General features: G+C 59.3%; 110 protein-coding genes and 1 riboswitch (2 of these 111 only partly in view). Of the genes, 46 read left to right on the top strand and 64 right to left on the bottom strand.

The genetic code is table 11. From position 1 onward, the window contains the following. The 3 genes in view from leuS to holA are tightly spaced (at most 11 nt apart) and all read left to right on the top strand, a layout consistent with a single transcriptional unit that may run on beyond the window. Positions 1–712, top strand: the final stretch of a protein-coding gene (leuS, locus tag ACQZ60_RS21990) for a leucine--tRNA ligase (protein ID WP_448736122.1). Its footprint begins 1,919 nt before the window's first position; the window shows 712 of its 2,631 coding nt (coding positions 1,920–2,631); its start codon lies beyond the left edge, outside the window; it ends in the stop codon at positions 710–712. Next, positions 705–1,250: an LPS assembly lipoprotein LptE gene (gene lptE, locus ACQZ60_RS21995; RefSeq protein WP_161987770.1), complete on the top strand. Its 546-nt coding sequence runs from the start codon at positions 705–707 to the stop codon at positions 1,248–1,250. Before leuS ends, lptE begins: the two co-directional genes overlap by 8 nt. A gap of 11 nt (positions 1,251–1,261) precedes the next feature. Next, positions 1,262–2,299 (top strand): DNA polymerase III subunit delta, encoded by a 1,038-nt coding sequence (holA, locus tag ACQZ60_RS22000; RefSeq protein ID WP_003520295.1) that lies wholly within the window; start codon positions 1,262–1,264, stop codon positions 2,297–2,299. A 75-nt stretch (positions 2,300–2,374) separates the two neighbouring features. Here the strand turns inward: holA and fdxA are convergent, their stop codons facing one another. The 4 genes from fdxA to ACQZ60_RS22020 form a co-directional block, all read right to left on the bottom strand. Continuing rightward, positions 2,375–2,713 (bottom strand): ferredoxin FdxA, encoded by a 339-nt coding sequence (fdxA, locus tag ACQZ60_RS22005; protein WP_003520294.1) that lies wholly within the window; start codon positions 2,711–2,713, stop codon positions 2,375–2,377. Positions 2,714–2,871: 158 nt separating this feature from the next. Next, positions 2,872–3,288 (bottom strand): RNA-binding S4 domain-containing protein, encoded by a 417-nt coding sequence (locus ACQZ60_RS22010; RefSeq protein ID WP_448736123.1) that lies wholly within the window; start codon positions 3,286–3,288, stop codon positions 2,872–2,874. A gap of 3 nt (positions 3,289–3,291) precedes the next feature. Beyond that, on the bottom strand, positions 3,292–6,357 hold the full coding sequence (locus tag ACQZ60_RS22015) for a helicase-related protein (protein WP_448736165.1): 3,066 nt from the start codon (positions 6,355–6,357) through the stop codon (positions 3,292–3,294). Between the two features lie 457 nt (positions 6,358–6,814). Continuing rightward, positions 6,815–8,140 (bottom strand): ubiquinone biosynthesis hydroxylase, encoded by a 1,326-nt coding sequence (locus tag ACQZ60_RS22020; RefSeq protein WP_448736166.1) that lies wholly within the window; start codon positions 8,138–8,140, stop codon positions 6,815–6,817. Between ACQZ60_RS22020 and tesB the strand changes: the two genes are divergently transcribed. The 6 genes from tesB (at position 8,116) to ACQZ60_RS22050 (ending at position 15,562) form a co-directional block, all read left to right on the top strand. Then, complete coding sequence (gene tesB, locus ACQZ60_RS22025) at positions 8,116–9,000, top strand: acyl-CoA thioesterase II (protein ID WP_031234171.1); 885 nt, start codon at positions 8,116–8,118, stop codon at positions 8,998–9,000. The two genes, ACQZ60_RS22020 and tesB, sit on opposite strands and share 25 nt — an antisense overlap. A 212-nt stretch (positions 9,001–9,212) precedes the next feature. After that, positions 9,213–9,563: a P-II family nitrogen regulator gene (locus tag ACQZ60_RS22030; RefSeq protein WP_004444057.1), complete on the top strand. Its 351-nt coding sequence runs from the start codon at positions 9,213–9,215 to the stop codon at positions 9,561–9,563. A gap of 29 nt (positions 9,564–9,592) precedes the next feature. Continuing rightward, positions 9,593–10,939, top strand: a complete 1,347-nt coding sequence (locus ACQZ60_RS22035; protein WP_020810628.1) for an ammonium transporter — start codon at positions 9,593–9,595, stop codon at positions 10,937–10,939. A gap of 214 nt (positions 10,940–11,153) precedes the next feature. After that, positions 11,154–13,820, top strand: coding sequence for a DNA translocase FtsK (locus ACQZ60_RS22040; RefSeq protein ID WP_448736124.1), 2,667 nt, complete (start codon positions 11,154–11,156; stop codon positions 13,818–13,820). A gap of 50 nt (positions 13,821–13,870) precedes the next feature. Beyond that, positions 13,871–14,596, top strand: a complete 726-nt coding sequence (locus tag ACQZ60_RS22045; protein WP_052025744.1) for an outer membrane lipoprotein carrier protein LolA — start codon at positions 13,871–13,873, stop codon at positions 14,594–14,596. Positions 14,597–14,758: 162 nt separating this feature from the next. Next, the gene (locus ACQZ60_RS22050; protein ID WP_003520284.1) at positions 14,759–15,562 is read left to right on the top strand and encodes an exodeoxyribonuclease III; all 804 of its coding nucleotides are present in this window, start codon (positions 14,759–14,761) and stop codon (positions 15,560–15,562) included. Positions 15,563–15,582: 20 nt separating this feature from the next. Here ACQZ60_RS22050 and ACQZ60_RS22055 read toward each other — a convergent pair whose 3' ends face one another. Both ACQZ60_RS22055 and ACQZ60_RS22060 read right to left on the bottom strand, forming a co-directional pair. Then, positions 15,583–16,038 (bottom strand): cyclic nucleotide-binding domain-containing protein, encoded by a 456-nt coding sequence (locus ACQZ60_RS22055; RefSeq protein WP_020810625.1) that lies wholly within the window; start codon positions 16,036–16,038, stop codon positions 15,583–15,585. 146 nt (positions 16,039–16,184) lie between these two features. Beyond that, positions 16,185–16,868, bottom strand: coding sequence for a response regulator transcription factor (locus ACQZ60_RS22060; protein WP_003505216.1), 684 nt, complete (start codon positions 16,866–16,868; stop codon positions 16,185–16,187). Between the two features lie 286 nt (positions 16,869–17,154). Between ACQZ60_RS22060 and ACQZ60_RS22065 the strand changes: the two genes are divergently transcribed. Further along, positions 17,155–17,658 (top strand): L,D-transpeptidase family protein, encoded by a 504-nt coding sequence (locus ACQZ60_RS22065; protein WP_155246276.1) that lies wholly within the window; start codon positions 17,155–17,157, stop codon positions 17,656–17,658. 72 nt (positions 17,659–17,730) lie between these two features. Here the strand turns inward: ACQZ60_RS22065 and ACQZ60_RS22070 are convergent, their stop codons facing one another. Next, positions 17,731–18,300: a CarD family transcriptional regulator gene (locus tag ACQZ60_RS22070; RefSeq protein ID WP_003505223.1), complete on the bottom strand. Its 570-nt coding sequence runs from the start codon at positions 18,298–18,300 to the stop codon at positions 17,731–17,733. 542 nt (positions 18,301–18,842) lie between these two features. On the opposite strand from ACQZ60_RS22070, the gene ACQZ60_RS22075 reads away from it, so the two are divergent. Beyond that, positions 18,843–23,603: an NAD-glutamate dehydrogenase gene (locus ACQZ60_RS22075; RefSeq protein WP_035265242.1), complete on the top strand. Its 4,761-nt coding sequence runs from the start codon at positions 18,843–18,845 to the stop codon at positions 23,601–23,603. A gap of 105 nt (positions 23,604–23,708) precedes the next feature. Further along, positions 23,709–25,085: an MFS transporter gene (locus ACQZ60_RS22080; RefSeq protein ID WP_448736125.1), complete on the top strand. Its 1,377-nt coding sequence runs from the start codon at positions 23,709–23,711 to the stop codon at positions 25,083–25,085. Positions 25,086–25,141: 56 nt separating this feature from the next. Here ACQZ60_RS22080 and phaR read toward each other — a convergent pair whose 3' ends face one another. Next, the gene (gene phaR / locus ACQZ60_RS22085; protein ID WP_003520279.1) at positions 25,142–25,717 is read right to left on the bottom strand and encodes a polyhydroxyalkanoate synthesis repressor PhaR; all 576 of its coding nucleotides are present in this window, start codon (positions 25,715–25,717) and stop codon (positions 25,142–25,144) included. Between the two features lie 243 nt (positions 25,718–25,960). Here phaR and ACQZ60_RS22090 point away from each other — a divergent pair, with 243 nt between their 5' ends. The 4 genes from ACQZ60_RS22090 to bfr all read left to right on the top strand — a co-directional run bounded on the left by ACQZ60_RS22090 (position 25,961) and on the right by bfr (position 29,068). Then, complete coding sequence (locus ACQZ60_RS22090; RefSeq protein WP_035265247.1) at positions 25,961–27,142, top strand: acetyl-CoA C-acetyltransferase; 1,182 nt, start codon at positions 25,961–25,963, stop codon at positions 27,140–27,142. Positions 27,143–27,313: 171 nt separating this feature from the next. After that, positions 27,314–28,039, top strand: a complete 726-nt coding sequence (gene phbB, locus ACQZ60_RS22095; protein WP_003520276.1) for an acetoacetyl-CoA reductase — start codon at positions 27,314–27,316, stop codon at positions 28,037–28,039. A gap of 266 nt (positions 28,040–28,305) precedes the next feature. Further along, on the top strand, positions 28,306–28,617 hold the full coding sequence (locus ACQZ60_RS22100) for a (2Fe-2S)-binding protein (RefSeq protein ID WP_003505234.1): 312 nt from the start codon (positions 28,306–28,308) through the stop codon (positions 28,615–28,617). Continuing rightward, positions 28,583–29,068, top strand: coding sequence for a bacterioferritin (bfr, locus tag ACQZ60_RS22105; RefSeq protein ID WP_003520274.1), 486 nt, complete (start codon positions 28,583–28,585; stop codon positions 29,066–29,068). Before ACQZ60_RS22100 ends, bfr begins: the two co-directional genes overlap by 35 nt. A 42-nt stretch (positions 29,069–29,110) precedes the next feature. Here bfr and ACQZ60_RS22110 read toward each other — a convergent pair whose 3' ends face one another. From ACQZ60_RS22110 to rplU, 14 genes are all read right to left on the bottom strand, one after another. Beyond that, positions 29,111–29,623, bottom strand: a complete 513-nt coding sequence (locus ACQZ60_RS22110; RefSeq protein ID WP_020811992.1) for an RNA pyrophosphohydrolase — start codon at positions 29,621–29,623, stop codon at positions 29,111–29,113. A gap of 46 nt (positions 29,624–29,669) precedes the next feature. Further along, positions 29,670–30,869 (bottom strand): divergent polysaccharide deacetylase family protein, encoded by a 1,200-nt coding sequence (locus ACQZ60_RS22115; protein WP_020811991.1) that lies wholly within the window; start codon positions 30,867–30,869, stop codon positions 29,670–29,672. Positions 30,870–30,931: 62 nt separating this feature from the next. Next, complete coding sequence (locus ACQZ60_RS22120) at positions 30,932–32,260, bottom strand: S41 family peptidase (protein WP_035265249.1); 1,329 nt, start codon at positions 32,258–32,260, stop codon at positions 30,932–30,934. After that, positions 32,250–33,647, bottom strand: a complete 1,398-nt coding sequence (locus tag ACQZ60_RS22125; RefSeq protein WP_035265283.1) for a murein hydrolase activator EnvC family protein — start codon at positions 33,645–33,647, stop codon at positions 32,250–32,252. Before ACQZ60_RS22125 ends, ACQZ60_RS22120 begins: the two co-directional genes overlap by 11 nt. A gap of 159 nt (positions 33,648–33,806) precedes the next feature. Beyond that, positions 33,807–34,289 carry a 23S rRNA (pseudouridine(1915)-N(3))-methyltransferase RlmH gene (gene rlmH / locus ACQZ60_RS22130; RefSeq protein ID WP_035265250.1) on the bottom strand — a complete coding sequence of 161 codons (483 nt, stop codon included), beginning with the start codon at positions 34,287–34,289 and terminating at the stop codon, positions 33,807–33,809. A gap of 159 nt (positions 34,290–34,448) precedes the next feature. Continuing rightward, complete coding sequence (gene rsfS / locus ACQZ60_RS22135; protein WP_035236703.1) at positions 34,449–34,892, bottom strand: ribosome silencing factor; 444 nt, start codon at positions 34,890–34,892, stop codon at positions 34,449–34,451. A 113-nt stretch (positions 34,893–35,005) separates the two neighbouring features. After that, positions 35,006–35,590 carry a nicotinate-nucleotide adenylyltransferase gene (locus ACQZ60_RS22140; RefSeq protein WP_051671949.1) on the bottom strand — a complete coding sequence of 195 codons (585 nt, stop codon included), beginning with the start codon at positions 35,588–35,590 and terminating at the stop codon, positions 35,006–35,008. A gap of 42 nt (positions 35,591–35,632) precedes the next feature. Next, positions 35,633–36,919, bottom strand: a complete 1,287-nt coding sequence (locus tag ACQZ60_RS22145) for a glutamate-5-semialdehyde dehydrogenase (RefSeq protein WP_035265253.1) — start codon at positions 36,917–36,919, stop codon at positions 35,633–35,635. After that, positions 36,912–38,081, bottom strand: a complete 1,170-nt coding sequence (proB, locus tag ACQZ60_RS22150) for a glutamate 5-kinase (RefSeq protein WP_035265256.1) — start codon at positions 38,079–38,081, stop codon at positions 36,912–36,914. The genes ACQZ60_RS22145 and proB overlap by 8 nt, the downstream gene beginning before the upstream one ends. Continuing rightward, positions 38,078–39,148 carry a GTPase ObgE gene (gene obgE, locus ACQZ60_RS22155; RefSeq protein ID WP_035265258.1) on the bottom strand — a complete coding sequence of 357 codons (1,071 nt, stop codon included), beginning with the start codon at positions 39,146–39,148 and terminating at the stop codon, positions 38,078–38,080. Before obgE ends, proB begins: the two co-directional genes overlap by 4 nt. Positions 39,149–39,316: 168 nt before the next feature. After that, complete coding sequence (locus ACQZ60_RS22160) at positions 39,317–39,910, bottom strand: GNAT family N-acetyltransferase (RefSeq protein ID WP_035265260.1); 594 nt, start codon at positions 39,908–39,910, stop codon at positions 39,317–39,319. Then, complete coding sequence (locus ACQZ60_RS22165) at positions 39,907–40,539, bottom strand: GNAT family N-acetyltransferase (protein ID WP_003505256.1); 633 nt, start codon at positions 40,537–40,539, stop codon at positions 39,907–39,909. Before ACQZ60_RS22165 ends, ACQZ60_RS22160 begins: the two co-directional genes overlap by 4 nt. Positions 40,540–40,670: 131 nt before the next feature. Beyond that, positions 40,671–40,940, bottom strand: coding sequence for a 50S ribosomal protein L27 (rpmA, locus tag ACQZ60_RS22170; RefSeq protein WP_003492686.1), 270 nt, complete (start codon positions 40,938–40,940; stop codon positions 40,671–40,673). Positions 40,941–40,980: 40 nt separating this feature from the next. Further along, positions 40,981–41,295 carry a 50S ribosomal protein L21 gene (gene rplU / locus ACQZ60_RS22175; RefSeq protein ID WP_003492690.1) on the bottom strand — a complete coding sequence of 105 codons (315 nt, stop codon included), beginning with the start codon at positions 41,293–41,295 and terminating at the stop codon, positions 40,981–40,983. Between the two features lie 330 nt (positions 41,296–41,625). Between rplU and ACQZ60_RS22180 the strand changes: the two genes are divergently transcribed. Further along, a complete protein-coding gene (locus ACQZ60_RS22180; RefSeq protein ID WP_003520258.1) occupies positions 41,626–42,066 on the top strand; it encodes a metallopeptidase family protein in 441 nt (146 codons plus the stop codon). 19 nt (positions 42,067–42,085) lie between these two features. Here ACQZ60_RS22180 and ACQZ60_RS22185 read toward each other — a convergent pair whose 3' ends face one another. Together ACQZ60_RS22185 and ACQZ60_RS22190 are read right to left on the bottom strand one after the other, a co-directional pair. Further along, the gene (locus ACQZ60_RS22185) at positions 42,086–42,292 is read right to left on the bottom strand and encodes a DUF1737 domain-containing protein (protein ID WP_019565981.1); all 207 of its coding nucleotides are present in this window, start codon (positions 42,290–42,292) and stop codon (positions 42,086–42,088) included. After that, positions 42,289–43,200: an HpcH/HpaI aldolase/citrate lyase family protein gene (locus ACQZ60_RS22190; protein WP_020809818.1), complete on the bottom strand. Its 912-nt coding sequence runs from the start codon at positions 43,198–43,200 to the stop codon at positions 42,289–42,291. Before ACQZ60_RS22190 ends, ACQZ60_RS22185 begins: the two co-directional genes overlap by 4 nt. A gap of 110 nt (positions 43,201–43,310) precedes the next feature. On the opposite strand from ACQZ60_RS22190, the gene ACQZ60_RS22195 reads away from it, so the two are divergent. From ACQZ60_RS22195 to leuB, 3 genes are all read left to right on the top strand, one after another. After that, positions 43,311–43,541: a hypothetical protein gene (locus tag ACQZ60_RS22195; protein ID WP_020809819.1), complete on the top strand. Its 231-nt coding sequence runs from the start codon at positions 43,311–43,313 to the stop codon at positions 43,539–43,541. Between the two features lie 166 nt (positions 43,542–43,707). Further along, positions 43,708–44,313 (top strand): 3-isopropylmalate dehydratase small subunit, encoded by a 606-nt coding sequence (gene leuD / locus ACQZ60_RS22200; protein ID WP_020809820.1) that lies wholly within the window; start codon positions 43,708–43,710, stop codon positions 44,311–44,313. A gap of 221 nt (positions 44,314–44,534) precedes the next feature. Beyond that, positions 44,535–45,647 carry a 3-isopropylmalate dehydrogenase gene (gene leuB, locus ACQZ60_RS22205; protein WP_448736126.1) on the top strand — a complete coding sequence of 371 codons (1,113 nt, stop codon included), beginning with the start codon at positions 44,535–44,537 and terminating at the stop codon, positions 45,645–45,647. Here leuB and ACQZ60_RS22210 read toward each other — a convergent pair. From ACQZ60_RS22210 to cobA, 3 genes are all read right to left on the bottom strand, one after another. After that, positions 45,628–46,878, bottom strand: coding sequence for a cytochrome-c peroxidase (locus ACQZ60_RS22210; protein ID WP_448736127.1), 1,251 nt, complete (start codon positions 46,876–46,878; stop codon positions 45,628–45,630). The genes leuB and ACQZ60_RS22210 overlap by 20 nt on opposite strands. Positions 46,879–47,100: 222 nt before the next feature. Beyond that, positions 47,101–48,417 (bottom strand): cobyrinate a,c-diamide synthase, encoded by a 1,317-nt coding sequence (locus ACQZ60_RS22215; protein WP_448736128.1) that lies wholly within the window; start codon positions 48,415–48,417, stop codon positions 47,101–47,103. After that, positions 48,414–49,202, bottom strand: a complete 789-nt coding sequence (gene cobA / locus ACQZ60_RS22220; RefSeq protein ID WP_448736129.1) for a uroporphyrinogen-III C-methyltransferase — start codon at positions 49,200–49,202, stop codon at positions 48,414–48,416. Before cobA ends, ACQZ60_RS22215 begins: the two co-directional genes overlap by 4 nt. Positions 49,203–49,260: 58 nt before the next feature. Between cobA and ACQZ60_RS22225 the strand changes: the two genes are divergently transcribed. After that, the gene (locus tag ACQZ60_RS22225; protein ID WP_448736130.1) at positions 49,261–50,391 is read left to right on the top strand and encodes a cobalt-precorrin-5B (C(1))-methyltransferase; all 1,131 of its coding nucleotides are present in this window, start codon (positions 49,261–49,263) and stop codon (positions 50,389–50,391) included. On the opposite strand, the gene cobM is transcribed toward ACQZ60_RS22225, so the two are convergent. The 3 genes from cobM to cbiE are packed head-to-tail and all read right to left on the bottom strand — an operon-like array spanning position 50,346 to position 52,788. Then, positions 50,346–51,119 (bottom strand): precorrin-4 C(11)-methyltransferase, encoded by a 774-nt coding sequence (cobM, locus tag ACQZ60_RS22230; RefSeq protein ID WP_448736131.1) that lies wholly within the window; start codon positions 51,117–51,119, stop codon positions 50,346–50,348. The genes ACQZ60_RS22225 and cobM overlap by 46 nt on opposite strands. Continuing rightward, complete coding sequence (locus ACQZ60_RS22235) at positions 51,116–51,535, bottom strand: cobalamin biosynthesis protein (RefSeq protein WP_448736167.1); 420 nt, start codon at positions 51,533–51,535, stop codon at positions 51,116–51,118. Before ACQZ60_RS22235 ends, cobM begins: the two co-directional genes overlap by 4 nt. After that, positions 51,529–52,788 (bottom strand): precorrin-6y C5,15-methyltransferase (decarboxylating) subunit CbiE, encoded by a 1,260-nt coding sequence (gene cbiE, locus ACQZ60_RS22240; protein ID WP_448736132.1) that lies wholly within the window; start codon positions 52,786–52,788, stop codon positions 51,529–51,531. The genes ACQZ60_RS22235 and cbiE overlap by 7 nt, the downstream gene beginning before the upstream one ends. Here cbiE and ACQZ60_RS22245 point away from each other — a divergent pair. Then, positions 52,787–53,569 (top strand): cobalt-precorrin-6A reductase, encoded by a 783-nt coding sequence (locus ACQZ60_RS22245; RefSeq protein WP_448736133.1) that lies wholly within the window; start codon positions 52,787–52,789, stop codon positions 53,567–53,569. The two genes, cbiE and ACQZ60_RS22245, sit on opposite strands and share 2 nt — an antisense overlap. Here the strand turns inward: ACQZ60_RS22245 and ACQZ60_RS22250 are convergent. The 7 genes from ACQZ60_RS22250 to ACQZ60_RS22280 are packed head-to-tail and all read right to left on the bottom strand — an operon-like array spanning position 53,536 to position 61,854. Further along, on the bottom strand, positions 53,536–54,297 hold the full coding sequence (locus ACQZ60_RS22250; RefSeq protein WP_448736134.1) for a precorrin-3B C(17)-methyltransferase: 762 nt from the start codon (positions 54,295–54,297) through the stop codon (positions 53,536–53,538). The two genes, ACQZ60_RS22245 and ACQZ60_RS22250, sit on opposite strands and share 34 nt — an antisense overlap. After that, a complete protein-coding gene (locus tag ACQZ60_RS22255; RefSeq protein ID WP_020809831.1) occupies positions 54,294–55,061 on the bottom strand; it encodes a precorrin-2 C(20)-methyltransferase in 768 nt (255 codons plus the stop codon). Before ACQZ60_RS22255 ends, ACQZ60_RS22250 begins: the two co-directional genes overlap by 4 nt. Further along, positions 55,058–55,690 (bottom strand): precorrin-8X methylmutase, encoded by a 633-nt coding sequence (locus ACQZ60_RS22260; RefSeq protein ID WP_020809832.1) that lies wholly within the window; start codon positions 55,688–55,690, stop codon positions 55,058–55,060. The genes ACQZ60_RS22255 and ACQZ60_RS22260 overlap by 4 nt, the downstream gene beginning before the upstream one ends. After that, on the bottom strand, positions 55,687–57,042 hold the full coding sequence (gene cobG, locus ACQZ60_RS22265; RefSeq protein WP_020809833.1) for a precorrin-3B synthase: 1,356 nt from the start codon (positions 57,040–57,042) through the stop codon (positions 55,687–55,689). Before cobG ends, ACQZ60_RS22260 begins: the two co-directional genes overlap by 4 nt. Then, positions 57,042–60,392 carry a cobaltochelatase subunit CobN gene (cobN, locus tag ACQZ60_RS22270; protein ID WP_448736135.1) on the bottom strand — a complete coding sequence of 1,117 codons (3,351 nt, stop codon included), beginning with the start codon at positions 60,390–60,392 and terminating at the stop codon, positions 57,042–57,044. Before cobN ends, cobG begins: the two co-directional genes overlap by 1 nt. Positions 60,393–60,394: 2 nt before the next feature. Then, positions 60,395–61,432: a cobalamin biosynthesis protein CobW gene (gene cobW / locus ACQZ60_RS22275; RefSeq protein ID WP_020809835.1), complete on the bottom strand. Its 1,038-nt coding sequence runs from the start codon at positions 61,430–61,432 to the stop codon at positions 60,395–60,397. Beyond that, positions 61,429–61,854 (bottom strand): DUF1636 family protein, encoded by a 426-nt coding sequence (locus ACQZ60_RS22280; protein ID WP_020809836.1) that lies wholly within the window; start codon positions 61,852–61,854, stop codon positions 61,429–61,431. Before ACQZ60_RS22280 ends, cobW begins: the two co-directional genes overlap by 4 nt. 121 nt (positions 61,855–61,975) lie before the next feature. Then, positions 61,976–62,190, bottom strand: a riboswitch (cobalamin riboswitch). Between the two features lie 134 nt (positions 62,191–62,324). On the opposite strand from ACQZ60_RS22280, the gene cobO reads away from it, so the two are divergent. Both cobO and ACQZ60_RS22290 read left to right on the top strand, forming a co-directional pair. After that, positions 62,325–62,942 (top strand): cob(I)yrinic acid a,c-diamide adenosyltransferase, encoded by a 618-nt coding sequence (gene cobO, locus ACQZ60_RS22285; RefSeq protein ID WP_031233752.1) that lies wholly within the window; start codon positions 62,325–62,327, stop codon positions 62,940–62,942. Between the two features lies 1 nt (position 62,943). Beyond that, positions 62,944–64,401 (top strand): cobyric acid synthase, encoded by a 1,458-nt coding sequence (locus ACQZ60_RS22290; protein ID WP_448736136.1) that lies wholly within the window; start codon positions 62,944–62,946, stop codon positions 64,399–64,401. Here the strand turns inward: ACQZ60_RS22290 and cbiB are convergent. Further along, a complete protein-coding gene (gene cbiB / locus ACQZ60_RS22295; RefSeq protein WP_020809839.1) occupies positions 64,388–65,353 on the bottom strand; it encodes an adenosylcobinamide-phosphate synthase CbiB in 966 nt (321 codons plus the stop codon). The genes ACQZ60_RS22290 and cbiB overlap by 14 nt on opposite strands. Between cbiB and cobD the strand changes: the two genes are divergently transcribed. After that, entirely contained in the window at positions 65,352–66,398 is a 1,047-nt protein-coding gene (gene cobD, locus ACQZ60_RS22300; protein ID WP_020809840.1) for a threonine-phosphate decarboxylase CobD, read from the top strand. The genes cbiB and cobD overlap by 2 nt on opposite strands. Here cobD and ACQZ60_RS22305 read toward each other — a convergent pair. From ACQZ60_RS22305 to ACQZ60_RS22345, 9 genes are all read right to left on the bottom strand, one after another. Then, positions 66,380–67,657: an L-fuconate dehydratase gene (locus ACQZ60_RS22305; RefSeq protein WP_448732684.1), complete on the bottom strand. Its 1,278-nt coding sequence runs from the start codon at positions 67,655–67,657 to the stop codon at positions 66,380–66,382. The two genes, cobD and ACQZ60_RS22305, sit on opposite strands and share 19 nt — an antisense overlap. A gap of 36 nt (positions 67,658–67,693) precedes the next feature. Further along, the gene (locus ACQZ60_RS22310; RefSeq protein ID WP_448736137.1) at positions 67,694–68,023 is read right to left on the bottom strand and encodes an L-rhamnose mutarotase; all 330 of its coding nucleotides are present in this window, start codon (positions 68,021–68,023) and stop codon (positions 67,694–67,696) included. Between the two features lie 11 nt (positions 68,024–68,034). After that, positions 68,035–69,168 carry a mannitol dehydrogenase family protein gene (locus tag ACQZ60_RS22315; protein ID WP_448736138.1) on the bottom strand — a complete coding sequence of 378 codons (1,134 nt, stop codon included), beginning with the start codon at positions 69,166–69,168 and terminating at the stop codon, positions 68,035–68,037. Next, positions 69,165–70,175 (bottom strand): zinc-binding alcohol dehydrogenase family protein, encoded by a 1,011-nt coding sequence (locus ACQZ60_RS22320; RefSeq protein WP_448736139.1) that lies wholly within the window; start codon positions 70,173–70,175, stop codon positions 69,165–69,167. The genes ACQZ60_RS22315 and ACQZ60_RS22320 overlap by 4 nt, the downstream gene beginning before the upstream one ends. 3 nt (positions 70,176–70,178) lie before the next feature. Continuing rightward, complete coding sequence (locus ACQZ60_RS22325) at positions 70,179–71,000, bottom strand: amidohydrolase family protein (protein WP_448736140.1); 822 nt, start codon at positions 70,998–71,000, stop codon at positions 70,179–70,181. A gap of 4 nt (positions 71,001–71,004) precedes the next feature. Then, positions 71,005–72,018, bottom strand: a complete 1,014-nt coding sequence (locus ACQZ60_RS22330; RefSeq protein ID WP_448736141.1) for an aldo/keto reductase — start codon at positions 72,016–72,018, stop codon at positions 71,005–71,007. A 65-nt stretch (positions 72,019–72,083) separates the two neighbouring features. Beyond that, the gene (locus tag ACQZ60_RS22335; RefSeq protein WP_003520222.1) at positions 72,084–73,025 is read right to left on the bottom strand and encodes an ABC transporter substrate-binding protein; all 942 of its coding nucleotides are present in this window, start codon (positions 73,023–73,025) and stop codon (positions 72,084–72,086) included. A gap of 76 nt (positions 73,026–73,101) precedes the next feature. After that, positions 73,102–74,124: an ABC transporter permease gene (locus tag ACQZ60_RS22340; RefSeq protein WP_003520221.1), complete on the bottom strand. Its 1,023-nt coding sequence runs from the start codon at positions 74,122–74,124 to the stop codon at positions 73,102–73,104. 8 nt (positions 74,125–74,132) lie between these two features. Then, positions 74,133–75,698: a sugar ABC transporter ATP-binding protein gene (locus ACQZ60_RS22345; RefSeq protein WP_448736142.1), complete on the bottom strand. Its 1,566-nt coding sequence runs from the start codon at positions 75,696–75,698 to the stop codon at positions 74,133–74,135. A gap of 254 nt (positions 75,699–75,952) precedes the next feature. On the opposite strand from ACQZ60_RS22345, the gene ACQZ60_RS22350 reads away from it, so the two are divergent. Both ACQZ60_RS22350 and ACQZ60_RS22355 read left to right on the top strand, forming a co-directional pair. Beyond that, positions 75,953–76,645, top strand: coding sequence for a FadR/GntR family transcriptional regulator (locus ACQZ60_RS22350; RefSeq protein WP_020809848.1), 693 nt, complete (start codon positions 75,953–75,955; stop codon positions 76,643–76,645). Between the two features lie 42 nt (positions 76,646–76,687). Beyond that, positions 76,688–78,220, top strand: coding sequence for a UxaA family hydrolase (locus ACQZ60_RS22355; protein ID WP_020809849.1), 1,533 nt, complete (start codon positions 76,688–76,690; stop codon positions 78,218–78,220). 86 nt (positions 78,221–78,306) lie between these two features. Here ACQZ60_RS22355 and purH read toward each other — a convergent pair whose 3' ends face one another. The 4 genes from purH to htpX all read right to left on the bottom strand — a co-directional run bounded on the left by purH (position 78,307) and on the right by htpX (position 84,216). After that, positions 78,307–79,923 (bottom strand): bifunctional phosphoribosylaminoimidazolecarboxamide formyltransferase/IMP cyclohydrolase, encoded by a 1,617-nt coding sequence (gene purH / locus ACQZ60_RS22360; RefSeq protein ID WP_020809850.1) that lies wholly within the window; start codon positions 79,921–79,923, stop codon positions 78,307–78,309. A gap of 152 nt (positions 79,924–80,075) precedes the next feature. Beyond that, on the bottom strand, positions 80,076–81,743 hold the full coding sequence (locus ACQZ60_RS22365; protein ID WP_448736168.1) for a heparinase II/III family protein: 1,668 nt from the start codon (positions 81,741–81,743) through the stop codon (positions 80,076–80,078). A gap of 125 nt (positions 81,744–81,868) precedes the next feature. Next, entirely contained in the window at positions 81,869–83,254 is a 1,386-nt protein-coding gene (locus ACQZ60_RS22370; RefSeq protein ID WP_031233757.1) for an RsmB/NOP family class I SAM-dependent RNA methyltransferase, read from the bottom strand. Beyond that, complete coding sequence (htpX, locus tag ACQZ60_RS22375; RefSeq protein WP_003520211.1) at positions 83,251–84,216, bottom strand: zinc metalloprotease HtpX; 966 nt, start codon at positions 84,214–84,216, stop codon at positions 83,251–83,253. The genes ACQZ60_RS22370 and htpX overlap by 4 nt, the downstream gene beginning before the upstream one ends. Positions 84,217–84,332: 116 nt before the next feature. Between htpX and ACQZ60_RS22380 the strand changes: the two genes are divergently transcribed. Further along, a complete protein-coding gene (locus ACQZ60_RS22380) occupies positions 84,333–84,545 on the top strand; it encodes a DUF1674 domain-containing protein (RefSeq protein ID WP_003520210.1) in 213 nt (70 codons plus the stop codon). A gap of 61 nt (positions 84,546–84,606) precedes the next feature. Here the strand turns inward: ACQZ60_RS22380 and ACQZ60_RS22385 are convergent, their stop codons facing one another. From ACQZ60_RS22385 to hemE, 8 genes are all read right to left on the bottom strand, one after another. Further along, a complete protein-coding gene (locus tag ACQZ60_RS22385) occupies positions 84,607–85,488 on the bottom strand; it encodes a ParB/RepB/Spo0J family partition protein (protein ID WP_003505321.1) in 882 nt (293 codons plus the stop codon). Positions 85,489–85,518: 30 nt separating this feature from the next. Then, positions 85,519–86,313, bottom strand: coding sequence for a ParA family protein (locus tag ACQZ60_RS22390; RefSeq protein WP_003521142.1), 795 nt, complete (start codon positions 86,311–86,313; stop codon positions 85,519–85,521). Between the two features lie 19 nt (positions 86,314–86,332). Further along, a complete protein-coding gene (gene rsmG / locus ACQZ60_RS22395; protein ID WP_003521143.1) occupies positions 86,333–86,950 on the bottom strand; it encodes a 16S rRNA (guanine(527)-N(7))-methyltransferase RsmG in 618 nt (205 codons plus the stop codon). Positions 86,951–86,961: 11 nt separating this feature from the next. Next, positions 86,962–88,845, bottom strand: coding sequence for a tRNA uridine-5-carboxymethylaminomethyl(34) synthesis enzyme MnmG (gene mnmG, locus ACQZ60_RS22400; protein ID WP_448736143.1), 1,884 nt, complete (start codon positions 88,843–88,845; stop codon positions 86,962–86,964). A gap of 63 nt (positions 88,846–88,908) precedes the next feature. Further along, positions 88,909–90,240: a tRNA uridine-5-carboxymethylaminomethyl(34) synthesis GTPase MnmE gene (gene mnmE, locus ACQZ60_RS22405; RefSeq protein ID WP_448736144.1), complete on the bottom strand. Its 1,332-nt coding sequence runs from the start codon at positions 90,238–90,240 to the stop codon at positions 88,909–88,911. A gap of 86 nt (positions 90,241–90,326) precedes the next feature. Further along, positions 90,327–91,592, bottom strand: coding sequence for a transcription termination factor Rho (gene rho / locus ACQZ60_RS22410; RefSeq protein WP_004444236.1), 1,266 nt, complete (start codon positions 91,590–91,592; stop codon positions 90,327–90,329). Positions 91,593–91,778: 186 nt separating this feature from the next. Further along, positions 91,779–92,324, bottom strand: coding sequence for a protoporphyrinogen oxidase HemJ (gene hemJ / locus ACQZ60_RS22415; RefSeq protein WP_448736145.1), 546 nt, complete (start codon positions 92,322–92,324; stop codon positions 91,779–91,781). After that, on the bottom strand, positions 92,321–93,355 hold the full coding sequence (gene hemE, locus ACQZ60_RS22420; RefSeq protein WP_031233759.1) for a uroporphyrinogen decarboxylase: 1,035 nt from the start codon (positions 93,353–93,355) through the stop codon (positions 92,321–92,323). The genes hemJ and hemE overlap by 4 nt, the downstream gene beginning before the upstream one ends. A 408-nt stretch (positions 93,356–93,763) precedes the next feature. Here hemE and ACQZ60_RS22425 point away from each other — a divergent pair, with 408 nt between their 5' ends. From ACQZ60_RS22425 to dnaQ, 5 genes are read left to right on the top strand one after another with little or no spacing between them, the layout of a single operon-like run. Beyond that, entirely contained in the window at positions 93,764–94,585 is an 822-nt protein-coding gene (locus tag ACQZ60_RS22425; RefSeq protein WP_003521149.1) for a pyruvate, water dikinase regulatory protein, read from the top strand. Positions 94,586–94,616: 31 nt separating this feature from the next. Then, positions 94,617–95,216, top strand: coding sequence for a Maf-like protein (locus ACQZ60_RS22430; RefSeq protein WP_448736146.1), 600 nt, complete (start codon positions 94,617–94,619; stop codon positions 95,214–95,216). Beyond that, on the top strand, positions 95,209–96,069 hold the full coding sequence (locus ACQZ60_RS22435; protein WP_031233761.1) for a shikimate dehydrogenase: 861 nt from the start codon (positions 95,209–95,211) through the stop codon (positions 96,067–96,069). The genes ACQZ60_RS22430 and ACQZ60_RS22435 overlap by 8 nt, the downstream gene beginning before the upstream one ends. Then, a complete protein-coding gene (gene coaE, locus ACQZ60_RS22440) occupies positions 96,069–96,677 on the top strand; it encodes a dephospho-CoA kinase (RefSeq protein ID WP_020809860.1) in 609 nt (202 codons plus the stop codon). The genes ACQZ60_RS22435 and coaE overlap by 1 nt, the downstream gene beginning before the upstream one ends. Next, entirely contained in the window at positions 96,670–97,368 is a 699-nt protein-coding gene (gene dnaQ, locus ACQZ60_RS22445) for a DNA polymerase III subunit epsilon (protein WP_020809861.1), read from the top strand. Before coaE ends, dnaQ begins: the two co-directional genes overlap by 8 nt. Positions 97,369–97,470: 102 nt before the next feature. Here the strand turns inward: dnaQ and secB are convergent, their stop codons facing one another. Both secB and ACQZ60_RS22455 read right to left on the bottom strand, forming a co-directional pair. Then, a complete protein-coding gene (secB, locus tag ACQZ60_RS22450; protein ID WP_003521154.1) occupies positions 97,471–97,953 on the bottom strand; it encodes a protein-export chaperone SecB in 483 nt (160 codons plus the stop codon). Positions 97,954–98,055: 102 nt separating this feature from the next. Beyond that, complete coding sequence (locus tag ACQZ60_RS22455) at positions 98,056–98,604, bottom strand: FxsA family protein (protein WP_020809862.1); 549 nt, start codon at positions 98,602–98,604, stop codon at positions 98,056–98,058. Between the two features lie 140 nt (positions 98,605–98,744). Here ACQZ60_RS22455 and ACQZ60_RS22460 point away from each other — a divergent pair, with 140 nt between their 5' ends. From ACQZ60_RS22460 to gyrB, 5 genes are all read left to right on the top strand, one after another. Continuing rightward, entirely contained in the window at positions 98,745–99,443 is a 699-nt protein-coding gene (locus tag ACQZ60_RS22460; RefSeq protein WP_003521156.1) for a Tim44/TimA family putative adaptor protein, read from the top strand. After that, entirely contained in the window at positions 99,440–100,552 is a 1,113-nt protein-coding gene (mltA, locus tag ACQZ60_RS22465) for a murein transglycosylase A (protein WP_448736147.1), read from the top strand. Before ACQZ60_RS22460 ends, mltA begins: the two co-directional genes overlap by 4 nt. Further along, entirely contained in the window at positions 100,549–101,118 is a 570-nt protein-coding gene (locus tag ACQZ60_RS22470; protein ID WP_448732706.1) for a Smr/MutS family protein, read from the top strand. Before mltA ends, ACQZ60_RS22470 begins: the two co-directional genes overlap by 4 nt. After that, a complete protein-coding gene (locus ACQZ60_RS22475; RefSeq protein ID WP_448736148.1) occupies positions 101,115–101,480 on the top strand; it encodes a helix-turn-helix domain-containing protein in 366 nt (121 codons plus the stop codon). The genes ACQZ60_RS22470 and ACQZ60_RS22475 overlap by 4 nt, the downstream gene beginning before the upstream one ends. A gap of 157 nt (positions 101,481–101,637) precedes the next feature. Next, positions 101,638–104,073: a DNA topoisomerase (ATP-hydrolyzing) subunit B gene (gene gyrB, locus ACQZ60_RS22480; protein ID WP_448736149.1), complete on the top strand. Its 2,436-nt coding sequence runs from the start codon at positions 101,638–101,640 to the stop codon at positions 104,071–104,073. Between the two features lie 105 nt (positions 104,074–104,178). On the opposite strand, the gene ACQZ60_RS22485 is transcribed toward gyrB, so the two are convergent. Next, entirely contained in the window at positions 104,179–104,781 is a 603-nt protein-coding gene (locus tag ACQZ60_RS22485; RefSeq protein WP_448736150.1) for a nitroreductase family protein, read from the bottom strand. Between the two features lie 128 nt (positions 104,782–104,909). Here ACQZ60_RS22485 and ACQZ60_RS22490 point away from each other — a divergent pair, with 128 nt between their 5' ends. The 8 genes from ACQZ60_RS22490 to ACQZ60_RS22525 all read left to right on the top strand — a co-directional run bounded on the left by ACQZ60_RS22490 (position 104,910) and on the right by ACQZ60_RS22525 (position 113,167). After that, positions 104,910–105,752 (top strand): fumarylacetoacetate hydrolase family protein, encoded by an 843-nt coding sequence (locus ACQZ60_RS22490; RefSeq protein WP_448736151.1) that lies wholly within the window; start codon positions 104,910–104,912, stop codon positions 105,750–105,752. Positions 105,753–105,876: 124 nt separating this feature from the next. Further along, positions 105,877–107,109: a polyhydroxyalkanoate depolymerase gene (locus ACQZ60_RS22495; RefSeq protein ID WP_031233962.1), complete on the top strand. Its 1,233-nt coding sequence runs from the start codon at positions 105,877–105,879 to the stop codon at positions 107,107–107,109. Between the two features lie 69 nt (positions 107,110–107,178). After that, the gene (locus ACQZ60_RS22500) at positions 107,179–107,946 is read left to right on the top strand and encodes a M48 family metallopeptidase (protein WP_020810578.1); all 768 of its coding nucleotides are present in this window, start codon (positions 107,179–107,181) and stop codon (positions 107,944–107,946) included. A gap of 102 nt (positions 107,947–108,048) precedes the next feature. Then, positions 108,049–108,711 carry a phosphoribosylanthranilate isomerase gene (locus tag ACQZ60_RS22505; RefSeq protein ID WP_003521169.1) on the top strand — a complete coding sequence of 221 codons (663 nt, stop codon included), beginning with the start codon at positions 108,049–108,051 and terminating at the stop codon, positions 108,709–108,711. A gap of 1 nt (position 108,712) precedes the next feature. Beyond that, the gene (trpB, locus tag ACQZ60_RS22510) at positions 108,713–109,933 is read left to right on the top strand and encodes a tryptophan synthase subunit beta (protein WP_003521170.1); all 1,221 of its coding nucleotides are present in this window, start codon (positions 108,713–108,715) and stop codon (positions 109,931–109,933) included. A gap of 4 nt (positions 109,934–109,937) precedes the next feature. Continuing rightward, positions 109,938–110,777 carry a tryptophan synthase subunit alpha gene (gene trpA / locus ACQZ60_RS22515; protein WP_031233963.1) on the top strand — a complete coding sequence of 280 codons (840 nt, stop codon included), beginning with the start codon at positions 109,938–109,940 and terminating at the stop codon, positions 110,775–110,777. A gap of 27 nt (positions 110,778–110,804) precedes the next feature. Then, on the top strand, positions 110,805–111,701 hold the full coding sequence (gene accD / locus ACQZ60_RS22520) for an acetyl-CoA carboxylase, carboxyltransferase subunit beta (protein ID WP_020810580.1): 897 nt from the start codon (positions 110,805–110,807) through the stop codon (positions 111,699–111,701). Positions 111,702–111,787: 86 nt separating this feature from the next. Beyond that, a complete protein-coding gene (locus ACQZ60_RS22525) occupies positions 111,788–113,167 on the top strand; it encodes a bifunctional folylpolyglutamate synthase/dihydrofolate synthase (RefSeq protein ID WP_020810581.1) in 1,380 nt (459 codons plus the stop codon). Positions 113,168–113,214: 47 nt separating this feature from the next. On the opposite strand, the gene trxA is transcribed toward ACQZ60_RS22525, so the two are convergent. Further along, positions 113,215–113,535 carry a thioredoxin gene (gene trxA / locus ACQZ60_RS22530; protein WP_003521174.1) on the bottom strand — a complete coding sequence of 107 codons (321 nt, stop codon included), beginning with the start codon at positions 113,533–113,535 and terminating at the stop codon, positions 113,215–113,217. A gap of 77 nt (positions 113,536–113,612) precedes the next feature. Then, positions 113,613–114,618 carry the end of a double-strand break repair helicase AddA gene (gene addA, locus ACQZ60_RS22535; protein WP_448736152.1) on the bottom strand. It continues 2,552 nt past the right edge of the window, so the window shows 1,006 of its 3,558 coding nt (coding positions 2,553–3,558); its start codon lies beyond the right edge, outside the window; its stop codon occupies positions 113,613–113,615.

Genomic DNA, 114,618 nt, shown 5'->3' on the forward strand with positions numbered 1-114,618 from the left:
GGTCGACCCGGATGACATCATCGCATCCTACGGCGCCGATACCGCCCGCTTCTTCGTGCTATCGGACTCTCCGCCCGATCGCGACGTCATCTGGTCCGAAGCCGGGGTGGAAGGCGCAAACCGATTCGTCCAGCGCGTCTGGCGCATCGTCGGCGAAGCGGCGGAAGAGCTGAGAACCGTCCAACCGAAGCCTGCGACCGAAGGCGAAGGGCTGGCGGCCTCCAAGGCGGCCCACAAGACGCTGAAGGCTGTTCAGGAAGATCTAGACAAGCTCGCCTTCAACAAGGCCATCGCCCGCATCTACGAGCTGGTCAATGCGCTGGCCGGTCCGCTCGCCGATGTTGCTTCTGGCGGCAAGCCTGAGGACGTCAAGGCGGCCGCGCGCGACGCCGTCGAAATCCTCATCCGCATCATCGCCCCCATGACGCCGCATCTGGCGGAAGAATGCTGGTCCGCACTGGGCAATACGGGCCTCGTGGCCCAGACGCCGTGGCCGGCCTTCGTCGCTTCGCTGGTCGAGGAAAACGATGTGGTCATGCCCGTGCAGGTCAACGGCAAGAAGCGTGGCGAATTGACAATCGCGCGCGATGCGGATCAAGATGCGGTCCGAACGGCCGCCCTTGCGCTGGATGCCGTCAAATCCATTCTTGCCGGTGGCGAGCCCAAGAAAGTCATCGTGGTTCCGCAGAGGATTGTGAACATTGTTGTCTGACGTTTTTTCAAGATGGGGCCGCGTCGCGGCAGCGATTTCCGTCGTGACGATGGCTGGTCTTCTGGCAGGCTGCCAGGTGCGCCCGCTTTATGGGGAAGCTTCCGGAACCAAGGAAAGACTGGCGGCCGTCAGCGTCTCCGAGACCGGCGGCAGAGTCGGGCAGGAAGTCCGCAACCAGTTGATCTTTCTGATGTCCGGCGGCGCTGGCGAACCCGCTACGGCGCAATATAACGTCAAGGTTTCCGTAAGCTCGAGCGCCACGTCAACGGAAGTGCAGAATTACGACCTGACGACCCGCGCGAACAACAATTACGATGGCCCTTACCCCGGTCGTGTCGTGATGAGCGGTCAATATGTGCTGACACGCGTTTCCGACGGTCAAATCCTGCGCTCCGCACGGCGTAGCGTGACGGCGCAGGTGGACCTGCCGCAGCAGGAATTCGCCAAGATCAGGGCAACCCGCGACGCCGAGAACCGTGCGGCCCGGGAACTGGCTGAAATCATCCGCACCGATATCGCCGCCACGCTCGGCCGCTGAGAGCGGCGGCCGTGACGGAGATAAAGTCCCATGAATTTGAGCGCTTCGCCGAAAATCCGGCGGAGCGCTTTCGCGTTTTCGTGCTTTACGGCCCGGATCGCGGTCTCGTGTCGGAACGCGCAGGCGTCATCGCCAAAAAGACCGGTATCGATCCCGATGACGCTTTCGCATCGCTGAAACTGACCGCATCCGATCTGCAGGGCGACCCCGGCCGTCTGCTCGACGAGGTGAATGCCATCGGCCTTTTCGGCGGCGAAAAACTCGTCTGGGTCAAAGGTGCTGCGGCCGAAAAAGCGCTGGTGGATGCGCTGCAGATTCTCGCCGAGACACCGCCGGAAGCGAGCTTCCTCATCATCGAAGCAGGCGACATCAAGAAGGGTACGGGACTGCGCAAGATCGCAGAACCGGCGCGCTCCATCGCCGCGATTCCCTGTTATGCCGACGATGCGCGCTCATTGAACGCATTGATCGATCAGGAACTCTCCGCCGATAATCTGCGCATTGCGCCAGCCGCAAGACAGAGGCTAATCGAATCCCTGGGTGGTGACCGCATCGCCTCGCGCAACGAAATCCGCAAGCTGGCACTCTATTGCCGGGGAGCCGACGTGGTCGAGGAAGACGATGTGCTGGCGATCATCGGTGACGCCAGCACGGTTTCCGCAGACGATGCCGTCGACGCCATTCTGAAAGGCGACAGAAACGCCTTTTTCCATGCGACGCAGAAGATCGTCTCTTCGAAGACCCCGATCTTCCTTGTGCTCCAGGGGTGCCTCAAGCAATTCCAGTTGCTCGACCAGATGCGGGCCGAAATGGATGAGAAAAAACTGCAGGCCGGTCAGGTCATGCAGACACTTGGACGCCACATCCATTTCCGCAGAAAGCCCATCATCGAAAGAGCGCTGCGAACCTGGCAGCCAGCGGCGATCGCCCGCGAGATGAACCGTCTGCAGGCCGCCATCCTGCAAAGCCGTCAGCGGCAAAGCCTGGAGGAAAGCGTGGCCCTTCTGACATTGCTGTCGACCACGCTGCAATCAGGCCGCGGCGGATGAGGCCCAGCAAAAAGCCCTCGCGCTGCTGCTGCGAGGGCTTTTTTAAATCATGGTTTCGCGGTCAGGCCGTAAAACTTAGTCGCCCTGTCCGGGCTCGGCGGAGAAATAAAGCTCGAGCTTGCCTTCGACACCGTCCATTTCCTTGGCTTCCGGCATCGGGTCGCGCTTGATCGTGATATTGGGCCAGATTGCCGCATATTCGGCATTGAGCTTCAACCATTTGTCGAGACCCGGCTCGGTATCGGGCTTGATGGCTTCGGCGGGACATTCCGGTTCGCACACACCGCAATCGATACATTCATCGGGATTGATCGCGAGGAAATTTTCACCCTCGTAAAAGCAGTCGACGGGGCAGACCTCAACGCAATCGGTATATTTGCAGCGGATGCAATTGTCGGTCACGACATATGTCATGATGAACTCCAGAATATGCAGGCCGGGTCTGTGGGCTTCGGAACACAAGCCGTCGCCCGGAATTCAGACAGGGCAATTTCGCAAGTGACGTAATGCCTTTGCTTACAGATAGCAAGGATAAACAATTCTGAAAAAGGGGTGCGACCCGGAGGTTTATTCTAATCTTTGCTTCCGTCGCTGTCAGACAGAAATCTGTCGAGCGCCCTGCGCTCTTTTTTGGTGGGACGCCCGCTGCCCGGCTGGCGCAACGCCTGCTCGAGAGGTGTCAGCCTGTCGGAAGGTTCCCGCGGCGGCGTCTCGTCTTCATAGAGAAGTCTGGCTTCGTCATAGGGTCCACGCCGTGTTCCGCCGGACTTGACGACAAGCACCTTGTCCATCCGCTCGAAGCCGATCTCCAGCCTGTCGCCCGCCTTCACCACATGGCTGGACTGGCGAATGGCAATGCCGTTGACCTTGACGTGGCCCGACTGAATGTAGCTCTGGGCAAGCGAACGGGATTTGGCCATGCGGGCAAAGAACAGCCACTTGTCCAGACGCTGACGCGTGCTTTCCAGTGGCTGTTCGCTGCTTCCCATGGCTTACTTCTTCAGCTGCTCCTTGAGAGCAGCGAGCTTTGCGAAAGGCGAATCCGGATCGAGCGGCTTTTCCTTGCGCGGCGGCTTGGCTTCGAAGCGCTGCTGACCCTGCGGCTTTCCGCCACGGTCATTGCGTTCCGGCCGGTCCTTGCGCTCCCCGCGATCGTGACGATCGTTGTTGCGGTTGTTGCTACGGTCGGGACGTCCGCCATCGCGCTTGCGCTCACCGTCGCCACTGCGATTGGCACTTGCACCGTCACGATTGTCGCGACGACCTTCACCGCGACGCTCACCCTGTTCGCGCGCTCCTTCACCACGGCCCTGACCGCGATTGCCGGGACGACGGTTTTCGCCACGCTGATTTTCGTTGCGACCACCCGGACGCCACAGAAGAACGGGCTTGGGTTCGGCGGCCTCGGCGCCTTCCGGCACGGCCTCGGCTGCGACAGCCTCTTCGCTGGCAGCCACCGGCGCCTCGACAGCTTCGCCTTCGGCAACAGCTGCCGTCTCGGACACCTGTTCTTCGGAAGCCGGCTCGTGTTCCTCGGTCTCGACGCTTTCCTCTTCAGCCGTCGCCGCTTCAGCGGCAGTCGGAGCAGAGGCACCGGCGTGGCTGGCGAGGAAGGCCTGCGCCTCTTCCGCCGTCACCTGATCGGCGCGGTAACCGAGGCCCTTCAGAATTTCTTCCATGTCGTCAAGCGTCGCGCCGAGAATGGAAAGCATGGCGGTGGTCGTCGTAAAACGGCGGCCGTCATAGGCGCCTTCCGGACGCGGCTGCTGACCGGGTTTCCACTGCAGCAGCGGGCGGATGAGATCGGCCAGACGCTCAAGAATGTCGATACGCACGGCGCGCTTTCCGAGGAAGCGGAAACCGGCGAGCTTGTAGAACATGCGCTCGAAGCTGGCATCGGTGACGACCGAGGTACGGCCTGCGGCCAGCACCGGAATGAGATCGCCGTAACCCGGCTTGCCGAGACCGTCATTCTTCAAAGCCCAGAGTAGCGTCACAAGCTCCGCCGGGGCGGGCTTGAGAAGCGCAGGCAGGAAAACGTGGTAGGCGCCGAAACGCACGCCGTAACGGCGCATGGAGGCGCGCGCGTCCTGATCCAGAGACTTCACGTCTTCGGCAACGTCGCGGCGGAACAGCACGCCAAGATTTTCCACGAGCTGGAACGCCAGACCCTTCGCCAGACCCTGAAGGTCTTCGGCGCGGGAAATATCGTCCAGCGGCTTCAGCACGGTCGCAATCTGATGATTGACGAAACGCTCGACGCGCGCCAACGCGTGATCACGGGCATTGCCGTTCAACTGCTCGTCGGCAAGCAGGATCACCCGCGGCTTCATGATGTTGTCGCCGGCCGAAAGGCGGGCAACCGGTTCGCCCAACCAGCGAACCAGACCATCGGAGCTCAAAGCGAGATCGCCATTTCCACTGGCATGCAGACGCGCGGCACGCGCCTCGAATTCGAGCGCAAGCGCCTTCTGCGCCGCAGCCTGCACGGCCTTCTGATCCGGCCCTTCCATTCCCGGCACCGGCGTGAACCGGAACCCGGCCAACTGGCCGACGTGATGACCTTCTACGAAGACATCACCATTTACACTGATTTCAGCTTCAAGCATCGCATTCTCTCTCAGGCGCCTCATGAGCACAGATGTCCTGCGATCAACAAAGCGTTTCGTCAACCTTTCATGTAGTGCATCGGACAATCGATCCTCGATTTCCCGAGTCTTTTCTTGCCAGTGTGTCGGATCGGCAAGCCATCCTGGGCGGTTCGATACATAAGTCCATGTTCTGATCTGCGCAATCCTCGCAGACAAGGTATCGATCTCTCCATCTGTCCGGTCGGCGCGGCGCACCTGCTCGGCCATGAAATCTTCGTTCACCGTCCCGCGTTTGACGAGGTCGAAATAGAGCGTGGAGATCAGGTCCGCATGCTGGGCAGGAGCAATGCGGCGATAGTCTGGAAGCGCACACGCCTCCCAGAGTTTTTCCACCCGCGAATCGGTCGTCGTCACATCGATGATCTCGGGATAACGCGACAGATATTCCAGCGCCTGCTGGTCGATTGCCGGCAGGGCGCGCGAAAGTCCCTGGATCGCCGGCGCGGCATCGAGGCTCAGGCGCAGATTGGCGATGGAGGAAAAATCGAAATTTTTCGTCCGCCACTGCAGAACCTTAACCGCATCGAACTGATGGGTTTCGATCCGCTTCACCAGCTCGTCATCGAACGGATCGACACGCCCCGTCACGCCGAATGTGCCATCGCGAAGATGGCGGCCGGCGCGGCCGGCGATCTGGCCGATCTCGCCCGGATTGAGATTGCGGAACTGATAGCCGTCGAATTTGCGGTCCTGCGCGAAGGCGACATGGTCGACATCAAGGTTGAGACCCATACCGATGGCGTCCGTCGCCACCAGATATTCGACGTCGCCGGATTGGTAGAGCCCCACCTGCGCATTGCGCGTGCGCGGCGAAAGCGCGCCCAGCACCACAGCAGCACCACCGCGCTGACGGCGCACCAGCTCGGCGATGGCATAGACCTCATCGGCGGAAAAGGCGACGATCGCCGTGCGTTGCGGCAGGCGGGTTATCTTCTTCTGACCCGCATAAAAAAGCTGCGACAGACGCGGGCGTTCCACAACGGTAATTCCCGGCAGCAGCTTTTCGAGGATAGGGCGCATCGTGCCAGCGCCAAGCAGCAGAGTTTCCTCCCGCCCGCGCAGATGCAGCACCCGGTCGGTGAAGATATGCCCGCGTTCGAGATCGCCCGCCAGCTGCACCTCGTCGATCGCGACGAAGGCGGCCGTCGTCTCACGCGGCATGGCTTCCACCGTGCAGACGGAATATTTGGCTTTGGGCGGTGCGATTTTTTCTTCGCCGGTAATCAGCGCCACATTCGGCGCGCCCACCTTTTCAACGAGGCGGGTATAGACCTCCCGCGCCAGAAGACGCAGCGGCAGGCCAATGACACCGCTGCCATGCGCGACCATCCGCTCGATCGCGTAATGGGTCTTGCCGGTATTGGTGGGGCCGAGAACGGCCGTGACACCGCGGCCGCTCAGGATCATGGGGCGAAAATTCAACGTACTATCCGCGAATCGACTTCATCTGCTTGCCGTGCGCCCGGCATTACCGATACGGGCCGCACGCACCACACATGGCAATGCCCGCCGACAAAGGCAATAGGCCTCACCCGCAAAGTGGCGCAGGGCGACCGGTCGATGGAATTTTCCGTTCAGATTCAGCTAGTTGAGCAAACAAAAAGAATCCGGCGAAAATGAAATCGATTCGGCTGCGGAACAGTCTGCGAACGAATCGAATACGAATCGCTGACTCGATGGGATTCAGCTTTTGTTCTCCGCAATATCTGGTTGGCCAGGGCGCAGACCATACCAGATTATGAATCCGGATAAGTCCTTGGCCGGATTCGGCTTTACGGTAAAGCCGCCGGGCAGAAAATCCCGGAATCGGCTGTCAAGCGGTAATCCCGGAAAAGCCGATCCGAAACATGCACGAAGGGTCGGATCAGAGCGCCTCGCCGGCAAGCAGACGCGGCGCATTCGCATCCGTCGTGCCGGCGGCCTGACCGATGAAATAGGATTTGAGACCCGGCAAACGATCCACGACGCCGAGACCGAAATCGCGCATGATACGGATAGGGCCAATATCGTTGGAGAAAAGCCGGTTCAGCACATCCGTCGTCACGCCCATCCGCAACGTGTCGAAACGCCGCCAGGACTGGTAACGCTCCAGAACGTTGAGTGAGCCGATATCGAGGCCGAGCCGGTCGGCCTCGACCACGGTTTCGGCGAGAGCCGCCACGTCCTTGAAGCCAAGATTGAGGCCCTGCCCGGAAATCGGGTGAATGCCGTGCGCCGCATCGCCCGCAAGCGCGAAACGCGGTGCAACGAAAGAGCGCGCCAGCGTCAGACCCAATGGGAAGGCGCGGCGGGGACCGACCGGACGAAGATGACCGAGCTTGTGACCGAACCGGCGTTCCAGTTCTTCCTCGAACACCAGATCGTCGGAGGCTACCAGCCTGTCGGCATCGGCCGTGCGTTCGGTCCAGACGAGCGAAGAGCGATTTCCCTTCAGCGGCAGGATGGCGAAGGGGCCCGATGGCAGGAAATGCTCCTCGGCGCAGCCCTCATGCGGCCGCTCATGCTCAACGGTCGTCACGATACCGGACTGATCGTAAGCCCAGTGCACGGTCTTGATACCGGCCATGTCCCTGAGCGCGGAGCGAACGCCGTCACAGGCAATCAGCAATCGCGCTTCGAGCGTCGACCCGTCGGAAAGGCGAATGGCCGTCGACTGGGGACCCGCGGTAAAATCGGAAACACTGAGACCGTGACGGATTTTTATGCCAAGACGCTCGCACAGGCCTCGCAATGCGCCCACCAGAGCGACGTTCGGAACCATATGGGCAAACGGCCTGCCTTCTTCCACGGCGCCGTCGAAAGTCAGGAACACGGGACGCACCGGATCGGCGGTCTTCGAATCGGTGACGATCATCTTGTGTATCGGTTGCGCTTCCGGCTCGATTTCGTTCCATATGCCGAAAACATCGAGCATCCGGGTGGCTGCCGCAATAATGGCGGAAGCGCGAACGTCCTTCGACCAGACATCCTCGGGAGAGGCCTCAACCACCTGCACATCAAGATGCGGGGCCGCCTGCTTGATTGCGACAGCAACGGAAAGACCGACATATCCGCCGCCTGCCACCACTACGTCCAGCATCGCGCTTCTCCTCAAATCTTGTGCACACATCATCGGCGCACTATAGACCATGTGACGTCTTCCTACAGCCGGAGCAGGCCGAAAAAATGTCGCATCCCTCGCAAACGTCAGACCCGATGGTCAATCTCATCGCCACACTCGATCTTGAGAAGCTGGAAGAGAACCTGTTCCGGGGCGAAAGCCCGCAGATCGGCTGGCAGCGGGTTTTCGGCGGCCAGGTCATCGCGCAGGCCCTGATCGCCGCGCAGAGGACCGTGGATAACGACCGTTTCGTGCATTCGCTGCATGCCTATTTCATGCGCCCCGGCGATCCGCTGGTGCCTATCGTCTACCAGGTGGAACGCATCCGCGATGGCGCGAGCTTCTGCACACGTCGCGTGGTCGCCATCCAGCATGGCAAGGCCATTTTTTCCATGTCGGCCTCGTTTCAGATTTTCGAGGATGGTTTCGACCATCAGATCAAAATGCCTGACGTGACGCCGCCTGAAAAACTGATGAGCGAGGAGCAGATGCAGGCAGCCTTTCTTGCCAAGGCGCCTGCCTCTATCCGCAAATACTGGAGCAACAAGCGGCCGATAGAGATACGGCCGGTATCGCTGACCCACTATATATCCAAGGAAAAACTCGAACCGCAGCAGGATATCTGGGTCCGCGCCGTCGGCGATGTGCCTGATGATCCGCGCCTGCAATCGGCCATTCTCGCCTATCTGTCGGATATGACCCTGCTCGACACCTCGCTCTACGCCCATGGCACGACCATCTTCGATCCGTCCATTCAGGTGGCGAGCCTCGACCACGCCATGTGGTTCCACCGCCCCTGCCGGCTGGATGACTGGCTGCTCTACACACAGGACAGCCCCAGCGCTTCCGGCGCACGCGGTTTGACCCGTGGCAATATTTTCACCAGACAGGGTGAACTGGTCGCCTCCGTGGCGCAGGAGGGTTTGATCCGCAAAAGGGCAAATGATTAAATAATGTGCTTTTTCTGAAAATCGCACATTTAATAGACGCAAATTTTGGCGACAAATGCCCCTTTTTCAGACGCCCTTCATATAAGTTTTATATTTCAATAAGTTAGATAAACACTCAAAACTGGCACGCCCTTTGAATGTATGTCCGCAGTCGCTGTTACTGATCTGCCAGCGGCAGGAGAGTCGGCTCCGTGCCGAGGACAAAACAAAGGATGGGAAACCAGATGAAAATTGTGATGGCCATTATCAAGCCGTTCAAGCTGGATGAAGTGCGCGAAGCGCTCACCGGCGTCGGCATCCAGGGCCTGACCGTGACCGAGGTAAAGGGTTACGGACGCCAGAAGGGGCATACCGAGATTTATCGCGGCACGGAATATGCGGTGAGCTTCCTTCCCAAGCTGAAGATCGAGATCGCAGTTCCATCCGACGTCGTCGACAAGGCTGTCGAAGCGATCGCGTCTGCGGCAAAGACCGGGCAGATCGGTGACGGCAAGATCTTCGTCTACTCTATCGAACAGGCCGTGCGCATCCGTACCGGCGAAACCAACACAGAAGCGCTTTGAAGCACGGCTGACAGGGGAGTTTTCTAGCTATGCAACTCAACAAGTTTTCAACGCTCGGCAAGCTGGGCGCCGCGGCGGCGGCCCTGATGGCTCCGGCCATCGCCTTTGCCCAGGATGCCGCGCCGGCAGCAGCCGCAGCGCCCGTTCCGGAAAAAGCCGACACCGCATTCATGTATGTCGCGACGATCCTCGTGCTTTTCATGATCATTCCGGGCCTGGCCCTGTTTTACGGCGGTCTCGTCCGCACCAAGAACATGCTCTCCGTTCTCATGCAGTGCACGGTCGTCGGCGCAGTCATGATGCTCGTCTGGGTAATCTACGGTTACTCCTTCGCCTTTGGCGGCGGCACCGGCCCTTATTTCGGCGGTTTCGGCAAGCTGTTCCTGTCGGGCGTTTCGCTTGACAGCACCTCGGCAACCTTCTCTGAGGGCGTCGTGATCTACGAATACACCTTCATCGCCTTCCAGATGACCTTCGCGGCCATCACGCCGGCGCTGATCATCGGCGCCTTCGCAGAACGCGTCAAATTCTCCGCCGTCATCCTCTTCACCATCCTTTGGGCTACCTTCGTCTATTTCCCGATCGCTCACATGGTCTGGGATGCAAACGGCCTGATCTTCGGCATGGGCGCTCTCGACTTCGCCGGCGGCACCGTCGTTCACATCAATGCCGGTATCGCAGGCCTGATCGGCGCGATCATGGTCGGCAAGCGTACCGGCTTCGGCAAGGACATGATGGCCCCCCACTCGATGACGCTGACCCTCGTCGGTGCAGCCATGCTGTGGTTCGGCTGGTTCGGCTTCAACGCCGGCTCCAACCTCGAAGCATCGGGCGGTGCGGTTCTCGCAACCATGAACACCTTCCTCGCAACCGCAGCCGCCATCGTTTCCTGGTCGCTGGTTGAAAGCTTCACCCGCGGCAAGGCCTCCATGCTGGGCGCCGCTTCGGGCATGATCGCCGGTCTCGTCGCCGTCACCCCCGCCGCCGGCTCCGTCGGCCCGATGGGCGCCATCGTTCTCGGCCTCATCGTCTCGCCGATCTGCTACTTCTTCGTCTCCGTGGTGAAGAACAAGTTCGGTTATGACGACACCGCCGACGTCTTCGGCGTCCACGGCATTGGCGGCATCATCGGCGCTCTCGGCACCGGCATCTTCACCTCGCCGCTGCTTGGCGGCACGGGCAAGGAAGACTTCTCCATCGCCTCGCAGCTCTGGACGCAGTTCGTCGCCGTCGCCATCACCATCGTCTGGTGCGCCATCGTCTCCGCGATCCTCTACAAGATCGTCGACGTGATCGTTGGTCTGCGAGTTCCGGTCGAAGCCGAACGCGAAGGTCTCGACCTCGCAACCCACGGCGAAGCCGCCTACCACTCCTGATATCCGGGAAAAGGGGTTCTCCATCCCCTCTCCCAAAAGAAGGCCCGCTCCGGCGGGCCTTTTTCTTTGCCGTAAATCCGAAGCGCTTCAAAAAACCGCATGGTTAACACGACATTAACCAGCAAGCGGTTAGTTTTCCCTGTCAATCCGGGATCAGGTCTCCTGCCGGATCTTGCCGAAACCATAAAACGACGGGTTCAGGGACATGGGCAGAATGCATTCTCCGACATTCGATGGTCGTCACACGCGCTTCGTGTTGACGGCGTTTTTCGTGCGTCAGATCATGGCTCTCGCCGGTTTCGCTCTGCTGGCCACGATTGCACTGGGCATCGCCGCGCTCGCGACATGGAATGTCGCGGATCCGAGCCTCTCCTACGCGACAGGAAACCAGCCCACCAATCTTCTGGGCTACGGCGGTGCGATTTTCGCCGATATCGTGATGCAGTTCCTCGGGCTTTCGGCAATCATCTCGCTCCTGCCTGTCATCGCCTGGGCGATCGCGCTGATCGCCGGCCGCAAATTCCACCGCATACCCGTTCGCCTCGTGGCCTGGGTCGCAGGCGCCATCGTCTGCGCCGCCTCGCTCGGCTGTTTTCCGGCCCCCGTGACATGGCCGCTGCCGAACGGTATCGGCGGCGTCATCGGTGACATGATCCTGCGTTTTCCCGCTCTTTTCATCGGCGCTTACCCCACCGGCACGATTGCCACGGTACTGGGTGTCATATTTGCGGCGCCTGCCGCATGGCTGATGCTGTTTGCCGCCGGTGTCGTTGGCGGTCTGGATGATGAGCTGGAACGCGAAGAAGCCGCTCCCGTCGCCACCAGCAAGGCCCGCGCCGCCCGTGAGGCCGAAGAGGATGATGAAGACGACGGCGAGGGTTTCTTCGCCAATATGCTCGCCTTCGGCGCGCTGGCGCATTACTGGTACATCACCCAGGCGCGCTTCCGCCGCCTGTTCGGCCTGAAGTCGAAATCCCTGCACGATGAATTCGAACATCCTTACGACTTCAACGAATATGAATTCGGCACGCTGAACGAACCCTCACGCCTCAAGACCGCGATCAACCGCCTCGACCAGCGCGCAGAGCCGTCTTTCGAAGAACGCGCCGCATCGCGTCGCCAGATGTCACCTCCCTCCATCGCGCTCGATCATGACGAGGACATGGATGACGAACAACCCTTCGACGAGGATGGACGCCGGCTGCCGAACGGCATTCTCTCCGACGACGAGTCCGACCAGAAATTCACGGCCCGACAGGCGCCGGGACGCGGGCAGCCCAGAATAACCGCCCCTTCCGCGCGCCCGAAGCCCAGCGAGCGCGTGGCAAGGGAGGCGCAGGCCTCTTTCATCGCCGCAGACGGTTTCCAGCTGCCCACAGTCCATCTTCTGGCGGAGCCGAAGAATGTCGTTCGCGACAATATGCTGAGCGAGGAAGTACTTGAACAGAACGCCCGCCTTCTGGAAGGCGTTCTCGAGGATTTCGGCGTCAAGGGCGAAATCATTCATGTCCGCCCCGGCCCGGTCGTCACGCTCTACGAACTGGAACCGGCACCCGGCATCAAATCCTCGCGCGTCATCGGCCTTGCCGATGACATTGCCCGCTCCATGAGCGCAATCGCCGCCCGTGTCGCCGTCGTTCCCGGCCGCAATGCCATCGGCATCGAACTGCCGAACCAGACGCGCGAAACCGTGTTCCTCCGGGAACTGATCGGCAGCCGCGATTTCGAAAACAGCAAGGCCAAACTCGCCATGGCCCTCGGCAAGACCATCGGCGGCGAACCCGTCATCGCCGATCTTGCCAAGATGCCGCATCTTCTCGTTGCCGGCACCACCGGTTCGGGCAAGTCGGTCGCCATCAACACCATGATCCTGTCGCTGCTTTACCGCATGTCGCCGGAACAGTGCCGCCTGATCATGATCGACCCGAAAATGCTCGAACTGTCGATCTATGACGGCATTCCGCATCTGCTCTCTCCCGTCGTTACCGATCCGAAAAAGGCCGTCGTGGCGCTGAAGTGGACGGTGCGCGAGATGGAAGAGCGCTACAAGAAAATGTCGAAGATCGGCGTGCGCAATATCGACGGTTTCAACAGTCGCGTGCAGCAGGCGCTCGACAAGGGCGAGATACTCACCCGCACGGTACAGACCGGCTTCGACCGCCAGACCGGCGAGGCGATCTACGAGACGGAAGAATTCGATCTGAAGCCCCTGCCCTATATCGTCGTCATCATCGACGAAATGGCCGACCTGATGATGGTCGCCGGCAAGGACATCGAAGGCGCGGTGCAGCGCCTGGCGCAGATGGCGCGCGCCGCCGGCATCCATGTCATCATGGCCACCCAGCGCCCCTCCGTCGACGTCATCACCGGCACGATCAAGGCAAACTTCCCGACCCGCATCTCCTTCCAGGTGACGTCGAAGATCGATAGCCGCACCATCCTTGGAGAGCAGGGCGCCGAACAGCTGCTCGGCATGGGCGACATGCTCTATATGGCAGGCGGCGGACGCATCCAGCGCGTGCACGGTCCTTTCGTCTCCGACAACGAGGTGGAAGAGATCGTCGCCTATCTGAAGACACAGGGCGCACCGGAATATCTGGAAGCGATTACCGAGGAAGACGACGAGGAAGGCAATGGCGTCGGCCCGGCCGGCGCCGGCAGTTTCTCCGATTCCGAGGACCCTTACGATCAGGCCGTGGCCGTCGTGCTTCGCGATGGCAAAGCCTCCACCTCCTATGTGCAGCGGCGTCTCGGCATCGGCTATAACCGCGCCGCCTCGCTGATCGAGCGCATGGAGCAGGAGGGCATTATCGGCCCCGCCAACCACGCCGGAAAACGCGAAATACTCGTACCGACGGAAGCAGACATCATCGAGCGGTAACGTCCGCAACCAAGCGGGGCGAAGAAGCGTTATTACACGCTTTCAACGTCATGAAGCCGCCGCCTTTTATGCGGACAATCGCTGCGATGAAGGAGAATAGAATGAACGACCTCACCACCGGCGAAACGGCCAACGCAAACACACCGCAAAACGGCGTGACGCGTCGTGGCGTGCTGACGGCATTTTCCATGGCCGCAATCATGGCCGGCCTGTCGCCGCTTGACGCCTTTGCCCAGGCGGCCGGCAACACGGCGACAGCGCAGAAAATCGCCAATCACTTCTCGTCGGTCAAAACCATGATGGGGGAATTCGTCCAGTTCGGCCCGCGCGGTGAACAGACCGGCGGCAAGTTCTACATCGAACGCCCCGGCAAACTCCGCTTCAATTACGAAGACCCCTCGCCCATGCGGGTCATCGCCGACGGCAAGAACGTCGTCATCGGCAATATGAAGCTCAAGACCTGGGATCTTTATCCGCTCTCCAAGACGCCGCTCAGCTTGCTTCTGTCCGACAAGATCGATCTCGGCAACCAGAAGGTTCGCAACGTCAAGGAAGAATCGGACCTGACCACTATCGTGCTTGGCGACAAGAGCGTCTTCGGCGATTCCACCATTACCCTGATGTTCGATCCGAAGACCTTCGATCTGCGGCAATGGACCACGACCGACGCCCAGAACAAGGACACGACCGTCATGATCTTCAACGTCCAGACCGGTGTGAACCTCGATGAACGCGTCTTCAACATCAATTACGAGGAAGTTCGCAAAGGCGGCTGAGGCTTCGAGCCCCAAGGAAACTCTTCGAAAGGCGACCCTGCGGTCGCCTTTTTCATTTTACCGCTAAAATACATTCCCGTTTTCGTCGCGATGTTATAAGCCTGCGCCCCGGAAACATGTCACGAGCCAAGCGGTTCGCGGCAGTAAAAGCGGAGCACATGCATGTCGTTTTCGATAACCACCTGGAACATCAACTCGGTCAGGCTCAGAATGCCGATCGTTGAGCAGTTTCTGGTACGTTACAAACCCGACATTCTTTGCCTGCAGGAAACGAAATGCCCGAATGGCGAGTTTCCGATGAAGCCGCTGAAGGCGCTCGGTTATGAACACGTCATCATCCATGGCCAGAAGGGCTATCACGGCGTCGCCATCGCCTCGAAGATTCCGCTGACCGAAGATCATCGACAGGACTATTGCGGTATCGGCGACGCACGCCACATTTCCGCGATTTTTGAGGTCGGATCGCGCCGCGTGCGGCTGCATAATTTTTATGTGCCGGCAGGCGGTGACGAACCGGATCGCTCGATCAATCCAAAATTCGGCCACAAGCTGGATTTCATCGAGGAAATGAAGGCGCTGCGCGCCGATGGTGTGCCTGGGACCTCGTCCATTCTCGTCGGCGATCTCAACATCGCACCGCTCGAAAATGACGTCTGGTCACACAAGCAGCTTCTGAAAATCGTCAGCCATACGCCTGTCGAAACCGAAGGCATGCTTGACATCATGAAGAAGGGCAACTGGCTCGATCTGATGCGTCTGAATGTGCCGGAGACGGAAAAAATCTATACCTGGTGGAGCTACCGCGCCAAGGACTGGGAAGCGGCTGATCGCGGCCGCCGCCTCGACCACATCTGGTCTTCGCAGGATCTCGGTTCCTCGCTCGAAAAAATCGACATATTGCGCGAGGCCCGTGGCTGGAACCGGCCATCCGACCATGTTCCCGTCACCGCCCATTTCCGGTTCTGAACAGGCGGAGTTGTCTGGCGTCAGACGAAGCGGTTCTGCAAACGGGCCGCACCCGCCGCCAGCGACGCGATATTGTCGCGAATACGCGCCGATACGATATCGGCAACCTCCGGAAACTCCTCCACCAGCCGGTGGAAGAGGATGCGCGTTATGCGGATGACTTCGGAATCCTCCGCTGCCACGGCAGTAAACTTCCGTTCGCAGAGCGTGAAAAGCGCAAGCTCCGAAAGCAGCGCCCCCTTGCCCGGCGTCGCCTGCAGCACGGGCTTGCCATCCCGCCCTGCCGTGAAAAGCTCGAAATGGCCAGCCGTCACCGCAAAAGCGCATTCGGCCGGTGAGTGTTCCCGGAACAATGTCTGCCCGGCCGATACACGACGGCGCTCCGCACCGAAGGCGATAAGCCGCAACTGGTCATCGCTGAACCCCGCAAATAACGGCACTTGCCCCAGCAGCATGATATCGTCCGTCAAGGCCATGTCGATCGTTACTCCGGAAAAACGCCTGCACCACTATAGCGGTTTTCCAATATCGGCCCTCAAAATACAAGCTGTTAGAACGCCGCGCGCCCTTTCGGACGCGCGGCGTGAGCTTTGGACACGTGACAGGTGCAAAGAGCCCCTGCTCAGGGAACGATCTTGTATCCGCCGTTCTCGGTCACCAGAATTTCAGCGTTGGACGGGTCGCGTTCGATCTTCTGGCGCAGACGATAGACATGCGTTTCCAGCGTGTGCGTTGTCACGCCGGAATTGTAACCCCAGACCTCTTCCAGCAGGACGTCGCGGGTAACGACGGTGCTGCCGGCGCGGTAGAGATAACGGATGATCGCCGCTTCCTTTTCCGTCAGGCGGATTTTCTTGCCGTCCTCCGTCGTCAACAGCTTCTGGCTGGGCTTGAACTGATAGGGACCGACGGTGAAAACCGCATCCTCACTCTGCTCATATTGACGCAGCTGTGCCCGGATACGCGCCAGAAGCACGGCGAAACGAAAGGGTTTTGTCACATAGTCGTTCGCCCCGGCTTCCAGCCCAAGAATAGTATCGGAATCGGTATCATGCCCGGTCAGCATGATGATCGGCGCCTTGAAACCGCCCTTGCGCAACAGCTTTACCGCCTCACGGCCGTCCATGTCCGGAAGGCCGACATCCATGATCAGAAGATCGACCTGGGCGGTCTTGGCGGTCTGCATCGCCTGCGCGGCATTGGCGCCGCTGAGCAGCGAGAATTCCTCATAGGGAGACAATTGCTCGGTCAGCGTCTCTCGAAGATCGTCGTCATCGTCCACCAGAAGGATAGTGCGAGCCGTCATTCGGATTCTCAGCCTTTCTTACTTTAGCGCATCGGCCCAAAAATCAGGCTCGATTTTCGAGAGACACGACGCGTAGTTTAAAAGAGTTAGAGCGTCCCTTATGCATCCCAAAAGACGCCCGGCGCTCTAATTATCAGCCAATTCAGCGGTTTGCCGATAAAAGGTCAACCCATTGCCATGATATAACGAAGTGCTATGACTTCACGTTAAATAACCTGCAAAGCAAAATCTCGTGAAAAACATGAGCACCCAGCCCGTAAGACAACGTAAACGCGCATCGACGCTCATGGTTCGGCCGGCCCCCTCGAAAATCAGTCGCGCCATCGTCCAGCTCGGGCATCTCACCTTTCCAGCCGCGATCGGACGCAATGGCCGCACTGCGCTGAAACGTGAAGGAGACGGAAAATCTCCCATCTCGACCATCGGCCTGCTGCACGGGTTTTATCGCGGCGACCGCCTTCCCGGCATCGCCACGGCACTGCCGATGCAGCGTACACGGAAGTCCATGCTGTGGTGCGACGAGCCCAGTAGTCCCAATTACAACAGGCTGGTCAAGGCGCCCTTCGCCCCGAGCCATGAAGAGATGATGCGGAAGGACGGCCTCTACGACGTCTGCCTGGTGCTCGACTGGAATATCACCTCGAGAAGCCGCAACCGCGGCTCGGCGATCTTCATGCATCTGATCAGACCGGGATATGAGCCGACCGCAGGCTGCGTCGCCCTCCATCCCCGTGACATGCGGCGCATCCTGCCGCATCTGCGCAAAGGCACGAAAATCCGCATCCTGTGAATTCCAGCCTGCAATCGGGCAACAAAAAACCCGCCATCAAGGCGGGTTTTTTTAGAGGGAAAAAGCCGGTTATTAAGCGGCTTCGTCCTGAGAATCGTCCTCTTCGACGGTCTTGCCGCGCTTGGGGCCCTTGGCAAGGTTCACTTCCACCAGGCGAACAGCCTCGGTTTCAGACATCTTGTTGACGGCGGCGATTTCGCGCGCCATGCGGTCGAGAGCAGCTTCATAAAGCTGACGCTCGGAATAGGACTGCTCCGGCTGATTTTCTGCACGGTAGAGATCGCGCACGACTTCCGCAATCGCGATGAGATCGCCGGAATTGATCTTCGCATCATATTCCTGCGCGCGGCGCGACCACATGGTACGCTTCACACGCGCCTTGCCCTGCACCACTTTCAGCGCCCGCTCGACAAAATCGCCTTCGGAAAGCTTGCGCATGCCGATGCTGACGGCTTTGGCGACGGGAACTTTAAGACGCATCTTGTCTTTTTCGAAATCGATGACAAAAAGCTCAAGCTTCATGCCGGCGACTTCTTGTTCCTCGATGGCAGAAATGGTACCGACACCATGAGCGGGATACACAATCGCTTCACCGGTCTTGAAACCGTGATGTGCTGGAGATTTCTTCTGCTGGGTCGTCATTCGTTCTAAAAACTCCCTGTTACATACCCGGGGATGCCGGGGTTGGGTCGGTCAGGCCCTGATGAGACGGGGGAACCGTCAGGTGACTCCGCACTGGTCCAGCCGTGCACGCAAAAACACACCTTCCCGTCTTGCGGGGTTCGATAACGTAAACGCTCGATATGTCACGGAAACCGCGTGCAAAAGAGGTGTTGCTTTCGTGGTGTTTTTGGGCACACAAATGCCACGCTGTGGATCAGTGTCGTTGGTGTACCACAAAAATAGGCGCAAATCAATAATTTGCTTCGACCGTGGCCGCAACATCACATGGCAGCCAAAGAACCGCCTAAAAATTAGCCGCAGAAATACTGTCAAAATGCTTCGTGACAGGCCCTCATGGCAAAAGGAGCAAAAAAATTTCACTTACCGACTGAAGAAACACGAAAGCCTCTTAAACTCTTCGTAATTCCACGCCAATATCCGATTCGACTGAAAAGGCAAAATCCGCAAATTGGCGATGCTTTTTTATATTAAAGTGTGATTTTTGGAGGAATCCACGTCAAATGGGCTACAGAAATAATCCAAAACGCGAAAAACAGATCGAAAAAGCGCGCCAGCAGGCAATTGCCGAAAATGTCCAATTTCTTGATCCGGGTATTCTTTATGGAAGGGCAAGCGCCGACGATATAGAATATTATTCCGCCGAGATGCTGGCTGCGAGCGCCGCTCACAGTTTCGAGGCGCTTTCGCACTGGACCGGAGACGCTCCGTACATCGGCATCTCCCAGGTGGAGGGCGTTTCGCCGCGGGATATTCCGGTAACGGTCCTGACCATTATCGGCCGCAATATGCCCTTCCTTTACGATTCCGTCATGGGCGAGGTCACCAGCAGCTATCGCGGTCTTTACCTCGCGGTGCACCCGATCCTGGTGCGCGACGAAAGCGCGCAGGCGGGCTATCGTCTTGCGGAACCCGAGGATGATCCTGCTGAAAATATCAGCCTCATCCAGCTGCATATCGCGCCGCTCACGCCGCAAGCCGCCGCAGCGCTGGAAGAAAGACTGCGCTTCGTGCTGACGCAGGTTCAGTTCGCCTATCGCGACTGGCGGCCCATGCTGGCGAAACTCGACGAGGCGCTGGATGAATTGTCCAAGCGCGGTTCGTCACGGCGCAAGACCGAGCGTGCGGAAGCCGTAGAATTCCTCAACTGGCTTCGCAACGACAATTTCACCTTCCTCGGCATGCGTGACTACACCTATTCCGGCAAGGGAAAGAACGCGAAGATCGAGCGCGGTGACGGCGTCGGTCTCGGCAGCCTCAGCGATCCGGATGTGCGCGTGCTGCGCCTCGGCAAGAATGCCGTGACGACGACGCCGGAAATCCTTGCCTTCCTCGACGGCCCGGATTTCCTCATCGTCACCAAGGCCAATGTGAAATCCATCGTGCACCGCCGCGCCTATATGGATTATATCGGCATCAAGCGCTTCGACGAGGACGGCAATGTCATCGGCGAATTGCGCATCGTCGGCCTCTTCACCGCCACCGCCTATACGCGCTCAGTCAAGCAGATACCGCTGCTGCGCGCCAAGGTCGCGGAAGTCGAGCGGCATTTCGGCTTCGATCCGAACAGCCACTCCGGCCGCATCCTGCAGAACACGCTGGAAGCCTATCCGCGCGACGATCTTTTCCAGATCGAAACCGATCTTCTGATCCGCTTCGTCGAGCAGATCATGGAACTGAGCGACCGGCCGCGCGTGCGCGTGCTTGCACGTATCGACCGTTTCGACCGTTTCGTTTCGGCCATCATCTTCGTTCCGCGCGAGGAGTATAATTCCTATGTACGCGAGAAGATCGGCGACTATCTGAGCACGGTCTATGACGGGCATATTTCCGCCTATTACCCCGCCTTCCCCGAAGGCGCCGTCGCCCGCGTCCACTTCATCGTCGGCCGAACGGAAGGCAAGACGCCGCGCATCGCCCAGGACAAGCTCGAAGACGCCGTCAGCGACATTGCGGCGCGCTGGATAGACCATTTCGTCGCCCTGTCCGAGCCGGGAGCGCCGGTGCTGGAGGTCGATCAGGCCTATCAGGAAGCCTTCACGCCGGAAGAAGCGATCGGCGACATGCCGGATATTCTGGGCGCCGCGAAGGGCGAGCCGGTCCGCATCGAATTTTACCAGCAGGAAGGTCAATCGGCGGAGACGCTGTCGCTGAAGATTTTCCACCGCGACGGCCACCTGCCGCTTTCACGCCGCGTACCGCTGCTCGAAAATCTCGGTTTCAACGTCATCAGCGAGCGCACCTTCGATATCGGTGTCGTTTCGGACGGCGAAAAGCGCGACATCGTGCTGCACGACATGGAACTGTCGGTCGCCAAGGGAACGACGCTCGATCTGCCGCACTATGGACAGAAACTCGAAGAAGCGTTCCTCGCCGCCTTCTCCGGCAAGGTCGACAATGACAACTTCAACCGCCTGATCCTCGCCTGCGGCCTCACCGTGCGCGAAGTCTCCGTACTGCGCGCCTATGCCCGTTATCTCCGCCAGACCGGCATCGTCTATTCGCAGGAGCATATTTCCGAAACGCTCTATAAGTATCCGGCGATTTCCCGCAATATTTTCGCGCTGTTCAAAGCCGGCTTCGATCCGTCCGTCGACGAAAAGAAGCGGCTGAAGAAACTTGCCGAAATACACAAGGCAATCGAAGCGGCATTGAGCGGCGTTCCCAATCTCGACGAGGACCGCACGCTCAGGCGTTACGTCAACGCCATCGACGCGACGCTGCGCACCAACTACTTCCAGAAAAATGCCGACGGCACGCCGCGTGACCTGTTGGCCTTCAAGTTCGATCCGAAACATCTGGACGGCCTGCCCGACCCACGTCCCTTCCGCGAAATCTTCGTCTACGGAACAGAGGTCGAAGGCGTGCATCTGCGCTTCGGCAAGGTCGCGCGCGGCGGTCTGCGCTGGTCGGATCGCGGCCAGGATTACCGCACGGAAGTGCTCGGCCTCGTCAAGGCGCAACAGGTCAAGAATGCGGTGATCGTTCCGGTCGGCGCCAAGGGCGGCTTCTTCCCGAAGAACCTGCCGGCCGGCGGCTCCCGCGACGAGGTCTTCAATGCCGGCCGCGAGGCCTACAAGACCTATATCCGCACCCTGCTCTCCATCACCGACAATATCGTCGACGATGCCATCGTACCGCCAGCCGACACGCTGCGCCTCGACGGTGACGACCCCTATTTCGTCGTCGCCGCCGACAAGGGAACGGCAACCTTCTCCGATACGGCGAACGGTCTTGCCCATGAGGCCGGTTTCTGGCTGGACGACGCCTTCGCATCGGGCGGTTCGGCCGGTTACGACCACAAGAAGATGGGCATTACCGCCCGTGGCGCCTGGGAAACGGTGAAACGCCATTTCCGTGAAATGGACACCGACATCCAGACCACCCCCTTCACGGTGGCGGGCGTGGGCGATATGTCCGGCGACGTTTTCGGCAACGGCATGCTGCTGTCGGAAAAGATCAGGCTGATCGCCGCCTTCGATCACCGCGACATCTTCATCGATCCGGATCCCGACACCGACAAGTCCTTTGCCGAACGCAAGCGGCTTTTCGAACTGCCGCGTTCCAGCTGGCAGGATTACGATCGTTCGGCCCTCTCCGCCGGTGCGATGATCATCTCGCGCTCCGACAAATCGGTGACGCTGACGCCGGAAGCCGTGGCCGCCATCGGCATCGACAAATCCGTCGCCACGCCCTTCGAGATCATGACGGCCATCCTGAAGGCACCAACCGATCTCCTCTGGTTCGGCGGCATCGGCACCTACATCAAGGCGGCGGTGGAAACCAATGCCGAGGTGGGTGACAGGGCGAACGACCCCATTCGTGTCAACGCAACCGAGCTGCGCGCCAAGGTCATCGGCGAAGGCGCCAATCTCGGCATCACCCAGAAGGGGCGCATCGCCTATGCGCTTTCGGGCGGGCGATGCAATTCCGACGCCATTGACAACTCGGCCGGCGTGAACTCCTCGGACGTCGAGGTCAACATCAAGATCGCGCTTGCCTCCGCCGTGAACAGCGGTCGCCTGACGATGCCGAAACGCAACCAGCTTCTTGCTTCCATGACGCCGGAAGTGGCGCAGCTGGTATTGCGCAACAACTACCTGCAATCGCTGGCGATCTCGCTGACGGAGCGGCTGGGCCTTTCGAACCGCGAAGAACTCGGCCGCCTGATGAGCGCGCTGGAGGCGACCGGACAACTGAACCGCAAGGTCGAAACCCTGCCCAACAATGCCGAATTCAGCGAAAGATACGCCACCGGCAAACCGCTGACCCGGCCGGAAATCGGCGTGCTCCTCTCCTATGCCAAGCTCACTTTGTTCGATGCACTGGTGGCAAGCACGCTTCCCGACGAACCCTATCTCCAGCATCTTCTGGTCGATTATTTCCCGGCCAAGATGCAGAAGAACTATGCAGACGATATCAAGTCGCATCGTCTGCATCGCGAAATCGTCGCCACCGCGCTCGCCAATGCCGTCGTCAATCGCGGCGGCCCGGGCTTTGTGCAGAAACTTGCCGATGCGAGCGGTCTTCTGGCGGCCGACGTCGTCAAGGCAGCAGTGATCGTCGAGGATGGTTTCGGTCTCAAACGCCTGTGGAGCGAAGTCGACGCGCTTGACGGCAAGGTCGGCGGTGAAGTCCAGAACGGGCTTTATGCCATGATCACGCGTATCTTCTCGGATGCGAGCAGGCTTTACCTGCAAACCGGGAGCGCGAGTGCGGCCGCAGGTGACATGGCGACCGAAATCGAGCGACTGAAAACCGCCATCAAGACGCTATCGCCGGCAGCGGCGAAGTATCGTCGCGAACTCGGCGTCACGGAAATCGACGGCGTTCCTTCCGGTCTTCTGGAGGAACTCGATACGCTTTCCCTGCTCGTCTATGTGCCGGAGATCATGCGCATCGCCGAAAGCGCCGGTACGACGCTTGCCCGCGCCGCCGAAAGCTATGCCACCGTCTCATCGACCTTCCGCGTCGCGCGTCTGCTGGATGCGAGCCAGCGCATCACACCGGCGGATCACTACGAGAGCCTGGCTCTCCTGCGTAGCCAGGACCAGATCTCTTCGTCGCGACGCCGGATCGTCATCTCCGCGCTGACCGAATATGCCAAAGAAAAGGACCCGGTTCAGGCCTGGTATGCGGCGGACCGCGTGCGGGTCAACCGCATCGTCTCCGAACTCGGTGCGCTCAGCGACAGCGGCGATACCAACCTTGCCCGTCTGACGGTCGCGGCCGGGCTGCTTGGCGATATCGTTCAGGCACGCTGATCGGCAGCCTCAAAAACGCCATCCGGGTCCCCCCGGATGGCGCCAGACAAGACGGATGCATCCGCATCGCGCATTTTATTTCCCGATTTTCCGATAGGACGATGAATGACTGTCCCTTCCCCAAATGCGGAAACAGCGGTTGCCAAACGCGGCATCTGGGGCTGGGTGATGTTCGACTGGGCGGCGCAGCCGTTTTTCACGGTCGTCACGACCTTCGTTTTCGGGCCTTATTTCGTCGCACGGCTTACCGACGATCCGATTTCGGCGCAGGCGACATGGAGCAACATGGCGACGGTGTCTTCGATCATCATCGCCCTCTTCTCCCCCATTCTCGGCTCCATCGCCGACCAGTCCGGCGCACGCAAACCGTGGATCGCCTTCTTTGCCGTCATCAAGATCGTCAGTCTCTTTTTCCTCTGGTTTGCCGCACCCGGTTCGCCGCTCATACTTCCAATCGTCTGCATGATCCTCGCATCCATCGCGGCGGAATTTTCCATCGTCTTCAACGATTCCATGATGCCGCGGCTGACCAACCCGCAAAATGTCGGGCGCATTTCCAATCTCGCCTGGGGGCTCGGTTATCTCGGCGGCATGGTGGTGCTGATTGCCGTGGTGACGCTTCTGGCCGCCAATCCACAGACCGGTGTGACCATCGCCGGTATCAAACCTCTTTTCGGCCTCGATCCTGCAACCGGCGAGGATGCCAGAATAACTGGCCCGCTCGCCGCGCTCTGGTATCTCATCTTCATTCTGCCGATGTTTCTTCTCACTCCCGATGCTGAAAAGGGCTTGCCCTTCGCAGCCGCGATCCGCTCGGGATTGGGGGAACTGAAGATCACGCTGCGCGAACTGCGATACCGCCCCGTGCTGTTGCGGTTTCTGATTGCGCGCATGCTTTATCAGGATGGCGTCAATGGCGTTCTCATTCTCGGCGGGGCCTTCGCCGCCGGCATGTTCGGCTGGGCAACGATGGAAATCGGCCTCTTCGGCATCCTGCTCAATATCGTTGCCATTGCCGGCTGCTTTGCCGCCGGGCGCGTAGACCAGAAACTCGGGTCGCGCATCACCATCCTTATCAGTCTGGTGCTTCTGTTGCTGGCCACGCTCGGCATCGTCTCGACGGAAAAAGGCTCCACCCTGTTCGGCCTGCTACAATTGTCGACCGCAGATAATGGCGGCATCTTCGCCACCGGCGCGGAAAAGGCCTATTTGCTTTATGGTGTGTTGATCGGCCTTGCCTTCGGCCCCGTTCAGGCCTCGTCACGATCTTATCTCGCCCGCAACATCACCGTGGCGGAGGCGGGCCGTTATTTCGGCATCTATGCGCTCTCCGGACGCGCCACCAGCTTCATGGCGACGCTGTCGTTTTCCATAGCAACCACCATAAGCGGCTCCGCCCATATCGGCATGGCGACGCTCATCGTATTTCTGGGATCCGGGTTCCTGCTATTGCTGCGCGTGCCGGAAAGAACGGCAGGCTGAAAGTCTGAAGCAAAAGCCGATGCGGTTTGCTGAAACCGGGCATCGGCCCGACAGGATCAGAGCTGATCGAGCTTTTGCTGCAATGCGCGCAACTGCGCCTTCAGCTCATCGATTTCGGATGCATTCGGCTTGCGGGTTTCCTTGGGCGCCTGCGGCATTGCGAAAGGTGTGAAACCCTGCATCGCCTGCCGGAACAGTTCCGTATTGCGGCGGATCTGCTCTTCCATCATTTGCAGCGGCGCCTGAAAATTGCGGGCAAGCGAGCCATCGCCGAAAGCCTTGGCCATATGCTCCTGCATCTGGCTCTGCTGGTCGGAGAAGGTCTTCATCGAATGTTCGAGAAATGTCGGCACGACCATCTGCATCTGGTCGCCGTAATAGGAGATTAATTGCCGCAGAAACGCCGTCGGCAGCAACGTATTGCCGGTTTTGGCCTCCTGTTCGACGATGATCTGCGTCAGCACCGCATGCGTGATGTCTTCGGAGGACTTGGCATCCTGAACCTTGAAGTCCTCGCCGCGCTTGACCATCTGCGCCAGATCATCGAGCGTCACATAGGTGCTGGTACCGGTATTGTAGAGCCGCCGGTTGGCGTATTTTTTAATGATTGTTTCGCCGTCGTGTTTCGCCATGCCCGCCTCCTCGCGATGATGGTATTTTCTTGTTTTTTGGTGTTATTGCTCTTCCCGCCGCAAAGTGTATGCGCAAAACGAGCCCTCTGACAAATGTTTTGTGCATCGCAACAGTTTGTTTTTTGCGCAGCAATTTTCCGCAAGATTTCGGCGTGATTTAGCAACATCTTTTAAAGCAACTTTCGCCATTTGACTTGTATTGAAAGCTTTGCCAGTCTCCGCCCGCAAGTGAGGAGAAAACTGATGACCCTGCCTTCAATCGTGATTGCCAGCGCCGCGCGCACAGCCGTCGGCTCTTTCAACGGCCACTTCGCCAATACGCCAGCCCATGAACTCGGGGCGACCGTCATCAGCGCCGTGCTGGAGCGCGCCGGTGTCGCGGCAAACGAAATCGATGAAGTCATTCTCGGTCAGGTCCTGACGGCAGGCGAGGGACAGAACCCGGCGCGGCAGGCTGCCATGAAGGCCGGCATTCCACAGGAAGCGACCGCCTTCGGCCTCAATCAGCTTTGCGGCTCTGGCCTGCGCGCCGTGGCCCTCGGCATGCAGCAGATCGTGACCGGCGACGCAAACATCGTCATTGCCGGCGGGCAGGAATCCATGTCCATGGCTCCCCACTGCGCCCATTTGCGCGGCGGCGTGAAGATGGGCGATTTCAAGATGATCGACACCATGCTGAAAGATGGCCTTACCGACGCCTTCTATGGCTACCACATGGGCATCACCGCTGAAAACATCGCCCGCCAATGGCAGCTTTCCCGCGACGAGCAGGACCAATTCGCCGTCGCATCGCAAAACAAGGCCGAAGCCGCGCAAAGCGCCGGCCGTTTTGCAGATGAGATCGTGGCTTTCACGGTGAAGGGCCGTAAGGCCGATATCGTCATTGATACAGATGAGCATATCCGCGCCGGGGCTTCGCTGGAAACCATGGCCAAGCTGCGCCCCGCCTTTGACAAGGAAGGGACGGTCACGGCCGGCAACGCCTCCGGTCTGAACGATGGCGCCGCCGCCACGCTTTTGATGTCGGAACAGGAAGCAGGAAAGCGCGGTATCAGGCCGCTCGCCCGTATCGCCTCCTGGGCGACGGCGGGTGTCGATCCGCAGATCATGGGCACCGGTCCCATCCCCGCCTCCCGCAAGGCCCTGGCCAAAGCCGGCTGGTCGATCAGCGATATTGGTCTTGTGGAAGCCAACGAAGCCTTTGCGGCCCAGTCCTGCGCCGTGGTGCGCGAACTTGGCCTTGATCCTGCCATCGTCAATGTCAATGGCGGGGCGATTGCCATCGGCCATCCGATCGGCGCCTCCGGCGCGCGCGTCCTCAACACCCTGATTTTCGAAATGCGCCGCCGTAACGTGTCCAAGGGTCTTGCAACGCTCTGCATCGGCGGCGGCATGGGCGTCGCCATGTGCATCGAAGCACTCTGAAACCGCCACACGACTTGCCAAAAAGCAATTCCGGTTCAGCGCGCAATAGGGTAGAAGCGGTCTCCCATTGGCCGCATTTCTGTGGCCGGTGAGCACGACGAACAAGTTCTGCAAGATATGGAAGCATCCTCGCATATGCAGGCGCTTCAATGACAGGTCATGGAGGCCGATATGAGCCGGGTTGCGTTGATTTCCGGCGGGACGAGCGGCATAGGCGCCGCAATCGCCCGCGCCCTGCAGGCGGCCGGCTACCGGGTGGCCGTCAATTACGCCTTCACGACGGACAGGGCGGAAGCATTCCAGAAAGAAACCGGCATCCCCGCTTTTCAGTGGGACGTGCGCGACTATGACGCCTGCGTCAATGGCATAGCCAGGGTAGAAGAGACCTTCGGTCCCGTCGAGGTGCTCGTCAACAATGCCGGCATCACCCGCGATGCGATGTTCCATAAAATGTCGCCGCAGCAATGGCGCGAGGTGATCGACACCAACCTCACCGGCGTGTTCAACATGACCCACCCCGTATGGCCGGGCATGCGCGACCGCGGCTTTGGCCGCATCGTCAACATCTCCTCCATCAATGGCCAGAAAGGTCAGGCGGGACAGGCCAATTATTCCGCCTCGAAAGCGGGCGATATCGGCTTCACCAAGGCGCTCGCCCAGGAAGGCGCCAGCCGCAATATCACCGTCAACGCCATCTGCCCCGGTTATATCGGCACGGAGATGGTGAGAGCTATACCGGAGAAGGTTCTGGCTGAGCGGATCGTGCCGCAAATTCCCGTTGGACGGCTGGGTGAGCCGGAAGAAATCGCGCGCTGCGTTCTGTTTCTGGTTTCCGACGAGGCGGGTTTCATCACCGGTTCGACCATGACGGCCAATGGCGGACAATATTTCGCCTGAGGCCGTTGATCCTGCCTTCCTGGCCGCCTGAACTCAGTAAACTTTCCGTGATCGCAGCTTCGATAATTTTGCCGCGCACAAAAACTTGAAGATGAAACACTGGAATGACGCGCATCCTAAACTAATGAAAATACGATAGTTTTTGTATAGTTTAGAATGAGTCTAGAAAATCCTTGGCGACTCATTAAGAGGTTTTTCTTGACATTTGCTGTCCTGTTTTGGTTTAAGAACGAAAACAACGTGTTGCGTCATACAGGCAGTCCATCATGCTGGTTTGCAGCTGCAATTACATCACCGATCACGATATCCGGGACGTCATCAACGAGCTCCTCGACGAGGACTGTTGGCAGCTCATCGTTCCTGCAAAAGTGTATCACGCCATGGAAAAACGCGGTCGCTGTTGCGGCTGTTTCCCCACCGTTGTCGACCTGATCATCAAAACCACCGAAGAATATCATGCCCGTCGCCACTCGACTGAGGCCGATGTTTTTGATTTTATGTCCCGCCTGAAACAATTCCATGAAGAGAACAGGAGAGCGGACATTGAAAGGCGACAAAAAAGTCATCGAGCGGCTTAACGAGGCCCTTTTTCTCGAACTCGGTGCGGTAAACCAGTACTGGCTTCACTATCGTTTGCTGGAAGACTGGGGCTACACGAAGCTCGCCAAAAAGGAACGTGCTGAATCCATCGAGGAAATGCAGCACGCCGACAAGCTGGTCGCACGCATCATCTTCCTTGAAGGCCATCCCAACCTTCAGACCGTCGCGCCCCTGCGCATCGGCCAGAATGTCAAGGAAGTTCTGGAATCCGACCTCGCCGGCGAATATGACGCCCGCACCTCCTACAAGAAATCGCGTGATATCTGTTATGAGGCCGGAGACTACGTCTCCATGAAGCTTTTCGAAGAACTGCTGATCGACGAGGAAGGCCATATCGACTTTCTCGAAACCCAGCTCGAACTGCTCGGCAAGATCGGCGAGGAAAAATACGGCCAGCTCAACGCCGATTCCGCCAACGAAGCGGAATAAGCACTGGCGACAGGACAGAAAAGGCGGCCTTGGCCGCCTTTTTTATTTGCCGGAAAGGTGCTGGAACTCCGCCACGACCTGCTCGTATACCGCGCGCTTGAACGGCACGATGAGCTCCGGCAGGCTTTCCATCGGCTTCCAGTCCCATGCGTCGAATTCGGCGGTGTGCCCGGTCGGCGGCGGATCGATCTGGATCTCGCTTTCGTCGCCTTCGAAACGGAACGCAAACCAGCGCTGCGCCTGCCCGCGATATTTGCCCCTGAGGCCGATACCGATCAGTTCAGGTGGCAGGTCATAGTGAATCCAGTCGCTCGCCTCCGCAAGCAGGCTCACCGTTTTCATGCCTGTTTCTTCGTAGAGTTCGCGAATGGCGGCCGTCAAAGGCCGCTCACCGTCATCGATGCCGCCCTGCGGCATCTGCCACAGATGCGGTGAGCCATCATATTCGGAATTGCCTTCCTTGATGCGCCTGCCTGCCCAGACAAGCCCTTCGGCATTCAACACCATAATTCCCGCACAGGGACGATAAGGCAAATCTTCTGCTTTGATTGTCATGGGAAACCCGCACTGTCTGAGCGCCAGAAATGGCCGCACGCAAGGTTTACTGCCCTGCCTGCCCGGAAACAAGCGCAGAAACACCGACAATCTCGATGCCGCGCCCACCAGCCTCGCGCGACCATTTGGAGATCGCGGCAACGCTTTCATCGAAAGCCGAAGCAACGCCGATCGCCTGGCCGTTCCGCCGTGCAATTCGTTCCAGTTCGTCCAGCTTGCGCAGAATGGCAGCTTCGGTGACTTCGCCGTCGAGCAGAATATCGGCAAAACCCTGTGGCGCGGAAATCGCCTTGGCAATGCCGCCGCTCAGCGACTGCGCCGAAGAGCCGTCATCCAGAAACAGCAGGCCACGCTTGCCGATGTCGCGCATTACCGGCTCCAGCGCCGCCTGCTCGGCAAGGAAACGCCCGCCGAGATAATTCATGATGCCGGTGTAATTGGTGATCTTCGCCATGGAGCGATGCAGCCGGTCGATGTTGACCTTGGCGGGATCACCCGCCAGCAGGGTGTCCGGGCCGGGATTGGTGCCGGGGTAACCGAAAGGCTCAAGCGGTATCTGCAGAAGGATTTCATGTCCCTGTCGGCGCGCTTCCTGCATCCAGCGCTGCAGGCTGTTGCCGCTGGCGGCAAAACCGAGCGTCACCTCCGGCGGCAGCTCCCGGATCGCTTTTTGCGACCCCGTCTGGCTGAGACCCAGCCCGCCGACCACGATCGCCACCCGGGTGCCGCGTGCGCCAGACCAGGGCCGCGCATATTGCTCCATCGGCAGCAAACCGTCCGCACCGACAACCGGCAATCTGCCGAATGCAGTTTCTTCCAGCAGTTCCTCATTGGGTCGCGTCGCCATGCGCGGATCCTGACCATAGGTCTGGCCGCTCATCAGCACCGGCCCATCACCCTCGCGAGGGCGGGGAGAGTAAACCGATACGACATTGCCATCAGGCATTGTCTCACGATTAATGTTGGCGCCGGAGCGCCCGCTTTGCGGCTGCAGAGCGGCAGCGTCAGCGGGCGCCGTTGCCTTGGCCGCTGGGGTTTCAGGTGTCTTTTCGGCAAGCTGAGGCTGTGCATCCGGCCCGCTCGCCGTCTTCTGCAAATTGCCGGGCGAAAGCGCCGTATAGACGGACAGGCCGCCGATTGAGAAAACCGCAAGCACCGACAGAGCCATAATGACGGAAAAGCGCCGGTTGATACCGGCGCCTTTTTTCTGACGACCCAGAAGTGGTTTTCGCAGGTCCGAAGGCAATGAACGATCCGTCCAAACGGTTGGGCAATAGATGGAATGCGCCGGCTGACCGGCGCACTATCTTACTGCTTGTTGACCACAGCCTTTTCCGGGTTCGGCGGGAAAGACGGATCCGTCTTGGTGCCGCGCAACAGGTCCAGAGCATAGTTGAGCTGGATGTCGTCCTTGGCTTCCGGCGGAACATAAGCGGAGGAACCCGAACCTTCGTCGGTTTCGCTCTGGCCCTTGATGTGGCCGGAAAGACCGGATTCACCTTCGGTGGTCACCTTGCCCTGCAGCTCGGGCGGCAATGGCTGCTCCACCTTGATGTCAGGCTCAATGCCCGTACCCTGGATCGATTTACCCGACGGCGTGTAATAGAGCGCCGTGGTCAGGCGCAGCGCGCCCGCCTCGCCGAGCGGAATGATCGTCTGGACCGAACCCTTGCCGAAGGAACGCGTGCCGACCACGGTGGCACGGCGCAGATCCTGCAGGGCGCCGGCAACGATTTCCGAAGCCGAAGCCGAACCGCCGTTGACGAGCACGATTACCGGCTTGCCATCGGTCAGATCGCCTGCCGTCGCGTTGAAGCGGCGGGTCTCGTCGGGGTTACGGCCACGGGTCGAAACGACCTCGCCACGTTCGAGGAAGGCGTCGGAGACATTGATCGCCTGATCGAGCAGACCGCCCGGATTGAGGCGAAGGTCGAGCACATAACCCTTCAGCTTGTCGGCCGGCACGTCCGCCTTGATCTTCTTGATCGCCTTTTCGAGATCGTCATAGGTCTTCTCGGTAAAGGAGATGACGCGCAGATAACCGACATTGTCGCCCTCGACGCGGGACTTCACCGCGCGAACGGCAATGACATCGCGCATGACGGTGAATTCGAGCGGCTTGTCGGCGCCCTGGCGGATGATCGTCAGCTTGATCGGCGTCTTGACCGCGCCGCGCATCTTTTCTACCGCCTGCTCCAGCTTCAGGCCACGAACCGGCGTACCGTCGATTTCCGAAATGAAGTCGCCGGCGAGAATGCCTGCGCGGGAAGCCGGTGTATCGTCAATCGGCGTAATGACCTTGACGAGCTCGTTCTCCATGGTCACTTCGATGCCGAGACCGCCGAATTCACCCTTGGTCTGGGTGCGCATGTCGTTGGCATCCTTGGCATTCATGAAGCTCGAATGCGGATCGAGCGAACTCAGCATGCCGTTGATGGCGTTTTCCACCAGCTTCTCGTCATCCGGCGGCGTCACATATTGTGCGCGCACGCGCTCGAACACATCGCCAAAGATCGACAGTTCCTTATAGGTCGAAGGCCCGGCCGCCTGTGCCGGCATGCTCGCCGAATAAATCACGCTCATCGCCGTGGCGCCCATAAGCCCACCGATAAGGAGAAGCGAAACCTTACGAATCATTGTGCGCCCTTCCGGTATTTTTTGCGGTCCACCACGGTTGAGAATCAACCGGTACACCATCTTTCCTGAACTCAATGTAGAGCGTTGGCCTGTCGGTTTCCAGCGCCAATGCTGCTGCACTCGCTACTCTTTTTGCACCCATGGAGGCGATGGGCTCTCCGGAGAACACGAACATTCCCTGCCGCGTCCTCACATTGTCCATGCCCGTCATCACCACATGATATCCATCACCCGTATTGAGGATAATCATCCGGCCATAACTGCGAAAATCTCCGGCAAACACCACGAAGCCGTCTGCAGGCGCCGTCACGATGGCTTCCGGTCCGCTCGCGACGACAATTCCCTTGGAAAAGTGGCCCGTTCCATCCGCATCGCCGAAGCGCCGCAGCACCTCGCCCGCAACCGGAACCTCCAGCTTTCCCTTCAAACTCGCGAAGGGATATGCGGGCGCAATACGGTTTTTATCAGGCATTCCAGCCTCGGCCGCGGCCCGCTCCTTTTCGCGTTCCGCCTCCGAAAGACGGGCCAGACGCTGCTCTTCCGCCCGCGCCTTTTCCATCGCCTCCCGCACCGAGGTAATCTCGCCTTCAAGCGAACTGACCAGCCCCTCGAGGCTCGTCGCCTTGCTCGCAAGCTCTTCGGATCGCTTGCGTTCCGCCTCCAGCTCTGTCGCCGTCTGGGTATTCTTGCGATCGTTTTCGACAATCAGCAGGTCGAGACGTTTTTCCTCTTCCAGACTTGCCGTCATCATACCCGTAAGATCGTCCTTTTCGCGAGCGATTGCCTGCCTCAGATCAGTCAATTCTTTGAGAGCGGCGACCAGCTTGTCGGTTTCACCGCGAATGCCGGGCACGACAGCGCCGAGAAGAATGGCGCTTCGCACGGACGCCAGCGCATCCTCCGGCGAGACGAGAAGGGCGGGGGGCGGGTTTCGGCCCATGCGCTGCAACGCCGCCAGAACCTCCGCCAGCACGCCGCGCCTCTCACGCAGCGACGCCTTGACGCCATCCTCGCGCACCGAAAGCTTGGCCAGGCGATCCTCACCGTCGCTGATCTTGGTTTCCAGCGCCTTACGCCGGGCAGCCGATGCGATCAGCTCTTCCCGGATGCGGGCGCTGTCCTGATTGAGGGAGGCGATGCTTTCCTCAAGCTTCCTTGTCTTGTCTTCCGAAAGACCGATGCTGTCGACCAGCTCCTCCAGATCCTGCCGGTTCTGGTCGCGGCGCTTCTCCAGCGTTTGCAGCGCATCCGGCGACGAATCATCGCCTGCGGCCGGAACGGCGCCCGCATCGTCCCGCGAATAGGTCGGACCGATGCCCATGACGAAAGCAGCAATAACCGCGCCCGCAAGGGCAGCGTGCCGTTTTCGTTGAGGCCTGTTGTCCATGTGAACTTTCTTTGATGCCGAAGCAGAAGCGCCGATATTAGGGATTTTGCCGCGATCTTCCAAGAGGCCCTGGAAAGGCCGCCGCCAAAGCCGTGCGCTGTCAGCGGTGTCGCGGAGCTTCATGTTGAAATTGAGACAATTATCCGAATCGAAACCCGATCAAACGCGATGATAGGGATGACCGGAGAGGATCGTGACAGCGCGGTAAAGCTGCTCGGCGATCAGGATACGAACGATCTGATGCGGCCATGTCAGCTTGCCGAGATTGAGAACGGCCGTCGCCTTGTCGTAAAGCGCGGGATCGAGCCCATCGGCTCCGCCTATGGCGATCACGAGGTCTCGCTTGCCGCTATCGCGCAGATCGCCAAAAAATGAAGCGAAGGCAGGACTATCAAGCGCCTTTCCGCGCTCGTCCAGCAGCACGAGGGCAGCACCATCGGCCAGATGTTTCTCCAGCATCGCGGCTTCTTCGCGCTTGCGGGTCTCCGCATTGGAAGCGCGGCTTTCGGCAACCTCGATCACCCGCGAAAACTCCAACCCGATCGCCGGGCCGGTCTTTGCCAGGCGCTCGATATAACGGGCCGCAAGATCCTTTTCGGGGCCGGATTTCAGCCGTCCCACCGCAAAAATTGAAATCCGCATCGCAAACCTGCATTCGTCGTGACCCAACAGGATCACGCTCTTAACAGCATAGCCTGCGGATTCCTATGCGGCCGGTCTGATTTCCGGCCAGAGGCACCGTTTCCGAAGTCAGATATGATCTTCGGCAAAAGCGATGCACTCGCTCAAAGGCTCACCGCATCAATGCAGCGTCTCTTCCGGCATGTCCGGCGTCGCCCACATTTTTTCAATGTTGTAGAAGGCGCGGATTTCCGGGCGGAACACGTGAACGATGATGTCGCCGGTATCGATCAGCACCCAGTCTCCGGTCTCGAGACCTTCGACGCGGGCGTTTCCGAACCCTTCATCCTTCATGTCCTTGAGAAGATGCTCGCAAATCGCCGAAACATGCCTGTTCGACCGCCCGGAGACCACGACCATGTAGTCCGCAAGCGCCGATTTTCCGGCAATGTTGAGAGAGACGATATCTTCAGCCTTGGAGTCCTCGAGGCTCGCGAGGACGGTTTCGAGGGCATGGCCGGCGGCATCGGCGCCACTGTCCTGGCCCTTCGGGATAGCAACAAATGCTCTTCCCTTGGCGTGTACTGTTGTCAGAGGTTTTCCTTTCCAAGAATGACAAAACAGGTACTGGCGACGCGATTCTCTGCGTCACATAATGAAGGTGGCATCAAAGCATTAACTTTTCAAGATATGGACCCTTCGACACCCGGCACATACATCATTTGTGATCGAAGGCGTCATTTACGACCGTTGCGAAGCGCCGTGGAGCTGAGCGTGGAGCGCGGACCGTGAATGAAAACCCAGGCAGGGGCCGCTTTTTTCCACAAAACGCCAGCATCGTCCTCATCCACCCGTGCATGGCTGAAGGCCTGCGCCATGGTGGAGGAAAGATAAGAGAGCGTGGAGCCTGGCCGATCGATCACGGCAATCGGGAATGTCTCGGCGATCCGCCGCCATTTCTGCCACCGATGGAAGCTTTTCAGATTGTCCGCTCCCATGATCCAGACGAAACGGACATGCGGATTCTTCGCCTTCACCTTGGCAAGCGTATTGGCCGTATAGCTCATCCCCAGTGATTTTTCGAAGGCCGTCACCTTGATGCGCGGGTCGTGGACCAGCTTTTCGCAGGCGGCGATACGATCTTCCAGAGACGCCAGCTCCGAACGGCTTTTCAGCGGGTTGCCCGGTGTGACGATCCACCAGAGCTGGTCGAGACCGAGCCTGCGCAGCGCAATCTCGGCCACAAGCGCGTGACCCGCATGCGGCGGATTGAAAGAACCACCGAACAGGCCGACGACCATGCCGCGCTCCACATGCGGCATGGTGAGATAACGTCTGTCGAGGCGCTTGTCAGCCGGCAAATATCAGGTCCGTGTCTGGCCGGTGCCATGCACCCGGTATTTGAACGAGGTAAGCTGCTCGACGCCGACCGGGCCCCGCGCATGCATCTTGCCCGTGGCAATGCCGATTTCAGCACCCATGCCGAATTCGCCGCCGTCCGCGAACTGCGTCGAGGCATTATGCAGTAGAATAGCCGAATCGAGTTCGTTGAAGAAACGCGCGACCACATCGGGATCCTCGGCGATCACCGCCTCGGTGTGGTTGGACGAATAGGTGCCGATATGTTCGATCGCGCCCGAAATACCCTCCACCACGGCGACGGAAATGATCGCATCGAGATATTCGGTGCGCCAGTCCTCTTCCGTTGCTGGCGTGAGACCCGCCACCACATCGCAAACGGCCTGCGAACCGCGTACTTCGCAGCCGGCTTCGATCAAGGCTTTGACGAGCGGCGTAAGATGCGTGGAAACGGCAGCGGCATCCACCAGCAACGTTTCGGCCGCCCCACAAATACCGGTGCGGCGCATCTTGGCATTGACGACGATACGTTTCGCCATGTCGACATCGGCCGATTTGTCGATGTAGACATGACAAATGCCTTCCAGATGCGCGAAGACCGGCACACGGGCTTCCGACTGTACCCGCGCCACGAGGCTTTTGCCGCCGCGCGGCACGATGACGTCAACCGTGCCGTTCAATCCACTCAGAAGCGCGCCGACAGCGGCGCGATCGGTCACCGGCACCAGCTGAATGGCATGCTCGGGAAGACCGGCGATCTTCAGGCCTTCCACGAGGCAGGCATGGATAGCACGCGATGAATGTTGCGAATCCGAGCCGCCGCGCAGGATGACGGCATTGCCCGCCTTGAGGCACAAAGCGCCGGCATCCGCCGTCACATTCGGTCGGCTTTCGTAAATCACGCCGATGACGCCGAGCGGTGTGCGCACGCGCTCGATCTTCAGCCCATTCGGACGATCCCAGGCGGCGATGACTTCACCGACCGGATCGGGCAGCGCCGCAACCGAACGGATGCCTTCGGCAATACCGGCGATCCTTGCATCGTTGAGGGTCAATCTGTCCACGAAGGAAACGGCAAGGCCTGCGCTTTCCGCGGCGACCAGATCTTTCCTGTTGGCGGCAAGGATCGCATCCCTGGATGCCTCGATGGCGGAGGCCATGGCAAGCAGCGCGCGGTTCTTCTGGTCTGTGCCGGCGATGGACAACGGTCGCGAAGCAGCTTTCGCCTGAGCGCCGATGGTCATCATCAACGCGTCAATATCATGGCTCTGCTTCACGGCCTGTTCAGGCATGGACCTCATCCTTCTTTGCATTTTTAACTTTGATGGCAGCGCCCGTCATCACCAGATCGTCACGATGAATCATGGCCGCCCGCCCGACATAACCAAGGATCGCCTCGATCTCGTTGGACTTGTGACCGATGATAAGACGCGCCTCTTCAGCATCGTAACCCGCAAGACCACGAGCGACTTCACGGCCTTCCGCACCGATAATGGCGATTGCATCACCACGGCCGAAATTGCCCTTCACCAGTCGCACACCCGCCGGAAGCAGGCTTTTTCCGGCATAAAGAGCCTTTTCCGCACCGGCATCCACATGGATTTCGCCGGCCGGCTGCAATTGCCCGGCAATCCAGGTCTTGCGCGCCGTCACCGGCGTACCTGAAGGCGCAAACCATGAGGAGCGCGCGCCGTTTTCAATAGCCTTCAAAGGATTAAGCGTCTTGCCGGAAGCGATGATCATGCCGCAGCCGGCAGCGGTCGCGATCTTGCCCGCATCGATCTTGGTGCGCATGCCGCCGCGTGAAAGCTCGGATGCCGCACCGCCTGCCATGGCCTCGATTTCGGGCGTAATATCGGCGATCGTCTCAAGGAATTTCGCGTCGGGATCGAGATGCGGCGGAGCCGTGTAAAGCCCGTCAATATCCGAAAGCAGCACCAGAAGATCGGCGCCGGTCATGGTCGCCACACGCGCCGCCAGACGGTCATTGTCACCATAACGGATCTCGGTGGTCGCCACGGTATCGTTTTCATTGATGATCGGGATGGCGCCGATCTTCAGCAACTGGTTGATGGTGGCGCGCGCATTGAGATAACGGCGACGCTCTTCGGTATCGGAGAGCGTCAGAAGAATCTGGCCAGCGACGATCTCATGCTGCGACAGGCTTTCCGACCATGCCCGCGCCAGCGCGATCTGGCCGACAGCCGCCGCCGCCTGGCTTTCTTCCAGCTTCAATGCACCGGAAGGCAGGCCAAGCACGGTGCGGCCAAGCGCGATGGCGCCCGAAGACACAACCTGTACATCCGCACCGTTTTTCTTCAGCGCGGCGATATCCTCGCAGATGGCGTCGAGCCAGTCTTTCTTGAGACCGGTCTTCCGGTCCACCAGAAGCGCCGATCCGATCTTGATGACGATCCGGTGATGGCTCGCCAGCGGCTTGCGCGTCAGGCTCATAGACGGTCGTCCTCTTCCTCGGCCTCGCTGTCCTCATGCGGCATCGACCGGTCGGGCAGGGCGGTTTCGCCACCATTGCTCGCCGAGACGATGACATCGCGAAGGGCGCGCAGCGCTTCCGTCATGCCGATATGGGCAGCAGCGGAGAGAAGTAGCGGGGGACGACCGCAGGCCTTCTCCAGTTCCTTGGCCTTCTTTTTCAGCTCTTTTTCATCCAGCACGTCGATCTGCGACAGCGCCACGATTTCCGGCTTGTCGGTCAGCCCGCCGCCATAGGCGTCCAGCTCGGCCTTAACAGTCTTATAGGCCTTGCCGACTTTCTCCTCCTGCGCGGAAACGAGATGCAGAAGCACGCGGGTACGCTCCACATGGCCAAGGAAACGGTCACCGATGCCCACACCCTCATGCGCGCCTTCGATGAGACCGGGAATATCGGCCAACACGAATTCACGGCCATCGATGGTCGCGACGCCCAGGTTCGGATGAAGGGTGGTGAAGGGATAGTTGGCGATCTTCGGCCGCGCACGGGTGACCGTCGCAAGGAACGTGGATTTACCCGCATTGGGCAGACCGACGAGACCGGCATCGGCGATCAGTTTCAGGCGAAGCCAGACCGTCTTTTCCTCGCCGGCAAGGCCCGGATTGGCATGGGTGGGCGCCTGATTGGTCGACGACTTGAAATAGGCATTGCCGAAACCGCCATTGCCGCCGGCGGCAAGACGAAAGCGCTGGCCTTCCTTCGTCAGATCGACGATCAGCGTTTCATTGTCTTCCTCGAATATCTGCGTACCGACGGGTACCTTCAGCACCACATCCGAACCCTTGGCGCCGGTGCGGGTCTTGCCCATGCCGTGCTGTCCGATGGAGGCCTTGAAATGCTGCTGGAAACGGAAGTCGATCAGCGTGTTGAGGCCGTTGACCACCTCAACCCAGACATCGCCGCCGCGTCCGCCATCGCCACCGTCAGGACCGCCGAATTCGATGAATTTTTCGCGCCGGAAGGAAACGGCGCCCGCGCCACCGTCACCGGACTTGATATAGACTTTTGCTTCATCGAGAAATTTCATCGGACTGCCGTTCTGTCGGTTTGCGGACGCAACAATCTTGCCATTGCGTCGAACAAAAATATCGTCGTTTCGAATACAAGCGCTTCTCCGCAAGGTCAAAGACTATCGTGCGGGAAGCCCATGCGCGAGACAAGGCCGGTTTGGATCAAACCGGCCTTGCAATGCTCCTCAAGTACGATGCGGCTGAATGAAATCCTCAGCCGTGATCTTCGTACCGATATGCGCCACCATGGCGGCGCGCGCCGTGGCGTAGACCTGATGGCAACCGGTCACCCGGAAGCCGAGTTTTTCCTGCACGCGCAGCGAAGCGGGATTATCCGCAAATACGCCGGAGTGAAGGGCCACTCCGGGCATACGGCGGAAGAACCGCTCGACCACGGCGGCCACCGCCTCGGTCATGTAACCCTTGCCCCAGTAGAAGCGGTTCAGCCAGTAGCCGAGATGCCACTCGCCGTGCCGCAATTCCACCGAGACGACACCGATCAGGGTATCGTCGCCGCTGGTAATGGCGAAATCCCAGTCGGGCAGGGTGCCGGAGGTGCGCAAGACCAGCCATTCCAGCGCATCCTGCTTGTGGTAGGGCGCCGGAACGCGGGCCAACATTCTGGTCACGGCGAAATCGCCAAGCGATTCCGCAATGCTGCCGGCATCGGAAAGCCGCTGCGGCCGCAGCACCAGACGCTTTGTCTCGATGACAGGGCAGGGGCCGGGCGGCGCTACGGCAGTGGCGGCGCGGCGACGGGTAAGCTCTATCGTGCTCATCCCATATCCCCCCAGCTCTTCAGCGAAACCCAGGTCTTGCGGTCCAGCCTGTACCATTCGACCGGCACCATGCCGCCAAGCGCCAGAGAACCGACCATGCCGGAGCCCTGGAACTGGAAACCGCATTTCTGGATGACGCGGCGCGACGCGATGTTGGTGACCCGGCAACGGGCATCGATCTGGTCGATTTCACGCGTGCGGAAGGCCATGTCGATCAGCGCATGCGCGGCTTCCGTCATGTAACCCCGGTTCCAGTAGGGTTCCCCCAGCCAGTAACCGATTTCCAGCGTCTTTTCGTCTTCCTGGGGTTCGAGCGCGCAGCAGCCCAGAAACTCGCCATTGTCCATGCGGGTAATCGCATAGACGCACTTGCCAATCTCGCCAGCTTTGGAGCGTCGCACAAAATCCGCGGCGTCTTTGGCCGTGTAAGGGTGCGGCATACGCGACACCATGGTCGCAATATTGGCATTGTTGGCAAGATGGGCAAGGGCGTCGATGTCTTCTTCGTGAGGCTTGCGCAAAACCAGCCTCTGCGACAGTAAAACGGGGCAATCGCTCCTCGACCGATCGGGCCTCGGCCGTTCCTCGGGTGACCGTGATTGGTCAACCCTCAACAATTCAGCTTGCATGGTTCAGTCCCTCCTTGGGGTTAAAGAAAAAGGGGAGTTGGGTGGTGCCCCATCTCCCCTGTTTTCTTGACTGAACCTGATACGTCTCAGCCGGGTCGATGGGACACCGGCTGCATATGACGCTTACCGGCTTATTCTGCGGCTTCCGCTTTCGGGGCCACGGATACGAATACGCGGCCATTGGCCTTCGTACGGAAGTTCACGTTACCTGCGGTCAGTGCGAAAATCGTGTGGTCCTTGCCGATGCCAACATTGGCGCCCGGATGCCACTGCGTGCCGCGCTGACGCAGAATAATGTTGCCTGGAATGACAGCTTCGCCGCCGAACTTCTTTACGCCAAGGCGCTTGGATTCGGAATCGCGACCGTTACGCGAGGAACCGCCAGCTTTTTTGTGTGCCATTGGAGTTCTCCTTTAAACCTTGTTTCCCGTGTCGCGCCGATCAGGCAGCAACGATGTCCGTAATGCGGACGACAGTGTGATGCTGACGATGGCCGCGCGAACGCTTGGAGTTCTGACGACGACGCTTCTTGAAGGCGATGACCTTCTTGCCGCGATTGTGCTCGACAACTTCAGCCTTGACGATGGCGCCCTTCACGAAGGGAGCACCGAACTTGGCGTCGGCGCCTTCGCCAACAACGAGAACTTCGGTGAATTCTACAGTTGCGCCTGCCTCTGCTTCCAGCTTTTCGATGGTCAGCACGGCGTCGGCCGCTACGCGGTACTGCTTACCGCCGGTCTTGATGACTGCGAACATTTTTTATCCTTTCATGTTCGTTCCGGCTCTGCCCGCAAATGCAAGCTGGCCGTCTTTTTATCAGTCGGAGTAGCGGAAATCCGTCAGGACTGAATGCCCCTTTGAATGTCTGCCGGTGAAGCCGCCTTTTGAAGGGCGGAATAAACAGAAGGCGCACTACGCCATCAATTTGGGTGCCGATTACGCGAGACGCCCGTTTATGTCAAGATGACGACGGCTTGAAAAGTAACTGTAACGCCAAGAATTTCATGCTTTTTCGGCGGGTGAAGCAGTCGGGTCTCGAAATTTGTCCAGCAAGTGTTTATATGGGCCTTCCAACAAGGAGCAGAAATGGCCCGCATAGACCAGACCGACGATTGGCGGGACCGCCATGCGCCGACACTTTCCGCCTTCGAGTCGCTTGCGATCGAGGCATATGGCCACCTGCCGGAAGAATTTCGCGCGCTGACGAAAGATCTCATCATCGAGATCGCCGATTTTCCGACCGATGACGTGTTCGAAGACATGGCGCTCGAAACACCCTTCGATCTTCTCGGACTGTTCGAAGGACGCGGCATCTCCGAACGTTTCACCATGGAAACGGGCGAGATGGTGAACCGCATCACGCTTTATCGCCGTCCGATTCTCGACTACTGGGCCGAGAACGAGGAGACGCTGGGCGATATCATCACCCATGTCCTCATCCACGAAATCGGCCACCATTTCGGCCTGTCGGACGACGACATGGAGCGGATCGAAGAAAGCGCCGACGAGGCCGCCGCCGATCGCTGATCGGGGCGGCTAGCACCGCTCACTGCTCGCCGAGCTTCATATCCGGATGGTATTCCTTGCCCTCGACCACCTTGGTCACGGCCTGGCCGCAATGCATGATGCCGCTTGCGGCATTGAAGGCATAGCTCGGTGAGCCGGCCAGTTCCCAACCCTTGTTCAACGCCTCGGTGACCCGGTGACAGAATTTCGCGTCGTCGGGACCGGTTATGAAACGATAGACCTTCACGTCTTATTTGCCTCTCTTTGTGCGATGATATCGGCCATGGCGACCAGCCTCTCGGCCTGCCCCACATGCAGCCGTTCGATCATCCGACCGTTCATGTTGATGACGTTCAATTCCACAGATTCCGGTTTTGCGAAAGCGGCAATGATCTCGCGGGCTTCCGCAACAGCGGCATCGTCCGGGGCAAAGCGCCGATTGGCCGGCTCGATCTGGGCCGGATGGATCAGCATCTTGCCATCGAAACCCATGGCGCGACCCTGCTCACATTCGGCTTCGAAAGCGGCGATATCGCGGAAATCGTTCGAGACGCTGTCGATGACATCCAGACCATAGGCACGGGCGGCAAGCACCACCTGCATCATCCAGGGTACGAGATAAGTGCGTCCGGGAAGGGCTGGAACCCGCGTTTCCTTGCGCAGGTCGTTGAGCCCGATGAGAAAAGCCGAAAGCCGCGCATCCGGCGTATGGGCAGCGTCAGCAATTGAGGCGGCATTCAGGACACCAAGCGGCGTTTCGATCATCGCCCAGATTTTCAGGTGCTCCGGCACATCCGCCTCGGCCAGAAGATCAGCCACCTCGTGAATATCGGCCGGCTGCTCCACCTTCGGCAAAAGAATTGCATCCGGCCGGCAGGAAAGCGCAAGCTGCAAATCCGCCTTCCCATCCGGCGTGGAAAGCGGGTTGATGCGGATAATGGTCTCGCCCGCTGCAAAAGGCGCTTCCGAAAACAGCTTTTGCAGATTGTCCCGCGCCTCGTCCTTCATCCCGGGTGCGACCGAATCCTCCAGATCGAGGATCACCCCGTCACAATCGAGATCGCGGATTTTTTCCAGTGCCCGGACATTGATGGCCGGCACGGAGAGCAACGAACGACGTGGTCTCACAAGAATATTTTCGGAAAAGTTGACCATGCCGCACTTGTGTCAAGCTTTTGTGACATCTGCAAGCTGACAATCCACTGAATCCTCTTGCAAGCCGGAAGAAGAAGGCCCACATTCGTCTGGATAGAAAGGTTTGGATCATGCAAGGCATACGTTCGTTTTTCATCGCCGCATCCGGCATTGCAATTCTGGCGATAGTCGCCCTGTTCACCGCGTCGCTCACGGTCGCTTTCATCGGCGTGCTCGCGGTTCTCAGTGCTGCTCGCCTGCTTTCCGCGCGTCTGAAGCCGGCCCCCATTCCGGTCAAGCCCCGTAACCAGCGCGATATGCGCGTCTGGAACGACGGTAAGGGCACGATTATCGATCTCTGAGATCGTCTCAAGTCGGCAAAAATGCCAGAGCGCCGCGCACGGCGTACTGAAGAATGCGGGTTTGCGCTTCTAAAGTGATGAGTTTTGCAGTATTTCCCGGCAGAACACGTCCGGTGAGCTTTAACCAGCCCCGGATTTTGTTGAAGGGAAACACGGGAAGCGACAGATGGAAAAATTCACCAAGCTGACGGGCGTTGCCGCGCCCATGCCGGTGGTCAATATCGACACCGATATGATCATTCCGAAAGACTATCTGAAGACCATCAAGCGCACCGGCCTCGGCAAGGGCCTCTTCGCCGAGTCGCGTTATCTCGAGGATGGTTCGCCCAATCCGGATTTCGTACTGAACAAGCCCGCCTACCAGAACGCCCAGATTCTTGTCGCGGGTGACAATTTCGGTTGCGGCTCTTCGCGCGAACATGCGCCATGGGCGCTTCTCGATTTCGGCATCCGCTGCGTGATCTCCACCAGCTTCGCCGACATCTTCTACAATAACTGTTTCAAGAACGGCATCCTGCCGATCGTCGTCAGCCCCGAGAACCTCGAAAAGTTGCTGGACGATGCGTCGCGCGGATCGAATGCCGTTCTCTCCGTCGATCTGGAAAGTCAGGAAATCAGCGGCCCCGATGGCGGCACGATCACCTTCGAGATCGATGAATTCAAGCGTCACTGCATGCTGAACGGTCTGGACGATATCGGCCTGACGCTCGAACATTCGGGCGCTATCGACACGTTCGAAAAGGCAAACGCCTCGGTCCGCCCCTGGGCCTGACCACATTTCTGCTCTTCAAAAAAGCCGATCCCGTACCAAACCGTACCAGATCGGCTTTTGCTTTGCTTGAAAAGCCCTTGAGGCGGAGATAAGAGACCTCCCATCCCGTCCGGCTGCGACACGATTTGCCATGTGCAGGACGGAATGAGTTTGACGCCGCGCTCGCCGCAATCGAAAACCCTTCAGGATGTTTTTCGGCGCGCCGCCCAAGGAGGGTTCTCATGACAGTTCGTTCGCTTTTCCTGCTGCCCGGTGACGGTATCGGCCCCGAAGCCATGGCCGAAGTTCGCAAGCTGATCGATTATATGAACAGCGCGCACAATGCCGGCTTCACCGTCTCGGAAGGTCTGGTCGGCGGCTCTGCCTATGACGCGCATGGCGTGGCGATTTCCGATGCGGATATGGAAAAGGCGCTTGCCGCCGATGCGATCCTGTTCGGCGCCGTCGGCGGCCCGAAATGGGATGGCGTGCCCTACGAGCACCGCCCGGAAGCCGGCCTGCTGCGTCTGCGCAAGGATCTCGAACTTTTCGCCAATCTGCGCCCGGCCATCTGCTACCCGGCACTTGCCGCAGCCTCTTCGCTGAAGCCGGAACTGGTCGAAGGCCTCGATATCCTCATCGTCCGCGAGCTAACGGGCGGCGTTTATTTCGGTGAGCCGAAGCAGATCATCGATCTCGGCAACGGCCAGAAGCGCGGCATCGACACGCAGATCTACGACACTTTCGAAATCGAGCGCATTGCCAGCGTCGCTTTCGAACTGGCCCGCACCCGCGACAACCGCGTCTGCTCGATGGAAAAACGCAACGTGATGAAATCCGGCGTTCTGTGGAACCAGGTGGTCACCGAAACCCACGCCGCCAAGTTCAAGGACGTTCAGCTGGAACATATGCTGGCCGATGCCGGCGGCATGCAGCTGGTGCGTAAGCCCAAGCAGTTCGACGTGATCGTCACCGACAACCTCTTCGGCGACATGCTCTCCGACGTCGCCGCCATGCTCACCGGCTCGCTCGGTATGCTGCCCTCCGCTTCGCTTGGCGCGCCTGACGCCAAGACCGGCAAGCGCAAGGCCATGTATGAGCCGGTCCACGGTTCGGCCCCGGATATTGCCGGAAAGGGCATCGCCAACCCCATCGCCATGATCGCGTCCTTCGCCATGTGCCTGCGTTATTCATTCAACATGGTGGATAAGGCGACGAAGCTCGAAACGGCGATCGCAAACGTGCTCGACAAGGGCATCCGCACCGCCGACATCATGGCCGAGGGCAGCCGTCAGGTCGGCACCTCCGAAATGGGCGATGCGGTTCTCGCCGAATTCAAGGCGCTTTCGGCGTAACGCTTGACGAAACCGGCTGGGCAGGCGGCGCGTTCGCCTGCCCATCTTCCTTCGGCAGAAGATGCTCGTATCTTTTGTCGGTCAGCGTCTTCAGAAAGGCGACGATGGCGTCCACACGCTTGTCGTCCAACGCCGGCGCGGATGTCAGTTCCGTCATGGCGATGTTTTCAGGCACTTCCGGCGCATCCCACGTCTTGCCCGTTTCCGGATTGATCTGGCGGCTCGGCTTCTTGCTTTTATATTTCACGTAAAACAGCACCACCGTGCGCAAATCCTTAAACACGCCATTGTGCATGTAAGGACCGGTGACGGCGACATTGCGCAGCGTTGGCACCTTGAACTTGCCACGCTGGGCAGCATCGCCGGCAACTTCAGGATTTTGCGCCAGCCCCAGATCGATCGCGCCCGGCTTGGAGCCGTTCACGGCCCGAACCGATATATTGGCGGGAACGCCGATGTTGAAATATTTGTGGTTGGTGAAGAGGCCGTCTTCCAGGCCCTTGGCGCCGCGGATTTCGTGGCAGGTATTGCAATTGGTAAATTGCGTCGAGGAGATCAGGACCCGACCCAGCTCTTCCTGATCGGTCAGCTTCTCCTCGCCGCGCAGGAAGCGGTCATATTTGGAATCGAAGGTGGAGAACTCATCCGAGCGCTCAAAGCTCGCCAGCGCCTTCGTCATCGCGGCATAGGCGGTATCGTCGCTTTCAAAAACATCCTTGCCGAACTGCGTGCCGAAAGCCGCGACATAATCCGGGTTTTCCCTGAGCCGTTTGACGACCGAGGCCTTGTCCGGCATGCCCATTTCGAGGGGATTGAGCGGCGGACCACCCGCCTGATCTTCCAGAAGAGAGGCGCGGCCATCCCAAAACTGCCCGCCGACATATTCTCCCGCCGCATTCCTGCCGAAAGGCGGCGTGAAGCGAGCATAAGCCGCAGTCGGCGCGTTGCGGTCACCCAGTGAAATGCCGTCATCGCCAAGCGATACATCCCGCCCCACCTTGTCGCTCTCCCGCGCATCGGAAAAACCGGCGGCCTGCATATGGCAAGTGGAACAGGCCATGGTGCGGTTCATCGAAAGACTGGGATCGTCGAACAGTGCCGCACCGAGCTTTTCCAGCGTCGCATAGTCTTCACCGCCGTGGGCAGCCATACCATCGACACCGGTGCCCAAGGGGGCCAGCAGAATGGATGCGGCAAGAGCAGCGGAGACAAAAAATCCGGGTTTCATCATTGGTAGGCACGCTCGATATAAATGCGCGAGAGCAGGTTCGGACCGGGACATATGAAGCGGCTTTCGGTCCCACCGCGCTTCATCGAACATGGATCACGGGAGATAACTCCGCTCTTCCATGCCCTATAAAGAAATCTATAGCACTTTCCCGTGATCCAAGCCTACAAACTTTCGCAGCTTGGTCCACTTTGCCGCAGGTCCGCGGACCAAACCCGGAAACGATCAACAGCCTCTGGCGATGGCATGGAAGAAGGTACCCGAGACAAAACCTCTTCTGCCACCTGATGGCCCGAGCGGACGACCCTGCCCGTCAGCAATCTGGGCGAAGGGCTCATCGCGACCGGGATCGGTAACCCGCGCATAGTGGAACTCATGGCCGCGCAGAACATCCCCCGCCATGCCGAGCGGTCCGCTTGCCGCGATTGTTGCCTGCCGGTAGCCGAGATTCATCTTGCGCGTCGCAAAGCTGGTGGCATGGGACAGAAGCCCGGTCATGGCATGGGTCACGCCATCCGCATCTTCCAGCGCTTCGCCGAGCACCATGTAACCGCCGCACTCGCCATGAACGGGCTTTGTCGCGGCAAAGCGGGCAAGGCCGGCCTTGAAGCCAGCCGCATCCGCAAGCTTTCCGGCAAAAAGCTCGGGATACCCTCCCGGCAGCCAGCAAATATCGCAGCTCCCGTCAGGCGCCTCATCCGCGAGCGGGGAGAACGGCACGATCTCGGCCCCGGCCGCCTGCCAATGCTTCCTGAGATGCGGATAAAGGAAAGTGAACGCCGCATCCTCCGCCAGCGCGATGCGCTGGCCGGGCGGTGCAATCGCCACATCCACCGAGCCGGAAGACACATTCACCGGCGCGGCGAGAGAAAGCAGTGCATCGAGATCGATGGATTTTTCCATCGCATCCGCCAGCCGTTCGATATGCGCATCGATCTCCGGATGCTCGCTGGCCTGCACCAGCCCCAGATGCCGTTCGGGCAGGATGAGCGACGGATCACGCAGCACGCAGCCGGCAACGGGAAGGCCGATTTTTTCGATGGCTTCCGTGCACAGCGTCCGGTGTCTTTCGCTGCCCGCCCGATTTAGCACCACCGCCGCCATGGTAACGGCTGGATCGTAGTGAGCAAAACCATGGGCGACGGCAGCAGCCGTCTGCGACTGGCCGGACACATCCAGCACCAGCAGCACCGGAATTCCGAACAGCCGCGCCAGATCCGCCGCCGAACCCGTGCGATTTTCCGCAACCGGAATACCGTCGAACAGGCCCATGGCGCTTTCGATCAGAACGAGTTCCGCATCCTCGGTCTGCTGCAAAAACAGGTGCCGCAGCAATTCCGGCCGCATGGCCCAGCTATCCAGATTAAGACCCGATGTGCCGGTGGCGAAGGCATGGAAACCGGGATCGATGTAGTCAGGCCCCGTCTTGATGCCGCGCACATTGATACCGCGTCGGGCAAAGGCCCGGAGCAGGCCGATGGTCACACTGGTCTTGCCGGAACCCGAACGTGGCGCACCGATGATGATCGCCCGCACCGTCATGAGCCGGAAACTCCAAGACGCGCCCGCATCGAAACAATCTCGCCGATAACGATCAAAGCCGGCGCTTCGAAATTTTCCCGCTTTGCATCGTCAGCTATGCTTTCCAGCGAGCCGATGAAAATCCGCTCCTGCGCCGTCGTTGCCGACATGATGACGGCGACCGGCGTTTCGCCGGAACGACCGCCCTGCATCAAAAGGCTGGCAATCGTGCCGATATTCTTGAGCCCCATATAAACGACGATGGGTTCGCGTGTTTTCGCCAGCGCCAGCCAGTCCAGATCCTCTTCGGTGCCCGCCGCGTGGCCCGTGGCAAGAGTTATGGCGCGGCTGATGCCGCGCATGGTGGCGGGGATGCCGGCGGAAGCGAGCGCGGTGAACGACGAGGTCATGCCCGGCAATATGCGAAACGGAATGCCGGCATGGACAAGCGCCTCCGCCTCTTCGCCGCCGCGCCCGAAAATAAACGGATCGCCGCCCTTCAGCCGCAGCACCTTTTTGCCTTGGCCGGCGAAATCGATCAGTGAAGCGGTAATATCATCCTGTGTCGCAGAGGGCTTGCCACCCCTTTTGCCCGCAAACACAATCTCCGCCTGCGGACCAAGCGCTATGACTTCGTCGCTCACCAGCGCATCACGCACGATGATATCGGCCTGAGACAGCGCGAGCGCCACTTCCAGCGTCAGATAACGCACATCGCCCGGCCCTGCGCCCGCGAGCCAGACGTGACCGGCTTCGAAGACCGGACCTTTTGCGGCAATGCTGTTCAAAATCTGCGCTATCGACATTCTTCTTGGCTGCTTTTTAACGATGACGGAAAAAGCCGTCCCGGCTATAGAAATTCATATGGATACGGATGGAAAGACCCTTCGCCGCGGCTGGACCACGGGCACCTGCGCGGCAGCCGCCACGAAGGCGGCTTGCGCCGCCCTTCTGACCGGCGAGTTTCCTTACCCTGTCGAGGTCGAACTTCCAAGCGGTGCGAGGCCGGCATTTTCCCTCGCCACCGAGGAAAAGGGCGAAAACTTCGCCCGCGCCGGCGTCGTCAAGGATGCCGGAGACGATCCGGATGTTACCCACGGTGCGCTGATCGAAAGCACGGTGCGGCGAGGTCAACCGGGAAGCGGCATCACCTTCAAGGCCGGAAAGGGCGTCGGCACCATCACCCGGCCGGGCCTGCCCCTGCCGCCGGGAGAACCCGCCATCAACCCCGTGCCGCGCAAGATGATCGAAACAGCCATTCGCGAGGTGGCCGGAGAAAGCGCCGATTTCGAGATCGAGATTTCCGTCCGCGACGGCGAGAAACTGGCGGAAAAAACCCTGAACGGCAGGCTCGGCATCGTCGGCGGCATTTCCATCCTCGGCACCACCGGCATTGTCATTCCCTTTTCCTGCTCGGCGTGGATTCACTCCATCTGGCGCGGCATCGATGTGGCGCGTGCGACCGGCTGCACCCATGTGCTGGGCGCCACCGGCAACACCTCCGAAAAGGCCGGGCAGGCGCTTTACGATCTGCCGGAAACCGCGCTGATCGACATGGGCGATTTCATTGGCGGCATGCTGAAATATCTGCGCAGCCACCCCGTCGAGCGGGTGACGATTGCCGGCGGCGTCGCCAAGATGACCAAGCTCGCCCAGGGCATGCTTGACGTGCACTCCAAGAAGGGGCTGGCCGATCTCGATGCACTGGCGGCATTGGCGACGGAAGCCGGAGGAGATGAAAATCTCGCCATTGCCATCCGTCAGGCCAACATGGTCGCGCACGCCTTTGAGTTGGCCGAACGTGCCGGGATAGATCTCGGCGCGATCGTGGCGGAAAAAGCCTGGGTAACCGCAGCGGCGGCGCTGAAGACGCCGGCCATTGCGCTTGATATTCTGGTGTTCGATCGTCAGGGCGCGCTCAAGGGCCGCACCGCCTCCACGCCGTCGCATCAGCCTTTCGCATCTTCCTTCGGAGACCGGAACCGCCGCACATAGTCGGTGCTATAAAGCGCACTTTCGCGAAAATCCGTCGAGGCAAGTCCACGCCCCACAAAGATCAGGGCGGTGCGCTCCACCGGCTCGGCGGCGAGCTTGTCCTCAATGTCGAACAGCCTGCCGCTGATAACACGCTCATCCGGCCAGGACGCGCGAACGACGATGGCGACCGGGCAGTCGGAGCCGTAAAGCGGCGTCAGCTCTTCCACCACCTTGCCGATGGCATGAATGGCGAGATGGACGGCGAGCGTTGCGCCTGTCGCACCGAAAGCCTTCAGCGTCTCACCGTCAGGCATCTTCGATGCGCGCCCGGAAATGCGGGTCAGCACAAGGCTCTGCGCCACTTCCGGCACCGTCAGCTCCCTCTGCAAAGTGGCTGCCGCAGCGGCAAAGGAGGGCACGCCGGGCGTGACGGTATAATCGAGACCCAGTCGCTCCAGACGGCGAATCTGCTCGCCCATGGCGCTCCAGACGGAAAGGTCGCCGGAATGCAGCCGCGCCACATCCTTGCCGGCCTTTGCTGCGGCCACGAATTCCGCCTCGATCTCGTCAAGCGAAAGTGCTGCCGTATCGACGATGCGGGCGCCCGGCGGGCAATATTCGATAAGCGCCTTCGGAACCAGCGACCCGGCATAAAGACACACCGGGCAGGCGGCGATAAGATCGCGCCCGCGCACCGTAATGAGATCGGCGGCGCCCGGACCGGCGCCGATGAAATGAACCGTCATTGTTGTTCTCCATGTTCGATGGTGCAGTCGCCATCATGTGAGCCATCATCAGTGGTTGCGATGGCCACAGTCACATCGCCAACGACAAGACGCGGCGCGACCAGCCTTGCATTCTCTCCGGCGGCGGCAAGCGCCGCCGCTTCGCTCACGCTCGGCGAGCCGGCATGATCTAGGCTTGCCTGTGAAAATGTCATTGTTTTCGAAGCAACCGCCTCGAGCCGTTCCTGCGAGACGATTTCAAGCGACAGCGACAGGCTTTTCGCCGCCTCCACGAGACCGGCTTCATCGGCTTTGAGCGGCGCAGTCGCCAGGCATTCCGTCCTCATACCCGCAGCATGCTCCGCAGCGCGCACGGCGGCAATAACAGCATCTGAACCCGTGCCTCTGCGACAACCGATGCCAGCCACGGTCACCATGGCTTGTTCCAGCTCCATTGCGTCACCGGCATTGCCGGACGCCAACCAGACATGGAACCGACAGCCACCACCCGCGACACATCCAGACGGATCATCGATCCGCCGTGCCGCGCATGGGCGGCAAGCAGCACCGCCTCCATTTCCAACGTCACCGCATTGGCGACCAGCCGCCCGCCGGGTTTCAGGGCCTCCATAGCTCCCTCTAGCACGCCCGCTTCACTGCCGCCGCCGCCGATGAAAATCGCATCCGGCTGAGGCAAGCCTTCAAAAGCCGCAGGGGCCGCACCGATCATCACCTCAAGCGCCGGCACACCGAAAGCTTCGGCGTTGCGGGCGATACGCTCCGCCCTTTCCGGGTGTTGTTCTATGGCGATGGCGCGGAGCGAGTGGTGCGACAGCATCCATTCGATACCGATCGAACCCGAACCGGCACCGACATCCCACAGCAACTCGCCCCGCCGTGGGGCCAGAGAGGAAAGTGTCACGGCGCGGATTTCACGCTTGGTGATTTGCCCGTCATGTTCGAACAGGCTGTCATCAAGCCCACATGTGAAAGGCAGAACGCGCGCACGTTCATTCGCCACGACATCAATCGCCACCACGTTCAGCGGATCAATATCAGCAAACGCGAAATCGGCCGCCCTGACCTGCCGCCGCCTCTCTCGCTCTCCGCCCAAGGCTTCAAGCAAGACAAATTCCGACTGGCCGAAACCCAAATCGGACAACAATTCCGCGATCAAGGCCGGGGCGTGGGCGTCCGAGGTAAGCGCGATGATCCGCGCACCGGCATGGAGATACGGCCGCAGGAGATCGATGGAACGTCCGTGCAGCGAAATGCAGTCGACCGATTGCTGCGCCCAGCCAAGCCGTGCGGCGGCCAGCGAGAAAGCGGAGGGCGAGGGATAACAAACTGTCTCACCCGCATCGATACGCCGCAGAAGCGTAACACCGACGCCATAAAAGAACGGATCGCCGGAAGCGAGCACACAAACCCTTTTGCCGCGCAGCGCCACGACATCGCCCATATCCGTATCGAACGGCACCGGCCAGCGCCGTGCTTCACCTCGAATGGCCGAGGCCGCCAGTTCCAGATGGCGTTTGCCGCCGAAAACCACCTCGGCCACCTCTATCGCCTCAATCGCGTTCCGGCCCAGCCCCTCTAGCCCATCCTCGCCAATGCCGACGATGGAAAGCCACGGCTTCTCTTTCTTTTCTGTGGAAGCATCGCCCGTTCCGGAATATTCAGACGTCATGACACGCTCCATACTCATCCTTGGCGGCACGGCGGATGCCCGTATCCTGGCCGGCAGGCTGGCCGAAGAACCCGGCTACCGAATCCTGCTCTCCATGGCCGGCCGCACACTCTCGCCGGTCGAACAGCCGGTGCCGATGCGCAGCGGCGGCTTTGGCGGCGCGCGCGGGCTGGCGGATTTCATTCGCGCAGAGAATTTCGATATTCTGGTGGACGCCACCCATCCCTATGCGGCGAAGATTTCCGCCAATGCCATTGAGGCGGCATGGCTTGCCAAAGTTCCGCTGGTCGTCCTTTCGCGTCCTGCCTGGCAGCGCCAGCCGGGTGACAGGTGGCATGGTGTCGACACTGTCGAACAAGCTGTCACCGCGCTCGGCAGCGAAGGCAGGTGCGTGTTTCTCGCTTTGGGACGGCAGGAGCTTCTTCCTTTCGAAGCCGCGCCCCAGCACAGCTATCTCATCCGCAGCGTCGATCCGGTGGAGCCGCCACTGAAACTGCCGCATGCGCGCTACATTACCGCGCGCGGCCCCTTTGCGCTGGACGACGAAATCCGCATGCTGGAAGAAAACCGCATCGACACGGTGATCTCGAAAAACTCCGGTGGCAGCGCGAGCTATGGCAAGATCGAAGCAGCGCGACGGCTCGGCCTGCCGGTCATCATGATCGACCGGCCGCGACAGCGGAACGGCGCGCCCCTGAATGACGTGACGGTGCCGGATATTGCCGCTGCGCTCACCGCCATTCGCCATCAGCTCTCTCTTCTTGAAAAACGCGGCGAATAAACCAACGGTTCTTTGCCGGAACGTTCGATCAGACGGGTTTCAACCGAACCGACGATGATGCAGGTAGCCATATCCGCCATATCGCTCGAGGCTTCCGAAAGAGGCACGACCCGAATACGCTCATCCACCCGGCCTGCCGCACGACCGAAAATCACCGGCACCGAACCGGGCAAATGCGCCCGCAACAGGTCAAAAGCGGTACCGAGCTGGTGTGGACGCGCCTTGCTGACGGGATTGTAGAAAGCCATCACAAAGCCCGCTTCCGCCGCCGCGATCAGCCGTTTTTCAATGATGCCCCAGGGTTTCAGATTATCCGACAGCGAAATGGCGCAGAAATCATGGCCAAGCGGCGCGCCAGCCTTTGCGGCTACGGCCAGCATGGCAGTCACACCGGGCACGACAGAGAAATCGATATCGCGCCATTCGGCGGGGCCACTTTCGATCGCCTCGCAAACCGCAGCCGCCATGGCGAAAACGCCGGGATCGCCGCCGGACACCACGCACACCTTGCCGCCGGAAGCTGCAAGCCGCAGCGCCTGTTCGGCGCGGGAGATTTCCTCACGATTGTCCGAAGCATGGCGGCGTTGATCGGGTCTCAGCGATAGACGGTCGAGATAGGGAATATAGCCGAAGAAATCCTCCGACGCCTCGACGGCGGCAAGCGCCTCCGGCGTCACCTGCGCCGCACTGCCGGGACCAAGGCCGACAACGACCACCCTGCCGGTCATGGCGTTTCGCCTCCAGCGGGTCTGGTTTTCCAGCCCGGCACCAAAATCAGCGAAAAGTAGGGTGCAGGCGATGAATCGCGTTCGAGGAGCCTCACCGCATGGCTGTTGGCCATGGTGCCACGCTCAACATAAAGCGCCTCTTCAAGCTTACCGGCCTTTTCCAGCGCCCGGCGAATCTTCGGCAGGTTGCGCCCCACCTTCATGATCACCGCGCCATCCGTGCCGGACAGACGTTCCGTCAGCACATCTTCGCCGAGCGTACCGGGAAGCACGCTCAAAATATCGTCGCCCTGCACCAGCGGCAGTCCGGCCATGGACCAGCAGCCGGACATGGCCGTGATGCCAGCGACGACTTCCGCCGGGTAAGATGGCGCAAGCCGCAAATGAAGGTGCATATAAGAACCGTAAAACAGCGGATCGCCTTCCGACAGCACGGCGACATTGCGCCCGGCTTCGAGATGAACAGCGATGTCCTTCGCCGACTGATCGAAAAAAGCGGCGATGGCATCACGGTAATCGCTGCCGTTTTTATCGCTTTCGACGGTTACCGGATAGACCAACGGCATTTCCAGCGTTCCGGGCCGGATGAAGGCTTCGACAATACCGCGACCATTGCCGCTGCCGCCTTTCTTGCAGAAGAAGGCAAGCACATCGGCATTTTCAATGGCGCGGACAGCCTTCAGCGTCAGAAGCTCTGGATCTCCGGGGCCGGTGCCGACGCCCACAAGCTTACCCTTCGGATGTTCGAAAAGCGCCGCGCTCACAGGCCAGCCCTCGCAACGGCGTTGATGGCGGCAGCCGTCATGGCCGAACCGCCCATGCGTCCCTTGACGATGGCATAGGGAATGCCGAGTGAACTTACCTCCAGCGCGTCTTTCGATTCCGCTGCACCGACAAAGCCGACGGGCATGCCGATGATGGCAGCCGGGCGCGGGGCGCCTTTTTCCAGCATCTCAAGCAGATAGAACAGTGCAGTCGGCGCATTGCCAATGGCAACGAGAGCACCATCCAGCTTCTCTGCCCACAGATCGAGTGCGGCGGCGGAGCGGGTGTTGCCAATCGTTTTCGCCAGCTCCGGCGTGCGGGCATCGCGAAGGGTGCAGACCACCTCATTTTCAGCCGGAAGGCGCGCGCGCGTCACGCCATGGGCAACCATTTCCGCATCGCAGAGAACAGGCTTACCGGCTCGTAGAGCACCACGTGCCGCGGCAACAAAATCCGGTGAAAAGCGGAAATGGCTGGCCGCCTCCACCTGCCCGCAGGCGTGGATCATGCGAATGGCGATATCCGCCTGCTCTTCGGTGAAGGCGGACAAATCCGCTTCTTCGCGAATGATGGCGAAGGAGCGCTCATAGATCGCATTGCCATCGCGAATATAGTCATAGTCAGTCATCGGTCATCCTGTCGAAGCGCCGCACCGATTGCCTGTTTGCCCAGCCGGACAAACAGGGTGGCGGCGTTTTCCCCGGGCTTATGTTCTTTTTCGTAAAGACGGGCAAGCCGCGAAAGCGCCGTCCTCTGATGCTGGAAAGGTAAAATGCCATCCGGCACGTCGCCGGCGCGTCCCGAAATCGAAAAGGCCAGACCATTGGCGGCGCCGGAAAAAGTGAGAAGCGACGGCGCGGGGCGCGCGCAACCTTTGCCGCAGCCGGAAATATGCAGCGTGAAGGAGCCGTCCAGCAACGAGGCGCATTCCTCAGAAGCAAAGGCGGCCAATTCATGGGTAGGAAGAAAAGCCGAAGCGCAGCCCGGCGCACCGGGACAGGCGGCAATGGAAGAGCGGGCATCACCTGCCGTCGTGATGAAACCGGACGCCCTTGCAATCTGAAGCAATGCGCCGCAGGCAGAGGGCGATCCAAAGAATAGCAGGCTATGGTTTGGTGCTGGCCGCAGGGCCGTGATGCCGAGGGTACCGGCCCGTTCGCAGAGATGCGACAAATCGAAGGCCCGGATTTGCCCGAAAGCAGGCGCGACAGCAATGGCGAAGCGATCCTTTCCCGTCATCATCAGTCCCAGAGGCGCAGAAGCCGCTCTGGCGTCATCAACAATCACCCGATCCAGCAGGCGATCACCGCAGATCGCTTTTATCGTCGAATGGTCCAGATCGCGGCCACGGGCAAGCGGCCCTTCGCCGGCCAGATAGACGAGCAGCGACAGGACGACACCCGCCGCTATGTCCGTCTCGACCAATCCGGCATTCAACGACTTACTTTCCGGCCCACCCACGAGCAATCGCCAGACGGTCCGCCCATCAAGCGACACAGCTTTCAGGCGAATATCGGCCAGCAAATCTTCCATGGAGAGGCGCCCGCCGCCATCGATGACGACAGACATTTTAGCGGCAAGCTTTTCATGGAGAGCGAGCCTGTCGGTCTCTTTTCGAATCTCCTCGGCAAGAGGGAAACCATCGGCAATCTCCGCGTCATCCCGACCAACGAGAGGCGACGTCTCGACCGCGAGCCCCGCACGCAACGGCAAATCCAGCGCCAGAACGTTTTTTTCCAGAGCGCGGGCACTTTCCGGTGTCAGGCCGCGAAATTGCAGGCTGCCGCGGGCGGTAATGTCGATCAATCCGTTGCCATGCCGCTCGGCAAGCTGACAAAGCGCCACCATGTCGCGCGGGTCGATATCCGCCTCGAAAGCGATCCGCGACAAAAAACCGTCGCCGGTGCGCATGGGAGCGGACAGGGCCGGGCAGAGGCCACGGCGGCCGAATGGCTGAACGGGATCGGCAGCGGCCATCATCACGCCTCCACCCTTTGGGAGCGCGGCAGGATCAGCATTTCGAGTTCCGCATCCACCGCGTTGCGGCGGCTGTGCCACAGCCCGCGACGGCGGGCGGATAAAAAGCGTGCGGCCATCACCTGCGCCGCATTCGGGTTTTCCCGCAGGATGAAATCGCGCACATCCTCATCACCGAAATAGGCATCGTAAAGCGCCTCGATCAACGAGGAGGACACCGCATGGGTGGTTTCGGCAAAGCCGATCAACCGGTCCACCGTCTCGAGGAATTCCGCCGCCCCGCGCGGACCGTGCCGCATCTGGCCGGCAATGAAGCGGGGATTGACGGCACGCGCGCGCACCACCCGCGTCAGCGCCTGCGTCATCGACCTTGCACGCGGGCGCGCCGGATCTGTCGTATCCAGCGCAACAATATCGGCGACGCCGCCAAGCACAGCTTTCGCGGCGGAAAAACCGCCGATGAAGGCGACATCCGAAGAACCGTCCAGAAGGTCGCGGCCCGGATCGTCCCCGGTATGAACCAGAAGATCGGCGCGCCTGACCAGCTCCACAAAACCGGTATCTTCGAAAATCTCCAGCCCGTCCGCACCGCCGAAAGCGTGGCTCGCCGCATCGAGATAGGCCTGTCCCAACTCCTCGCGTTCGTCCCATTTCCCGCTGGCAAGCTTTTCTTCGATGCCGGTACCATAGGTGCCGGGCGCGGAGCCGAAAATACGCGCCGGAATATGCCCGAGCGTGGCGGCCTCTTCCGCGAGCGGATTGTCGCCCGGCGCTTCCTCCCGCCGCGCAATGGCCTTGGCGGCGGCGTCGAGAAGCGCGATCAGCGCCGGGAACATGTCGCGGAACAGGCCGGAAATGCGAAAGGTGACGTCGACACGCGGCCGCCCCAGGCTCGCCGGCGGCAGAACCTCAATACCGGTGACCCGGCCGGTGGCGGGGTCGTGGATCGGTCTCGCCCCCATCAGATGCAGCGCCTGCGCCACATCCTCACCGCCATTGCGCAGACTGGCGCTGCCCCACAGATCGAAAACCAGATGTTTCGGCCAGTCGCCATGGGACTGCAGATGATGGCGCAGCACCTCTTCGCCCGCCATGCGGCCCAGCTCGAACGCCGTCGGCGTCGGCATGGTGCGCGGATCGGCAGCATAGAGATTGCGGCCCGTGGGCAGCACATCGAGCCGCCCGCGCGCAGGTGCGCCGGAAGGGCCGGGGACGATATGCCGGCCATCGAGCGCGGCAAGCAGGGCAGCTTTTTCCGATTTGGCGCTTTCGAGCCTCAGAAGATCGGTCTCGTCTTTTGCACAGCGGCCAAAAACATGCTGGCCATCCTTGATGGCGAAATCCTTGAGGTCGCAGAGAAAAGCATCGATGCGTGAGAGGGCCGCATCGGCATCATCCTTCGCAGCCACGCCCGCTTGCGCCGCAAGCCCGGTCTCCAGCGCCTTTTCGACGATCAGTTTCGCCAGCCGGTCACGCCGGCGGCGATCCAGCCCATCCGCCTGCGCATATTCATCGACCAGCTGCTCCAGCGCCGACTGTTCTGGCGAAAGCCCGGCATTGACCAGCACGGGCGGGACATGGCCGATGGTCACAGCCGCAATTCGCCGCTTGGCGACCGCCGCCTCGCCCGGATTGGAAACGATGAACGGATAGACTACAGGCAGCGAGCCGGTAACGATTTCGGGAAAACAATTGCGGGAAAGCGCCACCGTCTTGCCCGGCAGCCATTCCAGCGTTCCATGCGCGCCAACATGCACGATGGCATGCGCACCCGCAATCCGCTGCATCCATGCACCGAAGGCAACAAGCGCGTGACGCGGCGGCAGGGCAGGGTCGTGGTAGTCCACCCGGCGATCCTCATTGCGGCCCCTGTCCGGCGCTAGCGCCACGAACACTTCGCCGAAACGGGCGGCGCGGAACCGGAATGCGCCATCGACGAGTGCATCGTCATCGGTTGCCACGCCCCATGTCGCGTTTACGGATGCGGTAGATGCCGGCGGCAAGGCGGAGAAAAAAGCCTCGTAGGTGGAAAGATCAATTGCCGCTTCCTGTTGCTCGACGCAGTCGAGCAGCGCCCGCGCGGTCTTAGGAATATCCTTGACCGTATAACCGGCCCCGGCAAGATCGCGCATCATTTCGAGAACGCTTTGCGGCACATCGAGACCGACGGCATAACCGGTTCGTCCGGGCGCCGCACCGGGATAATCCGGCATCAGAATGACGAGACGGCGATCCCGTGGAAGGGCATTCCTCAGCCGCAGGAAAGCGGCGATGCGATTTGCCACCTGCTCGACCCGATCGGCCTCGGGTACATTGAGCAAACTCGCGCCGCCATCCACGCGCGCCTGTTTGAACGAGATTGCTCCGGCGAGAATCCGGCCATCCAGTTCCGGCAGGACGACGTGCATGGCGAGATCGGAGGGATTGAGCCCGCGCGCATTTTCCGCCCATCCGTCCCGCCGCGTCGTCGCCATCACCACCTGAAACACCGGCACGCCGAGACGGTCGAACAGCGTTGTGCCATTGTCATCCGTCTGGCTGGCGAAGGCGGTGGCGGCAATGATGGCGGCGGGCCTCAGATCGGGCAGCGCCGTTTCGAGGAAACGGATCGCCTCGCTATCCTTCAGACCGCAGACAAAAATCGGCAAGGGTGCAAAACCGCGCCGCGAGAGCGCCTCGAAAAGCGCATCCACCGGTGCTGCATCTGCCGCCAGAAGCATGGAACGGTAAAACAGAATGGGCAGAACGGGCGCACCGTCGGGAAAACCCGCGCAGGCTTCCACCCTATCCACAACGCCCCTACCGGGCCGGTAGAAACCGGCTTTCGGCAGCGGTTCGGCTTCGATATCCGGCCATGCCTCGCCTCTTGCAAGAGCGGCGAGACCAAGGGCAAGCCGATCCATATTCTCCTGCCCGCCCTCGCGAAAGAAGGAGAGGACCGAGGTCAAAATCCGCCGATCGACGGTCGAGGCCGCTTCGAGTTTCTCGTCCCTTTCGCTGCACTCACCCGGCAAAAGCAGAAGCTTGATGCCGCGCCTGCGTGCAAGAATGGAAAGCTGATCGACACCGTAACGCCAGCGTTCCGCACCGCCGAGAATCCGGATAAGAATAACCTTGGCATGTTCCGCCGTCTTTTCGATCCAGAGATCGACCGACATGGGATGTCGAAGCTCGGAGAGGTTGGCGGCTGACAGGGAGGGGAGCGCACCCTCTGTTCGCCGCCAGGCCTGTTCCAAGCCGGCCAGATCGCTTGCCGAAAAAGACAGTACCACCACATCAGACCGGGGCTGGTTGAGATCAACCGGCTCGATCAGGTCGTCCAGAGACGAGGATGTGGTGGCGAGAATGTGCATCGTCAGGCGGCCAGCATCTGTTCGATCTTTTCGCGGTTGATGCCCTTTTCGCCGATGACGACGAGGCGGCTGCGGCGTTCCTCACCCACAGCCCAGGGCCGGTCGTAATAATGGTTGACGCGGCTGCCGACAGCCTGCACCTGCAGGCGCATCGGCTTTGCGGAAACCTCGATGAAGCCCTTGATGCGCAGGACATTTTCCGCAGCTGCCGTCTCGGCGATACGGGCTGCCAGCGCTTCCGGGTCGGTCACGGCCGGCAGATCGATGACGAAGCTGTCGAAATCGTCATGCTCATGGTCGAGTTCGCCATCATGGTGGGTACGGCGGTTTTCGATATCCTCTTCCACCGCAAGGCCAAGACCGATCAGCACGGCGGGGTCGATGGCGCCATTGGAAGCCACGACGATCTTTGCCGCCTTCGGCAGATGTTCGAGAACATGCGCCTTGGCCTTGTTCAGGCCGGCATCGTCAAGAAGATCGGCCTTGGTCAGCACGATAAGATCGGCGCAGGCGACCTGATCCTCGAAAACCTCTTCGACCGGGTCATCGTGATCGAGCGCCTCGTCATTGGCCCGCTGGGCCGCGAGCGCTTCCATGTCGTGCGCCACCTGCCCTTCGGCAAGGGCGGCGCCATCCACCACGGCCACGACGGCATCCACCGTCACGCGGCTCTTGATCGCCGGCCACTGGAAGGCCTGCACCAGCGGCTTCGGCAGGGCGAGGCCGGAAGTTTCGATGAGGATATGCTCCACCTTCGGCTGGCGGCTCAGAATCTGTTCGATGGCGGGCTGGAAATCATCCGCCACCGTGCAGCAGATGCAGCCATTGGCCAGTTCGACGATGTTTTCTTCCGGGCAGCTTTCAATACCGCAACCTTTGAGAATCTCGCCATCGATGCCGATATCGCCGAATTCGTTGACGATGATCGCCAGCCGCTTGCCGTCCAGCTTTTCGAGAAGGCCGCGCAGCAGCGTGGTTTTGCCAGCCCCCAGAAAGCCGGTGACGATGGTGCAGGGAACGCGGTCCAGAAGGGTGCTCATGATCTCTCCTCGGTAAAATCGAATGGGGGAATGCGCGCCACCATGCCGCGCTTTAAGGGTTCCGGGCGACCGCGCCAGGGCATCAGGCCGTCGGGAGCAGCGGCCAGCAGCCGTGCGCCGGTCAGCAAATCTTCCGCGTCACTTATTGTCAGCCCGCCAAAGACATAGGACCAGCCATTGGCGCTGCGCAGCACGGCGCTAAGCCCGCGCTTGCAATTGGCGAGGCAGTTGACGGAACGAACGGTGACACCCGTTTCCTCCGCCTTTGCGATGACGGCATCGGCGAGGCGTGAGCCGGGGCGCGGTTCGGCATTGGGCTCGGCTTCATCGCGACAGCTTCTGCAAACGAAGACGATCACGCCGGACGCCGTTTCGTCCTGCGTGTTTCCGCCTGCACATGAAGATGTCGCTGAAATATCCAAACCGTATCGTTTCCCGCGCCTTGCAAAAAAATCTCGGGGGTGCGGATGTCGAATACGGTATGCGGACAGGCGCAAACCGGATGCTCGATCTAACCGACTGACCGGAGCACCCCGCCCGGCAGACGTTTTTCCTGAAACGGCAGGTCTCCTGGCTCGCGGCTTTACACCCTGACACCGCCTTCCCGAACCCGTTGAGGTGTCCAGTGGCTTTACGGTGCGGGCTTACCGCTTACAGTTGCGGGGGCAGCCACGGAATGACCCGGTAATCGGGCTGGAACCGTGTTCCCTCTTAGCTTTTCCCGTTGCCGGGAAAAGACCGTCAGTCCGTTACCCTTAGGCTGAACGGGCGTGGGGGTCAATGCCGCGGCCCTGTGGCCCGCACATTGCCGGGTGCGGCAAATTGGGTATAGTCGCCGCTCCGAATGGCGGGGGCACCGGGTCCCGCGCCGCTGGATGAAAAGGAAAACGCGATGACACGCGACATCAGCGACAGCGAAGCCGAACGTCACCGACAGAAAATGGTCAACCGCAAGACGATGCAGGACGCCGAGGTTGCGGAAAAGACCATCGAAAAAGGTCTGCTGATGATCAATACCGGTCCCGGCAAGGGCAAATCCACCGCCGCTTTCGGCCTTGCCCTGCGCATGCTCGGCACCGGGCGGCGGGTGGGCGTCGTTCAATTCATCAAGGGCGCATGGTCGACGGGAGAACAGCAGGCGCTGACTTTGTTCGGCGACAAGGTCGTGTGGCGCACCATGGGCGAAGGGTTCACCTGGGACACACAGGATTTGAAACGCGACGTCGCAGCGGCGGCAAAGGCCTGGGAAGAAGCCAAGGTCCTGATGGTCGACGAGACCATCGGCCTGCTGATCCTCGATGAGCTGAACATCGCGCTCCGTTACGATTACCTGCCGCTGGAAGAGGTGGTCGAAACGCTTTCCAGCCGCAGGCCCGATCTGCATGTCATCGTTACCGGCCGCAACGCCAAGCAACCGCTCATCGACGCGGCCGATATGGTGACGGAAATGACCCTCGTGAAACATCACTTCAAGGCGGGCGTGAAGGCGCAGGCGGGGATAGAATTCTGATATGGCTGCACGCGTGCTGATGTTTCAGGGAACCGGCTCGGATGTCGGCAAATCGCTGATGGTGGCCGGCCTTGCCCGTGCCTTCGTCAGGCGCGGCCTGTCCGTCATGCCGTTCAAACCGCAGAACATGTCGAACAATGCGGCGGTCACCGCCGATGGCGGCGAGATTGGTCGTGCGCAGGCGCTGCAGGCACGGGCGGCGGGCGTGCCGCTTTCCGTGCACATGAACCCGGTGCTCCTGAAGCCGCAGAGCGAGACCGGCGCACAGGTGGTGGTGCAGGGCAAGATCGCCGGAAATGCCAAAGCGGCCGATTATCAGCACATGAAGGCCGGGCTGATGCCGCGTGTGTTGGAAAGCTTCGACCGCCTGAAACAACAGACCGATCTGGTGCTGGTGGAAGGCGCAGGCAGCGCCTCCGAAATCAACCTGCGTGCCAATGATATCGCCAATATGGGTTTTGCCAGAGCTGCGGACGCGCCTGTGATCCTGATCGGCGATATCGACCGGGGCGGCGTCATCGCCAGCCTCGTCGGCACCAAAGCCGTGCTCGAAGCTGAAGACGCGGCGATGATCGAAGGTTTTATCGTCAATCGCTTTCGCGGCGATCCGGCCCTGTTTTCAGACGGCATGCGCATGATTGCCGAAAAAACCGGCTGGGCCTCCATCGGGCTCCTGCCGCATTTTTCCGATGCCGCTAAGTTGCCGGCAGAGGATGCTCTCGGGCTTTCCGGCCCGGCTGAGCGGAAACCTGACGCGAAGATCCGCATCGCCGTGCCGATTCTGCCGCATATTTCCAATTTCGACGATCTCGATCCGCTGGACATGGAACCGGATGTCGAACTGATCCGCGTGCGGCCGGGCGAAACCATTCCCGCCGATTGCCGGCTGGTGCTGCTTTGCGGCTCGAAATCCACCATCGTCGATCTTGCCGTGCTGAAGAATACGGGACTCGACATCGATATCAAGGCGCATGTGAGACGTGGCGGCCATGTTCTGGGCCTCTGCGGCGGCTACCAGATGCTTGGGAAAACAGTTGCCGATCCCGAAGGCATCGAAGGAGCGCCGGCAACAGTCGACGGGCTCGGCCTGCTGGATGTCGACACTGTTCTGACGGGCGACAAAAGGCTGGTTTCCGTTACAGGGAAGAGTTTCGACGGAATTGATTTATCCGGCTATGAAATGCATGTCGGTGAAACCGCGAGCGGAACCGACAGCCTGCCTTTTTCAAAAATTGATGGGCATGAAGACGGCGCTGTGTCGCCTGACGGCCGCATCTTCGGCACTTATATTCACGGCCTGTTTTCGGACGACCGCCAACGCGGCGCGTGGCTTGAGCGGCTTGGCGGACAGAACACGGAACTAAACTACGATGCGCAGGTGGACGCCGTTCTTGATCGCCTTGCGGCGCATATGGAACAGCACCTCGATCTCGACCGTCTGCTCGCTATAGCGCGATAAGGATCGCCAGAAGTCCCAGCAGGCCGATCAACAACAGGTCGGCAACCCGTGTGAGCCGCAGCGCCCTGCGAATATCGCCGGCAACCAGCGCCGCCCTGCCGCCTTCGCACATGAAACGCGCCTCGATCATCTGCCCGCCATAGGAGCGCGGCCCTGCGAGCGCAAAGCCGAGAGCGCCAGCCAGCGCCGCCTCCGGCCAGCCGGCATTGGGGGAACGGTGATGGTGGGCATCGCGACGTATCGCGGCCATGGCCCCGCCGGGTGATGCGCCCTTAACAAAAAACGCCGCGACAACGAAAAGAACGCCGCTCAGCCGCGAGGCCGGCAGATTGACCAGATCGTCCAGCCGGGCGGAGGCCCAGCCGAAAGCCTCATGACGGGGTGAGCGATGGCCGATCATGCTGTCGGCCGTATTGATCGCCTTGTAGGCCGCGCCGCCCGGTAGGCCCAGGAGGCCGAGCCAGAAGGCGGGAGCGACGATGCCGTCGGAAAAATTCTCGGCCAGACTTTCGATCGCCGCACGGCAAATTGCCGCCTCGTCCAGCTTTTGCGGATCGCGCCCGACGATCATCGATACCGCCTTGCGGCCGCCTTCCACACCCTCGCGCTCCAGCGCAGTGGCGACAGCCTCCACATGTTGCTCGAGACTTTTCTGCGCCGGCAGCGAAGCGCCAAGCACGGCGACCAGCAAAAGGCCAAAGGGCATGAGGAGGAGAACGGATTGCGCTAACCATGCAACAAGCAGCGTCAGCCCGACGAAAACGACGAGAGCCGCCACACCAGCCCCCTTACGCTGTGAAAATGACGCGCTCTCCCGGTTCCATTTTTTGTCCAGCAGCGCGATAAGCGAACCGATCCAGGTGACGGGATGGCCGATGCGTTTGAACAGCCAGTCCGGATAGCCGGTCAGGCGTTCGATCACGAGCGACAGGAAAGCGAGAGCAAAAAACATGGGCGAGACAGTACCAGAAAAGGCGAAAGCTGCGATCCGTCATGGCGGCAATCTCGGCAGGGCGCGTCTGATGTTTCCTGAAGCGCCGGAACCATGGATCGACCTTTCGACCGGGATCAATCCGCACTATTACCCGCATTCGCCGATCCCTGCCAGCGCATTCGCCCGCCTGCCGGAACCGGACGCCGCCGAAGAATTGAAACATCTGGCGACGGCGCATTTCGATGCGCCTTCCGCCCGGCATGTGGCGCTTTCCCCCGGCACCCAGATGCTGATGCCATTGCTGGCTCAGATCGCTATCGCCCGCGGGGCCAAGAGCGGCGCCGTGCTTTCACCCGCCTATGCGGAACATGCCCGGACCGCACGCATGGCCGGGCTGGCTGTGACCGAGGTGGAAAACATCAACGCGATGTCGGCTCATGACTATGCCGTGGTGGTCAATCCCAATAATCCCGATGGCCGCATCACGGATCGCGCTGCATTGTTGTCGCTGGCCGAAGCCATGCGCCGCAAGGGTGGGCTGCTCGTCGTGGACGAAGCCTTCATCGAGACGGGACTTGCCGAAAGCCTCGCAGATGCCGCCGGTCAGGATGCGCTGGTGGTCCTGCGCTCATTCGGCAAATTTTACGGCATGGCGGGCGTTCGGCTGGGTTTCGCGATTGCGCAGCCCGATATCGCTGCTGAACTGGAGGCAAGGCTCGGCCCCTGGGCGGTTTCCGGCCCGGCGCTGCATATCGCGACACAGGCTCTGGCGGACGGGGAATGGCAATCATCCATGCGTCTGCACCTTGCCGAAGACGCCCGGCGCATGAACGCCATGCTGGAGAAAGCGGGGCTGGCAATTGCCGGCGGCACCTCGCTGTTTACTCTGGTGCGGGATCCCCGCACCGCAGACCTGTTCAGCCATCTTGGCCGGCACGGCATTCTGGTCCGCATTTTTGATGAAAGGCCGAACGACATGCGTTTCGGCCTTCCCGGTAGCGAAACGGAGTGGCAGCGCGTTGAGGAGGCGCTGTCATCCTTTGACTATTCCTCGAAGGTGTAGGTCTCAATCGACTCCGGCTTCATTTCGATGGAGAAGCCCGGCAATTTCGGCGGCATGTAAGCGGCATTTCTGATATCGCAGGGCTCGATGAAGTGCTCGTGCAGGTGGTCGACATATTCGATCACGCGGCCTTCCTTCGTGCCTGATACGACCAGATAGTCGATCATCGACAGATGCTGCACATATTCGCAAAGGCCGACGCCACCGGCATGCGGCCAGACCGGCAAATTGTATTTGGCGGCGATCAGCAGCACCGCCAGCACCTCGTTCAGCCCGCCCATACGGCAGCTATCGATCTGCACCACATCGATGGCGCCCTCGGCGATGAACTGCTTGAACATGATACGGTTCTGGCACATTTCACCGGTCGCCACCTTCACCGGGCCGATGGCGGCGCGGATCTTGCGATGGCCGGCAATATCGTCCGGGCTGGTCGGCTCCTCAATGAAGAATGGCTTGGCGAAAGCGAGCTTCTTCACCCAGTCGATTGCCTGATCTACTTCCCATACCTGGTTGGCGTCGATCATCAGGTAACGGTCGGGACCGATCACCTCACGGGCAATGGTGAGGCGGCGGATGTCGTCTTCCAGATCGCGGCCGACCTTCATCTTTACATGGTTGAATCCGGCATCGATGGCTTCCTGGCAAAGACGGCGCAGCTTGGCGTCGTCATAACCGAGCCAGCCGGCCGAGGTCGTGTAGCAGGCATAACCTTCGCTCTTCAGCGTCTCGATACGTTCCTTCTTGCCGCTTTCGGCTTTTTTGAGGATCGCAAGCGCCTCGTCCCGGGTCAGCACGTCGGTCAGATAACGATAGTCGACGATATCGGCGATTTCTTCCGGGCTCATATCGGCAACGAGCTGCCAGACCGGCTTGCCCGCCTTCTTGGCCAGCAAGTCCCATACGGCATTGACGACGGCGCCGGTGGCGAGATGCATCGCGCCCTTGTCCGGTCCGATCCAGCGCAGCTGGCTGTCGCTCGTCAGATGCCGCCAATATTTGCCGGGGTTCTCGGTGACGGTGGCAAGATCGGTGCCGACGACCAGATGACGCATCGCTTCGATGGCCATGCAGCAGATATCGTTACCGCGGCCGATGGTGAAGGTCAGCCCGTGGCCTTTGAGACCTGGTTCATCGGTATCGAGAATGACATAAGCCGCCGAATAATCCGGGTCGGGGTTCATCGCATCCGAACCGTCGAGGCTCTGGGAGGTCGGAAAACGCAGGTCGAAAACACGCAGATCAGTAATTTTGGTCATGGCCGTTCACTCGCGGTCAGTGTCAAAGGAAATCGTTCAATCGTGGTGGAAGGTTTCTTCCATCATTGCCCACCACTCGCCTTCCTTCCGGCTTTCGAGCGGTTGCTGGCAGGGAATGGTGAAGGACCACCATTCCTGGTTCTTGGGGCTTGCGGCCATCTTCGCCATGTCGGCGCTGATATCGCTGCCGTGATATTCCCAGTAGCCGAAGAGCAGATTTTCCGGCTCGCGCAGGAAGATCGTGTAGTTGCGGATATTGCAGTCGCTGATAAGCGCCAGAATTTCAGGCCAGACGGCTGCATGCAGCCTTTTATACTCCGTGATCATCTCCGGTTTGACGCCTATGACCATGCCCATGCGCTGCATGAAAAACTCCGTTATTGCTTGATGGTGGCGAGCGCAGCGCGCAGCTTTGTCTGCGGCAGGTCCAAACCCAGCCGTTCTGCCGCCGCAATGATCGGGGCGAAGCGGCGGCGCTTCTTTTCGTCGTGGTTGCCGGCGATATCAGCCAGCCGATGCGCCAGAAAGGGGTTGCGCAAACGCTCCCGCAGCACGCCAATATAGGCCTGCGCATCATCCCCCATGCCTTCAGCGGCAAAGACCGGCAGAACCTCGTCCCGCCAAAGCATCTCCAGATCCGCAACGAGAGCATCGTCGGCCATTGCCTGACGCACCGTCTCGTTCTTCGCACGCGCATCCTGCAACCAGCGTTCCGCCAGATAGGAATGGCCGAGATTGAGCAGGAAAAGCTTCAGCTTTTCATAATGATCGAGATCGTCCGTCAGCACCACGGCAGGGTGCGTGCAGGGAAGGACAAGCCCGTCCTGCTTCTCTATAGCCCAGAGTGCATAGGGCTCCGCCACCGCACCCACCGGGTCGATAGGTTCTGAGACGATGCGATCCACCAGACTATTGGCGAAACGGCACTTCTCATTCAGATAAAAGGCAAAACCCGCCGGCAATTGCCACTCATCGGCAAGCCGGCGAATGACCTGTTTCAGCTTTTCGCCATTGCGCGGCACGAGTTCGCAGGGGAAGATGGACACAGGTGCTTCCGGATTGCGCTGAAAACGCTCCAGCAGCAGCATGCAGAGTTTTGCCGGAAAGCTTTTCGGTACGATCGTGAAATCGCCAGCAAGCCCGGCATTATCCGCCGAATCCAGCTCATAACCGCGGTCGCCCGTATTGGACAGAATAACCTCGGCCTCGCAGGCAAGGCGGCGCACTTCGGCCCAGTCGGTCGCAGCCGTCAATGCCCGCGCGACAGCCCCGCCCTGAATTTGCTCGTCCACTTCCTGCCCATCGCGGATGCCGCGAATGCGCACTGGGTAGGGGGCGCCGCCGTTTAGCGCCGCAACACGCTTCAGGCTCTCCGCATTGCCGGTCGTCTGGACAATCGCGATACGCCCGAGAGCCTCGTCCTTATCCAACGCCTGCGAAACGAAGAGATCCGCATGCGCCAGAAGAAAGCGGCTGGTGCCGAATTGCAGGATGGGCGTATCGGGCGTCATGCGACCTCCACCATGCCCTTGATCACTCCGGCCTTCGGATCGGTCAGGCCGGCGAATCTGGAGGGCACATCGGCAAGCGTCATGCGATGGGTAATCAGTGCTTCCGGTACCTTGCCTTCCCGCAGCGCCTGCAGGACGCGCTCAAAATCCTGAGGCGTGGCATTGCGGCTGCCGAGCAGCGTCGTTTCCCGCTTGTGGAACTCCGGATCGTTGAAGCTGATATCGCTGGCGACGATGGAGACCAGAACATAGGAACCGCCATGGCCGACAAAGGAAAAGCCGCGCTCCATGGCTTTCGGATTGCCGGTCGCATCGAAGACCGCATCGAAAAAATCGCCGCCGGTAATGTCGGAGAGGCGATCCCTGTCGCCCTCGCCGAGTGTCACCGTATGCGCAACGCCGAGATGCTCCTTGCAGAAATCCAGCCGGTCGGTGCGCCCGTCAATCATGGTCACTTCGCCGCCATCGAGAACGGCGAAAACCGCAACCGCCATGCCAATCGGGCCGGCGCCGACGATCAGAACCTTCTGCCCCTTCTCGACTGCGCCACGGCGCACCGCATGCGCACCGATAGCCAGAAATTCGGTCATCGCCGCCTGATCAAGACTCAGCCCCTCCGCCTTCAGCACGAATTGCTGCGGCACGCTCAGATATTCGACCATGCCGCCATCGCGATGAACACCCAGCACACCGATATTGCGGCAGCAATTGCTCTTGCCCTTCAGGCAGGCCCTGCATTTGCCGCACGAGATATAGGGAATGACGGTGACCACATCGCCTGGGGAAAGATGGCTGCCTTGCGGCGCCTCTTCCACCGTGCCGGAAAGCTCATGGCCCATGATACGCGGATAGGAAAGATAAGGCTGGTTGCCGGTGAAGATGTGCAGATCCGTGCCGCAAACCCCGATGCGGCGAATACGCACTAGCACTTCACCTTCGCCACGCGCTGGCTTTGGCAGTTCCTTGGAGACGAGTTGACCTGGGGTTTCGCAGAAAATCGCCAGCATGCATCACCTGTGGGAAAGTGAATAAAAACGAACGGCGTTACCGCCGAAAACTGCCGCATGGTCCTTTGCCGGCACGATATCGCGGCAGAAATCCAGCCATGCCTGATAATCGCCCGCCAGCCGCAACACCGGCCAGTCACTGCCAAAAATCACGCGGTTGCCGCCAAAGAGTTCCAGAATGGTCTCGGCATAAGGCCGTACCGCTTCCGGCCGCTGCTCACCGCGCTCGGTCAGCAAACCGGAAAGCTTGCAGTGGACATTGGGAAGAGCCGCCAAAGCGGCCATATCCTTGCGCCAGTCGCTATAGTGACCGGTAGCAATCAGCGGCTTCGCGCCATGGTCGATGACGATCGGCAATTGCGGATGGCGGCGGGCAAAGGCGAGGAGATGCGGCAGATTGGGCGGCAGGACCAGCGCATCGAACGCCAGACCATGTTTTACCAGCGCCGCCACGGCGGGATCGAGTGCCGGATCATCGATCCAGGCGACATCCTCCATGCCCTGCAACATCGGGCGGACACCCTTGAACGCCGGATGTTTTGCCCGACGGGCGATTTCACTCGCCGCATCGGCGGATTTCATATCCACCCAGCCGACCACGCCCTTGATGAAATCGGTCTTTTCCGCAAGCGCCAGCATGAAATCCGTGTCAGCCGCCGTCTCCATCGTCTGAACCAGCACGGTACCGGAAACTCCGGCAGCGGCCAGCAAAGGCGACAGGTCGGCGGGGAGAAAATCCCGGTAGATGGCGGCGAGCGACGGCGGCGGCCACTGCCCGGCGCGATCCTTCATCAGCCAGAAATGCTGGTGGGCGTCGATGAGCATCGCCTCAGGCCTTCCCGCCGGGCACCGGCGCACCTTCGGCAATCAGGCCGCGCCTGTGCAGTTCGGACCAGAATTCATCCGGGATCGACTGTTCGAACCACTCGATATTGGAGGCGAGCTGCTGCGCATTGCGCGCACCCGAGACGACCGTGACCGACGCCGGATGGGCGAGCGGAAACTGCAGCGCGGCCGCCTGCAGCGATACGCCGAGTTCCCCGCAAACACCCTGCAGCGCATCGACACGCGTGAGAATATCGGCAGGCGCATCGGCATAATTGAATTTGCGGTTGCCGGCCAGAATGCCGGAATTGAACGCGCCCGCGACAACGATGGCGACACCGCTTTCAGCGCAACGGTTCATGAAAGCAAGGCTCTGCTGCTCCAGCAGCGTATAACGACCGGCAAGCATGGCGACGTCGATATCGAAGACATCCATGGCGTCGCTGACGATTTCCCATTCATTGACGCCGAGACCGACGGCCCCCGTCGATCCTTCCTCGCGCAGCTTGCCAAGCGCCCGGAAGCCACCGCCGGTGGTCAGCTGCTCCCAGTAATGCCGGTGCTTTTCGCCATGGGTGAAGGAGCCGATATCATGCACATAAAGAATATCCGGCTTCAGAACACCGAGCCGTTGCTGGCTTGCCTCGAAGGAGCGCAGGATACCGTCATAGGAGTAATCATAGACCGGGCGGAACGGCAGGGGCGCTATATAGGCATCCTCATCCGGACCGACGGTCTCGTCCGGCACCATCACACGGCCAACCTTGGTGCTCAGCGTGTATTCGTTCCGGTCATGCTCCGTCACCATGGTGCCGAGGCGGCGCTCCGACCGCGTATAGCCGTAGAACGGCGCGGTATCGAAATAACGCATGCCGCTTTCCCATGCCTTGTCGAACGCACCCTTGGACTCTTCATAGGGCGTGACACGGTAGAGATTACCCATCTGGGCGCAACCGAGACCCATGACGGTGACGTCGACGGCGCGGCGCGGCAATTTACGTGTATCGGAGACTTTCATCGCAGGGACTTTCCAGCTTGTCTTTGGAAAGACGCGCCGCCGCAAAGCGGCGCGTCATCACGCAATCAATAAAGAACGTTCTTGGCTTCGGGCTTTTCGATATTGTCCTTGGTGACAACAACGACACCGGTGTCGACGAACTTCTCGACCTTTTCCTTGCCAATGAGCTTGGAAATGGTCTCTACGCCCTTTTCACCCATCTGATAGGAACCCTGAACCACGATACCGGCCAGCGTGCCATCCTTGACGAAGCCCTGAAGGTCCTGGTTGCCGTCGAAACCGATGGCGACGACCTTGCCGGCCTTGCCGCTCTGGGCGAGCGCGCGGCCGACGCCGATTGCCGTCGGCTCATTGGCGCCGAAAATGCCCTTGAGATCGGAATTGGCGGCCAGAACGTCGGTCGTCTGGTTCAGCGCGGTCGCCATCTGCGACTGTGAATAGAACGGGCCGACGATCTTCAGGTTGGAATTCATCTGGATGTAATCGGTGAAACCGCCGACACGGCCGATTTCCGAACCGGCACCGGCGACATAGGACATGACGGCAATCTTGCCTTCCTTGCCCACCTTGTCGATCAGCGCCTGCGCTGCCAGTTCGCCGGCTTTCTTGTTATCGGTCGCGAGGAACGACTGGTAATATTGCTCCGAGCCCTTTGCGAGCTGCGAGTCGATCAGGACCACCGGAATACGGGCTTCCCAGGCCTTCTTGACGGCAGGCACCAGCGCGTCCGGGTCGGAAGGTGCCAGAACAATGCCCGCGACCTTACGGTTGATGGCGTTTTCGACCATGTTGACCTGGTCGGCAATGGCGGATTCGGCAGCCGGACCCTGGAAGGTCATGGTGTTGCCGGAAGAGTTCTTCATCGCCGCATCAGCACCCTTCTGGACGTTCTGCCAGAAGGTGGAATTGACGGTCTTGACGATGACAGCGATTTCGCCGGCCTGCACGGTGGAAACGCTCCACAGCGCAATTGCGGATGTCAGAAGGGCAGTCGCAATTTTCTTCATTTCTTCCTCCGTGATGTCGGCATACCGGGCCTCCCCTTGCCGATCTTTTTTGCGGAAAGGGTCCGCAGGCCCTTGATCAGCGGCGGTTGCGCAACTGGTCGATCCAGACGGTGACCAGAATGACGAGGCCGATGATGATCTGTTGCGTGAAGGCGGACACGCCATTCATGTTGAGACCGTTGCGCAGGATGCCGATGACGAAGGCGCCGATGGCCGTACCGGAAATCGTGCCCACGCCGCCGATCAGCGATGTGCCGCCGATAACGGCGCTGGCAATGGCGTCAAGCTCATACATCACACCCTCGTTCGGCTGGGCGGTGACGAGGCGAGACATCAGCACGCAGCCCGTCAACCCGGCGAGCGTGCCGGACAGGATGTAGGTGAAATTGGTGACGCGGGCGACATTGACGCCGGAAAGGCGCGCGGCTTCGGCGTTGGAACCGACAGCGTAAATGTGACGGCCGAGGATCGAGCGGTTGAGCATGAAGGAAACCGCAAGCGCAATCACCACCATCAGGATGACGGGGTAGGGGATGCCGGGGAACACCACATTCGGAAAGCCGTCGTCACCGATAGTGACGATGCGGAAGAGAGCGCCATTGCCGAGTTCGCCGAAAGATTCGCCGAGGCCGGAGACGGCGCGCGCACCGGTGATCTGCAGCGCCACGCCGCGGGCGATCAACATCATGCCGAGGGTGGCGATGAAGGGCGGCAGCTTGAAACGGGTGACCAGAAGACCGTTGATGAGACCGCAGAGCGACCCCGTCAGAATGCCGAGCAACATGCCGACCGGCACCGGCATGCCGAGTTCCTTCACCGCAAGGGCGGCGACGACACCGGCGAGCGCAAGCACCGAACCGACGGAAAGATCGATGCCGCCGGTGATGATGACACAGGTAGCCCCGATGCCGAGCAGCGCGATGGACGTGACCTGCAACGCAATCGTCATGCCGTTATTGACGGTGAAGAAGGCGCTGCTGGTGGCGGAAAAGACCGCGACGAGAGCGAACAGGCTGCCAAGTGCGGCAAACTTCTGGATAATGTCCTTCTGGCGGTCGCTGACTGCGAAGCTCTTCTTGGTTTCTGCAATATTGGCCATATCGTTCCTCACTGCGCGGTCCGGCCGTAACCGGACGCATACCGCATGATTTCTTCCTGATTGGTCTTGGCGGTTTCGAGCACACCCGTAATCCGGCCCTGGTGGAAAACGGCGATACGATCCGTCAGCCCCAGAATTTCCGGCAGTTCCGAACTGATGAGAATGACGCCGATACCCTGCGCGGCGAGCTCGTCCATGATCTTGTAGATCGCGAATTTCGCGCCGACATCGATGCCGCGTGTTGGCTCGTCGAAGAACAGCACACGAGATTGCCGGAACAACCATTTGCCGATGATGATTTTCTGCTGATTGCCGCCGGAAAGCAGCCTTACCGTCTGCCCGATCGAGGGGGTACGAATATTCAGGAGATCGACGTAGCGCTTTGCCACATCGTCATGTTTCTTGAAGTCGATCAGCCCGAAACGGTTGGAAACCTCGCCGAGATTGGCAAGCGTCGTATTGGCCGCCACCGACATCTTGATGGCGAGGCCATCGCTTTTGCGGTCTTCCGAGAGATAGGCGATGCCTTCTTCGATGGCGTCCTGCGGCGAGCTGATCGAAAGTTCGCGCCCGTTGAAAACGATCCTGCCCGCATCGAGCGGATCGGCGCCGAAGATCGCCCGGGCGACTTCGGTGCGGCCGGCACCCATCAGCCCGGCAAAACCGAGGATTTCACCACGTCGCAGCGAAAAACCGACGTCGTGGAACACGCCGCTGCGCGTCAGGCCCTCGACGGAAAAAATAACATCTTCCGTGGGGCGCGATGTACGCTCGGGGAATTTGTCTTCCAGCGAACGCCCGACCATGCGTGTGACGATGTCGTCAACGGTGATCGAAGCGAAGTCGTCGGTCGAAATATAGCGTCCGTCGCGCAGAACCGTCACACGGTCGACGATTTCGGCCATTTCATCGAGACGGTGGGAAATATAAACGATCCCGACACCGGATGCCTTGAGATCGCGAATGACCTTGAACAGGAGCCGCGTCTCCTGCTCGGTCAGCGAGGAGGTCGGCTCATCCATGATGAGCACTTCAGCGTCAAGAGAAAGCGCCTTGGCGATTTCCACCATCTGACATTGGGCGACCGAAAGACCGCGGACGATCTGGTCAGGGTCGATATCGACACCCAACCGGTCGAGACAGCACTTGGCATCGAGACGCAGCTTCTTGCGGTCGACGAGGAAACCGCGCCGCGGTTCGCGCGCAAGATAGATGTTTTCGGCAACGGAAAGATGCGGAACGAGGTTCAGTTCCTGGTGGATGATGGCGATGCCGGCGGCTTCGGATTCCAGCGGCGATGCATATTGCACCTTCACACCTTTGTGAAGGATGGTGCCGTCGCTCGGCTGATAGACGCCGCTGACGATCTTCATCAGCGTCGATTTTCCCGCGCCATTCTCACCGCAGACGGCATGTACCTCGCCGGCGCGCAGATCGAAATGCACGTTCGACAGTGCTTTTACGCCGGGAAATTCCTTGCTGATGTTATCGAGGCGCAGGAGCACCGCATGCTGTCCATGCGCCATCTGTTCAGGCGAAAAATCGCCCCGAATTGTCGATGCGCCCTGCGACATCTGGAAACCTCCCACCCGTATCCCCGCTCCACCGGGGTCATGAACAGGCCAAATGGTTAGGCCGGTTTTTCAGAATGGTCAAGCCAATTAGGCCAAAATTTGCGAAGCCGTATTCAAAACGGAAGCAATATATAAAACGATAACTGAAAATAAATACGTAATTTCATATATTTAAGTAATTCCTTGCGTATTGAAACACTTGGCGTTACGGTAAGGCCAAATACGGATTGCAGACAGGACTCGTCGAAAAACACATGAGTGGTCAGGCCAAAATAGCGGAACCGCGCAGGCTTTATCAGCAAATTGCGGACCAGATACGCGAACTCATCGATATGGGTGAATTCCTGCCCGGCACGCGGCTTCCCGCCGAACGCGAACTGGCACAGAAGCTCGGTGTATCGAGGCCTTCCTTGCGCGAGGCGCTGATTGCGCTTGAAATCGACAACACCGTCGAAATTCGCATGGGTTCCGGGGTTTATGTGTCGGCGGAAGCGTTGCAGACGACCCACCATACCAAATCGCTGGGTGACAGCCCCTCCGAACTGATGCAAGCGCGCGCCGCGCTGGAGGGGGCGACCATTGTGCTGGCGGCAAGCCGGATGACCGATGAGACAATCGCGACCCTCCGCCAGATACTCAATACCATGCAGCGGGAAATAGAGGCCGGCCGCAAGCCTCTGGATCAGGATCGGCTGTTTCACGTCACCATAGCCGAGCAATCCGGTAACAGCGTTTTGGCGCGAATGGTGGCGAACCTCTTCGATGAGCGCCACAGCCCCATTTCGGCCCAGCTTCGCGTGAAATTCGAAGACCGCGATACCTGGACCCACGCGCTTCAGGAACACGAGGCCATTCTGGCGGCGCTTGAACTGAAAGACCCGCTGCTGGCGCAGGCCGCCATGCATACCCATCTGGAAGGTTCGAAGAGACGCTGGGTCGAAAACTGATCTAGAAACATAGCAGGCAATATACCGGGAGGAGGAAAACCCGTGAGTGAGAATTCCGAGGCAACCATTTTGCTGAACGCCAACGACAATGTCGCGGTGGCGCGTCGGTCCATTCCGGCCGGCGGTGCGACGGGCAGGGGCGATCTGGCAGCGCTCGAACTGATCGGGCGCGGGCACAAGGTGGCCCTCAAATTCATCAAATCGGGCGATGAGGTGCTGAAATACGGACAGGTCATCGGTATAGCGACCCAGGATATCGAACCCGGCCGGCACGTGCACCTGCACAATCTCGCCATGGTGCCTTCCGAACACGCGCATCAGTTCAGCGTTGATATCGAAGAAAAGGGCATGGTGCCGGAAGCCGAACGCCGGACGTTCAGGGGTTATGACCGCGGCCTTGGTGGCGTCGGAACACGAAACTATATCGGCGTCATCGCTTCGGTGAACTGTTCCGCCACGGTTTCGCGTTACATCGCGGATTATTTCAACAAGCAGGGTGGCCTTGATGGTTTCGACAATGTTGATGGCGTCGTGGCGCTGACCCATGGCGGCGGCTGTGCGCTGAATACGAAATCGGAAGGTTACCGCCTGCTGATCCGCACAATTCAGGGCTATGCCCGCCATCCGAATTTCGGCGGCATTCTGCTGATCGGCCTCGGTTGCGAGACCAACCAGATCGCGCCCATTCTCGAACATTACAAGATGGAAGAAGGAGAGCGGCTGCGCACCATGACGATCCAGCAGCATGGCGGCACCCGCAAGACGATCGATGCGGCGATTGCCGAGATCAAGGCCATGCTGCCGATGGTCAATGCCGCCCGCCGCACGGAGCAACCGCTTTCCAAGCTGAAGGTGGCGCTGGAATGCGGCGGTTCGGATGGTTATTCCGGCATTTCCGCCAACCCGGCTCTGGGTTATGCCTCCGACCTCATCGTCCGCAACGGTGGAACCACGGTCCTCTCGGAGACGCCGGAGATTTACGGCGCTGAACACCTCCTGACGAAGCGCGCCGTCACCCCTGCCGTCGCCGAAAAGCTGCTACAGCGTATCGACTGGTGGCGTGATTATACCGCCCGTAATGGCGACGAACTCAATAACAACCCCTCCCACGGCAACAAGCTTGGCGGCCTGACCACCATTCTGGAAAAATCGCTGGGCGCGGTCGCCAAGGGCGGCTCCATGCCGCTGAAGGCGGTTTATGAGTTCGCCGAAACCGTGACGGAACAGGGTTTCGTCTTCATGGATACGCCCGGCTATGACCCCGTTGCCGTCACCGGACAGGTCGCCGGCGGCTGCAACGTCATCTGTTTCACCACCGGCCGCGGCTCGGTTTCGGGCTTCAAGCCGTCACCTTGCATCAAGATCGCCACCAATTCCGAAATGTATGAACACATGAAGGAAGACATGGATATCAATTGCGGCGAGATCGTCACCGGCGCTGAAACCATTGAAGAATCCGGCAAACGAATTTTCGAACATATTCTGGCGGTGGCTTCCGGCGACAAGACCGTCAGCGAGATCTACGACTACGGCGACAATGAATTTGTGCCGTGGCAGGTTGGGGCCGTGACCTGAACCTGCCGCACCAAGACTGTCCCACGTGAAACAAAAGGCCCGGAAAGTGATTTCCGGGCCTTTGTCATTTCTGCCTATTTCCGCGCTTAGTGGCGGAAGTGGCGCATGCCGGTAAAGACCATCGCCACATTATGCTCATTCGCGGCGTCGATCACTTCCTGATCGCGCATGGAGCCGCCCGGCTGGATGACGGCGGTGGCACCTGCGGCAATCGCGGCGAGCAAACCGTCGGCAAAGGGATAAAATGCTTCCGAGGCGACGGCGGAGCCGCGCGTCAACGGTTCGGCAAGGCCAAGAGCCTTGGCGGCATCTTCCGCCTTCTGGGCAGCGATACGGGCCGAATCCACACGGCTCATCTGACCTGCGCCAATACCCGCGGTCTGCCCGTCCTTGGCGTAAATGACGGCATTGGACTTCACATGCTTGGCGATCTTGAAGGCAAACTTCATGTCTTCAAGTTCCTGCGACGTCGGCGCACGCTTGGTGACGACCTTGAGGTCCAGATCCTCGACCATGCCATTGTCGCGGCTCTGCACCAGCAGGCCGCCCGAGACGGTCTTTGCGGTAATACCGGCCGCGCGCGGATCAGGCAGGCCGCCAGCGGCCAGAAGGCGCAGGTTCGGCTTGCGGGCAATGATGGACTTGGCTTCTTCGGTGACATCAGGCGCGATGATGACTTCGGTGAAGAGCTTGACGATTTCTTCCGCCGTTTCCGCATCGAGCGTGCGGTTCAGGGCAATCACGCCACCAAAAGCGGAAACGGAATCGCATGCCAGCGCCCGCCGGTAAGCTTCGGCAAGTGTCGGACCTGTCGCTACGCCGCAGGGATTGGCATGCTTGATGATAGCGACTGCCGGCGCGTTTTCCGGCAGGAATTCCGCAACGAGCTCGTAAGCTGCATCGGTGTCATTGATGTTGTTATAGGAAAGCTGCTTGCCCTGGAGCAGCGTCGCGGTTGCGACACCAGGACGCTTTTCGCCGGTGAGGTAAAAACCAGCGCTCTGGTGCGGGTTTTCGCCATATCGCATCTTTTCCTTCAGCACGCCGCCGATGGCGCGGTAATCCGGCGTTTCGATTGCAAGCGCCTCGGCAAACCAGTTGGAAATCACCGCATCATAGGCGGCGGTGCGGGCATAGGCCTTGGCGGCAAAACGCTGGCGCAGCGCATAGGACGTCTGGCCGTCATCGGCCTGCAGGGCCTCAACCAGATCGGGGTAGTCAGACGGGTCGGTAACCACCGTGACATAGGCGTGGTTCTTGGCGGAAGCGCGGATCATCGCCGGGCCGCCAATATCGATGTTTTCCACCGTCGTCGGATAATCGCCGCCCTTGGCGCGAACTTCTTCGAAAGGATAGAGATTGATGACCGAGAGATCGATTGCCTCGATGCCGTGCGCCTTCATCGCCTCGACATGCTCCGCATCGTCCCGGATGGCAAGGAGCCCGCCATGGACATTGGGATGCAGTGTCTTGACGCGGCCGTCCATGATCTCGGGAAAATTCGTTACGTCGGAGACATCCGTCACAGGCAGGCCTGCTTCGGCAATGGTTTTCGCGGTTCCACCGGTCGACAGGAGCTTGACGCCAAGCTTCGACAGAACCGTCGCCAGCTCGATAATATCAGTCTTGTCGGACACGGAAAGAAGCGCCGTGCGGATTTTGACCTTATCGGGGGCGGGGATTTTCTTGGACACGACGGCCATCAGGCATACTCCGTTTAACGGGGAGGACAGGCTGGAATGGGATTGATCCAGCAATTGCCGCCGCGTTAACACAGCTTACCGGATTAATAAACAGCGGGGATGCCGAACGGTGAAAACTATGGTGGTTTTTGACCGGCATCGCCGGAAATTGTCTAGGCCTGGCGTTCGATGAGCCAGCGGATTTCCCGCGTATTTGCGAGATTGAAGGGGAGCTCGATCTGCTGCGACGGGCGCATACCGGATGCATCGGCCATGAAGACATCCTCGGTGACGAAAAGCTCCAGTCCGGGTGCAGACAACAGCCAGACGGTTCCATCCGCTGCCTCCAGATAGGCAGACTCCTCATCCCGCTGGTGTATCTGAATGTGGGGATGAATATGGAAACGTGAAACCGCCGTGACCGACTGCAATTGCGTTTTCGCCGCACTCGCATCGGCCCGAAGCAGATCCCGGCCCTTTATCTTGGTACCGGCCGCATTCAATTCTATTTCCCGCTCATGGTAGCAGCCGAAATTCTGCAAATAACCGTCGTGAGACGCCCAGAGAACGTCATTGCCGTTTGCATCCGTTCCACGCCGGCTGTCGACGTGGCTGACGCCTGATACCATGATCGGACCAAGCAGCCGCGAGCGCGACAGTCTGCAGGAAGATGTATCCGCAAGCGTGACGGTGGAATGCGCCGCCGTGGACCGGCTGGCCCGCTGATATTCCGGCGCGGCGTTGCGCGGAAAGCCGGAATTGACGATGAAGCGGTTCTTGCCGCAGGACATTTCGAAAGACAGGCAACCCGAATGGGCATTGCGTGAAAGCTCCGCCGAGCCGGGATAGCCCGTATCCACGATGATGACCGTATCGTCCGTCGCAAGCCGGTGATAGTTCACGTCCGGCAGGACCTTGGAGGGCCGGCCGGCCGTTTCGTCATAGCGCAGCACGGAAACAAGCTCATTGGCGAGCGTCGCCGTGGCGCCGTTGAACAGCGCGAGATCGCCGCCCTGATGCCGGAAGAACCGGATCGCCGGGAACATGCGGTCTATGGCCGGTACCAGGCCGGAGGGCAGATCATGGCCGAGATTGATATAACTTTGCCGAAGCGGCAGGAGATCGAGCAGCAGGTCCAGCATGACGCGTGGATTGCGGGAAACATGCCCGCCATCGGGCAGAATCTGGCGTTCCATTTCCTGAGCCAGCTTCATTCCATTCCGCGTGATCCGCGAAAGGCGCGTTGGCATGGCGATGGAAGCCATGGCCAAGGCAATCCTGATCCTCAGCCGCGCTTCGCCATCGGGCGCGTGTCGGACGATTCTTTCGAGATAACGCACATGAAAGGCGAGGCTTTTCAGGAACCGTCGATAAAAGCCGGCATCGGCCTCGTATAAAACCACGGGAGAGTGCGAAAGCCAGGCAATCAGCCTTTGCGCGGCGATTTCCGGCGACCAGGCAGTGCCTGCAAGCCGTTTGCCATGAAGCACCATCCATTCCGCAACGATGCGGCGCGCCCGTTTGCAGGCCTCGCTCGATTTATCGGAGCGAATATGCCGCAGCCAACTGAATGCATGCAGCCGTTCTTCAAAGACCGCCGAGGGATATTCCACCTGAAATGGCGAAGCTCCGCCGGTTTCGACGACACGCCCGGCCAGCGCGATGCGGCCTCGCAACAGTTCCTCGGCGAAATAGGGATCGATGGCTCTGAGATCGGTCGGCGCCGCCACCAGACCGTCCGGCGCACGAGTGGCAAATCGCGACATATGCAGGCGCAAAGGGGTGAGGCCGACACACAGATGACGATACGCCATCCGCGACAGAAGACCGGCGGCATTCATGCTGCCTGCAAAGGACCCTAACAAGCTGTGTTTCCCGTTTCACATGTTTTGTTTTTATCAGTGAACCGCGACGACCGGAACGTTTTCGATAAATATCTAATGATTCGCGAAAGCTTGGCTTTTTTCTACTTCTTACGCAAGACACTGCTAAAAAACCCATCGACACCGCCGAACATGTCCGGTGTCGTGCGAAGATCGCCATTGGGGCTGATGGCCGCTTCCATTCCGGGCCAATCCTCGCGGCGGACGGCAACACGCTCCACACCCGGATTTTCCGCCAGAACCTCAGCAATCATCGCTTCTCCTTCGGAAGGATCGAGCGAGCAATTGGAGAAGACCACGAGACCGCCCGGGCCAACAAGGGTCAGCGCATGCCGCAGCATCTGGCCCTGAAGGGCAGCGAGTTTGGCAATGTCGTTCTCATCCTTGGTCCAGCAGACATCGGGATGTTTGCGAAGTGTCCCGGTGGAAGAACAGGGCGCATCGAGGAGGACCGCGTCAAAAAGCTGCTCCGGCTGGTACTTCAGCATATTGGCCTCCACCGTTTCGGCACGGAGACCAAGCCGGTCGAGATTTTCCCTGAGGCGACGAAGACGGTTACCGGACTGATCCAGCGCCGTCACCCTGGCGCCCGCCAGCGCAAGCTGCGCCGTCTTGCCGCCAGGAGCAGCACAGAGATCTGCGACACGTTTGCCCGCGATGTCGCCCATAAGCCGAACCGGCATGCTGGCGGCGAGATCCTGCACCCACCATGCACCCTCGGCGAAGCCTTCGAGCGATGGGATCTGCCCCTCGAATTCACCCAGACGCACGCTGCCATTCGGCATGAGCGTACCGCCCAGTTTTTCCGCCCAGAGAGCGGGATCAGCCTTGATCGTCAGATCAATTGAGGAGGGTGTCAGCTGCGCCTCCGAAATCCTTTGCGCAACCTCATTGCCGTAAGCGGAAACAAGCCGCGCATGGAACCAATCCGGCAATACCGGAACGCCGGCGACGGCCTTTTCGATATCCGCTTTTTCACGACCGAGCCGTCGGAGAACGGCGTTCACCAGTTTGACGAAACGCCGGTTGCGCGGATCGCGGTGAGCCTGCTCCACGGCGAGATCGACAGCGGAATGATCCGGTACATCGAGGTAAAGCATCTGCGCCGCACCTACGACAAGAACGTGATGCAGCGAACGCGCGCCCTGCGGCAACGGCCCATCAAGCAGCATCGACAATGCCGCTTCAATCCGGGGGAGGTGGCGAAGCGCGCTGTTGACGATGGCTCTCACCAGCGCCCGGTCCGCAAGCGACAGGGCTCGATAGACGGGATTGCCGTTTTCGCTATCGAGCATCCCATCCAGCGAGGTCTTCTTTTCCAGAACGGCGGCGAGAATGCGGGTGGCGGCGATGCGCGCGGCGAGACCCGGCTTGTCCTGGAAAGACGAAGGGCCGTCTTCACGGCCCCTCCCATTTGCCGGTCTCGGTTTTCTGGACCGCGCCGGCTTATTCTGAATATCGGATGTCAAGACCACGGCCCCTTGCGCTCGTTTTCATTGCCTCGTCCCCAGCCTGTTTTGGGAACGGAGCCTGATTTGCGCAGAGGTCTATCACCCGATGGCGGCGGCGTCGATCCTCGCGGGGAAAACTCCTGTGCCATCGCATGCAGCGCCGCCACGCGGTTTTCCGTATTCGGATGGGTGGAGAAAAGATTGTCCATGCGCTCGCCGGAAAGCGGATTGATGATGAACATATGCGCCGTTGCCGGGTTGCGCTCGGCATCGTCATTGTGAATGCGCTGCGCCATGCCCGAAATCTTCTGCAAGGCGGAAGCAAGCCAGAGCGGGTTGCCGCAGATTTCCGCGCCGCGCCGGTCGGCGGAATATTCCCGCGTACGACTAATCGCCATCTGCACCAGCATCGCTGCCAACGGCGCCACGATCATCGCGACCAGCACGCCGATAAAGCCGAGCGGGTTATTGTTGTTCTCCCGGTTACCGCCGAAGAAGAAGGCAAAATTGCCGAGCATGGAGATGGCGCCCGCCAGCGTGGCGGTGATCGTCATGGTCAGCGTATCCCGATTCTGCACATGCGCAAGCTCATGCGCCATGACACCGGCCACTTCCTCGGGCGTCAGACGCTCCAGCAGTCCTGTCGAAGCGGCAACAGCGGCGTTCTGCGGATTCCGCCCGGTCGCGAAGGCATTGGGTTGCGGGCTATCGTAAATATAGACCTTCGGCATTGGCAGACCGGCATTTTGCGACAGGTCGCGGATCATGTGAAAAAATTCGGGCGCATTCGCCTCGTCGATCTCCCGCGCATGATAGGCGGAGAGAACCATCTTGTCAGAGTTCCAGTAGGAAAAAATATTCATACCAGCCGCGATGACCAGGGCGATCATCATACCGCCCTTGCCGCCGATCAGAAAACCGACACCCATGAACAATGCGGTCATGAAGGCCAGAAGCATTGCCGTGCGCATCATGTTCATCCGTTAAACTCTCCTTGTCACTCACCGGGAATATTCCGGGGTTTATAAAGCCCCTCGGATTATATAATCTGGTAAGCGGCAAACGTATTTCAATATCCCGTCATAGGGAGGATTTCATGCAGAATGCAGATAATGACAACGCCACAGACAGTGGCGCGGAAAGTGTGAAGCGACTTTCGCCGGCGGCGCAGCGAGCGTTGAAAGAAGCGGAAGAACGGCGCAAGCAACAGGCCGATCTCCAGCTGCCGCCGGAAACCGGCGGCCGCGGCGGCGCGGAACCCGTGCGTTTCGGCGACTACGAAATAAAAGGCCGGGCCATCGATTTTTGAGCGCCATAAATAAAAATACCCGCCTTTGGCGGGTATTTTATATTTTAAAACAAATAGTTACTTATTTCTGCTCCAGAAGCCGGCATACCGCTTCAAGCTGTTCCAGTGTCCGATAACCAATACGGATTTGCCCCGATCCGCCCTTGTGGCTGATCTTCACATCCAGCCCGAGAGCATCGGACAGGCTGCGTTCGAGCGCGATCGTATCGGAATCCTTTTCCGCCGCAGGTCGCTTCTCCGCGACATCGCCCTGCGATTTGATATCGTTCTGCGCCAGGCGCTCGGCATCACGGACCGAAAGTCCCTTGGATACGATTGTTTTCGCGAGCGTCGCCGGATCGGAAGTGGAAACAAGCGCGCGGGCATGACCTGCGGAGAGCGAACCATCCGCCAGCATATCCCGTACCGGATCGGGAAGCTTCAAAAGCCGCAGGCTGTTGGCAACGTGGCTTCGGCTTTTGCCGATGATTTCGCCGAGATCATTCTGCGTATAGCCGTGTTCGGCGATCAGCTGCTCATACCCCATCGCTTCTTCAAGCGGATTGAGGTCGGAACGCTGTACGTTTTCGACAATTGCCAGTTCCAGCGCCGTGCGGTCATCCACATCGCGAACGATGACGGGAACATCGGTAAAGCCCGCCAGCTGCGCCGCACGCCAGCGTCTTTCACCCGCAATAATCTCGTATCGGTTGACTCCAACCGTTCTTACAACTACAGGCTGAACAATTCCATGCTGACGAATGGAGGCGGCAAGATCCTGCAGCTCATTCTCATCGAAATGACGCCGCGGGTTTCTCTGGCTGCGAGCGATGAATTCGATGGGGATGGTACGATCGGCGTTAACAGCGCGCTGGGGCTCACCCACCGGCACAGGCTGGTCCATTTCTCCGATCAATGCGGCAAGACCGCGCCCCAGCCGACGCTTGGAAAGATCATCACTCATAAGATATTACTCCATACATTCCGGCAAACGTCAGGCGGCTTTGCGCAGACGCTCTCTCTGAATCACTTCGGACGCCAGTTGCAGATAGGCCTGGCTGCCGGCACATTTCAGATCATAGAGAATTGCCGGTTTACCATAGGACGGCGCTTCGGAAACACGCACATTGCGTGGAATGAGCGTGTGGTAAACCTTTTCGCCCAGATGCGTGCGCACGTCGGAAACAACCTGCTGTGCAAGATTATTTCGCGCATCGAACATCGTAAGAACGATGCCCTGTATATCGAGCTGCGGGTTCACCGATCCACGAATCTGACTGACCGTATCCAGCAACTGGCTAAGGCCCTCCAGTGCAAAGAACTCGCATTGCAGCGGCACGAGCACGGAATGTGCGGCCGTCATGGCATTCATGGTCAAAAGATTGAAAGAAGGAGGGCAGTCGACGAGAATATAGGAGTAACCTCTGGCTTCCTGCGTCTCCATGGCCGCACGCAGCAGAAAAACGCGGTTGGAAACATTCGCGACCTGCATTTCGAAACCGAGCAAATCCATCGTGGAGGGGACGATGTCGAGATTGGGAACGGCGGTGGGAACAGCAACTTCCGCTACCCCATGATCTCCCACCAGAAGATCATAGGACGAAAGCTTGCGCTCCTTGCGGTCGATTCCAAGTCCGGTACTCGCATTACCCTGCGGGTCCAGATCCACAATCAGCACGCGCTCACCAATAGCCGCCAGCGCGGTAGCCAGATTGATGGCGGTTGTTGTTTTACCAACGCCGCCTTTCTGGTTTGCAACTGCGATAATCCGGTTTTTTTCCAAAGTCATGCCGCACCTGGCCAGCTCATCAGCGCCTCAAAGCGAGGTTGCTGATTTCAAGAACAACAGAATCTGCCTCAATGGCACTCTGATGTTTTACCAGATCAAACTCCCAGCGACCATGTGCTTTCTGCACTTCAGAATCATAATCCCGGCCTTTATTAAAATAGGCCTTGAGATTCGGGTTATTCTGCGCCCAAGGATGAATATAATCGAAAAGCAGATCCAGTTCGGCGAGCGCGCGCGCTGAAACAGCGTCGCAATTTTTAATGATTTCCGGTGCTGTTTCGATCCTGACGGGGTGGACTGCACCTCTTGCACCGGTTTCCTTCAGTGCAATTCGCAAGAATGCCGCCTTTTTATTATTGCTTTCGACCAGATCAACCCAACCGTCGCCAAGCTCCGCCAGAAAAATCGCGGTGACGACACCGGGGAATCCGCCACCGCTTCCAAGATCAATCCACTTTTTTGGCTGAGGGGAGAGCTGGAATATTTGCGCACTGTCGGCCACATGCCGGTTCCAGAGCTCGGCGAGAGTGGAAGGCGCTACCAGATTTGTGGTTCTGTTCCACTTCTTAAAAAGCTCGACAAAATGTTCGAGCCTTTCCTGTGTTTCACGTGAAACACTCTGGCCGTTTATCTTCATAATCCGACTCGCTATTGGTGCATGCGTAATTTTTCACTTCGCGTTGCGGAATCCTTCCGCAGAAGTGCGAGCAGCAGCGATATCGCAGCCGGTGTCATGCCGTCAACACGAGCGGCCTGGGCAATATTCTCAGGACGGGCCTTTTCCAGCTTTTGTTTAAGCTCGTTGGAGAGGCCTGACAGACTCTTAAAATCAAAGCCATCCGGGATTTTTCTGTCTTCGTCCCGCTTGATATCGACGATATCAGCGCTCTGCCTCTGCATATAGACCGCATAACTCGCCTCGATCTGCAAGACCTCGGCAACTTTTCCGTCAAGGGCGCCCAATTCCGGCCAATGTTCGGTAAGAACCTCGAGAGTCATATCCGGATAGGCCAGCAATTCATAAACGGACCGGCGTTGACCGTCCTGATTAAGTTTCAACCCCTGCTTCGCCGCCTGGGATGGGCTGATGGAAATCGCCCTCATCAGCTCACGACCGCGATCCAGATCGGAAATGAAATTTGCGAAGCGTTCCTGCCGCGCGCGGCCGACAATGCCAGCCATCTGACCGACTGGTGTAAGCCGCAAATCCGCATTGTCCACGCGCAGCGAAAGACGATACTCCGCTCTGGATGTAAACATGCGGTAGGGTTCGCTGACACCTTTCGACGTCAGGTCATCAATCATGACGCCGATATAAGACTCGGTTCGGCTAAAATAGACCGGATCGGCATTGCCCGCATAAAGCGATGCATTCAAGCCGGCAACGAGACCCTGAGCGCCCGCTTCTTCATAACCCGTCGTGCCATTAATCTGGCCAGCCAGAAACAATCCGGGAATCTTGCGGCATTCCAGCGACGGCTTCAGCTCGCGTGGATCGACATAGTCATATTCGATCGCGTAACCCGGCTGCAGTATCGTCACCTGTTCAAGACCCGGTATCGTTCGGATAAATTGCTCCTGAACAGAAGCGGGAAGGGACGTCGATATGCCGTTTGGATAAATAGTGTCATCGTCGAGACCTTCCGGCTCGAGGAATATCTGATGTCCGTCTCGTTCACCGAAACGGGTGATTTTATCCTCAATCGACGGGCAATAACGCGGACCAACCCCTTCAATCTGTCCAGAATACATCGCCGACAGATGAATATTCTCCTGAATGATCTTGTGGCCAGCCGGGGTGGTGCGAGTTACACCACATTCTATTTGCGGATTGAGAATACGATCCGTCATGAAGGAAAAGGGGACAGGATCCTCATCGGCGGCCTGCCGATCCACCGCATTCCAGTCAATCGTGCGTCCGTCCAGTCGAGCAGGGGTGCCCGTTTTCAGGCGACCCATAACGAGACCCAGCCGCGAGAGCGTGTCCGAGAGGCCAACAGACGGCATTTCTCCCACGCGTCCCGCCGGAATCTTTTCGGAACCGATATGAATGAGACCGCGCAGGAAAGTGCCGCTCGTCAGCACAACCGCGCCACAAGGAATCCGGCTACCGTTCTTCATGATAACGGCTGCGACGCGATCATCTGCCATCTCAATATCGAAAGCATCGCCTTCAATGATGGTCAGGTTATCAATCGCATCGACCTCACGCTGCATGGCTTCGCGGTAGAGCCGCCGGTCGGCTTGCGTGCGCGGACCACGGACGGCCGGTCCCTTTTTGCGATTGAGCATGCGGAACTGGATGCCCGCTGCATCGGCAACCCGACCCATCAAGCCATCCAGCGCATCGATTTCCCGAACGAGGTGTCCCTTTCCCAGACCGCCGATGGCGGGGTTGCAGGACATGACGCCAATCGTCTCACGCTTGTGGGTAACAAGAGCGGTTTTTGCACCATGCCTTGCGGCAGCGGCCGCGGCTTCGCTGCCCGCGTGGCCACCACCAATAACAATGACATCGAATGACTGGTGCATATCCTTGCGCCCTGTTCTCTCAGCATCGACATCACCGCCTCGGCCGTCGATGTTTCACGTGAATCATTTTCCTATGCAGAATTCCGAGAAGATCACGCCTAGCAAATCTTCCACATCAACGCGGCCGGTGATCCGTCCGAGCGATGTCGCCGCGAGTCTTAAATATTCCGACCTTATCGCAAGGTCCAGGGTCTCGGAATCGAGCGCATCACTAACATAGTTCAGCGTCTCTTCAAGTCGTTTTTTATGCCTGGCGCGCGCGGGAACCAAAGTCTGGCCGGCGCCGACGCGTTTTTCTATCTCCTGCTTCAGCATCGAACGCAGTTCGTTCAAGCCTATTCCTTCCTTGGCTGAGATAGACAAGTCAAATCCATCATCCAAGATGGGGGAATGAAGCGCTGTTTTCGTTCTAACCCGCAAATAGCTCTGGTTCTTGAACGATTCGAGAGATTGTTTCGGAAACGAATCCTTATCCTGCAGCAGGAGAATGAGATCTGCTGTTTCCGCCGTCAGAACCGCGCGCCTTACACCTTCAAGCTCCACAACATCCTGTGTTTCCCGTATTCCTGCCGTATCGAATATCCGGACCAGATATCCTTCCAGATTGATATCGACGCTCAAGACATCTCTCGTGGTGCCGGCAATATCGGTAACGATAGCAACATCGCGGCCGCTAAGGGCGTTCAAAAGAGTGGATTTGCCCGCATTCGGTTCACCCACGAGCGCGACCTTGAATCCGTCGCGAATGATTTCGCCGCCTTCGCCACCCTGAAGATGATCGCCGATTTCCTTTTTGAGAAGCGCCATGGCTACCCAAACCTGAGCCGCCACGGAATCCGGAACATCCTCCTCGTCGGCAAAATCCAGCTCCGCTTCGATGAGAGCGCGAGCGTGTGTCAGGCGGCTGGCCCAGCCATCATAGAGTGCCGACAATTTGCCAGTGCTCTGTTCTACTGCCAGCCGCCGCTGCATTTCCGTTTCAGCCTGCAACAGATCGGCGAGGCCTTCGACCTCAAGGAGATCCATCTTGCCATTTTCGAAGGCTCTACGGGAGAATTCACCGGCATCGGCAGGCCGAAGTCCCTCAAGATTTTCCAGTTCGGCAAAAATTGAAGCCAGGACTGCGCGACTGCCATGGCTATGAATTTCAACACAATGCTCACCCGTGAAAGAGTTTGGAGCTGGAAAGGCGACTACCAGCGCCTGGTCGATGATCTCATCGTTTCGATTCCGAATCGAGCAGAGCATAGCCTTTCGTGGTGAAGGAAGTTCCCGGCCCGTCAACATCTCCAGGGCATGGAAAGCCCTCGAGCCGCTGATCCTGAGAACAGCCACACCCGCCGGCAGGGCACCGCTGGAAAGCGCATAGATCGTATCGGCGGAAGCTGGCATCATTCACCTCGGTCTAAAACAGTCAAGCCGCATCCGAATAAACGGATACGGCTTTAAAACTCTTATGATGAATCCGGCTAAAGTTCGGATCAGGTATTCATCGATTCGAAGAAATCCGAATTGTTCTTTGTCTGCTTCAGCTTGTCGATCAGGAATTCGATGGCATCCATCGTACCCATCGGCGCGAGAATACGGCGAAGAACGAAAATCTTCTGCAGATCCTGACGCGGCACCAGCAGGTCTTCCTTACGCGTACCGGATTTCAGAATATCCAGTGCCGGGAAGATGCGCTTGTCGGCAACCTTGCGGTCGAGCACGATTTCCGAGTTACCGGTACCCTTGAATTCTTCGAAGATGACTTCATCCATGCGGCTGCCGGTATCGATCAGCGCGGTGGCGATGATGGTCAGCGAACCGCCTTCTTCGATGTTACGAGCGGCACCGAAGAAACGCTTCGGACGCTGCAAGGCGTTGGCGTCCACACCACCCGTCAGAACCTTGCCGGAGGAGGGAACAACCGTGTTGTAGGCACGGCCGAGGCGCGTGATGGAATCGAGCAGAATGACGACGTCACGACCATGTTCGACCAGGCGCTTCGCCTTTTCGATGACCATCTCGGCGACCTGCACGTGACGAACGGCCGGTTCATCGAAGGTGGAGGACACAACCTCGCCCTTCACGGAACGCTGCATGTCGGTCACTTCTTCCGGACGCTCATCGATCAGGAGAACGATCAGGTAGCATTCCGGATGGTTTGCCGTGATGGAATGGGCGATGTTCTGAAGCAGAACCGTCTTACCTGTGCGTGGCGGCGCCACGATCAATCCGCGCTGACCCTTGCCGAGCGGCGCGACGAGATCGATCACACGCGACGACAGATCCTTCGAGGTCGGAACATCCAGTTCCATCTTGAAGCGCTCATTCGGATAAAGCGGCGTCAGATTGTCGAAGTGAACCTTGTGGCGGATCTTTTCCGGATCGTCGAAATTGATCGTATTGACCTTGAGAAGCGCGAAATAACGTTCGCCTTCCTTGGGGCCGCGGATCGGGCCTTCGACTGTATCGCCGGTCTTCAGCGAGAAGCGGCGGATCTGCGACGGCGAGATATAGATATCGTCCGGACCAGGCAGATAATTTGCATTTGCGGATCGCAGGAACCCGAAACCGTCCTGCAGGACTTCAACGACGCCCTCGCCGATGATTTCGATGTCCTGGCTCGCGAGAACCTTGAGGATTGCGAACATGAGCTCCTGCTTGCGCATGGTGCTCGCATTTTCAACTTCCAGGGATTCGGCAAAAGTCAGCAAGTCGGTAGGCGATTTGCTCTTAAGTTCCTGAAGCTTCATTTCAGCCATGAAGAGAAGACCGTTTGATAATGTAATGTCGGGGGAGGGCGTGTTCGCGAATCAGATGCTGTGGGAGATACCGCAGATGACTGAATAATTCACATGCCACGAAGATGAGTGGCCCGAAAATAGCGATTGAACACGGCCGCTGCAAGAGGAAAGCACGAATTCCGCGAAATTTATCGTCGCACCGTCTTAACCGAAGGGTTTCACAACCACAAGTATGACGATGAGGATCATCAGCACCGTCGGAACCTCGTTCATCAACCGCCAGTGACGGGCAGGCCGCGTATTTTCATCCCGCGCGAAACGTTTTGCACTGCGCGTGAAATAAACATGGGTCGCAGTCAGAAGCACCACCAGCGCGATCTTTGCATGCAGCCAGCTGCCGGAAAAACCATAAACAGACCAGGCGAGATAAAGTCCCAATATCCAGGATATCATCATCGCCGGGTTCATGATCACCTTGATCAGCCGCTGCTCCATCACCTTGAAGGTTTCTGACTGCTGCGAACCGGCGGGCGCATCCGTGTGGTAGATGAAGAGCCGTGGCAGGTAAAAAATCGCCGCCATCCAGGAAATGACGGCTATGATATGCAGCGCCTTGATCCAGAGATAGAGATCGGCCGGATCGGCATAAAATAACAGGGCGACGAAGGCAGCAAAGACACCGAGCGCGATGCCGGCGCGCAAAGCCGCCCGGTTTCCGGAACGGGCGGAGGTCTGTTTTTCGCCGCTCATGCCCCGGCTCCGCCGGAACGCACCCGCTGCACCAGCCGGGTGACGTTTTCCGGGTCAGCCTGGGGGGTGATGCCATGACCGAGATTGAATATCAGCGGACCCTGTGCAAGAGCCTGCAGCACCGCATCTATACCATCTCGCAGAGCCTTGCCGCCCGCCACCATCAGCATGGGGTCGAGATTGCCCTGCACGGGCCCTTCCTTCTGCAAATCCCTGGCAAAGCTCAGCGGCACCGACCAGTCGAGCCCAATGGCGTCGGCGCCCGTCTTGCGACGATAATCCTTGAGAAGATAACCAGCCCCCTTGGCGAAGGCGATGATTTTTGCCGAAGGCCGACGGGCGCGCACCGATGCGATAGTGCGGGCAACGGGTTTTATCGCATAATCCTCAAATTCCTTCTCACCGAGCACACCGGCCCAGGAATCGAAGATTTGAACCGCATCCGCGCCTGCATCGATCTGCGCCACCAGATAATCGGCGGAAACGTCGGCGAGGAAAGCCAGCAGCTTTTCCATGGCCACCGGTTCCTGATAACCGAACAGCCGCGCCGGGGCCTGATCCGGCGTTCCGTGTCCCGCGATCATATAAGTCGCAACCGTCCACGGCGCGCCGCAAAAACCGAGAAGTGTCGTTTCATCGGGCAAAGAGGTGCGCAGACGGGAAACGGTTTCGAAAACGGGAGAAAGATGCGCCATGACATTTGCTGCATCCAGCTTCTCGATACCGCTGACATCGATCGGGTCCATGGCCGGACCTTTTCCTTCGCTGAAAGATACGTTGCGATGAAGCGCGTCGGGTATCACCAAAATGTCGGAAAAGAGAATGGCGGCATCCAGCCCGAACCGGCGAATGGGTTGGAGAGTAACCTCCGTCGCCAGTTCGGGATTATAACAGAGATCGAGGAAACTGCCGGCGCTCTTTCGCGTTTCCCTATACTCGGGAAGATAACGCCCAGCCTGTCGCATCAGCCATATGGGCGGCGGTGTGACCGTCTGCCCGTTCAACACCGTCATAACCTTACGTTCGCTCATGGCACCCAGCTTCTAAAAAATAAAATCAAAGAGATTTAAAAGATTTTCTATTTCTTAGAGTCTGTGGGTAGCAAGGATTAAAATCATTCCAGTCGAAATGCCGCAGCCGTAAAATTCCAAGCGCGCCTGCGGATGTTATCGGCCCAATTGTTTTGGAATAATCCGGAAAATAGAAATTTTATGAATAATTTCAGTTATTTATAGAGATCCGGAAAAACAGTTCGACTGTGGATAGTCTGGGGAAAATTTTGAACGGTTTCACATTCTTCCAACAATTCACAAGCACGCCGGAGACGATTGAAGCCACTTGCGGATTGTGGAAAAACACCACTTTATTCACGTCGCGGTTCGACCCGCAGGACAATTCGGAGATTTGTCCCGGTTTATCAACAGCGGGAGAAAAACAGCGTGGAGAACAAAAAAAGCTTCTTCCATCTGCACCTGATTTCGGACTCAACGGGAGAGACTCTGATGTCGGCCGGTCGGGCCGTTTCGGCACAGTTCCACGCTTCCATGCCGGTGGAGCATGTCTATCCGATGATTCGAAACCAGAAGCAGCTCGCACAGGTCGTCGACCTCATCGACAAGGAACCGGGCATTGTTCTCTATACGATCGTCGACCAGCAGCTGGCCGAGTTTCTGGATCTGCGGTGCCATGCGATCGGGGTGCCCTGCGTAAATGTCCTTGAACCCATTATCGGCATCTTCCAGACCTATTTAGGTGCGCCGTCCAGACGGCGGGTGGGCGCGCAACATGCCTTGAATGCGGATTATTTCGCCCGAATAGAGGCGCTCAATTTCGCCATGGATCATGACGATGGGCAAATGCCCGAAACCTATGACGAGGCCGATATCGTCATCATCGGCATCAGCCGCACCTCAAAAACACCGACCAGCATCTATCTCGCCAACAGGGGGATAAAGACCGCCAATATACCGGTCGTTCCCAATGTGCCTTTACCCGACAGCCTCTATGCGGCCACGCGGCCGTTGATCGTCGGGCTAGTCGCTACATCGGACCGGATATCGCAGGTGCGTGAAAACCGGGAACTCGGCGCGACGGGCGGATTTGACAGTGGTCGATACACGGACCGCGCCACCATCATGGAAGAGCTGAAATATGCACGTGCGCTCTGTGCCCGCAACAATTGGCCGCTGATCGATGTCACACGCCGCTCCATCGAGGAAACGGCGGCGGCGATCCTTGCCCTTCGTTCGAGGACACGATAATCCGAATCGCACCATTCGGAGCAGACAGTCGATGAAACAAGAATTGATCCTCGCCTCGTCCAGCGCATCCCGCCAGATGCTGATGCGCAATGCGGGGCTGACATTTTCGGCCATCCCGGCGGATATTGACGAGCGTGCGCTCGATGAACAGCTGGAACGAGACGGCGCCAGTCCGGAAGAGGTTGCGCTGGAACTCGCCAGGGCCAAGGCTCTTGCGGTTGGCGCGCTTTATCCGGAAGCACTGATTCTCGGCTGCGACCAGACCATGGCGCTCGGCGCCCGTGTTTATCACAAGCCGAAAACCATGGCGGAGGCCGAAGCGCATCTGCTGTCATTGTCCGGCAAGGTCCATCGCCTGAACAGCGCTGCCGTTCTCGTCCGACATGGTGAGGTGGTGTGGCAGGTCGTTTCCAGCGCCGAGTTGACCGTTCGGACTTTGAGCGCCGAATTTGTCTCCCGCCACCTGCAACGGGTGGGAGAAAAGGCCTTGAGCAGCGTCGGCGCCTATCAGCTCGAAGGAGAGGGAATCCAGCTATTCACCTCGATCAAGGGCGATTATTTCACGATTCTCGGTCTGCCGCTTCTGCCGCTTTTATCGAAGCTACGCGACATGGATGTCATCGATGGCTGATTCACGTGAAACATTAACCATAAACGCCTTCGTTGTCGGCTATCCGATCAAGCATTCGCGATCACCTATTATCCATTCCTATTGGCTGAGGAAATTCGGCATTGCCGGCTCCTATAAAGCGGTGGAAATCTCTCCGGACGATTTCTCGAATTTCATTGCAACGCTGAAGCAGGGCAAGCCGGGCACGGCCGTCGGCGGCAATGTCACCATTCCCCATAAGGAAGCGGCTTACCGGCTGGCAGACAGACCAGATGCCCTGGCGGAAGAACTCGGCGCCGCCAACACGGTCTGGATGGAGGAGGGCGAGCTTCACGCCACCAATACGGACGGTTATGGTTTTGTCTCCAATCTCGATGAGCGGCATCCGGGCTGGGACAGGACAGAGCGGGCAGTGGTTCTGGGTGCCGGCGGCGCAAGCCGAGCGGTCATTCAGTCGTTGCGTGATCGCGGCATTGCCGAAATCCACGTCCTCAACCGTACCGTCGAACGGGCGCGCGAACTGGCTGACCGTTTTGGGCCGCGGGTTTTTGCTCATCCGCAGGCAGCGCTTCATGAGGTCATGCAGGGTGCCGGGCTTTTCGTGAATACGACGTCGCTCGGCATGGATGGAACGGAAGCGCCGCATATTGATTTTTCGCCGCTGGGAGATCAGGCCGTTGTAACCGATATCGTCTATGTGCCGTTGAAAACACCAATCCTGAAAATGGCGGAAGAGCAGGGTATCGCAACCGTCGACGGGCTCGGCATGCTGCTTCATCAGGCAAAACCCGGTTTCAAGCGATGGTTCGGCAAAACGCCGGAGGTCGATGAGGCCCTGCGTTCTCTCATCATCGAGGATATGGAGAAACATTGATGATCGTCATCGGTCTCACCGGCTCGATTGGAATGGGAAAAACGACGACGGCAAAGTTGTTTGCCGGGGAAGGGGTTCCGGTTCTTGATTCGGATGAGGTCGTGCACGGGCTTTACCGGGCGGAAGCCGCCCCGCTGATCGAAGCGGCCTTTCCGGGCACTACCGTTTCCGGTGCGGTGGACAGGCAGAAACTCGGTGAGGTCTTGCGGCAGAATCCGGCTAATTTCAGCAGACTGGAAGAGATCGTGCATCCGCTGGTGCGCGGAAGGCAGGAGGCTTTTCTGGAGCAGGCAAGGAAAGAGGATCGGCAATTCGCCCTCCTCGATATTCCGCTGCTGTTCGAAACCGGGGCGGAAAGCCGGGTCGATAAAGTCGTTGTCGTCAGCTGCGCGCCGGAGATTCAGCGAGAGCGGGTTTTATCCCGACCCGGAATGACGGAAGAGAAATTCGAAATGATCCTCGCACGGCAGATGCCCGATGCGGAAAAGCGCCGGCGCGCCGATTTTATTGTCGATTCCGGAAATGGTGTCGAAGCGGCACGGGATCAGGTAAGAGAGGTTCTGCAGAAACTGGCCGCTGAGTCGCGCCGCGGAGAGATGAATGCGTGAGATCATTTTCGATACGGAAACCACGGGCCTTGAATCGAAGCTGGACCGCGTGATTGAAATCGGCGGCATCGAGCTGATCAATCACTTTCCCACCGGCCGCACGCTGCATCTCTACATCAGCCCGGAAGATCGCAAGGTTCACCCCGACGCACTTGCCGTTCACGGGATTACCGACGAGTTTCTGAAGGATAAACCCAAATTCGCCGAGGTCGTCGACCAGATTCGTGACTTCTTCGAGGGCGCGCGCTGGGTGGCGCATAACGCCACATTCGACATGGGCTTCATCAATGCGGAATTCGCTCGTCTCGGCATTGAACCGGTCGCCGCCGATCTGGTGACGGATACGCTTTCGCTCGCCCGCCGCAAGCACCCCATGGGACCGAACTCGCTGGACGCGCTTTGCCGACGTTACGGCATCGACAATTCCCACCGTACCAAGCACGGCGCTCTTCTCGACTCCGAACTGCTCGCCGAAGTTTATATTGAAATGATCGGCGGGCGCCAGACGGCGCTCGGTTTCGGTTCCGCCGCCAAGCAGGAAACCATCATCGTCGAGGAAGACGTTCCGCTTGAGCCGCTGCAAAGGCCGCGGGCTTTGCCCTCGAGGCTGGATACGGAAACTGTTGCGGCCCATGGCAAACTCGTTCTCGGCATGGGCGACAAGGCGATCTGGAACCGTTACCAGAATTGATGCTTGTCCAGGCACCGGAAACGGTGAATGCCGTTAAAGAAAAACCCGGGCATGAACCCGGGTTTTGTTTTGTCTGAATTCTGCAGCGCAGAACCGCGCCACTTAGTTCGGTACGGCCTGAACCTTGGCCTTTGCCTGTTCCTCGGCAACGCGCTGGGCGAACATCTGCGCGAAATCGATCGGATCGATCATCAGCGGCGGGAAACCGCCGTTGCGGGTAACGTCCGCAATGATCTGGCGCGCGAAGGGGAACAGCAGGCGCGGGCATTCGATGAACAGCACCGGCAGCATATGTTCCTGCGGGAAGCCGGCGATGCGGAACACGCCGCCATAAACCAGCTCGGCCGCGAACAGCACCTTGTCGCCATCCTTGGCTTCCGCGTTCAGCGTCAGGACAACATCGAAATCCGAACCCGAGATCGGGTTTGCGTTGACGTTGACATTGATGTTGATCGACGGCGCATTGTCACGGGCCTGAAGCGAGCGAGGAGCACCCGGATTTTCGAAGGAAAGATCCTTGATGTACTGGGCAAGAATGTTGAGGGAAGGACTTACTGCGCCCTGTGCACCATTTTCAGCGGTCATTACATTTCCTCACGGCGTGAATTCGTGGAAGGCGGTCTATCATTTCGACCGGGGGCTTACAACCCTTCGTGATCGGGTCATCGCGATCCATTCCGCCCCGGATCAGGGTTTGGGCAGATCGCGATCGTCCGGTTTGCGCGACCATGGGGAACCCTTTGGCTCTTCGCGATGAAACTCCTCCTCGTCGAGATCCACCACCTTCGAATTGCGCGCATGTCCCGGATCATTCCGAAAGCCGGAAAAATCACCGGGCTGAGGACCGGATTGCTGGCCGGATTGCCGAAAGGAACCCGCAACGACGACGCGCGGCCCGAAGGCTTTCCAGAAAAATCGCCGCACGGTTGGCGACAGAAGCAGAAGGCCGAGAATGTCGGTAATGAAACCGGGAATGAAGAGCAGGATCCCGGCAACGACGCGCATGGCGCCATTCACAAGCTCATCCGCCGGCTGCGCACCGGTGCGGCCCGCATCCTGAAGGTTTCTCACCATGCCGATGCCGCCCAGCCGCAGGATGAGCAACCCCAGAAACGAGGTGAACAGGACAAGCGCCAATGTCAGCCATAAACCGATTGCCTTGCCGACGATGATGAAACCGGCAATTTCGAGGATGGGCATCATCAGGATGACGATGGGGAGAAAGGAAAAACGCATCTTCTAGCCTTGCGTGTGCATCTCTGGCAGATTGCCGGTTCCCGGGACACCGATGATTGAATCTGCACATTTGAATGATGATAAGATGCAGACTATATGATGGTGTGGTTTTCGAATTTAAATGGCGGTTTTGGTAAAAGATGGGCTTCAGCGACTTTATCACATTGTTTTTTCTCGTTGCAGCGGTGCTGATCTTCTTTCAGCTGCGCAGTGTCCTCGGTCGCCGCACGGGCAATGAGAAGCCGCCATTCGACCCCTATAGCCCGCGAGATGTGGCAAAGGGTCCCGTTGCAGACGATAACAAGGTCGTGACCCTGCCGAGGCGCAGCGAGGGTGACGACGAAAACCGTTTTGCCGAGGCGGATGCGCTTGCGCCCGTCGATACGCCGCTCAATGCGTCGTTGCGGGAGGTGATGACCAGGGACCCGTCCTTCGGGCCGAAGGAATTCCTGAACGGCGCCCGCATGGCCTATGAAATGATTGTCATGGGCTTTGCCGATGGTGATCGCAAGACGCTCAAGAACCTTCTGTCGAAGGAGGTTTTCGATGGTTTCGAGGCGGCCATTTCCGAGAGGGAAGGTCGTGGCGAGGTGGTGAAGTCCACCTTCGTGGGCATCGAGAAAGCAGATATCACGCAGGCCAGTGTGCGCGATTCCGAAGTGCAGATCACGCTGAGGATCGTCAGCCAGCTGATTTCGGCGACCTATGACAAGGATGGCAAGCTGGTGGATGGCGATCCGGATGCGGTTGCGGAGGTGGACGACATCTGGACCTTCTCGCGCGATATCCGCTCGCGCGATCCGAACTGGAAGCTGATCGCCACTGAATCCGAGCAATGACCGCGCCCTTTTCGATCGAAGAAGTTTCTTTCAGCGACCTGCCCGGATGGCGGCAAGACGATCCGGGCAAGCTTTTTCCGGCGATGGCGACAATCCTGTCGCATCTTCGGAATGCAAAACCCTACAGGACCGGCGCGCTCGGGGTCACGGCGGCGGAACTGGTCTCGCTTCTGGAAAGCGCAGAGAAAAACCAGACAAGCAGCCCGGAACAGGCGCGCCGGTTTTTTGAAACCAATTGCGTGCCTTTCAGGATTTCTCCGGCTCAGGGAAAAAGCGGTTTCGTGACCGCCTTTTACGAACCCGAACTGGAAGTGTCATCCGAGCCCGACGACATCTGGCGTTATCCGATTTATCGCCGGCCGTTGGAGCTGGTGGATATCGACGATGCCAATCGGCCTGCCGGTTTCGATACGTCCTATGCTTTCGGCAGGGAGGATGAAAACGGTATTTCCTATTTTCCCGACCGCCGGGAGATCGACGAAGGGTATCTGGAAGGCAGGGGCCTTGAGATTGCCTGGGCAAGATCGAAGGTCGACCTGTTTTTTGTTCATGTGCAGGGTGCGGCGCGTCTGGTGTTTCGCGATGGCCCGGTAAAGCGCATCACCTATGCGGCCAAGGCCGGGCATGCTTTTTCACCGATTGGCCGTCTGCTGCTCGATCGCGGGGAACTCGATCCGAAAACCGTGTCGATGCAGACGATCCGCAAATGGCTCGCTGACCATCCAGACGAGGTGGATGGGGTGCTATGGCATAACAGGTCCTATATTTTTTTCCGGGAGGCGGATGTCGCCGATCAGGATATGGGGCCGATTGCAGCTGCGAAGGTTCCGTTGGTCGCGGGGCGAGCGCTTGCGGTGGACAGGCTCCTCCACACTTTCGGGCTTCCCTTCTTCATCCATGCGCCGTCGCTTACCCATCTCGATGACGGAAAACCTTTTGCGCGGCTGATGCTGGCGCTCGATACCGGCTCGGCCATCGTTGGTCCGGCGCGCGGCGATATTTTCACCGGTTCCGGTTTCGAAGCGGGAGAGCTGGCCGGTACGGTGCGCAATGAGGCCGATTTTTATATACTGATACCGCAGGTGGCTGCGCAGAGGTATCGGCGATGAAGAGCAGTCGCAAGCTCGGCAAGGAAGAGCGCATTCTGTGGGGAAAGGTCGCGAAAACCACGCGGCCGATCTCCGGCAGACTGGAAGACCTGCTGGCTTTCGATGACATAGAGGAACCTCCGGTGGAACCCGATGTTCCGCAGACCGGCAAAGGCGCTTTTCCGCGAATGCTTGCGGAGCCGGTCGAGCCGTCGCCACCCGCTCCGGACAAAAAGCCGAAGATTCATCAGCCGATGGAAAAACCGGTCAAACGCAAGCTCACCCGTGGCCGGCTGCCGCTGGAAGGGCGGATCGATCTGCACGGCATGTTCCAGAGCGAAGCCCATGCGGTGCTGCTTGATTTTCTGTTGCGCGCGCATGAACGCGGTCTGAGACACGTGCTCGTCATAACGGGCAAGGGCCGTTCCATCGGCAGCGACGGCGCGTTGAAAAGGGCGGTGCCCATGTGGTTTTCCAAGCCGGAATATCGCCACCTGATTTCATCCTATGAGGATGCATCCGCCAATCATGGCGGCGACGGTGCGCTTTATGTGCGGTTGGCGCGTCGGCGGGGTGAAAAATCATGACGCCCTTTGCGGAGGCCGTGCGGCAGCTTCGCGAGCGCAAGGGCGTGACGCAGAAGGAAATGGCCGCCGCAATCGGCGTATCGCCGGCCTATCTTTCGGCGCTGGAGCATGGCAGGCGCGGCAAGCCGAGTTTCGATCTCCTCCAGCGCATCGCCGGATATTTCAACATCATCTGGGACGAGGCGGAGGAATTGTTCTTTCTGGCCGGCTCATCCGACCCGAAAGTGGTGATCGACACCATCGGTCTGCCGCCGCAATATACGGCTTTCGCCAACCGGCTGGCACGGGATATTCGCAAGCTGCCGCCGAGTGTGGTAGAGGAACTGTCAGCCGTGCTGCAAAAAAGCCGTTCTTGCGATTGAAACCCCTCTATCCCCTGCTTTATGCAGCATCCTGAAGCATGCGGCCTTTGGGATTGGGTGTAGAATTTCTATAGTCGCATGTCGGATTTGAGTGATTCGCTGGCTTCAGGCCCTCTCACTGGAAACCTGGCCCGAGAAAACTTTGGAAAGAGTATTTATGACCGAAACATCGTCAAGCGAAGTCGGCGCGAACGCGGAATATGGAGCCGATTCGATCAAGGTCCTCAAGGGCCTTGATGCCGTGCGCAAACGGCCCGGCATGTATATCGGCGATACCGATGACGGTTCCGGCCTGCACCACATGGTCTATGAGGTCGTCGACAATGCCATTGACGAGGCGCTCGCCGGTCATGCCGATCTGGTGACGGTGACGCTGAATGCCGACGGCTCGGTGACGGTGACGGACAACGGACGCGGCATTCCGACCGACATCCATTCTTCCGAAGGCGTTTCCGCCGCCGAAGTCATCATGACCCAGCTGCATGCGGGCGGCAAATTCGACCAGAACTCTTATAAGGTGTCGGGCGGCCTGCATGGCGTGGGCGTCTCGGTGGTCAATGCGCTTTCCGTCTGGCTGAAGCTCAGGATCCGCCGTAACGGCAAGCTGCACGAAATCGGCTTCACCCATGGTGTCGCCGATGCGCCGCTTTCCGTCATTGGCGAATATGAAGGCCGCTCTGGCACGGAAGTGACCTTCCTCGCGAGCCCGCAGACCTTCACCATGACGGACTATGATTATGGAACGCTGGAGCATCGCCTGCGCGAACTCGCATTCCTGAATTCCGGCGTGCGCATCCTGCTCACCGACAAGCGCCATTCGGACATCAAGCAGGAAGAGCTGCTGTATGATGGCGGTCTCGAAGCCTTCGTTCGTTATCTCGACCGTGCCAAGAAGCCGCTGGTGGACAAACCAGTCGCCATCAAGGGCGAAAAGGACGGCATTACGGTCGAGGTCGCGCTCTGGTGGAACGATAGCTACCATGAGAACGTGCTGTGCTTTACCAACAACATTCCCCAGCGCGACGGCGGCACCCATATGGCCGGTTTCCGCGCGGCGCTGACCCGTCAGGTGACCTCCTATGCCGAAACCTCGGGTATCCTGAAAAAGGAAAAGGTGAGCCTGCAGGGTGAGGACTGCCGTGAAGGTCTGACGGCCATTCTCTCCGTCAAGGTTCCCGACCCCAAGTTTTCTTCGCAGACGAAAGACAAGCTCGTTTCCTCCGAAGTGCGTCCGGTCGTGGAAAGCCTTGTCAACGAAGCGCTCTCCACCTGGTTGGAAGAACATCCTTCCGACGCAAGAATCCTCGTCGGCAAGGTGGTGGAAGCGGCGGTCGCCCGCGAAGCCGCCCGCAAGGCGCGCGAACTGACACGCCGTAAAGGTGCGCTCGATATCGCCTCTCTGCCCGGCAAGCTTGCCGACTGCTCCGAGCGCGATCCGGCGAAATCCGAACTCTTCCTCGTTGAGGGCGACTCCGCTGGCGGTTCGGCCAAGCAGGGCCGCTCCCGCGAGACGCAGGCGATCCTGCCGCTGCGCGGCAAGATCCTGAACGTCGAACGTGCCCGTTTCGACAAGATGTTGTCCAGCCAGGAAATCGGCACGCTGATTACGGCACTTGGCACCTCCATCGGCAAGGACGAGTTCAACGCCGACAAGCTGCGTTACCACAAGATCATCATCATGACGGATGCTGACGTCGACGGCGCGCATATCCGTACCCTGCTCCTGACCTTCTTCTTCCGCCAGATGCCGGAACTGATCGAGCGCGGCCATCTCTATATCGCTCAGCCGCCGCTTTATAAGGTCACGCGTGGCAAGTCCGTGCAGTACCTCAAGGATGAAAAGGCGCTGGAAGAGTACCTGATCTCCATGGGGATCGAGGAAGCGTCGCTGACGCTCGGTTCTGGCGAAGTGCGTATCGGGGCCGATCTTCGCGAAGTCATTCTGGATGCGGTGCGCATGCGCTCGCTGATCGACGGGCTGCATTCGCGTTACAGCCGCTCGATCGTGGAACAGGCCGCCATTGCCGGCGCGCTGAACCCCGAGCTTTCGGCCGATGCTGCCCGCGCCGAGGAAACCGTTGCCGAAGTGGCGCGGCGTCTGGATATGATCGCGGAAGAAACTGAACGTGGCTGGTCCGGCACGGTGCTGCAGGATGGCGGCTTGCGCTTCGAGCGCATGGTGCGCGGTGTCAAGGAAGTCTCGACGCTGGATATGGGCCTGCTCGGTTCGGCCGATGCCCGCCATATCGATCAGCTCGCAGCCCGCACGCGCGATATCTACGCCACGCCGCCGGTCCTGCAACGCAAGGACGGCACCATGGAACTGGCCGGTCCACGCGCGCTTCTGGATGCGATTTTTGCCGCCGGCCGCAAGGGTCTTTCCATGCAGCGCTATAAGGGCCTCGGCGAAATGAATGCCGAGCAGCTGTGGGAAACCACGCTCGACGCCAATGTTCGCTCCCTGCTGCAGGTAAGGGTGGGCGACGCGACGGACGCCGACGGCCTGTTCGCCCGCCTGATGGGCGATGAAGTGGAACCGCGCCGCGACTTCATTCAGGAAAATGCGCTGAGCGTCGCCAACCTCGACATTTAATCCTGTGGGGTGTTTCGCGTAACGATTCACGTGAAACGAAAATTTAACAAAAGGCCCGGCGGTCAATTTCCGCCGGGCCTTTTTGTTTTGCCGGATGAGCGGAAATCAGTCGGCTTTGCCGGTGAAGCGCCCTTCGAAGGCCACATCCGAAAGGGGCAGACGCTTGCTCGGCACTTCCCGTTCCGCCAGATCGTCAGGGAGAACGGACTTGTCGGTCAGCGTGCCGATGGCGACCCCGGCCTCCACCTTGTAGCCTTCCGGGATGTTCAGTTTTTCAACGATTTTGTCCTTCAATATACCAGCCATGCCATGGGCGTGGTAACCGAGCAGGTGAGCCTGCATGGCAAGCGAAAACCAGGCAGCGCCGGCATCGAAGGAATGGGTCGAGGATGGTTTTTTCTCGCCGTCGCGCGAGATGTTGTAGTCGCGGGAAATGACAAACAGCAGCACGGAGGCGTTTTTTGCCCAGCGCTGGTTTCCCTCCATCAGCAGTTCGACGAAGAGCGGCCAGTCTTCGCTATCCTTGTGGGCATAGACAAACCGCCATGGCTGATAGTTGGAGGCAGATGGCGCCCAATGCGCGGCATCCAGAATGGTCATCAGATGCTCTTGTGGCATGGCGTGGCCATCGAAGGCGCGCGGAGACCAGCGATCGAGGAAGAGGGGATCGACGGGATATTCTGATTGCCGAGAATTGCTGTTCGTCACGGGCCATGTCCTTTTGATTGACGGGAAGGAAAAGGTATTTTTCGAAACTTGGCGCAGTCAAGGGGTGACAAGTATGAATGCATCGTTCATATATGCATCATCTTGTCTGACAACCGGGAGAGAGTTCCATGAAATTGATGCGTGTCGGCCAGCCCGGCCAGGAAAAACCTGCAATCCTCGATGCGGAAGGAAAAGTCCGCGATCTGTCCGCCCATGTCAAAGACATTGGCGGCGAAGCCATTTCTCCCGAGGGCCTCAAGAAGATCGCCGCGATCGACCTCGGCACACTTCCGGTACTGAACGAAGAGCGCATCGGCGCCTGCGTTGCCGGAACGGGAAAATTCATCTGCATCGGCCTCAACTTCTCCGACCATGCTGCCGAAACGGGTGCCACCGTACCGCCGGAACCGGTCATTTTCATGAAGGCGACGTCGGCCATCGTCGGTCCGAATGACAACGTCACCATTCCGCGCGGTTCTGAGAAGACCGACTGGGAAGTCGAGCTCGGCGTTATCATCGGCAAGACCGCCAAATATGTCTCGGAAGCCGATGCTCTCGACTATGTCGCCGGTTATTGCGTTTCGCACGATGTGTCCGAGCGCGCCTTCCAGACGGAGCGCGCCGGCCAGTGGACCAAGGGTAAGTCCTGCGACACTTTCGGCCCCATTGGCCCCTGGCTGGTGACGAAGGATGAAATCGCCGATCCGCAGAACCTCGGCATGTGGCTGAAGGTCAACGGCCAGACCATGCAGGACGGCTCCAGCAAGACCATGGTTTATGGCGTCGCCCATGTCGTCTCCTATCTCAGCCAGTTCATGTCGTTGCATCCCGGCGATGTCATTTCCACCGGCACTCCTCCCGGTGTCGGCATGGGCATGAAGCCACCGCGTTACCTGAAGGCTGGCGATGTCGTGGAACTCGGTATCGAAGGCCTCGGTTCCCAGAAGCAGACTTTCGTCGCCGACATCTGATTGCGAAGGCGTTCAACGGAAAGTGAGGCGCTGGCGGGAAACCGCCAGCGCCTTCGATTTTGTGCACCTGCGAAAAGCTGCTATGGTTGAAAAAAAGAGCGTGATCGCGAGGGAGGCGTCATCAGTGTTCTACCACCTCTATGAAATGAACCATGCGGCCATGGCGCCGCTGCGCGCCGGCGCCGACATGATGCGCCAGGCCTGCAATAATCCGCTCAACCCGCTTTCCAGCACGGCTTTCGGAAGAAGCCTAGACGCCGGTTTTGAGGTCTTTGAGCGCATGACGCGCCGTTACGCAAAACCGGAATTCGCTCTCGGCAATACGATTGTCGATGGCCAGACCGTCAATGTTGTCGAAGAGACCGTCTGGTCGCGTCCGTTCTGCAATCTGCTTCATTTCAAGAAAGAACTTGATCCAGCCCGCCAGTCCGATCCGAAGGTGCTGCTGGTGGCGCCCATGTCCGGCCACTACGCCACTTTGTTGCGGGGGACGGTCGAGGCCCTGCTGCCTTCGGCGGATATTTACATCACCGATTGGGCCGACGCCCGCACCGTGCCGGTGAGTGAGGGCACCTTCGATCTCGACGATTACATCAGCTATGTCATCGAGATGCTGCGCGCGGTCGGACCGGGGGCGCATGTGGTCGCCGTCTGTCAGCCATCCGTGCCGGTGCTGGCCGCCGTTTCCCTGATGGAGGCGGATGGGGATAAATTCGCACCGGCATCCATGACGCTGATGGGCGGTCCCATTGATACCCGCATCAACCCGACTGCCGTCAACGGTCTTGCCAAGGCGAAACCCATTGAATGGTTCCGCGACAATGTCGTCATGCAGGTGCCGTGGCCGCAGCCGGCTTTTGGCCGCAATGTCTATCCGGGCTTCCTGCAACTCTCCGGTTTCATGTCGATGAACCTCGACAAACACATGACGGCGCACAAGGATTTTTACCTCAACCTCGTCAAGAATGACGGCGATTCCGCCGAAAAACACCGCGAATTTTACGATGAATATCTGGCCGTCATGGATCTGACGGCGGAGTTCTATCTGCAGACGGTGGAAACCGTCTTCATCGACCATGCGCTTCCGAAAGGGAACATGCTGCACCGGGGCAGGGCGGTCGATCCTGCGGCCATTCGCAATGTCGCATTGTTTACGGTGGAAGGCGAGAACGACGATATTTCCGGCGTCGGCCAGACAAAGGCCGCGCATGATCTCTGCCGGAATATCCCTGAAGACAAACGCGCCCATTACATGCAGCCGGATGTCGGGCACTACGGCGTCTTCAACGGTTCGCGCTTCCGCAAGGAAATCGTGCCGCGCATGCTGGAATTTATCCGCAAACACCAGACAGCATAGGGTAAAGACGGCGGGCCGTGCCGCGCATTTGCATGGCCAAGCGACGGACGAATCGGTTATGAAGGGGACATGTTTTCGCTCCTCAGAAAATCCCTGAAATCGCCGGCCCCAAAGAAGGTGCTGCCCAGTCAGCGCACCGTCGCGGTGGCGGGCAGGCAGGTGCCGATTACGGTCAGGGAAAATCCGCGCGCCACGCGCATTACGCTGCGCATTGAACCGGGCGGCAGGGCGTTGAAGCTGACGATCCCGATGGGCCTGCATCACCGGCAGGTGGATGATTTCCTTGAGAGGCACCAGGGTTGGCTGGAAGGCAAGCTTGTAAAATTCAGCCCAGACGACGGTTTGCGTCCGGGTGCGATCATCGATATTCGCGGCATAGCCCACCGCATTGACCATACTGGGAGCGTGCGAGGGCTGACACATGTCACGAAAGACGTCGATGGGGTGGCCGTTCTGAAGGTCAGCGGCGCGCCGGAACATCTGAGAAGACGGATAGCGACATTCCTGAAAAAGGAAGCGAAGGCGGATCTGGAACGGCTTGTGGCTGTTCATGCACGCACCGCCGGCCGGCCGGTGCGCTCCATCAGTATGAAGGATACGCGCAGCCGCTGGGGCTCCTGTTCCCATGATGGAAATTTGAGCTTCTCATGGCGCATCGTCATGGCCCCCGAAAAGGTCATCGACTATCTCGCCGCTCACGAAGTTGCGCATCTGAGCGAGATGAACCACGGCCCGAAATTCTGGGCACTATGCGAAAAGCTCTGCCCGCACACGGAAGAAGCCAAGAGCTGGCTGAAACGCCACGGTTCCAAACTTCACGCCATCGATTTCGATTGAAACCGGCGACGCGGATCGCCATCTGGATTCACGTGAAACATTCCATCGGGAATGGATGCGATTTGGCTCGACTCTTGTCGCATTTCATGTCAGGTCGCGGGTATGAAACCGGATATCAAGATTTGCGGATTGAAGACACCGGAAGCGCTGGAGCGCGCCGTCAGGCGTGGTGCGTCCCATGTCGGTTTTATTTTTTTTGAAAAAAGCCCGCGCAACATCGAGCCCGATATTGCCGGCAGGCTGGCGGAAGCCGCCCGCGGCGCTGCGAAGGTGGTTGCCGTCACGGTCAATGCCGATAATGATTATCTCGATGAAATCGTCGATCTCGTCAAACCGGACATCCTTCAGCTACATGGCAATGAAAGCCCGGAACGGCTGCTGAACATCAAGGCGCTGTATGGCCTGCCTGTCATGAAGGCGATTTCCATTCGCGATGCCGCTGATCTTGCCAAAATCGACCCTTATATTGGAATAGCCGACCGTTTTCTGCTGGATGCCAAGGCGCCCGCCGGTTCCGAGCTGCCGGGTGGCAACGGTGTCTCCTTCGACTGGACCATCCTGCGATCACTTGACGGAAGTGTGGATTACATGCTTTCCGGGGGATTGAACAAGGACAATGTCGCCGAGGCGCTGGCGGAGACCAGGGCAAGCGGACTAGATTTATCGTCCGGTGTGGAAAGCGCGCCGGGCGTCAAGGATCTATCCATGATCGACGCATTTTTCGATGTGGTGAATGATTGGTCGAAAGGCCCAAAGGGAGCTTGAAGTGAACGACGCGCCAACACCCAATTCTTTTCGCGCTGGTCCCGATGAGGACGGCCGTTTCGGCATTTACGGAGGTCGCTTCGTTGCCGAAACGCTGATGCCGCTCATTCTGGATTTGCAGGCGGAATGGGACAAGGCCAAGACCGATCCCGCGTTTCAGGCGGAACTCAAGCATCTCGGCGCGCACTATACGGGTCGTCCGAGCCCGCTTTATTTTGCGGAACGCCTCACGGCGGAACTTGGCGGCGCGAAGATCTATTTCAAGCGCGAAGAGCTGAACCACACTGGCTCGCACAAGATCAACAATTGTCTCGGCCAGATCCTGCTTGCCAAGCGCATGGGTAAGACCCGTATCATTGCCGAAACCGGTGCCGGCCAGCACGGCGTTGCCTCCGCTACCGTCGCTGCACGCTTCGGCCTGCCTTGCGTCGTCTATATGGGCGCGACGGATGTTGCCCGTCAGGCCCCGAATGTGTTCCGCATGAAGCTCCTTGGCGCTGAAGTGAAGCCGGTGACGGCCGGCCACGGCACCCTGAAGGACGCTATGAACGAGGCCCTGCGCGACTGGGTCACCAATGTCGAGGATACCTATTATCTGATCGGCACCGCGGCCGGCCCGCATCCCTATCCGGAAATGGTTCGCGATTTCCAGGCCGTTATCGGCGAGGAAGCCAAGGCGCAGATGCTGGAGGCGGAAGGCCGCCTGCCGGATCTGGTCGTCGCGGCTGTCGGCGGTGGTTCGAATGCCATCGGCATCTTCCATCCTTTCCTCGATGACAAGAATGTCCGCATCGTCGGCGTCGAAGCCGGCGGCAAGGGTCTTTCGGGTGATGAGCATTGCGCTTCCATCACCGCCGGTTCGCCGGGCGTGCTGCATGGAAACCGCACCTATCTGCTGCAGGATGAGGATGGCCAGATCAAGGAAGGCCACTCCATTTCCGCCGGCCTCGATTATCCCGGCATCGGCCCTGAACATTCCTGGCTGAACGATATCGGCCGCGTGGAATATGTGCCGATCATGGACCATGAGGCGCTGGACGCCTTCCAGATGCTGACCCGCCTCGAAGGCATCATTCCGGCTCTTGAGCCGAGCCACGCCCTGGCGGAAGTCATCAAGCGCGCACCGAAGATGGGCAAGGATGAAATCATCCTGATGAACCTCTCCGGCCGTGGCGACAAGGATGTCCACACCGTCAGCAAGTTCCTTGGAATGGATGTATAAGATCATGACTGCACGTATGGACAAGCGCTTTGCCGATCTGCGCGCTGAAAATCGCCCGGCCCTGATTACCTATTTCATGGGCGGCGACCCGGATTTCGAAACCTCGCTCGGCATCATGAAGGCCCTGCCGGAAGCCGGTGCCGACGTCATCGAACTCGGCATGCCCTTTTCCGACCCGATGGCGGATGGCCCAGCGATTCAGCTGGCCGGCCAGCGCGCGCTGAAGGGCGGCCAGACGCTGAAAACCACGCTCGATCTTGCCCGCGAGTTTCGCAAGCAAGACGATGCAACGCCGATCGTGATGATGGGCTATTACAATCCTATCTATATCTACGGCGTCGAAAAATTTCTGGACGACGCAATCGCGGCCGGCATTGATGGCCTGATCGTTGTCGATCTGCCGCCGGAAATGGACGATGAACTCTGCATCCCGGCACTCGCGCGCGGCATCAACTTCATTCGTCTCGCCACGCCGACGACGGATGGCAAGCGCCTGCCTGCCGTCCTTAAAAATACCTCAGGTTTCGTTTATTACGTCTCGATGAACGGTATTACCGGTTCAGCGCTTCCCGATCCCTCGTTGATCTCGGGCGCTGTCGGTCGTATCAAGGCGCATACGGAACTGCCGGTCTGTGTCGGTTTCGGTGTCAAAACGGCCGATCATGCAAAAGCGATCGGTGCCGTTGCGGATGGCGTTGTGGTCGGTTCGGCCATCGTCAACCAGATTGCGGGCAGCCTGACCAAGGACGGGCAGGCGACCGCCGATACCGTACCGGCCGTTACGACGCTGGTAAAAGGACTTTCAACGGGCGTGCGTGCATCGCGCCTCGCCGCTGCGGAATAAGCGCGCGGCCCAGTCAGGAGTAGTCAGTTGAACTGGATCACCAATTACGTACGGCCCCGGATCAATTCCATGCTTGGCCGCCGCCCGGAGGTTCCGGAGAACCTGTGGATCAAGTGCCCGGAAACGGGCGAGATGGTCTTCCACAAGGACCTGGAAGATAACAAGTGGGTCATCCCGGCTTCCGGCTACCATATGAAGATGCCGGCCAAGGCACGTCTTGCCGATCTTTTCGATGGCGGTGTCTATGAAGCCCTGCCGCAGCCGAAGGTGGCGCAGGACCCCTTGAAGTTCCGCGATTCCAAAAAATACACCGACCGCCTGCGCGACAGCCGCACGAAGACCGAGCAGGAAGATACGATCCTTGCCGGTGTGGGCCTCCTGAAAGGCCTGAAGATCGTCGCCGTCGTGCATGAATTCCAGTTCATGGGCGGTTCGCTCGGCATTGCCGCTGGCGAGGCCATCGTCAAGGCCTTCGAGCGCGCCATTTCCGAGCGTTGCCCGCTCGTGATGTTCCCGGCCTCGGGCGGTGCGCGCATGCAGGAAGGCATTCTTTCGCTGATGCAGCTGCCACGCACCACGGTTGCCGTGAACATGCTGAAAGAAGCCGGCATGCCCTATATCGTGGTTCTGACGAACCCCACGACGGGCGGCGTCACGGCCTCTTACGCCATGCTGGGCGATGTGCATATCGCCGAGCCGGGCGCCGAGATTTGCTTCGCAGGCAAGCGCGTGATCGAGCAGACCATTCGCGAAAAGCTTCCCGAAGGCTTCCAGACCTCGGAATATCTGCTGGAACACGGCATGGTGGATATGGTGATCGACCGCCGCGAAATTCCCGACACGCTCGCTAATCTGCTCAAGATCATGACCAAAGCGCCTGCTGGGAATGCAAATTCGGTCGTCCCGCTGGCCGCTTCGGCCTGAGAAAAAAAATATGTCGCCCGGAGGCATAAACTGCCTTCGGGATGATGCTATACGTTGCATGATTTCATCTTTGGTGCGGCGGACAAATGGCAAGCAAAACGCCTGAAAGGCGAACGGAAGACATGACGAAGCCCGCGATCGGTGAGGCCGAGAAGATCATTGAAGAGCTGATGCAGCTCCACCCCAAGGGGTTCGATCTTTCGCTCGATAGAATTTCCCGGCTCCTTGAGAAACTCGGCAATCCTCAAAATAGAATGCCGCCCGTCATCCATGTCGCTGGCACCAACGGCAAAGGCTCGGTCAGCGCCTTTTGTCGGGCCTTGCTGGAAGCAGCCGGACTTCCCGTGCACGTGCACACCAAGCCACATCTCGTCAATTGGCATGAACGCTATCGCATCGGTGTGGCCGGCGAGAGGGGGCGCTTTGTCGATGATGCTGTCTTCGCGGATGCTCTGCGCCGTATTGAAGTTGCCAACGAAGGCCAAAAGATTACCGTCTTCGAGATTCTGACTGCGGTTATGTTCCTTCTTTTTTCGGAACATCCGGCTGACGCAGCTATCGTCGAGGTGGGTCTTGGTGGGCGTTTCGATGCGACCAATGTGATCAACAACCCCGCTGTCTCTATCATTATGCCGATTTCGCTCGATCATGAGGCTTATCTCGGTGACCGCGTTGAGTTGATCGCGGCGGAAAAGGCGGGAATCATGAAAAAGGGTTCCCCCGTCGTCATAGGCCATCAGGAATATGATGCGGCGCTGGAAACGCTTGTCGCCACGGCGGAGCGGCTCGGTTGCCCGGTATCGGTCTATGGGCAGGATTTTTCCGCCCATGAAGAATTCGGCCGCATGGTCTATCAGGATGAGTTCGGCCTGGCCGATGCGCCGTTGCCGCGTCTTCCCGGCCGCCATCAGCTTGCCAATGCCGCCGCCGCGATCCGCGCTGTCAAGGCCGCCGGTTTCGAGGTGACGGAACGGATGATCGAAAAAGCCATGACCTCCGTGGAATGGCCCGGCCGTCTGCAGCGCATCCTGACTGGCAAAATCGCTGAAATGGCCCCGAAGGATTCGGAAATCTGGATCGATGGCGGTCATAACCCCGGCGCGGGCGAAGTCATTGCCGAAGCGATGGCCGGCTTTGAGGAAAAGACGCCACGCCCACTGTTCATCATTGCAGGCATGATCAATACCAAGGATCCGGTGGGCTATTTCAAGGCCTTCGCCGATATTGCCGAATATGTCTTCACCGTGCCGATTGGCGGCACCGATGCGGCGATCGATCCCGTGGTACTTGCTCATGCGGCCTTCGATGCCGGCCTCGTGGCGGCACCCACCTCGTCTCTCACGCATGCTCTGGAAGAGCTGTCGCGCCGCTTCGACCCCGAAGGACCGGCGCCGCGCATCCTGATCGGCGGCTCGCTTTATCTTGCCGGCAACGCGCTTGCCCTGAACGGCACGGTTCCCCAATAAAAAAGCCCGGCATCGCTGCCGGGCTTTTTTCATTCCACTGATATTGCTTATGCGGCGCCCGAAATCCAGGCGGACAGCGCTGTCTTGGGAGCAGCGCCAACCTTGATGTCGGCCACTTCGCCGCCCTTGAACATGGCGAGCGTCGGGATGGAGCGCACGCCGAACTGGGCAGCCAGTTCCGGGTTTTCGTCGATGTTGAGCTTCGCGACCTTGACCTTGCCGGCCAGCTCGGACGAAATTTCCTCAAGGCTCGGCGCGATCATCTTGCACGGGCCGCACCATTCGGCCCAGAAATCCACCACGACGGGTTCGGAGGATTCGAGGACTTCGGACTGGAAGTTGGCGGCATCGACTTTTACGGTAGCCATATCTGGCTCTCCTTTCAGCTAAACTTTTCCGCTATCGATGTGATGCGGGCGCGTCGGAATTTCAATGCCCCGGTATCTCACTTTGTCTTTATTGCGGCAAGAGCCTGCGTCATTGCATCATCGTCAACCCGCACAAAAGCGGCATTTTCCGTATAGATCAGCGCGCAGACAAATTCCTTGCCGGGATAGAGCGGTGCAAGAATTTCGCGATAGATGGCAAGCTGCGCGGTGTGGGAGAAAGGTATCTCGCGTGCCGTGCGCGGCGGAACCCGGTTCGTCTTGTAGTCGACCAGAATAACGCGATCACCATCCACCGCCAGCCGGTCGACGCGACCGGACACGGCATAGTGCTGCCGGCCGATCGTCATCGTGCCCATGATGGAGATTTCCGCGCGGCTGTTGGCGGAAAAGGCCGGTTGCACCGCCGGTTCGGAGATGACCCGCAGAACCGCCCGGATCAAATGCTCGCGTTCGGCCGCAGGCCAGAAACGGGCCGCTCGTTCCGCATAGCGGCGGGCAGCCTCCTCCCGCTCCGCCTCGGCAAAATCCGGCAGTGCCTGCAACATGCGATGCACCAGCCGGCCGCGCTGCAGCGCCAGCGAAGAGACATCGGCTTCCTCGCCGAAAAGCGGCGAACGCACGGCAAGATCATCCGCACCGTCATCGATGATGGTGCCTGCACCGGAGGGGCTGAGCGGCCTTGGCAAGGAGGGCAGGGCAGGCAGGGGAGCAAGCAGCCCGGGCGGAAGAGCATATTCTTCGTCCTGCTGCTTTTCCGGCAACCTTTGCGGAAGAGATGTCGCGCGAGCCTCGGATTTACGCCAGACAAGCCCCTGCCATTCCTCACCATCGGCCGTGAAAAGCTGCGGCTTGCAATGGTCTTCATTGTTGGCAAGCGCCGCCTTGACGATGGCATGCCAGCATTCTGGATTTTCCTTCTGGCCGCGATAGCCGCAGACGACGAGGTGATCGGCGGCGCGCGTCATCGCCACATAAAGCAGCCGTCGATATTCGTCTTCGGCGGCCGTCTTCAGCCGTTCTTCGTCCGAGCGAATGAGGTGGTTTGAAAAGCCGCTGCCGGGC

It is taken from the genome of Agrobacterium sp. 22-223-1 (assembly GCF_053522385.1).

Coding starts and splice junctions, on each gene's coding strand:
- cobD (WP_020809840.1), top strand. CDS start 65,352: ATGGGCGAGACAGTACCAGAAAAGGCGAAAGCTGCGATCCGTCATGGC.
- ACQZ60_RS22145 (WP_035265253.1), bottom strand. CDS start 36,919: ATGCCTGAACAGGCCGTGAAGCAGAGCCATGATATTGACGCGTTGATG.
- ACQZ60_RS22325 (WP_448736140.1), bottom strand. CDS start 71,000: ATGCTCATCGACGCCCACCAGCATTTCTGGCTGATGAAGGATCGCGCC.
- ACQZ60_RS22055 (WP_020810625.1), bottom strand. CDS start 16,038: ATGGCCTTGACGGACGATATCATGCTGCTGGGGCAAGTGCCGTTATTT.
- ACQZ60_RS22090 (WP_035265247.1), top strand. CDS start 25,961: ATGACCCTGCCTTCAATCGTGATTGCCAGCGCCGCGCGCACAGCCGTC.
- ACQZ60_RS22210 (WP_448736127.1), bottom strand. CDS start 46,878: ATGATGAAACCCGGATTTTTTGTCTCCGCTGCTCTTGCCGCATCCATT.
- ACQZ60_RS22040 (WP_448736124.1), top strand. CDS start 11,154: ATGCATTCTCCGACATTCGATGGTCGTCACACGCGCTTCGTGTTGACG.
- ACQZ60_RS22160 (WP_035265260.1), bottom strand. CDS start 39,910: ATGAGCACGATAGAGCTTACCCGTCGCCGCGCCGCCACTGCCGTAGCG.
- ACQZ60_RS22245 (WP_448736133.1), top strand. CDS start 52,787: ATGACACGCTCCATACTCATCCTTGGCGGCACGGCGGATGCCCGTATC.
- secB (WP_003521154.1), bottom strand. CDS start 97,953: ATGACCGCTGAAAATGGTGCACAGGGCGCAGTAAGTCCTTCCCTCAAC.
- cobN (WP_448736135.1), bottom strand. CDS start 60,392: ATGCACATTCTCGCCACCACATCCTCGTCTCTGGACGACCTGATCGAG.
- cobG (WP_020809833.1), bottom strand. CDS start 57,042: ATGATGGCCGCTGCCGATCCCGTTCAGCCATTCGGCCGCCGTGGCCTC.
- phbB (WP_003520276.1), top strand. CDS start 27,314: ATGAGCCGGGTTGCGTTGATTTCCGGCGGGACGAGCGGCATAGGCGCC.
- mltA (WP_448736147.1), top strand. CDS start 99,440: ATGACCGCGCCCTTTTCGATCGAAGAAGTTTCTTTCAGCGACCTGCCC.
- ACQZ60_RS22190 (WP_020809818.1), bottom strand. CDS start 43,200: ATGGTCAACTTTTCCGAAAATATTCTTGTGAGACCACGTCGTTCGTTG.
- ACQZ60_RS22290 (WP_448736136.1), top strand. CDS start 62,944: ATGGCTGCACGCGTGCTGATGTTTCAGGGAACCGGCTCGGATGTCGGC.
- ACQZ60_RS22070 (WP_003505223.1), bottom strand. CDS start 18,300: ATGACGACCCAGCAGAAGAAATCTCCAGCACATCACGGTTTCAAGACC.
- ACQZ60_RS22225 (WP_448736130.1), top strand. CDS start 49,261: ATGGATACGGATGGAAAGACCCTTCGCCGCGGCTGGACCACGGGCACC.
- trpA (WP_031233963.1), top strand. CDS start 109,938: ATGACTGCACGTATGGACAAGCGCTTTGCCGATCTGCGCGCTGAAAAT.
- ACQZ60_RS22120 (WP_035265249.1), bottom strand. CDS start 32,260: ATGATTCGTAAGGTTTCGCTTCTCCTTATCGGTGGGCTTATGGGCGCC.
- mnmE (WP_448736144.1), bottom strand. CDS start 90,240: ATGATGCCAGCTTCCGCCGATACGATCTATGCGCTTTCCAGCGGTGCC.
- tesB (WP_031234171.1), top strand. CDS start 8,116: ATGTCGCATCCCTCGCAAACGTCAGACCCGATGGTCAATCTCATCGCC.
- gyrB (WP_448736149.1), top strand. CDS start 101,638: ATGACCGAAACATCGTCAAGCGAAGTCGGCGCGAACGCGGAATATGGA.
- cbiE (WP_448736132.1), bottom strand. CDS start 52,788: ATGACGTCTGAATATTCCGGAACGGGCGATGCTTCCACAGAAAAGAAA.
- ACQZ60_RS22435 (WP_031233761.1), top strand. CDS start 95,209: ATGGCTGATTCACGTGAAACATTAACCATAAACGCCTTCGTTGTCGGC.
- ACQZ60_RS22050 (WP_003520284.1), top strand. CDS start 14,759: ATGTCGTTTTCGATAACCACCTGGAACATCAACTCGGTCAGGCTCAGA.
- rsmG (WP_003521143.1), bottom strand. CDS start 86,950: ATGAAGATAAACGGCCAGAGTGTTTCACGTGAAACACAGGAAAGGCTC.
- rlmH (WP_035265250.1), bottom strand. CDS start 34,289: ATGCGGATTTCAATTTTTGCGGTGGGACGGCTGAAATCCGGCCCCGAA.
- ACQZ60_RS22365 (WP_448736168.1), bottom strand. CDS start 81,743: ATGAATGCCGCCGGTCTTCTGTCGCGGATGGCGTATCGTCATCTGTGT.
- dnaQ (WP_020809861.1), top strand. CDS start 96,670: ATGCGTGAGATCATTTTCGATACGGAAACCACGGGCCTTGAATCGAAG.
- cbiB (WP_020809839.1), bottom strand. CDS start 65,353: ATGTTTTTTGCTCTCGCTTTCCTGTCGCTCGTGATCGAACGCCTGACC.
- ACQZ60_RS22335 (WP_003520222.1), bottom strand. CDS start 73,025: ATGAAGAAAATTGCGACTGCCCTTCTGACATCCGCAATTGCGCTGTGG.
- ACQZ60_RS22065 (WP_155246276.1), top strand. CDS start 17,155: ATGGTTCGGCCGGCCCCCTCGAAAATCAGTCGCGCCATCGTCCAGCTC.
- ACQZ60_RS22075 (WP_035265242.1), top strand. CDS start 18,843: ATGGGCTACAGAAATAATCCAAAACGCGAAAAACAGATCGAAAAAGCG.
- ACQZ60_RS22500 (WP_020810578.1), top strand. CDS start 107,179: ATGTTTTCGCTCCTCAGAAAATCCCTGAAATCGCCGGCCCCAAAGAAG.
- ACQZ60_RS22035 (WP_020810628.1), top strand. CDS start 9,593: ATGCAACTCAACAAGTTTTCAACGCTCGGCAAGCTGGGCGCCGCGGCG.
- ACQZ60_RS22475 (WP_448736148.1), top strand. CDS start 101,115: ATGACGCCCTTTGCGGAGGCCGTGCGGCAGCTTCGCGAGCGCAAGGGC.
- leuD (WP_020809820.1), top strand. CDS start 43,708: ATGGAAAAATTCACCAAGCTGACGGGCGTTGCCGCGCCCATGCCGGTG.
- ACQZ60_RS22470 (WP_448732706.1), top strand. CDS start 100,549: ATGAAGAGCAGTCGCAAGCTCGGCAAGGAAGAGCGCATTCTGTGGGGA.
- ACQZ60_RS22390 (WP_003521142.1), bottom strand. CDS start 86,313: ATGACTTTGGAAAAAAACCGGATTATCGCAGTTGCAAACCAGAAAGGC.
- ACQZ60_RS22110 (WP_020811992.1), bottom strand. CDS start 29,623: ATGACAATCAAAGCAGAAGATTTGCCTTATCGTCCCTGTGCGGGAATT.
- ACQZ60_RS22385 (WP_003505321.1), bottom strand. CDS start 85,488: ATGAGTGATGATCTTTCCAAGCGTCGGCTGGGGCGCGGTCTTGCCGCA.
- hemE (WP_031233759.1), bottom strand. CDS start 93,355: ATGAGCGAACGTAAGGTTATGACGGTGTTGAACGGGCAGACGGTCACA.
- ACQZ60_RS22330 (WP_448736141.1), bottom strand. CDS start 72,018: ATGAAAGTCTCCGATACACGTAAATTGCCGCGCCGCGCCGTCGACGTC.
- ACQZ60_RS22165 (WP_003505256.1), bottom strand. CDS start 40,539: ATGCAAGCTGAATTGTTGAGGGTTGACCAATCACGGTCACCCGAGGAA.
- ACQZ60_RS22315 (WP_448736138.1), bottom strand. CDS start 69,168: ATGACGCCCGATACGCCCATCCTGCAATTCGGCACCAGCCGCTTTCTT.
- cobM (WP_448736131.1), bottom strand. CDS start 51,119: ATGACGGTTCATTTCATCGGCGCCGGTCCGGGCGCCGCCGATCTCATT.
- obgE (WP_035265258.1), bottom strand. CDS start 39,148: ATGAAATTTCTCGATGAAGCAAAAGTCTATATCAAGTCCGGTGACGGT.
- ACQZ60_RS22045 (WP_052025744.1), top strand. CDS start 13,871: ATGAAGCCGCCGCCTTTTATGCGGACAATCGCTGCGATGAAGGAGAAT.
- htpX (WP_003520211.1), bottom strand. CDS start 84,216: ATGAACATGATGCGCACGGCAATGCTTCTGGCCTTCATGACCGCATTG.
- ACQZ60_RS22235 (WP_448736167.1), bottom strand. CDS start 51,535: ATGGTGACCGTGGCTGGCATCGGTTGTCGCAGAGGCACGGGTTCAGAT.
- ACQZ60_RS22505 (WP_003521169.1), top strand. CDS start 108,049: ATGAAACCGGATATCAAGATTTGCGGATTGAAGACACCGGAAGCGCTG.
- phaR (WP_003520279.1), bottom strand. CDS start 25,717: ATGGCGAAACACGACGGCGAAACAATCATTAAAAAATACGCCAACCGG.
- ACQZ60_RS22460 (WP_003521156.1), top strand. CDS start 98,745: ATGGGCTTCAGCGACTTTATCACATTGTTTTTTCTCGTTGCAGCGGTG.
- ACQZ60_RS22140 (WP_051671949.1), bottom strand. CDS start 35,590: ATGCCGCATGTGGAGCGCGGCATGGTCGTCGGCCTGTTCGGTGGTTCT.
- ACQZ60_RS22345 (WP_448736142.1), bottom strand. CDS start 75,698: ATGTCGCAGGGCGCATCGACAATTCGGGGCGATTTTTCGCCTGAACAG.
- ACQZ60_RS22340 (WP_003520221.1), bottom strand. CDS start 74,124: ATGGCCAATATTGCAGAAACCAAGAAGAGCTTCGCAGTCAGCGACCGC.
- rho (WP_004444236.1), bottom strand. CDS start 91,592: ATGGCTGAAATGAAGCTTCAGGAACTTAAGAGCAAATCGCCTACCGAC.
- ACQZ60_RS22350 (WP_020809848.1), top strand. CDS start 75,953: ATGAGTGGTCAGGCCAAAATAGCGGAACCGCGCAGGCTTTATCAGCAA.
- ACQZ60_RS22195 (WP_020809819.1), top strand. CDS start 43,311: ATGCAAGGCATACGTTCGTTTTTCATCGCCGCATCCGGCATTGCAATT.
- ACQZ60_RS22080 (WP_448736125.1), top strand. CDS start 23,709: ATGACTGTCCCTTCCCCAAATGCGGAAACAGCGGTTGCCAAACGCGGC.
- mnmG (WP_448736143.1), bottom strand. CDS start 88,845: ATGCACCAGTCATTCGATGTCATTGTTATTGGTGGTGGCCACGCGGGC.
- cobA (WP_448736129.1), bottom strand. CDS start 49,202: ATGTCGATAGCGCAGATTTTGAACAGCATTGCCGCAAAAGGTCCGGTC.
- ACQZ60_RS22455 (WP_020809862.1), bottom strand. CDS start 98,604: ATGCGTTTTTCCTTTCTCCCCATCGTCATCCTGATGATGCCCATCCTC.
- cobW (WP_020809835.1), bottom strand. CDS start 61,432: ATGAGCACCCTTCTGGACCGCGTTCCCTGCACCATCGTCACCGGCTTT.
- ACQZ60_RS22320 (WP_448736139.1), bottom strand. CDS start 70,175: ATGCTGGCGATTTTCTGCGAAACCCCAGGTCAACTCGTCTCCAAGGAA.
- ACQZ60_RS22015 (WP_448736165.1), bottom strand. CDS start 6,357: ATGATCCTGAGCGGCCGCGGTGTCACGGCCGTTCTCGGCCCCACCAAT.
- ACQZ60_RS22490 (WP_448736151.1), top strand. CDS start 104,910: ATGAAATTGATGCGTGTCGGCCAGCCCGGCCAGGAAAAACCTGCAATC.
- ACQZ60_RS22260 (WP_020809832.1), bottom strand. CDS start 55,690: ATGACTGACTATGACTATATTCGCGATGGCAATGCGATCTATGAGCGC.
- leuB (WP_448736126.1), top strand. CDS start 44,535: ATGACAGTTCGTTCGCTTTTCCTGCTGCCCGGTGACGGTATCGGCCCC.
- fdxA (WP_003520294.1), bottom strand. CDS start 2,713: ATGACATATGTCGTGACCGACAATTGCATCCGCTGCAAATATACCGAT.
- ACQZ60_RS22250 (WP_448736134.1), bottom strand. CDS start 54,297: ATGACCGGCAGGGTGGTCGTTGTCGGCCTTGGTCCCGGCAGTGCGGCG.
- proB (WP_035265256.1), bottom strand. CDS start 38,081: ATGAGCCTGACGCGCAAGCCGCTGGCGAGCCATCACCGGATCGTCATC.
- cobO (WP_031233752.1), top strand. CDS start 62,325: ATGACACGCGACATCAGCGACAGCGAAGCCGAACGTCACCGACAGAAA.
- ACQZ60_RS22060 (WP_003505216.1), bottom strand. CDS start 16,868: ATGACGGCTCGCACTATCCTTCTGGTGGACGATGACGACGATCTTCGA.
- ACQZ60_RS22215 (WP_448736128.1), bottom strand. CDS start 48,417: ATGACGGTGCGGGCGATCATCATCGGTGCGCCACGTTCGGGTTCCGGC.
- ACQZ60_RS22180 (WP_003520258.1), top strand. CDS start 41,626: ATGGCCCGCATAGACCAGACCGACGATTGGCGGGACCGCCATGCGCCG.
- ACQZ60_RS22010 (WP_448736123.1), bottom strand. CDS start 3,288: ATGGGAAGCAGCGAACAGCCACTGGAAAGCACGCGTCAGCGTCTGGAC.
- ACQZ60_RS22100 (WP_003505234.1), top strand. CDS start 28,306: ATGCTGGTTTGCAGCTGCAATTACATCACCGATCACGATATCCGGGAC.
- ACQZ60_RS22305 (WP_448732684.1), bottom strand. CDS start 67,657: ATGACCAAAATTACTGATCTGCGTGTTTTCGACCTGCGTTTTCCGACC.
- ACQZ60_RS22125 (WP_035265283.1), bottom strand. CDS start 33,647: ATGGACAACAGGCCTCAACGAAAACGGCACGCTGCCCTTGCGGGCGCG.
- ACQZ60_RS22310 (WP_448736137.1), bottom strand. CDS start 68,023: ATGCAGCGCATGGGCATGGTCATAGGCGTCAAACCGGAGATGATCACG.
- ACQZ60_RS22525 (WP_020810581.1), top strand. CDS start 111,788: ATGGCAAGCAAAACGCCTGAAAGGCGAACGGAAGACATGACGAAGCCC.
- rpmA (WP_003492686.1), bottom strand. CDS start 40,940: ATGGCACACAAAAAAGCTGGCGGTTCCTCGCGTAACGGTCGCGATTCC.
- hemJ (WP_448736145.1), bottom strand. CDS start 92,324: ATGAGCGGCGAAAAACAGACCTCCGCCCGTTCCGGAAACCGGGCGGCT.
- purH (WP_020809850.1), bottom strand. CDS start 79,923: ATGGCCGTCGTGTCCAAGAAAATCCCCGCCCCCGATAAGGTCAAAATC.
- rplU (WP_003492690.1), bottom strand. CDS start 41,295: ATGTTCGCAGTCATCAAGACCGGCGGTAAGCAGTACCGCGTAGCGGCC.
- ACQZ60_RS22430 (WP_448736146.1), top strand. CDS start 94,617: ATGAAACAAGAATTGATCCTCGCCTCGTCCAGCGCATCCCGCCAGATG.
- ACQZ60_RS22030 (WP_004444057.1), top strand. CDS start 9,213: ATGGGAAACCAGATGAAAATTGTGATGGCCATTATCAAGCCGTTCAAG.
- ACQZ60_RS22380 (WP_003520210.1), top strand. CDS start 84,333: ATGCAGAATGCAGATAATGACAACGCCACAGACAGTGGCGCGGAAAGT.
- trxA (WP_003521174.1), bottom strand. CDS start 113,535: ATGGCTACCGTAAAAGTCGATGCCGCCAACTTCCAGTCCGAAGTCCTC.
- coaE (WP_020809860.1), top strand. CDS start 96,069: ATGATCGTCATCGGTCTCACCGGCTCGATTGGAATGGGAAAAACGACG.